Source organism: Cryptosporangium aurantiacum (assembly GCF_900143005.1).
Lineage (GTDB): Bacteria > Actinomycetota > Actinomycetes > Mycobacteriales > Cryptosporangiaceae > Cryptosporangium > Cryptosporangium aurantiacum.
Genome location: NZ_FRCS01000017.1, coordinates 55,170 through 149,738, shown reverse-complemented (window position 1 = coordinate 149,738; position 94,569 = coordinate 55,170). Strand labels below are relative to the sequence as shown.

The 94,569-nt window shown below is 71.9% G+C and carries 93 protein-coding genes and 3 pseudogenes (2 of these 96 running past the window's edge); 39 read left to right on the top strand and 57 right to left on the bottom strand.

Annotated elements, in window-relative coordinates; genetic code table 11:
• Positions 1–167, top strand: a pseudogene (locus tag BUB75_RS48660) (acyl-CoA desaturase); the annotation flags it as partial.
• A 10-nt stretch (positions 168–177) separates the two neighbouring features.
• Here the strand turns inward: BUB75_RS48660 and BUB75_RS36590 are convergent.
• The 14 genes from BUB75_RS36590 to BUB75_RS46740 form a co-directional block, all read right to left on the bottom strand.
• Complete coding sequence (locus tag BUB75_RS36590) at positions 178–1,215, bottom strand: sodium:calcium antiporter (RefSeq protein ID WP_073264017.1); 1,038 nt, start codon at positions 1,213–1,215, stop codon at positions 178–180.
• Between the two features lie 5 nt (positions 1,216–1,220).
• On the bottom strand, positions 1,221–2,297 hold the full coding sequence (pqqE, locus tag BUB75_RS36585) for a pyrroloquinoline quinone biosynthesis protein PqqE (protein ID WP_073264015.1): 1,077 nt from the start codon (positions 2,295–2,297) through the stop codon (positions 1,221–1,223).
• Positions 2,290–2,550, bottom strand: a complete 261-nt coding sequence (pqqD, locus tag BUB75_RS36580; RefSeq protein ID WP_084742151.1) for a pyrroloquinoline quinone biosynthesis peptide chaperone PqqD — start codon at positions 2,548–2,550, stop codon at positions 2,290–2,292. The genes pqqE and pqqD overlap by 8 nt, the downstream gene beginning before the upstream one ends.
• A complete protein-coding gene (gene pqqC, locus BUB75_RS36575) occupies positions 2,547–3,233 on the bottom strand; it encodes a pyrroloquinoline-quinone synthase PqqC (RefSeq protein WP_073264011.1) in 687 nt (228 codons plus the stop codon). Before pqqC ends, pqqD begins: the two co-directional genes overlap by 4 nt.
• The gene (pqqB, locus tag BUB75_RS36570; protein ID WP_073264009.1) at positions 3,230–4,084 is read right to left on the bottom strand and encodes a pyrroloquinoline quinone biosynthesis protein PqqB; all 855 of its coding nucleotides are present in this window, start codon (positions 4,082–4,084) and stop codon (positions 3,230–3,232) included. The genes pqqC and pqqB overlap by 4 nt, the downstream gene beginning before the upstream one ends.
• A gap of 1 nt (position 4,085) precedes the next feature.
• Complete coding sequence (gene pqqA / locus BUB75_RS36565) at positions 4,086–4,181, bottom strand: pyrroloquinoline quinone precursor peptide PqqA (protein ID WP_073264007.1); 96 nt, start codon at positions 4,179–4,181, stop codon at positions 4,086–4,088.
• A 13-nt stretch (positions 4,182–4,194) separates the two neighbouring features.
• On the bottom strand, positions 4,195–5,895 hold the full coding sequence (locus BUB75_RS36560) for a PQQ-dependent dehydrogenase, methanol/ethanol family (protein WP_073264005.1): 1,701 nt from the start codon (positions 5,893–5,895) through the stop codon (positions 4,195–4,197).
• A 15-nt stretch (positions 5,896–5,910) separates the two neighbouring features.
• A complete protein-coding gene (locus BUB75_RS36555; RefSeq protein WP_073264003.1) occupies positions 5,911–6,372 on the bottom strand; it encodes an MSMEG_3727 family PQQ-associated protein in 462 nt (153 codons plus the stop codon).
• 215 nt (positions 6,373–6,587) lie between these two features.
• Entirely contained in the window at positions 6,588–8,738 is a 2,151-nt protein-coding gene (katG, locus tag BUB75_RS36550) for a catalase/peroxidase HPI (RefSeq protein WP_073264001.1), read from the bottom strand.
• 15 nt (positions 8,739–8,753) lie between these two features.
• Positions 8,754–10,160 carry a DNA-binding protein gene (locus tag BUB75_RS36545; protein WP_073263999.1) on the bottom strand — a complete coding sequence of 469 codons (1,407 nt, stop codon included), beginning with the start codon at positions 10,158–10,160 and terminating at the stop codon, positions 8,754–8,756.
• 88 nt (positions 10,161–10,248) lie between these two features.
• Positions 10,249–10,617 carry a response regulator transcription factor gene (locus tag BUB75_RS36540; protein WP_073263997.1) on the bottom strand — a complete coding sequence of 123 codons (369 nt, stop codon included), beginning with the start codon at positions 10,615–10,617 and terminating at the stop codon, positions 10,249–10,251.
• On the bottom strand, positions 10,595–13,222 hold the full coding sequence (locus BUB75_RS36535; RefSeq protein WP_073263996.1) for a GAF domain-containing protein: 2,628 nt from the start codon (positions 13,220–13,222) through the stop codon (positions 10,595–10,597). The genes BUB75_RS36540 and BUB75_RS36535 overlap by 23 nt, the downstream gene beginning before the upstream one ends.
• A gap of 115 nt (positions 13,223–13,337) precedes the next feature.
• Positions 13,338–14,027, bottom strand: coding sequence for a DUF1345 domain-containing protein (locus tag BUB75_RS36530; protein ID WP_084742148.1), 690 nt, complete (start codon positions 14,025–14,027; stop codon positions 13,338–13,340).
• A 10-nt stretch (positions 14,028–14,037) separates the two neighbouring features.
• On the bottom strand, positions 14,038–14,196 hold the full coding sequence (locus tag BUB75_RS46740; RefSeq protein WP_178380076.1) for a hypothetical protein: 159 nt from the start codon (positions 14,194–14,196) through the stop codon (positions 14,038–14,040).
• A gap of 2 nt (positions 14,197–14,198) precedes the next feature.
• Here BUB75_RS46740 and BUB75_RS36525 point away from each other — a divergent pair, with 2 nt between their 5' ends.
• Positions 14,199–15,341: a cellulase family glycosylhydrolase gene (locus BUB75_RS36525; RefSeq protein WP_073263995.1), complete on the top strand. Its 1,143-nt coding sequence runs from the start codon at positions 14,199–14,201 to the stop codon at positions 15,339–15,341.
• Positions 15,342–15,347: 6 nt separating this feature from the next.
• Here BUB75_RS36525 and BUB75_RS36520 read toward each other — a convergent pair whose 3' ends face one another.
• Genes BUB75_RS36520 through BUB75_RS36505 form a run of 4 tightly spaced genes read right to left on the bottom strand, consistent with a single transcriptional unit; the run spans position 15,348 to position 20,551 of the window.
• Positions 15,348–15,818: a 2Fe-2S iron-sulfur cluster-binding protein gene (locus BUB75_RS36520; protein WP_143175645.1), complete on the bottom strand. Its 471-nt coding sequence runs from the start codon at positions 15,816–15,818 to the stop codon at positions 15,348–15,350.
• 4 nt (positions 15,819–15,822) lie between these two features.
• Positions 15,823–18,081, bottom strand: coding sequence for a molybdopterin cofactor-binding domain-containing protein (locus BUB75_RS36515; RefSeq protein ID WP_073263993.1), 2,259 nt, complete (start codon positions 18,079–18,081; stop codon positions 15,823–15,825).
• 14 nt (positions 18,082–18,095) lie between these two features.
• Positions 18,096–19,310, bottom strand: a complete 1,215-nt coding sequence (locus BUB75_RS36510) for an oxygenase MpaB family protein (protein WP_073263992.1) — start codon at positions 19,308–19,310, stop codon at positions 18,096–18,098.
• A 17-nt stretch (positions 19,311–19,327) separates the two neighbouring features.
• A complete protein-coding gene (locus BUB75_RS36505; protein ID WP_073263991.1) occupies positions 19,328–20,551 on the bottom strand; it encodes an oxygenase MpaB family protein in 1,224 nt (407 codons plus the stop codon).
• A gap of 161 nt (positions 20,552–20,712) precedes the next feature.
• Here BUB75_RS36505 and BUB75_RS36500 point away from each other — a divergent pair, with 161 nt between their 5' ends.
• Together BUB75_RS36500 and BUB75_RS36495 are read left to right on the top strand one after the other, a co-directional pair.
• Entirely contained in the window at positions 20,713–21,399 is a 687-nt protein-coding gene (locus BUB75_RS36500; RefSeq protein ID WP_084742147.1) for a TetR/AcrR family transcriptional regulator, read from the top strand.
• 101 nt (positions 21,400–21,500) lie between these two features.
• The gene (locus tag BUB75_RS36495; RefSeq protein ID WP_143175640.1) at positions 21,501–22,715 is read left to right on the top strand and encodes an FAD-dependent oxidoreductase; all 1,215 of its coding nucleotides are present in this window, start codon (positions 21,501–21,503) and stop codon (positions 22,713–22,715) included.
• A gap of 43 nt (positions 22,716–22,758) precedes the next feature.
• Here the strand turns inward: BUB75_RS36495 and BUB75_RS36490 are convergent, their stop codons facing one another.
• Genes BUB75_RS36490 through BUB75_RS36460 form a run of 7 tightly spaced genes read right to left on the bottom strand, consistent with a single transcriptional unit; the run spans position 22,759 to position 29,909 of the window.
• Positions 22,759–23,673 carry a PDR/VanB family oxidoreductase gene (locus BUB75_RS36490; protein ID WP_218617980.1) on the bottom strand — a complete coding sequence of 305 codons (915 nt, stop codon included), beginning with the start codon at positions 23,671–23,673 and terminating at the stop codon, positions 22,759–22,761.
• The gene (locus BUB75_RS36485; protein WP_073263985.1) at positions 23,658–24,620 is read right to left on the bottom strand and encodes a fumarylacetoacetate hydrolase family protein; all 963 of its coding nucleotides are present in this window, start codon (positions 24,618–24,620) and stop codon (positions 23,658–23,660) included. Before BUB75_RS36485 ends, BUB75_RS36490 begins: the two co-directional genes overlap by 16 nt.
• Complete coding sequence (gene eno / locus BUB75_RS36480; protein WP_073263983.1) at positions 24,617–25,900, bottom strand: phosphopyruvate hydratase; 1,284 nt, start codon at positions 25,898–25,900, stop codon at positions 24,617–24,619. Before eno ends, BUB75_RS36485 begins: the two co-directional genes overlap by 4 nt.
• A complete protein-coding gene (locus tag BUB75_RS36475) occupies positions 25,897–26,838 on the bottom strand; it encodes a phosphotransferase family protein (RefSeq protein ID WP_073263981.1) in 942 nt (313 codons plus the stop codon). The genes eno and BUB75_RS36475 overlap by 4 nt, the downstream gene beginning before the upstream one ends.
• A complete protein-coding gene (locus BUB75_RS36470) occupies positions 26,835–27,803 on the bottom strand; it encodes a C-terminal binding protein (RefSeq protein WP_073263979.1) in 969 nt (322 codons plus the stop codon). Before BUB75_RS36470 ends, BUB75_RS36475 begins: the two co-directional genes overlap by 4 nt.
• A 12-nt stretch (positions 27,804–27,815) precedes the next feature.
• Positions 27,816–28,946, bottom strand: a complete 1,131-nt coding sequence (locus BUB75_RS36465; protein ID WP_073263977.1) for an FAD-dependent monooxygenase — start codon at positions 28,944–28,946, stop codon at positions 27,816–27,818.
• Between the two features lie 33 nt (positions 28,947–28,979).
• Positions 28,980–29,909: a VOC family protein gene (locus BUB75_RS36460; RefSeq protein WP_073263975.1), complete on the bottom strand. Its 930-nt coding sequence runs from the start codon at positions 29,907–29,909 to the stop codon at positions 28,980–28,982.
• Between the two features lie 165 nt (positions 29,910–30,074).
• On the opposite strand from BUB75_RS36460, the gene BUB75_RS45790 reads away from it, so the two are divergent.
• The 5 genes from BUB75_RS45790 to BUB75_RS36435 all read left to right on the top strand — a co-directional run bounded on the left by BUB75_RS45790 (position 30,075) and on the right by BUB75_RS36435 (position 34,826).
• The gene (locus BUB75_RS45790; protein WP_073263973.1) at positions 30,075–31,004 is read left to right on the top strand and encodes a LysR family transcriptional regulator; all 930 of its coding nucleotides are present in this window, start codon (positions 30,075–30,077) and stop codon (positions 31,002–31,004) included.
• 154 nt (positions 31,005–31,158) lie between these two features.
• Positions 31,159–32,154 (top strand): amidohydrolase family protein, encoded by a 996-nt coding sequence (locus BUB75_RS36450; RefSeq protein ID WP_073263971.1) that lies wholly within the window; start codon positions 31,159–31,161, stop codon positions 32,152–32,154.
• A complete protein-coding gene (locus BUB75_RS36445) occupies positions 32,154–33,116 on the top strand; it encodes a cyclase family protein (protein WP_425430914.1) in 963 nt (320 codons plus the stop codon). The genes BUB75_RS36450 and BUB75_RS36445 overlap by 1 nt, the downstream gene beginning before the upstream one ends.
• 1 nt (position 33,117) lies before the next feature.
• Positions 33,118–34,035, top strand: a complete 918-nt coding sequence (locus BUB75_RS36440; RefSeq protein WP_073263967.1) for a fumarylacetoacetate hydrolase family protein — start codon at positions 33,118–33,120, stop codon at positions 34,033–34,035.
• The gene (locus BUB75_RS36435) at positions 34,032–34,826 is read left to right on the top strand and encodes an SDR family oxidoreductase (protein WP_073263965.1); all 795 of its coding nucleotides are present in this window, start codon (positions 34,032–34,034) and stop codon (positions 34,824–34,826) included. The genes BUB75_RS36440 and BUB75_RS36435 overlap by 4 nt, the downstream gene beginning before the upstream one ends.
• A 36-nt stretch (positions 34,827–34,862) precedes the next feature.
• Here BUB75_RS36435 and BUB75_RS36430 read toward each other — a convergent pair whose 3' ends face one another.
• The 5 genes and pseudogenes from BUB75_RS36430 to BUB75_RS36415 form a co-directional block, all read right to left on the bottom strand.
• Positions 34,863–35,555 (bottom strand): alpha/beta fold hydrolase, encoded by a 693-nt coding sequence (locus BUB75_RS36430; protein WP_073263963.1) that lies wholly within the window; start codon positions 35,553–35,555, stop codon positions 34,863–34,865.
• The gene (locus BUB75_RS36425; protein ID WP_073263961.1) at positions 35,546–36,304 is read right to left on the bottom strand and encodes an enoyl-CoA hydratase/isomerase family protein; all 759 of its coding nucleotides are present in this window, start codon (positions 36,302–36,304) and stop codon (positions 35,546–35,548) included. Before BUB75_RS36425 ends, BUB75_RS36430 begins: the two co-directional genes overlap by 10 nt.
• Complete coding sequence (locus BUB75_RS36420; protein WP_073263959.1) at positions 36,301–36,771, bottom strand: nuclear transport factor 2 family protein; 471 nt, start codon at positions 36,769–36,771, stop codon at positions 36,301–36,303. Before BUB75_RS36420 ends, BUB75_RS36425 begins: the two co-directional genes overlap by 4 nt.
• Before the next feature lie 10 nt (positions 36,772–36,781).
• A pseudogene (locus tag BUB75_RS48940) lies at positions 36,782–37,063 on the bottom strand (3-hydroxyacyl-CoA dehydrogenase family protein); the annotation flags it as partial.
• A gap of 30 nt (positions 37,064–37,093) precedes the next feature.
• Positions 37,094–37,861: pseudogene (locus BUB75_RS36415) on the bottom strand (3-hydroxyacyl-CoA dehydrogenase NAD-binding domain-containing protein); the annotation flags it as partial.
• A 108-nt stretch (positions 37,862–37,969) separates the two neighbouring features.
• On the opposite strand from BUB75_RS36415, the gene BUB75_RS36410 reads away from it, so the two are divergent.
• Genes BUB75_RS36410 through BUB75_RS36400 form a run of 3 tightly spaced genes read left to right on the top strand, consistent with a single transcriptional unit; the run spans position 37,970 to position 39,979 of the window.
• Positions 37,970–38,746 carry a CoA transferase subunit A gene (locus BUB75_RS36410; RefSeq protein WP_073263955.1) on the top strand — a complete coding sequence of 259 codons (777 nt, stop codon included), beginning with the start codon at positions 37,970–37,972 and terminating at the stop codon, positions 38,744–38,746.
• The gene (locus tag BUB75_RS36405) at positions 38,743–39,369 is read left to right on the top strand and encodes a 3-oxoacid CoA-transferase subunit B (protein WP_073263954.1); all 627 of its coding nucleotides are present in this window, start codon (positions 38,743–38,745) and stop codon (positions 39,367–39,369) included. The genes BUB75_RS36410 and BUB75_RS36405 overlap by 4 nt, the downstream gene beginning before the upstream one ends.
• 31 nt (positions 39,370–39,400) lie before the next feature.
• Positions 39,401–39,979, top strand: a complete 579-nt coding sequence (locus tag BUB75_RS36400) for a TetR/AcrR family transcriptional regulator (protein WP_073263952.1) — start codon at positions 39,401–39,403, stop codon at positions 39,977–39,979.
• A gap of 20 nt (positions 39,980–39,999) precedes the next feature.
• Here the strand turns inward: BUB75_RS36400 and BUB75_RS36395 are convergent, their stop codons facing one another.
• Complete coding sequence (locus BUB75_RS36395) at positions 40,000–40,695, bottom strand: acetoacetate decarboxylase family protein (RefSeq protein ID WP_073263950.1); 696 nt, start codon at positions 40,693–40,695, stop codon at positions 40,000–40,002.
• Positions 40,696–40,777: 82 nt separating this feature from the next.
• On the opposite strand from BUB75_RS36395, the gene BUB75_RS36390 reads away from it, so the two are divergent.
• Both BUB75_RS36390 and BUB75_RS36385 read left to right on the top strand, forming a co-directional pair.
• Positions 40,778–41,704, top strand: a complete 927-nt coding sequence (locus tag BUB75_RS36390) for a carbohydrate kinase family protein (RefSeq protein ID WP_073263947.1) — start codon at positions 40,778–40,780, stop codon at positions 41,702–41,704.
• A 77-nt stretch (positions 41,705–41,781) separates the two neighbouring features.
• On the top strand, positions 41,782–42,630 hold the full coding sequence (locus BUB75_RS36385) for a mycofactocin-coupled SDR family oxidoreductase (RefSeq protein WP_073263945.1): 849 nt from the start codon (positions 41,782–41,784) through the stop codon (positions 42,628–42,630).
• Positions 42,631–42,691: 61 nt separating this feature from the next.
• Here the strand turns inward: BUB75_RS36385 and BUB75_RS36380 are convergent, their stop codons facing one another.
• Positions 42,692–43,186 carry an Lrp/AsnC family transcriptional regulator gene (locus tag BUB75_RS36380; RefSeq protein ID WP_073263943.1) on the bottom strand — a complete coding sequence of 165 codons (495 nt, stop codon included), beginning with the start codon at positions 43,184–43,186 and terminating at the stop codon, positions 42,692–42,694.
• Positions 43,187–43,314: 128 nt separating this feature from the next.
• On the opposite strand from BUB75_RS36380, the gene hppD reads away from it, so the two are divergent.
• Entirely contained in the window at positions 43,315–44,460 is a 1,146-nt protein-coding gene (hppD, locus tag BUB75_RS36375) for a 4-hydroxyphenylpyruvate dioxygenase (RefSeq protein WP_073263941.1), read from the top strand.
• Here hppD and BUB75_RS36370 read toward each other — a convergent pair.
• From BUB75_RS36370 to BUB75_RS36345, 6 genes are read right to left on the bottom strand one after another with little or no spacing between them, the layout of a single operon-like run.
• Positions 44,457–45,290, bottom strand: coding sequence for an SDR family oxidoreductase (locus BUB75_RS36370; RefSeq protein WP_073263939.1), 834 nt, complete (start codon positions 45,288–45,290; stop codon positions 44,457–44,459). The two genes, hppD and BUB75_RS36370, sit on opposite strands and share 4 nt — an antisense overlap.
• Positions 45,287–46,423, bottom strand: coding sequence for an acyl-CoA dehydrogenase family protein (locus BUB75_RS36365; protein ID WP_073263938.1), 1,137 nt, complete (start codon positions 46,421–46,423; stop codon positions 45,287–45,289). The genes BUB75_RS36370 and BUB75_RS36365 overlap by 4 nt, the downstream gene beginning before the upstream one ends.
• The gene (locus BUB75_RS36360) at positions 46,413–48,401 is read right to left on the bottom strand and encodes an acetyl/propionyl/methylcrotonyl-CoA carboxylase subunit alpha (protein WP_073263937.1); all 1,989 of its coding nucleotides are present in this window, start codon (positions 48,399–48,401) and stop codon (positions 46,413–46,415) included. Before BUB75_RS36360 ends, BUB75_RS36365 begins: the two co-directional genes overlap by 11 nt.
• 5 nt (positions 48,402–48,406) lie before the next feature.
• Positions 48,407–49,978: a carboxyl transferase domain-containing protein gene (locus tag BUB75_RS36355; RefSeq protein WP_073263936.1), complete on the bottom strand. Its 1,572-nt coding sequence runs from the start codon at positions 49,976–49,978 to the stop codon at positions 48,407–48,409.
• The gene (locus BUB75_RS36350) at positions 49,975–50,754 is read right to left on the bottom strand and encodes an enoyl-CoA hydratase-related protein (protein WP_073263935.1); all 780 of its coding nucleotides are present in this window, start codon (positions 50,752–50,754) and stop codon (positions 49,975–49,977) included. The genes BUB75_RS36355 and BUB75_RS36350 overlap by 4 nt, the downstream gene beginning before the upstream one ends.
• Positions 50,751–51,698 carry a hydroxymethylglutaryl-CoA lyase gene (locus tag BUB75_RS36345; RefSeq protein ID WP_218617979.1) on the bottom strand — a complete coding sequence of 316 codons (948 nt, stop codon included), beginning with the start codon at positions 51,696–51,698 and terminating at the stop codon, positions 50,751–50,753. Before BUB75_RS36345 ends, BUB75_RS36350 begins: the two co-directional genes overlap by 4 nt.
• Positions 51,699–51,755: 57 nt before the next feature.
• Between BUB75_RS36345 and BUB75_RS36340 the strand changes: the two genes are divergently transcribed.
• Positions 51,756–52,442, top strand: a complete 687-nt coding sequence (locus BUB75_RS36340; protein WP_073263934.1) for a TetR/AcrR family transcriptional regulator — start codon at positions 51,756–51,758, stop codon at positions 52,440–52,442.
• Between the two features lie 18 nt (positions 52,443–52,460).
• Here BUB75_RS36340 and BUB75_RS36335 read toward each other — a convergent pair whose 3' ends face one another.
• The gene (locus BUB75_RS36335) at positions 52,461–52,850 is read right to left on the bottom strand and encodes a PGPGW domain-containing protein (RefSeq protein WP_084742141.1); all 390 of its coding nucleotides are present in this window, start codon (positions 52,848–52,850) and stop codon (positions 52,461–52,463) included.
• Between the two features lie 190 nt (positions 52,851–53,040).
• On the opposite strand from BUB75_RS36335, the gene BUB75_RS36330 reads away from it, so the two are divergent.
• Entirely contained in the window at positions 53,041–53,931 is an 891-nt protein-coding gene (locus BUB75_RS36330) for a bile acid:sodium symporter family protein (protein ID WP_073264048.1), read from the top strand.
• On the opposite strand, the gene BUB75_RS48295 is transcribed toward BUB75_RS36330, so the two are convergent.
• Both BUB75_RS48295 and BUB75_RS36320 read right to left on the bottom strand, forming a co-directional pair.
• Positions 53,919–55,175 (bottom strand): PucR family transcriptional regulator, encoded by a 1,257-nt coding sequence (locus BUB75_RS48295; RefSeq protein WP_073263932.1) that lies wholly within the window; start codon positions 55,173–55,175, stop codon positions 53,919–53,921. The genes BUB75_RS36330 and BUB75_RS48295 overlap by 13 nt on opposite strands.
• A gap of 72 nt (positions 55,176–55,247) precedes the next feature.
• Positions 55,248–55,733 carry an SRPBCC family protein gene (locus tag BUB75_RS36320; protein ID WP_073263931.1) on the bottom strand — a complete coding sequence of 162 codons (486 nt, stop codon included), beginning with the start codon at positions 55,731–55,733 and terminating at the stop codon, positions 55,248–55,250.
• Between the two features lie 134 nt (positions 55,734–55,867).
• Here BUB75_RS36320 and BUB75_RS36315 point away from each other — a divergent pair, with 134 nt between their 5' ends.
• The gene (locus BUB75_RS36315) at positions 55,868–56,536 is read left to right on the top strand and encodes a DNA alkylation repair protein (RefSeq protein ID WP_073263930.1); all 669 of its coding nucleotides are present in this window, start codon (positions 55,868–55,870) and stop codon (positions 56,534–56,536) included.
• Here BUB75_RS36315 and BUB75_RS36310 read toward each other — a convergent pair.
• On the bottom strand, positions 56,496–57,104 hold the full coding sequence (locus BUB75_RS36310; protein WP_218617978.1) for a lysoplasmalogenase: 609 nt from the start codon (positions 57,102–57,104) through the stop codon (positions 56,496–56,498). The genes BUB75_RS36315 and BUB75_RS36310 overlap by 41 nt on opposite strands.
• 112 nt (positions 57,105–57,216) lie before the next feature.
• A complete protein-coding gene (locus BUB75_RS36305) occupies positions 57,217–57,786 on the bottom strand; it encodes a hypothetical protein (protein ID WP_073263929.1) in 570 nt (189 codons plus the stop codon).
• Between the two features lie 158 nt (positions 57,787–57,944).
• On the opposite strand from BUB75_RS36305, the gene BUB75_RS36300 reads away from it, so the two are divergent.
• Positions 57,945–58,952 (top strand): hypothetical protein, encoded by a 1,008-nt coding sequence (locus BUB75_RS36300; RefSeq protein WP_073263928.1) that lies wholly within the window; start codon positions 57,945–57,947, stop codon positions 58,950–58,952.
• Positions 58,953–59,113: 161 nt separating this feature from the next.
• Here BUB75_RS36300 and BUB75_RS36295 read toward each other — a convergent pair whose 3' ends face one another.
• A complete protein-coding gene (locus tag BUB75_RS36295; protein WP_073263927.1) occupies positions 59,114–59,608 on the bottom strand; it encodes an Lrp/AsnC family transcriptional regulator in 495 nt (164 codons plus the stop codon).
• A gap of 29 nt (positions 59,609–59,637) precedes the next feature.
• Between BUB75_RS36295 and BUB75_RS36290 the strand changes: the two genes are divergently transcribed.
• Positions 59,638–60,570: an EamA family transporter gene (locus tag BUB75_RS36290; protein WP_073263926.1), complete on the top strand. Its 933-nt coding sequence runs from the start codon at positions 59,638–59,640 to the stop codon at positions 60,568–60,570.
• Here the strand turns inward: BUB75_RS36290 and BUB75_RS36285 are convergent.
• A complete protein-coding gene (locus BUB75_RS36285; RefSeq protein ID WP_073263924.1) occupies positions 60,536–61,342 on the bottom strand; it encodes a class I SAM-dependent methyltransferase in 807 nt (268 codons plus the stop codon). The genes BUB75_RS36290 and BUB75_RS36285 overlap by 35 nt on opposite strands.
• Positions 61,343–61,419: 77 nt before the next feature.
• Here BUB75_RS36285 and BUB75_RS36280 point away from each other — a divergent pair, with 77 nt between their 5' ends.
• On the top strand, positions 61,420–62,118 hold the full coding sequence (locus BUB75_RS36280) for an alpha/beta fold hydrolase (protein ID WP_073263922.1): 699 nt from the start codon (positions 61,420–61,422) through the stop codon (positions 62,116–62,118).
• A 28-nt stretch (positions 62,119–62,146) separates the two neighbouring features.
• Here BUB75_RS36280 and BUB75_RS36275 read toward each other — a convergent pair whose 3' ends face one another.
• The gene (locus tag BUB75_RS36275; protein ID WP_073263920.1) at positions 62,147–62,500 is read right to left on the bottom strand and encodes a VOC family protein; all 354 of its coding nucleotides are present in this window, start codon (positions 62,498–62,500) and stop codon (positions 62,147–62,149) included.
• 41 nt (positions 62,501–62,541) lie between these two features.
• Positions 62,542–63,336: an ElyC/SanA/YdcF family protein gene (locus tag BUB75_RS36270; protein ID WP_073263918.1), complete on the bottom strand. Its 795-nt coding sequence runs from the start codon at positions 63,334–63,336 to the stop codon at positions 62,542–62,544.
• A 150-nt stretch (positions 63,337–63,486) separates the two neighbouring features.
• On the opposite strand from BUB75_RS36270, the gene BUB75_RS36265 reads away from it, so the two are divergent.
• Together BUB75_RS36265 and katG (BUB75_RS36260) are read left to right on the top strand one after the other, a co-directional pair.
• Positions 63,487–63,939, top strand: coding sequence for a Fur family transcriptional regulator (locus tag BUB75_RS36265; RefSeq protein ID WP_073263916.1), 453 nt, complete (start codon positions 63,487–63,489; stop codon positions 63,937–63,939).
• The gene (katG, locus tag BUB75_RS36260; protein WP_073263914.1) at positions 63,936–66,203 is read left to right on the top strand and encodes a catalase/peroxidase HPI; all 2,268 of its coding nucleotides are present in this window, start codon (positions 63,936–63,938) and stop codon (positions 66,201–66,203) included. The genes BUB75_RS36265 and katG (BUB75_RS36260) overlap by 4 nt, the downstream gene beginning before the upstream one ends.
• A 57-nt stretch (positions 66,204–66,260) precedes the next feature.
• On the opposite strand, the gene BUB75_RS36255 is transcribed toward katG (BUB75_RS36260), so the two are convergent.
• Positions 66,261–66,677 (bottom strand): FAS1-like dehydratase domain-containing protein, encoded by a 417-nt coding sequence (locus tag BUB75_RS36255; protein WP_143175644.1) that lies wholly within the window; start codon positions 66,675–66,677, stop codon positions 66,261–66,263.
• 73 nt (positions 66,678–66,750) lie between these two features.
• Between BUB75_RS36255 and BUB75_RS36250 the strand changes: the two genes are divergently transcribed.
• The 5 genes from BUB75_RS36250 to BUB75_RS36230 are packed head-to-tail and all read left to right on the top strand — an operon-like array spanning position 66,751 to position 70,479.
• Positions 66,751–66,933 (top strand): hypothetical protein, encoded by a 183-nt coding sequence (locus tag BUB75_RS36250; RefSeq protein WP_073263911.1) that lies wholly within the window; start codon positions 66,751–66,753, stop codon positions 66,931–66,933.
• Positions 66,934–66,948: 15 nt separating this feature from the next.
• On the top strand, positions 66,949–67,941 hold the full coding sequence (locus BUB75_RS36245) for an ABC transporter substrate-binding protein (RefSeq protein ID WP_073263909.1): 993 nt from the start codon (positions 66,949–66,951) through the stop codon (positions 67,939–67,941).
• The gene (locus tag BUB75_RS36240) at positions 67,938–68,711 is read left to right on the top strand and encodes a class I SAM-dependent methyltransferase (protein WP_073263907.1); all 774 of its coding nucleotides are present in this window, start codon (positions 67,938–67,940) and stop codon (positions 68,709–68,711) included. The genes BUB75_RS36245 and BUB75_RS36240 overlap by 4 nt, the downstream gene beginning before the upstream one ends.
• Positions 68,708–69,718, top strand: coding sequence for a FecCD family ABC transporter permease (locus BUB75_RS36235; protein ID WP_073263905.1), 1,011 nt, complete (start codon positions 68,708–68,710; stop codon positions 69,716–69,718). Before BUB75_RS36240 ends, BUB75_RS36235 begins: the two co-directional genes overlap by 4 nt.
• Entirely contained in the window at positions 69,715–70,479 is a 765-nt protein-coding gene (locus BUB75_RS36230; RefSeq protein WP_073263902.1) for an ABC transporter ATP-binding protein, read from the top strand. Before BUB75_RS36235 ends, BUB75_RS36230 begins: the two co-directional genes overlap by 4 nt.
• A 4-nt stretch (positions 70,480–70,483) precedes the next feature.
• On the opposite strand, the gene BUB75_RS36225 is transcribed toward BUB75_RS36230, so the two are convergent.
• Positions 70,484–71,362: an arginase family protein gene (locus BUB75_RS36225; RefSeq protein ID WP_073263900.1), complete on the bottom strand. Its 879-nt coding sequence runs from the start codon at positions 71,360–71,362 to the stop codon at positions 70,484–70,486.
• Positions 71,363–71,433: 71 nt separating this feature from the next.
• Here BUB75_RS36225 and BUB75_RS36220 point away from each other — a divergent pair, with 71 nt between their 5' ends.
• A complete protein-coding gene (locus BUB75_RS36220) occupies positions 71,434–72,204 on the top strand; it encodes an SGNH/GDSL hydrolase family protein (RefSeq protein WP_073263898.1) in 771 nt (256 codons plus the stop codon).
• A 90-nt stretch (positions 72,205–72,294) separates the two neighbouring features.
• On the opposite strand, the gene BUB75_RS36215 is transcribed toward BUB75_RS36220, so the two are convergent.
• Entirely contained in the window at positions 72,295–72,858 is a 564-nt protein-coding gene (locus tag BUB75_RS36215; RefSeq protein WP_073263896.1) for a dihydrofolate reductase family protein, read from the bottom strand.
• 97 nt (positions 72,859–72,955) lie between these two features.
• Between BUB75_RS36215 and BUB75_RS36210 the strand changes: the two genes are divergently transcribed.
• The 9 genes from BUB75_RS36210 (at position 72,956) to BUB75_RS36170 (ending at position 82,761) form a co-directional block, all read left to right on the top strand.
• The gene (locus BUB75_RS36210) at positions 72,956–73,927 is read left to right on the top strand and encodes an RNA polymerase subunit sigma-70 (protein ID WP_073264044.1); all 972 of its coding nucleotides are present in this window, start codon (positions 72,956–72,958) and stop codon (positions 73,925–73,927) included.
• Positions 73,928–73,938: 11 nt separating this feature from the next.
• A complete protein-coding gene (locus tag BUB75_RS36205) occupies positions 73,939–74,811 on the top strand; it encodes an alpha/beta fold hydrolase (RefSeq protein WP_073263894.1) in 873 nt (290 codons plus the stop codon).
• A 48-nt stretch (positions 74,812–74,859) separates the two neighbouring features.
• Positions 74,860–75,729, top strand: coding sequence for an AAA family ATPase (locus BUB75_RS36200; RefSeq protein WP_073263892.1), 870 nt, complete (start codon positions 74,860–74,862; stop codon positions 75,727–75,729).
• A complete protein-coding gene (locus tag BUB75_RS36195; protein WP_073263890.1) occupies positions 75,726–76,835 on the top strand; it encodes a vWA domain-containing protein in 1,110 nt (369 codons plus the stop codon). The genes BUB75_RS36200 and BUB75_RS36195 overlap by 4 nt, the downstream gene beginning before the upstream one ends.
• Before the next feature lie 119 nt (positions 76,836–76,954).
• Complete coding sequence (locus tag BUB75_RS36190) at positions 76,955–78,148, top strand: sigma-54-dependent transcriptional regulator family protein (RefSeq protein WP_218617976.1); 1,194 nt, start codon at positions 76,955–76,957, stop codon at positions 78,146–78,148.
• An 85-nt stretch (positions 78,149–78,233) separates the two neighbouring features.
• Entirely contained in the window at positions 78,234–78,701 is a 468-nt protein-coding gene (locus BUB75_RS36185; protein WP_073263886.1) for a (2Fe-2S)-binding protein, read from the top strand.
• Between the two features lie 79 nt (positions 78,702–78,780).
• Entirely contained in the window at positions 78,781–81,249 is a 2,469-nt protein-coding gene (locus BUB75_RS36180; RefSeq protein ID WP_073263884.1) for a xanthine dehydrogenase family protein molybdopterin-binding subunit, read from the top strand.
• Positions 81,246–82,100, top strand: a complete 855-nt coding sequence (locus BUB75_RS36175) for an FAD binding domain-containing protein (RefSeq protein ID WP_073263882.1) — start codon at positions 81,246–81,248, stop codon at positions 82,098–82,100. Before BUB75_RS36180 ends, BUB75_RS36175 begins: the two co-directional genes overlap by 4 nt.
• Positions 82,101–82,104: 4 nt before the next feature.
• The gene (locus BUB75_RS36170; RefSeq protein WP_073263880.1) at positions 82,105–82,761 is read left to right on the top strand and encodes an SRPBCC family protein; all 657 of its coding nucleotides are present in this window, start codon (positions 82,105–82,107) and stop codon (positions 82,759–82,761) included.
• A gap of 58 nt (positions 82,762–82,819) precedes the next feature.
• On the opposite strand, the gene BUB75_RS36165 is transcribed toward BUB75_RS36170, so the two are convergent.
• Positions 82,820–83,872 (bottom strand): hypothetical protein, encoded by a 1,053-nt coding sequence (locus tag BUB75_RS36165; protein ID WP_073263878.1) that lies wholly within the window; start codon positions 83,870–83,872, stop codon positions 82,820–82,822.
• Positions 83,869–84,435 carry an RNA polymerase sigma factor gene (locus tag BUB75_RS36160; RefSeq protein ID WP_073263876.1) on the bottom strand — a complete coding sequence of 189 codons (567 nt, stop codon included), beginning with the start codon at positions 84,433–84,435 and terminating at the stop codon, positions 83,869–83,871. The genes BUB75_RS36165 and BUB75_RS36160 overlap by 4 nt, the downstream gene beginning before the upstream one ends.
• Before the next feature lie 68 nt (positions 84,436–84,503).
• Here BUB75_RS36160 and BUB75_RS36155 point away from each other — a divergent pair, with 68 nt between their 5' ends.
• A complete protein-coding gene (locus tag BUB75_RS36155; RefSeq protein ID WP_073263874.1) occupies positions 84,504–89,129 on the top strand; it encodes a toll/interleukin-1 receptor domain-containing protein in 4,626 nt (1,541 codons plus the stop codon).
• Between the two features lie 123 nt (positions 89,130–89,252).
• Here BUB75_RS36155 and BUB75_RS36150 read toward each other — a convergent pair whose 3' ends face one another.
• Positions 89,253–90,038: an FHA domain-containing protein gene (locus BUB75_RS36150; protein ID WP_073263872.1), complete on the bottom strand. Its 786-nt coding sequence runs from the start codon at positions 90,036–90,038 to the stop codon at positions 89,253–89,255.
• A gap of 33 nt (positions 90,039–90,071) precedes the next feature.
• Positions 90,072–91,358 (bottom strand): VWA domain-containing protein, encoded by a 1,287-nt coding sequence (locus BUB75_RS36145; RefSeq protein WP_143175638.1) that lies wholly within the window; start codon positions 91,356–91,358, stop codon positions 90,072–90,074.
• 2 nt (positions 91,359–91,360) lie between these two features.
• Complete coding sequence (locus BUB75_RS36140) at positions 91,361–92,287, bottom strand: protein phosphatase 2C domain-containing protein (RefSeq protein WP_073264042.1); 927 nt, start codon at positions 92,285–92,287, stop codon at positions 91,361–91,363.
• A gap of 2 nt (positions 92,288–92,289) precedes the next feature.
• On the bottom strand, positions 92,290–94,569 hold the 3' portion of the coding sequence (locus BUB75_RS36135) for a serine/threonine-protein kinase (RefSeq protein WP_084742137.1). The gene runs 3 nt beyond the window's last position; the window shows 2,280 of its 2,283 coding nt (coding positions 4–2,283); the start codon falls outside the window, past its right edge; it ends in the stop codon at positions 92,290–92,292.
• Position 94,569 carries a 1-nt sliver of a hypothetical protein gene (locus BUB75_RS36130; protein ID WP_073263866.1) on the bottom strand. The gene runs 1,172 nt beyond the window's last position, so only 1 of the gene's 1,173 nt is visible here; the start codon falls outside the window, past its right edge; its stop codon straddles the right edge of the window (only 1 of its three bases is visible, at position 94,569). Before BUB75_RS36130 ends, BUB75_RS36135 begins: the two co-directional genes overlap by 4 nt.

Sequence of the window (94,569 nt, the reverse complement as noted above, 5' to 3'; positions counted from 1 at the left end):
ACAACTCCCACCACGCCGACCCGACCGGCGCGCGGCACGGCGTACTGCGCGGACAGCTCGACCCGTCGGCCCGGCTGATCTGGGGCTTCGAGAAAGTCGGCTGGGTGTGGGACGTCCGGTGGCCCGACCCGGCGCGGCTGGCGTCCAAACGCGCCGCTGACCACTGACCGGCGCGGATCAGTCCGACTCGATCGGGGCCTCGCCGAAGACCGAGAAGCTGACGACCCAGTAGGCGACGTACAGCGCCAGCAGCACGAACCCGTGCCTGCGGCGCAGCCGGCCGGTGGAGATGAAGTACGCCGCGAGCGCCGTCATGACGACCAGGACCGGCAGGTGCCAGGACAGCACGTCGTCGTCGACCGCGATGCTGCCGCCGGTGAGCAGGATGAAACCGAGCTTCGCGGTGACGCCGAACACCACGCTGCCGATGACGTTGCCGATCCCGATCTCCGGTGCGCCCCGGCGGTTGGGTTCGACGGTCAGGAAGATGTCCTCCAGCGACAGCACGAGCGTGGCGATCGTCGCGCCGAACAGCGTGCCCTGGATCGCGTAGTCCTCCAGGATGCCCTCGATCCCGGCGCTGGTGATCGCGGCCGCGGCGACGAGGCCGACGAGCGCGAGCACCGCGAGGCCGACGCCTGCCCAGCTCGGGAGCGGCTTGGACTTGCTGAACGGGACGGTCACGGCGAACGGAGGTTCGTCGGCGGCACCGGCGCCTGCGGAGCCGCCGCCGGCCCCGATCCGCTCCAGGATCTCGGCGTTCCGGAAGATCGGCGTGCTGCTGCGCAGCTCGTTGGCCGCGACGTAGGCGATGAACGCGACGAACAGCAACAGCAAGACGACGCCGTCCGCCGCGGTGAGCGGCGCGGCGAGCACGAACGGGACCATCATCAGCGGCGACGCGGCGAAGAGCGCGAGGTAGCTGCGGGGGATGTTCACCCGCGTCGGGCTGATGATCGCGGCGAGCGCGAGCACGATGCCGGTCATCGAGATCGCGGTGCCGAACACGGTGCCCAGCGCGACCCCGCCGAGGTCCTCCATGTTCAGCGCGATCCCGAGCGCGACGTCGTCGAACTCGATCCCGGTGAACAGGATCGCCAGCAGGAACACCGAGATGTGCAGGCCGCCCGCGGTGCCGACGAGGTAGACGATCAGCTTCTCGGCGCAGTAGACCAGCAGGGCGGCGCCGAGGATGAAGATCAGGATCGACGTCATGCCGCTCACCGGTGCGGCCGGGGGACGAGTGACGGCTCGCCTGCCCGGTCGGCCGCCGCCACGACCGACGCCACCAGCGCGTGGTCCGGCGACAGGTGGCAGACCGGGTCGGTGCGCGCGGCGTCGCCGGTGAGCTGGAAGGCCTGGCAGCGGCACCCGCCGAAGTCCAGCTCGCGCCGCTCGCAGCTCCGGCACGGGTCCGGCATCCAGTCCGTCCCGCGGAACGCGGTCATCACCGGGGATTCCGCCCAGATCCACGCCAGCGGGTCGGTGCGCACGCTGGCCCGCGGCAACGGCAGGGACTGGGCGGCCGGACAGGGCAGGACGTCGCCGTTGGGCGTCACGGTCAGCTGCCGGGAGGCCCAGCCGCCCATGCAGGGCTTCGGGTACCGGCTGTAGTAGTCGGGGACCACGTAGAGGACGTTCAGGCGGTCGCCGGCCGCACGCACGGCCTCCTCGGCAGCCTCCAGCTGGGCGCGGCTGGGCAGCAGCGCGTCGCGGTTGCGCCAGGCCCAGCCGTAGTACTGGGTGTTGGCCAGCTCCACCCGGTCGGCGCCCACGGTCTCGGCCAGGTCGAGCACCTCGGCGACCCGGTCGATGTTCCGCCGGTGCAGGACGACGTTCACGGTGAGCGGCCAGCCCAGCTCCTTGACTAGGCGCATCGCGTCGATTTTGCGCTGGAAGGACGGGATGCCGGCGATCGCGTCGGACAGCGCAGGGCCGTCGGCCTGGATGCTGACCTGCACGTGGTCCAGGCCTGCGGCCCGCAGCTGCTCGGCCTTCGGCCTCGTCAGCCCCAGGGCACTGGTGACGAGGTTCGTGTAGAGGCCGACGTCGTGCGCCACGCCCACGATCTCGACGACGTCACGCCGCAGCAGCGGTTCGCCGCCGGACAGGTGGCACTGGAGGACGCCCAGGTCGGCGGCCTCGATCAGCACCCGCCGCCACTCGCCGGTCGTGAGCTCGTCGGCGTAGTCGGCCAGGTTCAGCGGGTTGGAGCAGTACGCGCACGCCAGCGGGCAGCGGTAGGTGAGCTCGGCGAGCAGACCGAACGGTGCGTTGTGTTGCCGGTGGTCAGCCATCGGTGAGCACCACCAGCCGCCGGTCGACGAGTCGCGCCAGGTATCGCTCGACCTCGCCGTCGGGCACGGTCCGGAACCGCGCGGCCAGCGCCGCTTCGATCTGCGGCACCGTGTGCTGCCCGTCGCAGCGTTCGAGGATCGCCGCGCCGGTGTCGTTCAGCACCACCACGGTCTCCGGCAGCAGCAGGATCGGCCGCTGCCGGGTCCGGTCGAACCCCAGTCGGACGTGGCGCGCCAGCTGCGGCCGGCTCATTCCGGGTAGGCCTTCTCGATGGCGTCCATCTGGGCCCAGAGGACGTCGCACTTGAACGCCAGCGCGTCGACGGCGCGCTGCTGAGCGTCCGCCGAAAGGCAGTAGGCCGTCACGACCTCGAGGGCGTGCTCGCAATCGCGCGGTGCCTGCTCGAGCCGGGCGCGGAAGTACGCGAGCCCGGAGGGCTCGATCCACCCGTACCACCGCTCGAACGCGGCCAGCCGCTCCGCCATCAGGTCGGGAGCGAACAGCTCGGTGAGCGACGACGCGACCGCCTCCACCCACGGGCGTGTCCGGGCGAAGTTCACGTAGGCGTCGACCGCGAACCGGACGCCGGGCACCAGGTGACGGTGGTCGAGGATCTCGTCGCGGGTCAACCCGGCGGCCTCACCGAGGCGCAGCCATGCCTCGACGCCGCCCTCACCCGGCACGGTGCCGTCGTGGTCGGTGATGCGGCGGATCCAGCGGCGACGGACCGCGAGGTCGGGACAGTTCGCGAGGATCGCCGCGTCCTTGCGGGGGATGTTCTCCTGGTAGTAGAAGCGGTTGGCGATCCAGCCCCGGAGTTGCCCGCGGCTACACCGGCCCGCGTTCATCCGGACGTGGAACGGATGCTGGTCGTGGTAGCGCCGCGAGTGGGCCCGTAACGTCGCGACAAAGTCTCTCTCCAGCGTCGCGGTCATAGCTCGACCTCCAGACCGTCCATGGCCACCTCCCGGCCGCTCGCCTCGACCGCGCGCCGCTCGGGGGTGTCGTCCAGCAGGATCGGGTTCGTGTTGTTCACGTGGACGAAGATCGTCCGTCGTACGTCCAGCGCCGGGAGTTGGGCGAGGCTGTCGGTGACCGGCAGGTGCCCCATCTGACGGGACGTCGTGCCTGCCACCTCGTCGTCGCTCCAGCACGTCCCGTCGAGCAGCAGGCAGTCGCAGTCGTCGATCTCCGCACGCGGCAGCGTCTGCGCGCCCGGCAGGTACACGAGCGTTCCGCCGGTGCGCTCGTCGGTCAGCCGGTAACCGACGACGCGGCCGAACCCCGCGCCCGCCCCGAACCGATCGCGCTTCGTGGTGGGCACGTCGAACGCCCGGCAGGACAAGCCGTCCGTCAACGTCACATCGGCGCCGGGGACCACCGCCCGCCACTCGACCGCGCAGTAACGCTCCAGCAGACGCAGCAGCCCGGAGCCGTCGCACAGCGTCTCGTGCACGGCCGGGGTGGCGTACAGCCGCAGCGCACGGGCCTCGCGCACCAGCAGCAGTCCGAGCGTGTGGTCCAGCTCGGCGTCGGTGAGCAGCACCGCCTCCAGCGGCGTCACCCGGTCCCCGGACGGGTGCAGACCGGGGAACGCCTCGACCTGCGCCCGGACGTCCGGCGAGGCGTTGAACAGGTACCACCGTCGGCGGTCGACGCTCACCGCGATCGACGACTGGGTACGCGACGGTGCGGATCCGGAGCGGACGGCGGTACAGACCGGGCAGCCACAATTCCACTGTGGCGACCCGCCTCCCGCCGCCGACCCCAGGATCCGCACCCACACGTCAGGGCTCCAGCGTTCCCATGTACATCGTCACCTCGGGTGCGACGGAGACCTCCTCGAACTCGGGCGTCTCCCACTCGATGAGCTGGGCTTCCATGGATCCACCTCCTCTACGACTCGGGCAGGGCGAAGACGATCAACGCGCTTCCGTGGCCCGCGCCGAGCATGCCGGGGAGGAACCCCTCGGCCCACCCGCCCCAGCCGACCGGTACGGCGATGTACTGGCGGCCGTCGACCACGTACGTCGTCGGGCTGCTGTGGTGACCGCTCCCGCACTGGAACTGCCACAGCAGCTCACCGGTCCGGGCGTCGAACGCGTTGAACTCACCCGACGGTTCGCCGGCGAAGACCAGGTCACCGCCGGTGGCCAGCACCGACGCGCACATCGGGAGCTCGTTGCGCCAGCGCCACTTCTCCTCGCCGTTGGCGTCGAACGCGCTGACGTAACCCAGGGCCTCGTCGATGTCGACCTGAACGCCCGCGCCCCAGTACGGGATGCTCTCCTTGAACTCCCGGCGGCGGCGGGTGGCGGTGGCCCCGACGTCCTGGACCGGGACGTAGAAGAGCTCGGTCTTCGGGCTGTAGGCCGCGTGGGTCCACTCCTTGGCGCCGGCCGGCCCCGGGTAGAAGTGCACCGGGACGCCTTCCTCGTCGGGGTAGACCTTCGGCGTGACCTGGCCGTCGCGGGTGATCGCGCCCCAGGTGATCCGGTCGACGAACGGCGTGATCGAGACCCGCTCCCCGCTCGTGCGGTCGAGGACGAAGAAGTACCCGTTCTTGTCGAAGTGCCCGAGCAGCTTGCGCCCGTCCTTCTCGAACAGGATGCACTCGCCGATGCTGTCGTAGTCCCACACGTCGTGCGGGGTGCACTGGTAGTGCCAGCGGATCCGGCCCTCGTCGACGTCGACCGCGATGATGCAGTCGGTGAACAGGTTGTCGCCCTCGCGGACGCCGCCGTCGAAGTCGGGCGCGGGGTTGCCGGTGCCGACGTACAGCAGGTTCGTCTCCGGGTCGAACGTGCCGGTGACCCAGCAGTTCGCGCCGCCGCGCGCCCAGGCCTCCCCGTCCGACGGCCAGGTCTCCGAGCCCGGTTCGCCCGGCTTCGGGACCGTGTAGCAGCGCCACTGGTGCTCGCCGCTGTCGAGGTCGAACGCGTCCAGGTGGCCGCGCACCCCGAACTCCCCGCCGGAGCTGCCGACGATCACCATGTTCTTGATGACGATCGGGGCGACCGTGGCGCTCTCGCCGGCCCGCACGTCACCGTAGGTCCGGTCCCAGACGCGCTTGCCGGTCGTGGCGTCGAGCGCGAGCACGTGGGCGTTCGCGGTGACGAAGAAGACCTTGTTCTTGGCCACGGCGACGCCGCGGTTCACGTTGCCGCAGCACAGCGACACGTCGAACGGGATCGCGTGCTTGTAACGCCAGATCTCGGTGCCGGTCTTCGCGTCCAGGGCCCAGACCCACCCGTCCCAGCCGGAGAGGAACATGATCCCGTCGACGACGATCGGGGCGGCCTCGAACGAGTACGTCGACGCGCCCGCGATGATGCCGCTCGCCCCGGCCTGGAAGACCCACGCGGGGCCGATGCGCCGGACGTTCTCGGTGTTGATCTGGTCCAGCGGGCTGTACCGCTGCCCGTTGTACGCCCCGTAATAGGTGAGCCAGTTCTCCGGCTCCGAACGCGCGTCGAGAATGCGTTCGTAATTGACGTCCCGCACCACCGGCGGCGCAATTTCTCCACCCGCGACCTTGCCACTCAGCCGCGCCTGATCGACGGCCTCGCCCGCATCTACATATTCGACGCTGGTCATGACTCGATCCTTTCGCTAGGGGCGAGGTTGGTCGGGACGGTCGAGACGGGCTTCCGGTGGGACGTCGCCCAGTACGACGATCGCCCCGGTCAGCCCGCGGCCCTCGTCGTTGCCGGTGGGCGAGCTGAACCAGTAGTAGCCGGGCCCGTCGAGGTTGAGGGTCGCCCGGCCGCGCGAGTGGTTGACCAGCCAGATGAACTTCCGGTCGCCGTTGCTCGGCAGCAGCGCACAGTGCGTGTTCAGGTCGTCGTTGATCAGCTCGAGTTCGAGGTCACCCCCGTGGGGCAGCACCAGGATCGACGGATCCCAGCAGATCTCGTCCGGCCGGATCCGGATCGTCGCCTGCATGCGGCCGTCGCCCCGGTCGGTGGCCTCCCCGATGTTGCCGGTGTTGAGCACCCGGCCGAGTGCCGCGCTGTTCTGCGCGCCCAGCCCGAGCTTGTCCAGTAGGAGCTCTCGCTCATGCGCGGTCGTCATCGACCTCATCTCCTCGGTCCGATTCTCCCCACACTGATTCCGTTCAGTGGCACACGAAATATTTCGGAGCTTTGACAAAGCGCCGATTCGTCTACAGTGGCGGTTTTTCGGGAGCGATCGCCTATTGCGCCGGACTTTACGCCGGGGGAATAACGGCGACAAGGACGATCGCGAATTCCGGCCGCCCTCGCCGTTCGTCCGCGATCGGCCTCCGTTCAGACCCGATGTGCAACCGCTACGCGGTCGAGGTTCATGACCTTGTCCCACGCGGCAACGAAGTCGCGGACGAACTTCTCGCCGGCGTCGTCGGCCGCGTAGACCTCGGCGATCGCGCGCAGCTCCGCGTCCGCGCCGAAGACCAGATCGACGCGGCCCGCCGTCCACCGCAGCTCACCGGTGGCGCGGTCGCGGCCCTCGAACGTCTCCAGGGTGACCTCGGTCCACTCCGTACCGGGGTCGAGCAGGTTGACGAAGAAGTCGTTGGTCAGCACGCCGGGCGTCGAGGTGAGGACGCCCAGCGGGGACCCGCCGGTGTTCGCGCCCAGCACACGCAGACCGCCGATGAGGACGGTCATCTCGGGTGCGCTGAGCGTCAGCAGGTTCGCCCGGTCGACGAGCAGGTGCTCGGACGACCGCTGAGCGCGCGGGCCGCGGTAGTTGCGGAAGCCGTCCGCCACCGGTTCGAGCGCGGCGAAGGACACCGGGTCGGTCCACTCCTGCGTCGTGTCCGTCCGGCCGGGGGTGAACGGGACCGGAACGTCGTGGCCGGCGTCGCGGGCCGCCCGTTCCACCGCGGCGCAGCCGCCGAGCACGATGAGGTCGGCCAGCGAGACGTCCTCCCGTAACCCCTCGAGGGTCGCCAGCACCCGCGCGAGCGTGCCGGGGTCGTTGACCGCCCAGGTCCGCTGCGGGTCGAGGCTCAGACGCGCCCCGTTCGCCCCGCCGCGCCGGTCGGTGCGGCGGTACGTCGACGCCGATGCCCACGCGGTGGTGACCAACTCGGCGACCGACAGCCCGGACGTGAGGATCCGCGCCGTGAGCGCGGCGACGTCCGGCCGGTGATCGTCCGCATCCGGGACCGGGTCCTGCCAGAGCAGCGGTTCGCGGGGCACGAGCGGGCCCAGGTAACGCTGCCGCGGGCCCAGATCGAGGTGCGTGAGCTTGAACCAGGCGCGGGCGAACGCGTCCGCCAACTCGTCCGGGTGCGCCAGGAAGTGCCGGGCGATCGGCTCGTAGGCCGCGTCGAAGCGGAGCGCGAGGTCCGTGGTCAGGAACGTCGGGGCGTGGGTCTTGGACGGGTCGTGGGCGTCCGGCACGGTACCGGCCCCGGCGCCGCCCCGGGGGACCCACTGCCACAGGCCCGCGGGGCTCAGCGCTACGTCCCACTCGTAGCGGAACAGCGTCTCGAGGTAGCTGTTGTCCCACGTGGTCGGCGTCGGGGTCCAGGTGCCGTCCAGCCCGCTGGTGATCGTGTCCGGGCCCTTGCCGGTGCCGTGGCTGTTCCGCCACCCCAGCCCTTGGTCCTTGAGGCGAGCGCCCGCGGGCTCGCGGCCGAGGTGACGCTCCGGGTCGGCGACGCCGTGGGTCTTGCCGAACGTGTGGCCGCCGGTGATCAGCGCGACGGTCTCCGCGTCGTCGAACCCCATGCGCCGGAACGTCGTCCGGATGTCCCGCGCCGACGTGACCGGATCCGGGACCGTGTTCGGGCCCTCCGGGTTGACGTAGATGAGTCCCATCTGGTCGGCGGCCAGCGGACTCTCCAGCTCCCGCACGCCGGTGTGGCGGGTGTCGGCGAGCCAGGTCCGCTCCGGTCCCCAGTAGACGTCGTCGGGTTCGAAGACCTCCACCCGGCCGCCGCCGTACCCGAACGTCGCGAACCCCATCGTCTCCAGGGCGCGGTTACCGGCGAACACCATCAGGTCGGCCCACGAGATCCGCGAGCCGTACTTCTTCTTCACCGGCCACAGCAGGCGGCGCGCCTTGTCGAGGTTGCGGTTGTCCGGCCAGCTGTCCACCGGCGCGAACCGCTGCAGGGCCGCGCTCGCACCGCCCCGGCCGTCGGCGACGCGGTAGGTCCCGGCGCAGTGCCACACCATCCGGACGACGAGCGGGCCGTAGTGGCCGAAGTCGGCGGGCCACCAGTCCTGCGACGTCGTGAGCACCGCGTCGACGTCGCGCGCCAGCGCGTCCAGGTCGATCGTCCGGAACGCCGCGGCGTAGTCGAAGTCCGCGCCCAGCGGGTCGGCCTTCGGCAGGACGCGCAGGTCGAGCCGGTCGGGCCACCAATGGTCGGTGGTGGGGTGTCCCCGCACGCCCGGAGCCGGGAGGCCGAGACCACCGCCTGCGTTCTCGCGGTTATCGGGCACGGCTCCCTCCGGCGCTCAGATGTCCAGCGCGCGACGCACGGCCGGCGCGTTCCGGCGGGAGACCGGGACCATGCTGTCCGTGCCGCCGGTGGTACCAGCCATGACCAGGAGGAGCTCGCCGCCCCGCTTGCGCTCGACCTCCCGGATGCGGCTCAGGTTGACCACGTACCGGCGATGCACGCGGAGGAATCCGACGTCGGCCAGCTCGTCGCCGAGGCTGTCGAGGCTCGCCGACGCGGCGCGGACCCGTCCCTGGTCCGTGGACAGCCATACGTCGTTCCCGTCCGACTCGGCGAACGAGACCTCCGGCGGCCGCAGCAGCATCGTCCGGTTCTCGCGCGTGGCGACCACCCGCCGCAGCGGCGATTTCGGGCGGGCCGGCCCGTCGGTGTGCGGGGGCAGCGGTGGCCCGTCGGAGGCGTCGAACGAGACCAGCGTCCCGATCAGATGACCGGACAGGAACACCGGACGGATGACGATCGGGGTCGGCTCGTCGGCGAGGTACGTGAAGATCTGCGTCGACCCGACCCAGTCGGGATTGCGGGACGCCTGCTTGCAGGCGTACTGCGCGGCGCCGATCAGTTCCGGCAGCCCGGGGTTCCAGCGCACGGTGGGGTCCAGCGCCGGGGTGGCGGCCGGGACGCCCATCAGCACGCTCGCGGTCTCGTCCGCGATCACCACCTTGCCCGCGGTGTCCATCGCGGCGAGCGCGGCGGACGAGCCGGCCCTGGCCTGCGTGTACGCCGCGACCAGCTCGGCGCCGCTGTTCCGCGCGCGCCGCCGCAGCAGGCACTGGGTCTTGGCGGCCGCGTTGGCGAGCCAGCTTCCGGCCAGCGGCGGGAGCTGACTGCGCCAGCAGGAGATGTTCAGGACCGCGATCGGCTCTCGGGTGACGACGTCGCGCACCGCGATGCCCGCACAGGCCCAGTCGTGGAAGGCCTGGCACCAGTGCTCCGCGCCGCGGACCAGCGCCGGGCCGTGCGCCTCCAGCGCCGAGCCCATGCCGTTGGTGCCCGCCGCGGATTCCGACCAGCAGAACCAGGGGGCGAGGTTGGCTTCCGCGGCGCGGGCGAGCGTGGCCGGGTCACCCCACTCCGCCAGGATCCGGCCGGTGGCGTCGGTGATCGTGACGACGCCCCCGACGACGCTGACGTCATGGGCGAGCGACGCGGCGCGGAACCCTAACTCGGCGAACACACCGTCGTACTCGGGCGTGTGATCGATCTCCGCGACCGCGATCGGAGCCTCGGTGAGGTGCGGGTCGACGCGGTACTGTTCGCGGCAGCGGTGCCAGGAGATCGCCACCTCGGGGCGGACACCCAGGACCTGGTCGTCGCCCTGCACGAAACGTTCCCAGGCCGCGTACACGGAGCCCGGTACCGCGGTTGTCACCAGAGGTTCGCGCCGATGTCCGTCCTTCATGGTGGAGAACCGCCTTTGGTCCATCCCCAACGCCCGACCGCTGAACTCACTGTAGGTACCCCGGTCGGCCTCCGCTACCGTGCGCGGGCTACGAGGCGGCGAGGAGGCTCTCCGCGCGGGCGAGCAGATCGCGGTTGTTGAACGGTTTTCCGAGGTAGTCGTTGGCGCCTGCGGCACGGGCGGCGGCGACCTCGGCCGGTTTGTAGCGAGCGGAGAGCAGCAGGATCGGCAGGTGGGCGAGCGCCGGGTCGTCCCGGACCCGCTGGCAGATCTCCAGGCCGTCGAGGTGGGGGAGCGACGGGTTCATGACGATCAGGTCCGGAGGCTGGGCCTGGATGCTGGCCAGCGTGTCCGGACCGGTGGTGGTGAGCCGGATCCGATGCCCGGCGCGCGCGAACAGCAATTCGACGCCGAACGCGATGTCGGGCTCGTTCTCACCGAGGACGATCGTGGCCACGCATGTCTCCGTCGGGTTCGCTGGTGGTCGCCGCAGTCTCCGGTTGCCGGAGCCGGACGGTGAGACTGGTCGTTTCCTGGTCGTGGGCGACGGTGAGGGTGCCGCCGTGGCGTTCGGCGATGACCCGGGACAGGAGGAGGCCCATCCCGGTCGCCGCGTCGGCGTTGCCGACACCGGTGGCGTTGGCCTGGGAGAACCGGTCGAACGCCTCGCCGTCGAGGCAGCCGGGATGGGTGATGCGCAGCTGCGCGGCGCCGTCGACGCGGTCGACGGCCACCTCGATCGTGCCGCCGGGCGGGGTGGCGGCGACCGCGGTGCTGAGCAGCTTCTCGGAGAGCTGGCGGAGCCGGTCCGGGTCGCCGGTGACGTGTACTCCGGGGCATAGCTGCCGGTCGAGCGTGACCGCGGTGCACGACGGTTCCGCCGCCTCGCACGCGCGGCCGATCATCGCGCTCAGGTCCACCGACCGGGTGTCGAGCGTGTGGTGCCCGGCCTCCAGCGCGGCGAGGTCGAGCAGGCCGTCGACGAGTTCGCGCAGCGTCCTGGCGTTGCGATCGATGCCGTCGAGGAGCCGCAGGTCGGTGTCCGGACGCGCGACCGGGTCCTCGAGCAGCAGCTGGGCGTAGGTCGCGATCGTGGTCAGCGGGGTGCGCATGTCGTGGCCGATCAGCGCGGTGAAATCCGCCCGGGCGCGGGCCAGCTCGGCGGTGAGTTCCTCGGCGCGGCGCCGGGCCAGGAACTGGCCGATCTGGGTGGCGACGTCGGTAAGCAGGCCGGTGACCAGGAACTCGTCGTCGTCGGTGGCGGTACCGGCGAAGCAGGTCAGGACGCCGAGAACCGTCTCGCCGTCGCGAACGGGCACCGACAGCGCGGCGTGCAGCCCGCGCTGGGCGTAGACGCGGGCGCGGGCACGCGCGTCGGGCTCGGTCAGCCACGCCGAGTGGGCCAGGTCCGGTTCCCACACCGCCTGCCCGGTGGCCCACACGTGGGCCGGGATGAGGTGCGCGGTGCGCGGAATGCGGTCGGGGAGCATGCCCTCCAGGTCGTAACCCGGCGCGCTCCAGTGGGCGAGGCGGACGAGCGTGTCGGTGGCCTGATCCACCAGGCGGAGGCTGATGTAGGGCCAGCCCAGCGCCTTCCCGATCGTCTGCGCGATCGAGGGCGCGAGCTCGGTCAGCGCGTCCGGCCGGAGAAGGACCGAGGCGACGGTCAGCTGACAGTCGCGGAACCGCTCGGCGCGGAGGCGCTGGGTGATGTCCTGGACCGTGATCACCGCGCCCATCAGCCGGTCGTCGCGGCCGCGCACCGGCTGTGCGCTGGCCCGCATGTATCGGTCGGGCCGGTCGGGCTGTCGTACCAGTATCACCGTGTCCCGGACGGTGTGGCCGTTCAGCGCGCGCGCCGCGGCGAGCTCGCCCGGGCTCAACGGTGAGCCGTCCGGGGAGTGCAGCCGCGGCAGCGTCGCGGCCTGCGCTTCGTCCGGCGAAACGTCGTCGGGAAGGCCGTGCAGCTCACGCAGTGCGCGGTTGAAGACCACCGCCCGGCCCTCCGCGTCGACCGCCACCACACCCTCACCGAGGCTGTCGAGCAACGCCTCGGCGAAGCTGCGCTGGCTGTCGGCTTCGGCGTCGGCCTCCGCCGCGGCGGCTCTGGCGGCTTCCGCCTCGTCGGAGGCGGCCCGGACCGCCTCGGCCGCGTCGGCGGCGGCTCGGGCGGCGAGAACCTGCGCGGTGAGGTCGGTGAGGAAGACGCAGACGACCGCGCCGCCGGTCCCGTGCAGCATCGTGATCCTGGCCCTGGCGTGCACCTGGCGGTGGTTCCGGGTGCGGAACGTCAGCGGGCCCGTGAGCGGCCCCCCGATCTGGCCGGTCAGCAGCCCGGCCACCAGCTCGCGGAGCGGCCGCCCTTCGTACTCGGCGGCCAGCAGGGAGTCGACCGGCCGGCCGCAGGCCTCCGCGGCGGTGAACCCGAACAGTTCGGTCGCGGCGGTGTTCCAGCCGGTCACGGTCGCGTCCACGTCCAGGGTCAGGAACGCTTCGGTGATCGCGTCGAGTACCTCGACCGTGTCCAGGTCGGTCAGGACGACGGTGCCGGGCCCCGGTGGCCTCCCCGGTACGCCGCCGACCAGCATCGCGATCTCCACCAGCGTCGACAGCTCGGCGTCGCACCAGTCCCGCGGCCGGGTATCCATCACCGAGACCGACCCGACCGGCCGGTCCTGGGCGTCGCGAAGCGGAACCCCGAGAAAGGCCCGGACGCCGTACTCACTGGTCAGCGGATGATTCCGGATGCGCGGGTCGTCGTCGGCGGCCATGTCCCGGCCGCGCACCGGCGCGTCGGCGCAGACGATGTACTTGCACACCGAGTACGCGAGCGAGGCCTGCCCTCCGGCGATCAGCGCCGCCGGTGCACCGAAGGCTCCGGCGAAGTGCTCGGTCTCGTCGCCGACCAGCGTGATCAACCCGATCGGCGCGTCCAGTAGCCGTGCCGCCAGCCGCGCGATGCCCTCCAGGGGCATCGGCAGCGCCGGGAGCACCCGCCGGGCCTGGTCCACCGCCGCCAGCCGCACCGGATCGGCCAGCACCCCCGCGTCTTCCACGATCATGGCCGCATCCATCCTCACGGCGATCCTTCTGGACCGCCTAGATGGTTATAGACCATTTAAGTGCTGATTAGTCGTTTAATGCTGGTCAGGTGATTCGGGTCGCGGAGTCCGTATTTCAGTGGAGCAGGCCCGCGATCAGATTGACCGAGCCGCCGATGATGACGACCCCGAACAGGTACGACAGCAGGGCGTGGGTGAGCGCGGTCCGGCGGATCCGGGGATCACGCAGGGTGGTGTCGGAGACCTGGTAACACATGCCGATCGTGAACGCCACGTACGCGAAGTCCCGGAAGTCCGGTCCGGTCGTGCTGTCGGAGTCGCCGAACGTGACGCCGCCGCTGTCGCCGTTGTCGGCGAAGTTCAGATCCGCGTAGCGGAGCGTGTAGACGGTGTTGACGACCAGCCAGGAGAACGCGACCGTCACCACCGCCGCGACGATGAGCAGCGTCCGGGTGGTGCCCCGCTGGTCTCCGGCGGCGCCGAGCGCGAACCCGACGCCCAGCAGGCTCGCGATGCTGGCCGCGACCAGCAGGACCGCGGCCGCGCCGCGCCCCTCGTCCTCCCGCCGGGCCAGCACCGCGGCGCGCGCGTTGTCGGCGCGGGCGATGATCGGCCAGATCGTCGCGAGGTAGGCCAGCGCGGCGGCGTCCCAGCCGGCGATCACGGCCAGCTCCCAGCGGATCGGGCGCGCCAGAGCCACCGCGACGACGGCACCCAGGGCAGCGACGAGTGCGGTCCGCCGCATCGCCGGGGCGTGCCAGCCCAGCAAGCGGTGGTAGAGCGTCTCCGGCGGCATCGTTGTCATCGCGGTGAACCTAGGCCACGTCGTCGGGTCGATCGACGAGTGCCGTCGTGGTGCCCGCCGGGTGGACGCCGGGCGTAGGCAACCGACCCGCTACCCGGCGGCTCACCACCGCGCACCCGGCGGTGCCGATCAACTCCCCGTCACCAACCATCGAGTCCTGGGAGTCCACGGGTGGATCGCCGTGCCTTACTGAAGTCCGCAGCGCTCGCCGTACCGGTCGTCGCCGGTGGCGTGCTGCTGAGCGATACCGCCGCCGTCGCGGCTGTCCGCCAGAACCCGGCCCCGCCGGTCGTCGGCGCGCAGTTCCACGGCACGTGGGAGATGTACTGGAACAGCCTCACGCCGAACTCGATGTTCCACAAGCACCTGGACACGCTCGCCGCGCAGGGCGTCCAGATGATCCGCACCGACGTGGGCTGGTCCTCCGGTCAGCCGACGAACGTCGCCCCGACCGCGAGCCAGTGGTACCACCAGCGCCTGTCGATGGTGATCGACGCCGTCCGGGCGCGCGGCATGCAGATCTTCCTCACCGTGCACCAGTCACCCGCGTGGTCGCGGCCGAACACCGGCAGCGACGTCAAGCAGTACCCGACCGATCCGAACGCGATCAAGCCGTGGCTGACGTTCCTGGCCCGGACGTACGGCGCGAAGATCGCCGCGATCGAGGTCTGGAACGAGCCGAACCTGGCCGAGTTCTGCGGCATCGGGGACGCCTACCAGCGTGCGGTGAAGTACGTGCCGATCCTGAAGGCGGCGTACTCGGCGATCAAGGCCGGGCGCCCGACGCTGCCGGTGATCTTCGCCGGACCGAGCCAGACCGATGACGGTTTCATCCGGGATTGCTACGCCAACGGTGCCAAGGGTTACTTCGACATCATGGGCGTCCACCCGTACCAGGGGAACCAGACCAAGGCGCCGGAGTCCACGGACATCACCGGCAAGGCGCGGATGACGAACATGCCCGCGATCATCAACCTGATGGCGTCCAAGGGCGACAGCGCCAAGCCGATCTGGTGGACCGAGTTCGGATTCAGCGTCCACTCCAATACCGGCATCCCGTCCAACCAGGTGTGGCTGTTCGGCGTCCCCGACGACGCGACCGCCGCGTCGTACCTGTCCCGGTCGTTCTACCTGGCGTGGAACCAGTGGCCACAGGTCAAGCTCGCGGTGGCCTACTGCGGGTACAAGACGCCGTCGGACAGCTACGGGCACCAGTACGGCTACCGAATGATGGAGGCCGACGGCACCGCGAAGCCGCAGCTCCGAGCCCTGGGTGACCTCCGGAGGAAGTTCGGGGCGCTGCAGAAACTCTGAAGTCCCTCACATCCGCTTCGCGCCGTCGCGGACCGCCTGCCGGATGCGGACGTACGTGCCGCACCGGCAGATGTTCCGGATCCCGTCGAGGTCGGCGTCGGTGATCTCCCGGCCTTCGGCCTTCACGCGGCGGACGAGCGCGACCGCGGCCATGATCTGACCCGGCTGGCAGTACCCGCACTGGGCGACGTCGTGGTCGAGCCACGCCTGCTGCATCGGGTGCAACTCCGCGCCGGACGCGAGGCCCTCGATCGTCGTCACCTCGTCGGCCGGTTCGATGTCACCGACCGGGATCGCACACGGGTTGACGGCTTTGCCGTTCAGGTGGCTGGTGCAGGCCTTGCAGACGTTGATCCCGCACCCGTACTTGGCGCCGGTGAGGCCCAGGACGTCACGGAGCACCCAGAGGAGGCGGACGTCGTCGGGAACGTCGACGCTGACCTGCTTCCCGTTGACGCGGAACGTTCGCACTCGAATCTCCCTACTCGGCCAGGTCCCGGCCATCGGTCGGGGATGGGGGGATCGGCGGCACCGTCGGCTTGACCGGGAACGACAGCGTGCCGTGGTTGATCGGGAAGCTCGTCGGCATCGTCCCGGTCGCGCGACCGTACGCGCACGCGACCGCCGCGAACGCGGTCGCGACCCCGAGTTCACCGGCGCCGCCGGGCTGGTCGGAGGTCGGCGGCAGCACGATGATCCGGAGGTCCGTGGGGGTGTTCCACTGCCGGGTGTAGAAGTAGTTGTCCCAGCTCGCCTCCAGGAAGTACCCGTCGCGCAGGTGCAGGCTGGAAGTCAGGGCCAGCGCGATCCCGTCGGAGACGCAGCCCATCATCTGCGCTTCCAGGCCGCGCGGGTTGACCGCCAGCCCGACGTCCACCGCGAACACGACCTTGGTGACGCGAGGGCCGGTCACGCCCTCGCGGACCGGGCGGTTGACGGTCGCCGGCCGGTTGTCGATCTCCACCAGCGCGGCGCTGACCGACTTGTACTCGGTGTGCAGCGCGATGCCCTGCGCCATGCCGGCCGGCATCGACTTGCCCCAGTCGCCGACCTCGGCGACCTTCTCCAACGCGGCCCGCGCCCGGTCGTCCTGCAGGAAGTCCCGGCGGAACTGGTAGGGATCCTTGCCCATCTTCGCGGCCAGCGCGTCGACGATCAGCTCGCGCGCGCAGGTGACGTCCGGCGAGTAGACGTTGCGCATGCTGCCGGTGTTGAAGCCCTTGTCGGTCTCGGCCAGCAGCCGGCTGGTGGAGCCGAACCAGTACGGCGAGGATTGGCTGAGCTGGAAGAACGTCTGGGCGAACGCGCCGTCGCCGACCGGGATCCGCGCGGCGAACGCGGTGATGATCTCGCCGAGCCCGTGCCCGAGGTCGGTGGAGACGCTCGTGTGACGCTGGGTGTAGCTCAGCACCGTGTTCCCGGCGTAGGACGCCCGGACCCGGGACCGGGCCATCGGGTGAGCGCGACCCTGGCGGGCGTCGTCGGCGCGGTGCCACATCAGCCGGACCGGCTTGCCGAGCGCCTTGGACACCTCGGCGGCTTCCAGCGCCGCGTCGAAGAACAGCTTGCGGCCGAACGAGCCCCCGCCCTCCACGACGTGCACGGAGACCTTGCCGACCGGCAGGCCGAGCTTGGCCGCGATCGTCTGCTGGGCGACGATCGGTGACTTCAGCGCGGCCCAGATCTCGGCGCGGTCCCCCCGGACGTCGGCGACCGCGCAGTTGGGCTCCAGCGCGCTGTTGCCCCGGAAGTAGAACGTGAACGTCGCTTCCACGGTGGGCGTCAGCGGCTTCGGACCCATCGGTAGTTCGGCGCGCTCCAGCTCGCGCAGGACGTCGTCATCGGATTTGCCTTCGGCCGTGCCGGGCCGCCACGAGACGCGCAGCGCGCGGACGCCGTCGATGCACTGGCCGAACGTCTCCGCGCGGACCGCGACCCCGGTGGAGATCGCGACGACGTCCGTGACGCCGGGCATCCGGCGGACCTCGTCGAGGTTGGCGACCGAGCCGACCTTGCCGTTGATCGTCGGCGGGCGGCAGACCATCGTCGGTTTGGCATCCGGCTTGTCGAGGTCCATCGCGAAGACCTTGCGACCGGTCACCGCGGCCAGCGCGTCGACGCGGTTGCGGGGCGTGCCGATCACCGTGAACTGCGCACGCGGCGCGAGCTCCACGTCGACCGGGGTCGTGCGGGCGCTCGCCGCCGCCGTGGCCAGCGTGCCGATCGGGACGCTCCGGCCGGAGCGATCGGTGATCACTCCGGCCTTCAGCGTGAGGTCGGCGGCGGCCGTGCCGAGCCGCGCCGCCGCGGCGTCGAGGAGACGCGCCCTGGCCACGGCCGCCGCCACCCGGATCGGGGTGTAGGTCGAGAACGTCGTGTTCGAGGCGCCGGTGAGCTGGTTGAACACCAGCTCCGGCCGGGCGTCGGCCAGCGTCACCCGCACCCGGTCCAGCGGCACGGACAGTTCCTCGGCGATCAGCATCGCGGTCGAGGTCGTGATGCCCTGCCCCACCTCGGCGCGGGGTAGGGCGAACGACACGGTTCCGTCGGCGTTGACGACGACCGTGATCAGGTTCGACGTCGGCGTCGCGGCCAGCGTCATCAGGTCGTTGAGGTCGACGATCTCGGTGATGTCGAGCGACGGCAGCTCGGCTGCCGTCGCCACCCGGAGATCGGCGGCCGTCACCAGCACCGGAGCCGCCAGCACGTAACCGAGGAAGCGTCGCCGCCCGATCTCCATGCGGGAACCCTGCCTCAGCTGGGACGGTTGATGGTGGGAATGTCGATTTTGGTCTCTCTGCCTTTCGTGAGATAGAAGAGGATGTATTGGCGTGCCGCCTCGTCGAGGGCCCAGGCGACCTCCGGGACCAGCGGCTTGGAGACGAGGCCCTCGCGGAACTTCACCAGCGTGGGCCAGGCGGCCGTGATCGCGGGGGTCCAGATCGGATCGCGCGGGATCCGGTCCCAGTCGGCCACCTGGTCGCCGACGAGGTACCGGGCGAGCGCGTTGACCAGCGGCCGGCTGACGCTGCCTGGGCTGGTCTGCTCGGCGAGCTGACCGAGCAGGATGTCGGTGAGCTCGACCCCCTCCCGGGTGGGCCCCATGTTCGGCGGCAGGACCTGGTCGGACTGAGCCTCGGCGGCGGCCCAGTCGGCCGGGATGTACTCGTCCCGGATGCCGAGCAGGTGGGCGGTCACCTGCCACACGTGCAGATACGCCTCGGACTCCGCGGCGGTGAGCGGCACCTTCCACTCGCGGAGCTTGCGCATCGCGTAGGTGGGCAGCGTGTGCCAGGTGACCAGCATGTCGGTCTGGCTGATCGGGACGTCGCCCTTCCAGTGCGGCGACTGCGGCAGCAGGTGCCGGACCGCCGCGTGCACCAGCCGCGTCTTTACCGCGTTGACGATGCAATTGCCGTCCGGCCGGTACGCGTTGAGCGAGCCGACGGCGAAGCCGAGGATGCTGGTCTTGGCGACGCGGTCCTCCATGTCCGCTCCGCCCTTGGAGTAGTAGACCGACAGCGCCTCCTTCGGGATCGCGGTGCTGAGCATGCCGCCGCCGACGCCGTTGAGCAGGTTGAGGTAGAACCCGCGGGCCTTGTTGAACTCGGCCGCGGCCTCGAGCTTGGCGCGGTCGGCCCAGGACGGTAATTTGCGGGCGTTCTCCATGAAGTCGCGCAGGTCCGCCGGGAGCCCGGAAGGGAGCGGCTGGTCGTTCCGGACCCAGTTCCAGAGCAACTTGTTGACGTTGGGCACGTCGCCGCGGTCGAGCAGCGCGGCGGAGATCGGGTCCGCCTCGGCGTCCCAGACCCAGCGCGGGTCGGCCGCGCCGCCGACCTTCGCGACCGAGCTGCTCGGAGCCCAGGTCCACTCCATCGCCGGGCGGCCGTGCGCGGGTTCTCCCAGCGCGCCGAGCGCTGCCAGCGCTCCACCCGCCGCCAGTACCGTGCGCCTGCTGTATTCAGCCATTTGCGGTGCTCTCCTGATCAGGACGGGCGGTTCGTGAGCGGGATCTCGATGCTGATCGGCTTGGCTTCGGACAGGAACAGCAGCGCCGCCTTGCGGAGGAACTCGTCGAACGTCCAGTAGGCCTCCGGCGCCAGCGGCAGCGGGAGCAGGCCCTCGCGGACCGCGACGAACGGACCCCAGGCGGTCCGCAGCAGCGGGTCCCAGATCGGTTCGCGGGGGATCTTCAGCCACTCGGCGATCCGGTCACCGAGCATGAAGCGCGTGAACGAGCCGAGGATCGGCTTGCTCAGGATGCCCGCGTCGATCGCGGAACCCAGGTTGAGCAGGATGTCGGCGAGCTTGATGCCCTCGGGGGTGGGCGCCAGCACCGGATCCAGGACCTGCGCGGCCTGCGAGTTGGCCTCGGCCCAGGACGCCGGAATGTACTCGTCGCGGACGCCGAGCATGTGGGCGGCGACCTGCCAGGAGTGCAGGAACGCGGTGGATTCCGCCGCGGGGATCGGCACCTTCCACGCGGTCAGCTTCCTCATGACGGTGGTCGGCAGGCTGTGCCAGGTGACCATGATGTCCCGCTGGCTGATCGGGATCTCTTCCTCAGCCTGCTGGTTCCACTGCGGGGACTGCGGTAGCAGATGGCGCACGGCGGCGTGCACGAGGCGGGTCTTGACGCAGGTGACGACCATCTCGCCGTCGGGTTGGTAGGCGTTGCGCGCGCCGATGTCGTACCCGAGCTTGGCGGTCTTGGAGATGCGGTCCTTCATGTCCGCGCCGCCCTGCGAGTAGTAGACGGCGAGCGCTTCCTTCGGGATGACCGTGCTCATCATGCCGCTGGCCAGCCCGTAAAGGACGCCGAGATAGAGGCCGCGCTTCTCGTTGAAGTCGACGGCCGTCGCGAGTTTGCCCTGGTCGGCCCAGGTCGGCAGTTTGCGTGCCTGCTCCATGAAGTCACGCAGGTCGGCCGGGAGTCCGGCGGGCAGCGGCTGCGCGTTCTTCGTCCACGTGCGGAGCAGTTCGTTGACCCGGGGGACGTCACCCCGGTCGATCAGGGAGGCGACCATCGGGTCGGCCTCCGGGTCCCATACGTACCGCGGGTCGACGGCCGCCCCGGTGCCGGCCACCGAGCCACGGGGCGACCACGTCCACGCGGCTCGGGCCTGACCGGGCGCCGCGACTGCCAGCGCACCGATCGCACCGAGTGCTCCGCCGACCTTCAGCGCGTTTCGCCTACTGATTTTGTCCATGGCTCCGCTCCTCCTCCTCGAGGTCGCGAGCACTGCCTTGATACGCTGATACAGCAACTGCATCCGCGTATCAGGCATGACAGCACAATAGAATTTGCGCCACAAGGGTTATTGCCGCAAAGGTGGCGAACGCGGAGATCGGAACCAATTCAGGAGGTGTCGTGGAGCCCGCGTCGATCGGTGAAGAGTCGTTGTTGCAGCGCGCGTACCTCGAAGCCGTCGAGCGGGTCGACGATTCGGACGAAAGCCGTGCGGTGATCCTGGACGCCGCCTACCAGGAGTTCTGCCGCATGGGTATCCGGCGCACGTCGATGGAGGACGTGGCGCGACGGGCTGGCGTCTCTCGAATTACCGTCTACCGGCGATTCGCGACCAAGGATGCGCTGGTCGAACATTTGGTGCGCCGGGAGTTCCGGCGCTATTTCGACGAGTTCCTCGTCGAAATAGAACAGGCGCACACGGTCGCAGACCGGGTGGTCGTGGGCTTTGTCGGATCGCTGCGGGCCATTCGACACAATCCGTTGATCGGTGGCCTGATGGCGGCCGAAGCGGACCTGGTCGTGCCGTCGATGATCAGCGACGGCGGGCAGACGCTCGCCACCGTCCGGCAGTTCCTCGCCGGGCAGCTGCACCGGGAGCAGCGGGCCGGCCACGTGCCGAGCGATCTGGACGTCGATCTCGCGGCCGAGATCATGGTGCGCATCTCCGCCTCGTTCCTCGCGATCCCCAGCGAGCTCGTCGACCTCGACGACGAGGAGCAACTGACGACGATCGCCCGGCAGTTCCTCGTGCCGCTGCTGGAGCCGCACGGCGCGGCGGGGCATCTCCCGCGTGGATCGGAGGGATAGCGAGGACGCATTTCCGCTGAGCGGCGTGGCTTCCTAGCGTCTTCCCCAAGTCATCCGGATCACAGCGCGGTGACAGCCGCTCGGCATCGAGGAGAACAATGATGTCTGCTCCGTCGACCCCTCCCAGACGTGGACGCGTCGCCGTGCTCGGTGGTGGACCGGCCGGCATGGCCACGGCGCTCTCGGTCCATCAGGCCGGGCACGAGGTGGTGATCTTCGAGCGCTACCGGGAGGCCCGTCCGGCCGGCAACGTGCTGAACCTCTGGCCGCCGCCGCTGAAGGCACTCGGGTTGATCGGGGTGGACACCACGGATCTCGGCGCGCCGTGCGTGTCGCAGTTCCGCAACGACAAGGGACGGGTTCGCGCCACGATCAAGAGCGATCCGGAGATCGAGAAGCGGTACGGCCGCGGTGGGGGCTTCATCGGCCTGCTCCGGCCGGAACTGTACGAGCGGATGCTGGCCGCACTGCCGCCGGGCGTGCTCCGTACGAACCAAACCGTCGAGCGGATCGAGCAGGACGAGCGGGCGGTCACGCTGCACTTCGCCGACGGCACCAGCTACGAGGCGGACGTGCTGATCGGCGCGGACGGCATCGACTCGCTCGTCCGTCGCACGCTGTGGGGCGACTCGCCCAAGCGGGAACACCGCCTGCACGCGATCGCGGGGTACACGTTCTCCGAGGACATCGGCGGCGAGACGGGCTACTGCGTGATCGGGCACGGCCGCGAGGTACAGGGCAGCTGGACGTCGATCCGGTACAAGGGCCGGGACGGGTATCAGTGGTGGGTGCTGGAGGCCTGCGACCCCGACGCTCCGCCGCCGCCGGACCTGCTGGCCAGGGCCAAGCAGCTCGGCCGGACGTTCCCGCATCCGTTGCCGCAGCTGATCGAGCGGACCGAGGCGCAGCACGTGCAGCGGTGGGTGCTGCGGGACCGCGGGTTCCTGCCGCAGTGGTCGAAGGGCCGGATCACGCTCGCGGGGGATGCGGCGCACGCGACGTCTCCGTACGCCGCGTACGGGGCGGGGATGGCGATCGAGGACGGCTACTTCATCGGCCGGCGGCTGCGGGGTGTCGATCTGACCGACGCGGACGCCGTCGCCCGTGCGCTGCAGGCCTACGAGGAGCCGCGGAAGCCGCACACGGCGTTCCAGGTGAAGATGGCCTACCGGAACGGGCAGATGTTCCATCACGCCCCGCGGCTGCTGCGGCCGGTCCGGGACTTCCTCTTCGACCGCACGCCGTTCCTGCAGAAGGTCGTCGGGGACACCAACCCGGCCGAGATCAACAAGCAGCTAGCTCTGATCACCGACTGATGTTCCGCGAAACGGCGGGCCCCGGATTGTGGGGCCCGCCGTTTCACACGTCCAGGACGAGCCGGGCGCTGTCGGCCGCGGACACGCAGGTGACGACGGAGCGACCGGTCGCCCGTTCGGCGTCGGTGAGGATTGAGTCCCGGTGCCGGACGGTGCCCTCCAGCAGCGGGACGATGCACGCGCCGCAGATGCCGACTCCACACGCGACGGGCACTGGGACGCCCGCATCGAGAAGCGCATCGAGCAGAGACGTGCCGGCGGGTACGGGGATCGTGTCACCACGCCGGGCGAGGACCAGCTCGCAGGCCGGCGTCCCGCCCGGCACCGGCTCGGGGCGGTCGAACTGCTGGCGGTGCAGATCGAGCTTCTGTCCCGCGAGGTCGGCCACCGCGTCGACGAAACGGGCGCTGCCGCAGGCGTACACCGCGGTGCCGTCGGGAGCGGCGAGCACGGCGTCGGCGACGAGCGCGAAATCGTCGGCGGTCGTGCCGAGCGTCTGCACCTCGTCCGCCAGCAACGAGCGACCACCGTCGAGGTGGAGCAATTGCCACGGGTAGATGCGCGCCGCCGCGACCCAGCGGGCCATCGGCAGCAGCGGGGCGATGCCCGCTCCGGAGGCGACGAAGAGGTAGCGGGCGGCGGCGCCGAGAACGAACCGATCGCGCGGCCCGCGGGCGTGCACGACGTCCCCGACCTGCAGCTGGTCGTGCACGTACGCCGAGGCCCGGCCGGCTCGCCGCACCAGCAGCCGCCAGGTCGCGGTGTCGCGCGGGTCCCCGCAGAGCGAGTACGGGCGGACGAGCCCGCCGGGCAGCACCAGATCGACGTGCGCGCCCGGTGCCCACCGCGGCAGGGCGGCTCCGTCGGCCGCCGCCAGACGCACCTCGACCGTCACGGCGTCCACCGGCCGCCGGGACTCGACGACCAGCGGACGGCTGGTTCCTACTCCGGCACGCACGTGTTGCGCTGGGCACCCAGGCCGGCGATCGCGGTCACCATCACGTCGCCGGGCCGCAGCCACCGGTCGTAGTGGCCGCCGTTGCCCGCGGGGCTGCCGGTGAGGATCAGGTCGCCGGGGTAGAGCGTGGTCGCGGCCGATGCCTCGGCGATCAGCGTCGGGACGTCGAACAGCATGTTGCGGGGGAGGTCCTGCTGGAGACGTTCGCCGTTGAGGTCGAACGTGATCTCCAGGTCGCGGTGGTCGCCGACCTGGTCGGCCGGGACGAGGAACGGCCCGGTCGGCAGGAACGTCGGGCGGTTCTTCGCCCGCACCCAGTCGCCGCCGAGAGCCTTGTGCTCGGCCGGGAACTGCAGGTCGCGGGCGCTGATGTCGTTGCAGACCGTGTAACCGGCGACGTAGTCGAGCGCGCGTTCGCGGGGGACCCGGCGGGCGACGGCGCCGATCACCACGGCCAGCTCGGCCTCCCAGTCGACCTGCGCGGACTCCGAAGGCAGGAGGACGTCGTCATCGGGGCCGCAGATCGCGGCCGGCATGCCGCTGAAGAAGAACGGGCTGCCGGTGCGTGCCCGCTCGTCCATCATCTCCTCGGCGAAGCGACGCAGCTCGTCGTCGGAGCGGGGGTCGTCCGCGGCGCGGCTCGACACGATGATCTGGGCGACGTGGGACCGGTAGTTCGCGCCTGCCTGGAGAATCTGCCGCGGCTCCACCGGTGCCAGAGTGCGGAGGCCGGCCAGGGGGATGCCGTCGGCCCCGGACGCGGCGAGGTCCGCCAGCCGAGGGTGGGTCCACGCCCAGTCGTCCAGCAGCGCGCGAATCGTGGCCGGGCCCTTCGTCAGGCCGTCGTCCTGCAGCCGGATCGCACGGTCACCGACGACCAGCGCGGCGAACTCGCTCACTCCGTCGTCGAACCGGCCAAGGGCCCAGCCGTTCACGGACCTGGTCATCGTGCACCTCCGAGAGCAGTACGGCCCGCGTACTCGGCGCGGGAACCCAGCTCGACCTCCAGGCGCAGCAGGCGGTTCCACTTCGCGGTGCGCTCGGAGCGGGTGGTGGAGCCGACCTTGATCTGGCCGGTGCGCCACCCGACGGCGAGGTCGGCGAGCCAGTCGTCCTCGGTCTCGCCGGAGCGGGCGGAGAGGACGGTGGTGTAGCCGGCGGCGTGCGCGCGGCGGACGACCGCGCGGGCGGTGTCGAGGGTGCCGATCTGGTTCGGCTTGACCAGGACGGCGTTCGCGACGTGCTCCCGGATGCCGCGGTCGAGCCGGTCGGGGTTGGTGACGAAGAGGTCGTCGCCGAGGAGCTGCCGCCCGGCCAGCCGCTCGGTGGCGGTGCGCCACCCGTCCCAGTCGTCCTCGGCGAGTGCGTCCTCCAGCGAGACGATCGGGTAGGACGCGCACCAGTCGGCCAGCTCGTCGATCAGACCGTCGGCGGTTAGTTCGCGGTTCTCGGCGGCGAGCACGTAGCGGCCGTCGGCGCGGGCGAATTGCGTCGCGGCGACGTCGATCGCGATCCCGATGTCGTCGCCGGGCCGGAGTCCGGCTCGTTCGATGCCGGCGACGAGGACGTCGAGCGCCGCGCGGTTCGTGGGGAGCAGCGGTCCGAGGCCGCCCTCGTCGGCGACCAGCGCCACGGGGAAGCCCCGGTGCTCGAGTTCCGACGCCGCACCGGCCCGGACGCGCGACGACCATTCGATCGCCTCGGCGAACGTCTCCGCACCGACCGGCACCGCGAGGAAGTCCTGGACGTCGATCGAGCGGCCGGAGTGCGCGCCGCCGGAGATGATGTTGACCATCGGAAGGGGCAGCAGGGGAGCGGCGCCCTCGTCGGCGACCGCGCGGTGGAGCGGGAGACCGCGGGCGGCCGCTCCGGCCACCGCCGCCGCGACCGAGACCGCGAGGACGGCGTTCGCGCCGAGCCGGCCCAGGTCGGCGGTGCCGTCCAGGGTGCGGAGGCTCACGTCCAGGTCGGCGACGTCCTGGCCGCGAACCGCGTCCGCGATCTCGCCGGTCACGTTCGCCACGGCTTTCCGCACGCCGTTGCCGCCGTAGCGTTCCTCGCCGTCGCGCAGCTCCCGCGCCTCGTGGCGTCCGGTGGAGGCGCCGGACGGGACGGTGGCGCGGCCGGTTGCTCCACCGTCGAGGCGCACTTCGCAGCCGACGGTGGGCTTGCCGCGGGAGTCCAGCGCCTCCCAGGCGAACAGGCCGGTGATCGTGGTGTCGCTCATGCGAGTAGCTCCCAGGCGTCGAGCACGTGCGGGGGTGGGTCGGTCAGCAGCCGGCGGGCCAGAGCGCGGGTGCGATGGCGCTCCGCGTCGGTGAGGTAGTCGGCCGGGCTCTTGCCGTCGACGCGGGCGAGCAGCAGGCAGCCCGTCTGCCGGATCAGCTGGGCCGAGTCGTGGTCGGCGGCCCAGGCTTCGAGGAACGCGCCGCCCGCCGCGGCATAGTCCGCGGAGGGCCGGTGCACGGTCTTGAGCAGCAGATGGCCGATCGTCCACGCGGGGTCGAACGTCGGATCGCCGTAGTGGGCGACCTCCCAATCGATGACCCAGACACCGTCTCCGTCCGGGTCGATCAGAACGTTCTTCGGGGTGTAGTCGCCGTGCGCGAGGCAGGACGCCGAGTCCTCCATCACCGCGATCGTGTGGTTCACGACGTCGGCCAGATCCGGGTGGCGCTGAGCCACCGTCCGGTGGAACGGGTCGACGCGCAGCTGGCCGAACGCGGTCCGGTCGCCGAACTCGCGGGCCACGGCGGCGTCGCCTGCCGTGCCGCGTTGCCACCCCCCGAGGGCACGCCCCAGCCGGGCGGCCACCTCGACGTCGACGGCACCGGCCAGCAGGTCCTCTTTCCAGGTCCGCCAGCTCTCCGGTGCGCGTTCGATCACCAGGTAGCCGTCGGCCAGGTCGTAGACCTGCGGCACCGCCCCGGGCAGCAGCCGACCGGCGAGACGCAGCGCACGGCCCTCGGTGTCCAGGCGGGCGGGGTCGGCCAGCCACTCCTCGGCGACCCGCAGCCGGCCGAGGGCCCGCTTCACGACCGCGTCGAGACCCGGCGCGGTGACCGCGACGACGTCGTTGGAGACGCCTCCGGTCAATGACTTCACGCGGACGTCGGACGAGGACGTCAGCCCGCGCCGCACCAGGTGATCAACGAGTGCGGTCATCGCGGCAGCCGCAGCACCGGGCTGTCCAGCACCGCCGGGTTGACGACGGTCGCCGGAACCCGCCCTTCGAGCACGTCGACGACGTTCGTCGCGGCCTTGCGGGCGAGCTCGGCCAGCGAGCCGTCCGAGGAGAACGCGGTGTGCGGGGTGAGGACGACGTCGTCGCGGGTGCGGAACGGATGGTCGGCCGGTAGCGGCTCCGGGTCCGTGACGTCGAGCGCCGCACCGGCGATCTCCCCGCGCTCCAACGCGTCGAGAAGAGCCGCGTTGTCCACCAGGGGCCCGCGGGCGGTGTTCACCACCCACGCCGTCGGCTTCATCGCCGCGAGCTCGGCGGCGCCGATCAGGTGCCGGGTGCTCTCGGTGAGCGGCACGTGCAGCGACACCACGTCGGCCTCGGCGAGCAGCTCCTCCAGCGACGCCGCCCGGCGCACGCCGGGGACCGGTCGCCGGTCGAACGCGACGACGTCCAGACCCAGGGCCTGCGCACGCACGGCCAGCGCGCTGCCGATCGTCCCGACGCCGACCAGGCCCAGCACCTTGCCGCGGAGCCGGGTGCCGGCTCCGGGCACGTCCCGCCCCCACCGCCCGGCGGCGACGTCCCGGGTGAGGGGTAGCAGGCGCCGCGCCAGCGCGAGGATGCCCAGCAGCGCCGAGTCGGCCACCTCGTCGACGCAGTAGACAGGCACGTTGCTGACGACCATGCCGAGCCGGGTGGCGTGGTCGACGTCGATGTTGTCGACCCCGACGCCGTACCGCGCCACCGTCCGGCAGCGGGTCGCGGCGTCCAGCACCTCGGCGGGCACCTTGGCGAAACACGTCAGGATCGCGTCCGCGTCCCGAGCCAACTCGACCAAGGACTCGCCCGGTGAGGCCAGCACCATCTCCGCCCCGGCGGCGGCGAGCACCGACCGCTCAACGTCGGTGGTGGGCCAGGCGACGTCGGTCACCAGCACTCGGGTCATGGGTGAACTCCTTCAGGCCGGTTGGCTGACGACGGCGGCGACCCGGCGGGTCACCGCGGGGACGTCGCCCTGGACGTGGTCGAGGTTCCACTGCGCGATCTGCACCGAGGCGTCCACCACGGTCTTCACGCGGTCGTGGCGGCGCGCCATGAACGCGTCCCAGAGCGTCTCGTCGACCCGGTCGGACGTCGTGAGCAGCTCCGCGAGGACGGAGGCGTCCTCCAGACCCATCGCCGCGCCCTGCGCGATGGTCGGCGGGCAGACGTGGGTGGCGTCGCCGATGAGCCCGATCCGGCCGCGGTGCCACGGCGCGTCGAGCAGGTGGGCCTCGAACCACGTGTAGTGCAGCTTCGCGGGGTCGGTGAACGCGTCCCGGACCTCGTCCCACGGGCCGTGGTAGCCCCGGGTCAGGTCCCGGAACGTCGCCAACCGTTCGTCCGGGCTCTGCCGGCTGCGGTCCTGGGCGTCCTCCAGGAGCGACCAGTACGCGGTGTCCTCTGAGGTCGGGCAGACGCTCACCATGTGCGAGGGACCGCCGAAGATGACGTTGAACGCGGTGATCTCCGCCGGACGCGGACCGAACATGCGCCAGGCACCCAGCCCCACGGACCGGGTCTCCAGCTGAATCCCCAACGCCTGGCGAGTGGCCGACCGCACCCCGTCGGCGCCCACGACCAGGTCGTAGCGTCCGGACGTGCCGTCGGAGAACCGGACGTCCACGCCGTGGTCGTCCTGCTGGAAGGTCTCGACGGTGGTCGAGAACCGAACCTTGGCGCCGGCCCGATCAACGCGGGCCATCAGGATCCGCGCGAGGTCCGGCCGGTACATACCCATGGTCGACGGCAGGTCGGGACCGCCGAACGGGAGGTCGTCGACCTCGGCGACCACCGTGGCAGCCGGGTCCGGAGCGCGGATGACCAGCTTCGAGAACGGGTAGCCGAGCGCGAGGCAGTCGTCGAGCACACCGAGCTGCCGGAGCACGCGCAGCGCGTTGCCCTGCAGCGTGATGCCGGACCCCAGGGCGGTCACAGCGGGCATGACCTCGACGAGGTCGACGGCCACGCCGGCGTCCGCGAGCAGGATGGCGGCGGCGGCTCCGGCAGCCCCGCCGCCCACGACCAGGACGTTGTTCACCGCGGGCATGACAGGACTCCTTTGTCCGGTTGAAGGCGGTGATCAGGCCTGATACGGGTGGACGGCCTCGTTGGGCTGGAAGCGGAACTTGTGGCCCCACATCTCCTGCCGCTTGCCGTTGCGGAAGTTGAGGTTGTTGGGCGAACGCTTGTCCATCTCGTCGATCGCCAGGCCACCCCAGCCGTACTCGATCATGAAGCCGCCGGGGGTGTGGACGTAGTACGAGATGACCTGGTCGCCGATGTGTCGGCCGAACGCCATCTGCAGGTCGGGGTTGGCGTCGCCGCCGAGCACGTCGAAGTAGGAGTAGCCGACGTCGTCGAGGTCGACCGACTCGAGGTAGACGTGGTGCAGGCCGATCGAGTTCGGGACCTCGAGGAACGCGACGCTGTGGTGGCGCGGGTTGACGCGGAGGAACCACATCTCACCGAGCGGCTCGTTCATCGTCAGCACCTCGCTGGGGATGAAGCCCATCGCGTCGATGTAGAAGTCGACCGCCTTGCGCGCGTCCGGGACCGCGAAGACGACGTGCCCGAGGCCCTGCTCCTTGGTCACGAAGCCGGCGTGCGGACGCGGCGGGTGCCAGTAGTGGTAGTTGGCCTCCTGGTAGCAGAACAGCTCCAGGGGCAGGCCGAACGGGTCCTCGAACTGCACGAGCCGCTGGACGCCACGCGCCGCGGTGGTGGCCTCGTCGGCGTAGCGAGGCTTGGCGCCGTTGTCCTCTAGGCGCTTGATCGCCGCGTCCAGGTCCCGGTGGTTGAGCACCTCCCAGCCGGCGTACGCGGTGCGGTACTCCTCACCGGGGTGGAACGACAGCCGGTAGTCGGCGTCGTCGATCTTCAGGCGGACGGCGCCGTCCTCCCCGTCCGGGCCGAGCATGCAGCCCAGCACCTCGGGTCCCCAGGTACGGAACTCCTCGTAGCGGGGGGTCTGGACGCCGACGTAACCGAGTTTCGCGATCAGGCTGCCCATGGTGTCTCTCCGATGTCGGGCGGTTTTCCTGTTGTCGACGACGCTAGGAATCCACGCTGCCGGGCGGAAATGCATGGTTGCTATCGCTCCAATTCGCCACCGGCATGGCTGGGCCTCGGGCTCGGGTGGGTAACGTCAGAGGCCGACCGGATCGTGAGGAGAGCAATGAAGCTCGGACAGGTCGACCTCAATCTGTTGGTCGTGCTCGACGCATTGCTGCGGGAGAAGAACGTCACGCGTGCCGCCGAGCGCCTGCACATGTCCCAGCCGGCCACCAGCACCGCGCTAGCCCGGCTGCGCAAGGTCCTTGGCGACGAGTTGCTCACCAAACACGGCCGCTACCTGGAACTGACTCCGCGCGCCGAGTCGCTCATCGAGCCCGTGCGTGAGGTCCTGGCGACGATCGAGCAGACGATCGTCCGGCCGCCGGTCTTCGATCCGGCGAGCGACACCCGGAGGTTCACGGTCATCGCGAGCGACTACGTCGGGGCGATGCTCCTCCGGCCGCTGCTGGGCCGGCTGTCGGGCCTGGCGGCCGGTCTCCGGTTGGACGCGGCGCCGGTCGGTGCGCGCTACCTGACCGCGTTGCAGCGCGACGAGCTGGACATTGCGATCCTGCCCGACCGGATCGTCGGCGACGATGTGCTCCCGGCCTGCTCCCGGCTGCCGGTGCTCGACGATCGCTTCGTCGGCGCGGTATGGACCGGACACCCCAGGGCGGGAGACCGGCTGGACGCGGAGCTCCTGGCCTCCTCGCCGTACCTCATGTATGCCGTCGAGGGCGCGCGCGCGATCTTCGAGGACGAACTGGACGCCGCCGGGTGCGTGCGGCACGTCGTCGCGACCGCCAGCACGTTCATGACGATGCCGTTCATGCTGGCCGGAACGGAGCTCGTCGCGATGGTGCCCGAGCGGTTGGCCCGGCGGGTCGCCGCCGCCGCCGACATCCGCATTCTCGAGCCGGCGATCCCGCTTCAGCCGCTGCGGCAGTCGGCGTACTGGCACACCCGGCGCGACCGGGACCCCGGCCACGTGTGGCTGCGCGAGGAGCTGTTGGCGGTCGCCACCGCGGAGAACGCCGGCCTGCCGGATTGACGCTGAACGCCGTCCGCAGCGGTCGGTCGAGAGTATTCATTGATGCGCTGAATGCCAGGGCATACGGAATCGCGAGTTCCGCTGTCGTCGCCGTCGTTCGATGCTGTTCCCACGCCGTGGCAGTGCCGTTGCGGCATCGAAGGGAAGAGATGACGTGACGCAAGCGATCGATGTCCACGCTCACCTGGCGGTCCCGGCCGTGGACGCGCTGATCGACGGCCATCCGGGCCTGGCGCGGCAGCGTCAGATCGACGCGGCGACGCTCGGCCCCGCGTCGCTCGCGGTGAACGTCGAGCAGATCGCCGCGCTGGGACCGAGGCTGGTCGACCTCGACACCCGTCTGGCCGCGATGGACGCCGCCCGGGTGGACGTCCAGGCGGTGAGCGCGGTGCCGTTGCCGCACGCGTGGGCTCCTCCGGACCTGGCCGACCGGATCGTCGCGGCGACCAACGAGGGCGTGGCCGCGTACTGCGCGAAGGAACCGGCCCGGCTGATCCCGATCGGCACGGTGTCGTTGCAGCACCCGAGCCTCGTCGTCGCGCAGTTGCGGGCGGCTGCCGACCTGGGCCTGCGCGGGGTGCAGATCTCGACGGCCGCGGGGCCGGACCGCGAGCTGGACGACCCGTCGCTGGCGGACTTCTGGGCCGCCGCCGAGGAGCTGGGGCTCGCGGTGCTGATCCACCCGTGGGGCTGCACGCTCGGCGAGCGGCTCAACGCGTATTACCTGTTCAACAGCGTGGGAAACCCGACGGAGACCGCGTTGGCGCTCTCCCGTCTGTTGTTCTCGGGCGTGCTGGAGCGGCACCCGGGCTTGCGGATCTGGTCGGCGCACGGCGGTGGTTACCTGCCCTCGTACGTCGTCCGTGCCGACCACGCGTGGGCCGCCCGTCCCGACGCCCGCACCACGGCTGAGCCGCCGAGTGCGCTGCTGCGCCGGACGTTCGTCGATTCGCTGGTCTACACGCCCGAACAGCTGCGGCATCTCGTCGCGGTGATGGGGTCCTCGCAGGTGACGCTCGGATCGGACTACCCGTTCGACATGGGCGTCGACGACCCGGTGGACCGCCTGGAGGCGGCCGGGTTCGACGCCGCGACGACCGACGCGATTCGCGGCGGCAACGCCGCCCGGCTGCTGGGACTGGCACTGTGATCGACGAGTTCGGCTCCGACCCGGAGGCGGCAATCGCCGCGGCGGCGAAGCGGTACAGCAACTGGAACCGGTGGGGCGCCGACGACGGCGTCGGCACCGTGAACTTTCTCGACGCGGAGAAGCGCGCCGCCGCAGCGGCGCTGATCCGCCGGGGCGTGAGCTTCAGCCTCTCGCTGCCGTTCGACGAGAACGGCCCGCAGTTCGGGTGGAAGCGGCGGGTCAACCCCGTGCACACGATGATGTCGACCGGTATGGACACCGCCGAGCAGATGGGGCTGCCGCACGGGCTGTCGGTCGCCGACGACGCGGTGTTCATGCCGCTGCAGTGCAGCACGCAGTGGGACGGCCTGGGGCACGTCTTTGACCACGGGGTGGCCTGGAACGGCCGGGCCGGCCGCGAGGTCGTGACCAGCGAGGGTGACGTCGCGACCGGGATCGAACGGCTCGCCGCGCCGGTGGTCGGCCGCGGCGTACTGCTCGACGTCGGGCGCGCGCTGGGCGAGGACGGCGAGCTGCCGGACGGGTACCCGATCACCAGCGCGGACCTGGAGTCGACGCGCGAGCGTCAGGGGGTGAGCATCGGCCGGGGCGACCTCGTCCTCGTGCGGACCGGCCAGCTGACCCGGGTCCGGCGCGGGGAGGGCTGGGGCACGTACGCCGGCGGCCCGGCGCCGGGATTGTCGTTCGAGACCCTCGGCTGGCTACACGGCACCGAGATCGCGGCGGTCGCCACCGACACGTGGGGCGTCGAGGTGCGGCCCAACGAGTGGCCGGACGCGATGCAGCCGCTGCACCAGGTCGCGCTGCCGCACATCGGGCTGCTGCTGGGGGAGATGTGGGACCTCGACGCGCTGGCCGCGGACTGCGCGGCGGACGGCGTCCACGAGTTCTTCCTGGCGGCGCAGCCGCTGCCGTTCACCCGGGCGGTCGGGTCGCCGGTCAACCCCGTGGCGGTGAAGTGACATGCGGCTGACGACGCTGCTGACCGCGGACGGAGCCCGGGTCGGCGTCCTGGACGGGGACGTGATCCGGCTGGCACCGCCCGGGCCGACGCTGCTCGACGTCCTCATCGAGGGCTTCCGGACGCTGCGCACGCACGATGCGGTGCCGCTGGAGGACGCCGTGTTCGGGCCGCTGCTCGCGCCGCCGTCCGTGCGAGACTTCCTCACGTACGAGCAGCACCTGGCGGCGCTGGCCGGCGCGGTACCCGACGAGTGGTACGACCAGCCGCTGTTCTACTTCTCGAACCCGGCGGCGATCGTGGCGCCGTACGGCGACGTGCGGATGCCGCCGCTGGTGACGCAGTACGACTACGAGCTGGAGGTCGCCGCGGTGGTCGGGACCGCCGGCTCGGACCTGACGCCGGAGCAGGGCGCGGCGCACATCGTGGGCTACACGATCATGAACGACTGGTCCGCGCGCGACCTGCAGGTCGCGGAGTTCAAGCAGCCGATGGGGCCGTCGAAGTCCAAGGACTCGGCGATCACGCTCGGCCCGTGGCTGGTGACCGCCGACGAGCTCGCCGATTTTGTCGAGGACGGACGCCTGGCGCTGCGCACCGAGGTCCGCCTCAACGGGGTGCGGACCGGCGGGGACACCACCGCGAACATGTCGTGGTCGTTCGGTGATCTCGTGGCGTACGCGTCCCGGGGGACGGTGGTGCGTCCCGGGGACGTGCTCGGCTCGGGCACCTGCGGAACCGGGTGCCTCGCCGAGATCAAGCGAACGCAGCCGGAGACGGCCCCGGACTGGCTGAAGCCCGGCGACGTCGTGCGCATCGAGGTCGAGCAGCTGGGTGTCATCGAGAACCGGCTGGTTCCCGGCCCCGCTCCGGTGGACATTCCGAAGGCACGGCGTCGAATCAAGGAGAGCGTGCAGTGAAGATCGAGAACGCGGTCGTGGTCGTCACCGGCGCCGGCAGCGGCATCGGCGCGGCACTGGCGCGGCGGTTCGCCGCCGACGGCGCGGCGCTCGTCGTCGTCAGCGACCGGGACGGCGCTGCGGCGCAGCGGGTGGCGGGCGAGATCGGCGGGGTCGCCGACACGACCGACGTCACCGACGAGGCGGCCGTCGCCGCGCTGGTCGACCGGGTGCTGGCCGAGCACGGCCGGATCGACCTGTTCTGCTCGAACGCCGGCGTGTTCACCGGTGGCGGTGTCGAGCTCGAGACCGACGTCTGGCAGCAGGTGTTCGCGGTGAACGTCCTGGCGCACGTGTACGCGGCGCGGGCGGTGGTGCCGTCGATGCTGGAGCGGGGCAGTGGCTACCTGCTGAACGTCGCGTCGGCGGCCGGGCTCCTGACGACGCCCGGGGACGCGCCGTACACGGTCACCAAGCACGGTGCGGTCGGGCTCGCGGAGTGGCTCGCGGTGACCTACGGCGACCGTGGGATCGGCGTGAGCGTGGTGTGCCCGCTCGGGGTGTCGACGCCGTTGCTGCTGGATCCGCTGGAGGAGGGCAGCGCGGCGGCGTCGCTGGTGGCCGCGTCCGGCGAGGTGATCTCCCCGGACGACGTCGCGCAGTCAGTCGTCGAGGGCCTCGCCGAGGAGCGCTTCCTCATCCTGCCGCACCCGGAGGTGGGCACGTACTGGGCGCAGAAGGCCGCCGACCCGGATCGGTGGCTGTCCGGCGTCCGCCGCCTGGTGAAGAAGACCGCTCCGCAGGAGCGCTGAGTCCGGTGGCGGGCGGCGCAGGTGCGCCGCCCGCGCTCAGCCGTGCCGTGTGTCCGCCGCGCCGGCGGCGAGCTCGGCGAGGAGCGTGGCCAGCCTCTCGGGGCGGGTGAGCGCGGGGCTGTGCCCGCTCGGCCACTCCAGCGTGCGGGTGGCGCGGCGGGCCATGGCCCGCTGCAGCTCCGGGTGGACGACGCGGTCCTCGCCGCACACGAGGTAGGTCGACGGTGTGGAGCGCCAGGCGATCGGCGTCGGCACGCCCCGGAACAGCGCCCGGCCGACCGGCCGCAGGCGGCTCGCGGCCACGGCGGTGATCTCCGCCGGCGCGTCGCTGTAGAGCAGCTGGGGTCCGAGCACCGGGTCAACGTCGACCTCGGTCTCCCCGACCCGCATCGCCTCCGCGAGACGGGTCTGCGGAAACGACTCGCCGGGCAGCAGCCTGCTGACCGACTCGCCCTGATCGAGCTGGAACGCCGCCACGTACAGCAGGTGCCGCACGGCCGGGTGCACCCCGGCCGCGGTGATGACCGCGCCACCGTAGGAGTGCCCGACCAGGACGGCCGGACCCTCAACACGGTCGAGCACGGCGCGGACGGCGGCCACGTCGGCGTCCAGATCGGTCAACGGCAGCTCGACGGCGACGCTCTGCACGCCGCGGTCGGCCAGCGCCGCGCGGACGGCCTCCCACGTCCACACGCCGTGCCACAACCCGTGGACGAGGACTACCCCCACCGGGGAGCCCGCTTCTCCGCGAACGCGGTGCGGCCCTCGACGTGATCGGGGTGCGCGGCGGCGTCGCCCTGGTGGCGGGCCTCCAGCGCCAGCGCGGCCTCGAACGAGATCTCGCTGACGGCCCGGAACTGTCGCTTGGTCAGCGCCAGCGCGTGCGCGGGCCCGGCAGCGAACAGCTGAGCCAGCCCCTGCGCGCGGGCAGCCAGCTGGTCGTCGGGAACCACCTCGTTGAGCAACCCGAGCCGGTGCGCCTCGGCGGCGGGAATCGGCCGGCCGCTCGCGGCGAACCAGAACGCGCGGGCATAACCGAGCTCGCGGACCAGGTACCACGACACGGCGGTGTCGGGCACCAGCCCGACCTTGCTGAACGCGCACGCGAACGACGCGGTCTCGGCGGCCAGACGCTGGTCGCACGCCAGCGCCAGGCCTAGACCGGCGCCGACCGCGAGTCCGTTGACCGCGGCGATCACCGGCTGCGGCATCGTCGCGATCGTCTGCGCGAGCGGGTTGTACGAACCGGCAACGGTCTCGTCGGCGTGCTCGAGTTCCTCGACCGCGGCCAGGTCCTGCCCGACGCAGAACGCGCGGCCCGCGCCGGTCAGCACGACCGCCCGTACAGACGCGTCGGTGGACAGCGCGCGGAGCGCGTCGATCAGCTCCCAGCGAGTGGCGCGGTCGAGCGCGTTGAGCTTGTCCGGCCGGTTGAGCGTGACGGTGGCGACCGCACCATCCCGGACGACGGTGATCATCGCGTTCCTCCCGCGTGGATCGTGCTGAACTCGCGGCCGGGTACCGAGTATCCGCGGTCGGCATAGGGAAAGCCGTCGAGCTCGGTGGTCTCCGGACGCATCTGGTAGTACGAGCGGATCTCGAGGATGAGGCCGTCAGCGCCGGTGAACCACTCGGCACCGCGGGTCGCGACCCGCTCGGACGCCCCCTCGGGCAACCACCACATCGTCCACTCGATGACGGCCTGCTCCGGGGTGGCGCAGATCGTCTCGACCACCCAGCGGGCCTGGATCCGCCGCGTGACCTTGCGCCAGTACCGGGCCAGGTGCTCGGCCCCGTCGACGGCCGCCGAACCGACGTTCGGCGCCAGGAACCAGTGGACGACGTCCGGGTGCAGGGTCTGAAGCATGAGGTCGACGTCGCCCGTGCTGCATCCGTCGTAGTAGCGGGTGATCAGCGAGGTCCAGGCTGCGGTGGGGTCGGTCATCGGCGTCCTCTCAGCCGTAGGTGTAGAAGCCGCGGCCGCTCTTGCGTCCGAGCCGACCGGCGGCGACGAGTGCGCGTAACAGCAGCGCGGGTTCCAGCCGGGGGGCGGGGTCGACGGCCGCCATCGACTCGAGTGCCGCGACCGTCACGTCGAGTCCGATCAGGTCGATCAGCGCGAGCGGCCCCATCGGGTGATTCGCACCCGTGCGCATCCGCTCGTCGATCTCCGACGCGTCCAGACCACCGGCGTGCGCGCGGACTGCGTCGTTCAGGTACGGGATCAACAGCCGGTTGACGACGAACCCGCGCTCGTCCGCGCACGGGACCGGCGTTTTGCCCAGCGAGCGCACCCAGGCGCTCGCGGTGGCGCGCAAGTTCTCCGGGGCGACGACCTCGACGAGCTTCATCACCGGCGCGGGGTTGAAGAAGTGCAGCGCGAGCATCGGGCGGTCGGGCCCGACGGAGGGCCGCAGGTCGGCTACCCGGTACGACGAGGTGTTCGTGGCGATCGGGGTGCCGGGTGGTAGCGCGGTGTCCAGGCGGGCCAGGACGGCGGCCTTCACGGCGGCGTCCTCGGCGACCGCCTCGATCGCGACGTCGACGCCGCTCAGGTCGGTGGGGTCCGCGGTGACCGTGATCCGGCCGAGGACGGCGTCGCGGGTTGCCGCGTCGAGGCGCCCGCGGGTGACCGCCCGAGCCGAGCTGCTCGACACACGGTCGCGTAGCCCGTCGCCGGAGGCGCTGCTGCGCGCGAGAACAACCACGGGCCGCCCGCTCCGCGCAACGGCCTCGGCGATCCCCGCCGCCATGTGCCCCGTGCCCACCACCCCTACGGCCCCACCCCACGCCGCCGCGCCCGCGCCCGCGCTGGCTGCGCCTCCGCCCGCGGCGTCCGGCGTGCCCGTGGCGCTGGGTGGGTCGGCCGGGGGCCATGAGTCGGGCAGGCCGTGGGCGGCTCGTTGGTCGGCCGTGAGGGCGGCCAGGGCTTCGAACGGGCCCTGGGGGTGGCCCGCGCCGAGACGCATGGCGGTGTCGATGTCGGCCGGGGTCGCCACGCCGCGCTCGGCGAGCGTCACCGCGTCGCGCAGCATCCCCGACAGCAGCAGGAGCGCGTTAGCATTCATGGAATTCCTCTCTACCGGCCAGCCGGTAGGCAAACTATGCTCCGCAGCGACGCACTGTCAACGGAGGGAGCCCCGTTGGGCATCGACAAACTCGTCCCCGACGCCGCCGCGGCGGTCGCGGACATCCGCTCAGGAGCCAGCATCGGCGTCGGCGGGTTCGGCGCGTGTGGGCTGCCGATCGTCCTGATCAACGCGCTGCTCAACAGCGGCACCGACGACCTGGAGATCGTCTCCAACAACTGCGGCACCGACGACTACGGCCTCGGCGCCCTGCTCGTCGCCGGACGGCTCCGCCGCGTGACCGCGTCCTACATCGGCGACAACCCAGCGCTGACGACGAAGTGGCTGGCCGGTGAGATCGAGCTGGAACTCGTCCCACAGGGCACGCTCGCCGAGCGCTTGCGCGCCGGAGGCTCGGGCATCGCCGCGTTCTACACCCGCGCCGGAGTAGCGACGCCGATCGCCGACGGTGGCCTGCCCTGGCGGTACGCCCCGGACGGCACGGTCGCGGTCGCGAGCCCGCCCCGCCGGGTCGAGCTGTTCGACGGCGTCCCGCACGTGCTCGAACACGCCACCCGCACGGACGTCGCGCTGGTTCGTGCGGCTCGCGGCGACCGTACCGGGAACCTCGTCTTCCACGCCACCGCCCGGAACTTCAACCCGCTGGTGGCGATGGCCGGGCGCCTGACGATCGCGGAGGTCGAGGAGGTGGTGGAGGAGCTGCCGCCCGACGAGGTGCATCTCCCCGGTGTCTTCGTCCAGCGCGTCGTCGTGGTGCCCGAAGGAACGCCGAAACGCATCGACCGGCTGACCGTGCAGGGTCAGCCCGAAGAGTGGGGGATCTACCGATGAGCCGCACCCGCCAGGAGATCGCTGCCCGGGTCGCGCAGGAGCTGCCCGACGGCGGTTACGTGAACCTCGGCATCGGGCTGCCCACGCTCGTCCCGGCGTACCTGCCGTCCGGCGTCACGGTCGTGTTCCACAGTGAGAACGGCGTCCTCGGCGTGGGTGGCTTCCCGGAGCCCGGCGCCGAAGACGCCGACCTCATCGACGCCGGAAAACAGACTGTGACGGTCAATCCCGGCGCGAGCTTCTTCGACTCGTCGCTGTCGTTCGCGATGATTCGCGGCGGTCACCTCGACGTGGCCGTGCTCGGGGCGATGCAAGTCTCGGCCACCGGCGACCTCGCCAGCTGGACCGTGCCCGGCCAGGCGCTCAAGGGCATGGGCGGTGCGATGGACCTGGTCCACGGCGCGCGCCGGGTGATCGTCGCGATGGAACACCGCACCCGCGGTGGCGAGCCCAAGATCGTCCAAAACTGCAGTTTGCCGTTGACGGGGGCGGGTGTCGTCCACCGGATCGTGACCGACCTGGCGGTGCTCGACGTCGAGCCCGGCGGGCTCGTCCTCCGGGAACTCGCACCGGGCGTGAGCACGGCGGACGTCGAGGCGGCCACCGGCGCGCCGCTGCGTTAGCGTGACCCGGGCACTCGGAAGGGGAACATCGATGGCGCAGCGCACGGACCGGGCTACCCGCCGGGCCCAGATCATCGACGTCGCCGCCGGGCTGTTCACCGAACGCGGCTATCACGAGACGTCGCTGGAGACGCTGGCTGCCGCGGTCGGCATCCGGAAGGCGTCGCTGTACTACCACTACCCGAGCAAGGACGCGATCCTGCTCGAGATCCACGAGGAGATGATCGAGCACCTGCTCGGCCGCGCCCGGGAGCGGACCGGCAGCCCGACCGAGCGGCTGCGGGGCGTGATGCGGGACCTGGTCGAGCTGATGGAGCTGTTCCCCGGCCGGCTGCAGATCTTCTTCGAGCACTACCGGGAGCTACCGGCCGCGGAACGGGCGGCGAGCACGGCGAAGCGCGACGAGTACCACGCGATCCTGGTCGGGATCCTGCGCGACGGCGTGGAGGCCGGCGAATTCGCGATCGACGACGTGGAGCTGACCGCGCTCTCGATCCTCGGCTCGTGCAACTGGACGTACCAGTGGTTCCGGCCGGGCGGGCGGCTCTCGGCCACCGAGGTCGCCGATGGCTTCCTCCGGGTGCTGCTCGGCGGGATCGGTCAGAGCTGATCCGCGCGAGCCGCCCCGCTTCAGCTCGTGAGTGGTCGGGCGTTTTCGAACGTCGCCTTCATCCGCTCGATCCAGGAGCTGAGTACGACCGGGGCGTCCGGAAGGCCGAGGGACGCCAGCTCGCGCCCGACCGGGTGCTGGCCGAGCGTGACCTGGACGCCCTCGCCGCCGATGACGACCTGGGAGCCCTCGCCGCCCTGCGTGAAGACCGTGCTGTGCGGCACCCCGTCGAGGAGCGAGTAGGTGGTCATCGGCGAGGGCGGGGTCGGGTCGGTGCCGCCGCGGGGAACTCGGACGGCTAGCGCCAGCTGACCGTCCATCCGGAGCGTCCACGTGCTCGACGTGTCGGTGTTCTCCACGTCGATCTGCTCGATGGTCTTCGGGAAGCCCCAGATCTTCAGGCCGGCCTCGCAGGTGAACGGCTGGTCGACCGGCAGGCGGGTGATGAACGTGCCGTCCTCGCCACCCGATCGCGGCCGGACGAAGAACGTCAGGCCGACCTCGTGGTAGGCGCCCAGATCGTTGTCCCGGTAGTCCACGAGGACGAGCGCGAGGTGGGCCCTGCCCGGCGTGGTCTCGACGATCTCGAACGCGTCGGTCGGCAGCAGGGCGGCTGCGGCCGTGGCGTCCACCTCGAACAGGACGGTGCCCGCGGACGCATCCCTGACCTGGACTGGCATCGTCACCGACTGGCCGGCGATCTGATGGGTCGTCATCACGACTCCTTCGGCAGACTAGAACACGTTCTACCTCAGGTTCGACGCTCGACGCAGCCGTTTGTGTGCTCTGCTGTTGCGCATGAACCGCATCACCGTCGCCGCGGTCGGCGTCCACGTGCTCGATATCCATGTCGTCGGCGTTCAATCGATCCCCGACGGGTCGGACGGCCAGCTGGTGGACACGATCAGGTTCTCCCCGGCGGGCACCGCGGGCGGTACCGCGCTGGTGCTCAGCCGCCTCGGAGCGGCCGTGCGGTCCTACGGCGCCGTCGGCACCGACCCGCTGGGCGACACGTTGCTGGCCGCCCTGGCGCGTGAAGGCGTCGACGTGAGCGGGCTGGCCCGTACCGAGGCCGCGCAGACGTCCGCCTCGGTCCTCCCGGTTCGCCCGAACGGCGACCGCCCGGCCTGGCACTGCATCGGTGCGAACGCCGCGTTCTCGCTCGACGGTGTGTCACTGGACGGCGTCGCTCATCTGCACCTGGGCGGGCCGGAGTTCTTCGGTGGGGACGCGGCCGGTGAGCTGCTCGCCCGGGCGCGGGCAGCGGGGGCGTCCACCTCGGTCGACGTCCTGGCGCCCGGCGACCCCGGCATGCTCGAGTGGATCGCGGCCGCGTTGCCGCACACCGACTACCTGCTGCCGAACGACGAGCAGGTCCTCGGTTTCACCGGTGCCACGGACCTGGCGGCGGGTGCCCGCGCGCTCGTGGAAGCCGGTGCGGGCTGCGTCGCGGTCACCCAGGGTGGGAAGGGTGCGCTGGTGGTGACCGCCGACGAGATCATCGAGGTACCCGCGTTCGCGATCGACGTCGTCGACACGACCGGGTGTGGGGACGCGTTCTCGGCGGGCTTTCTCCTCGGGCGCGCCGAGGGACGGTCGTTGGAGGCGTCCGCCCGGCTGGGGTGCGCGGCGGCGGCCCAGGTAGCACAGGGCCTGGGCACCGACGCCGGCGCCTACGACCTCGCCGCGGTCGACGCGTTCGCCTCCGCCACGCCCGCCCGCTGAGCGGATTGCATACGGGAGGGCTGGAGCCCTTGCAAATGCAATCTGCTTCGGCACCACAGAATCGCGGAAGGGTCTCGATGACGAGCAGCAGTGCCGGCCGGGTGGCCGGGAAGGTCGCGTTCATCACGGGTGCGGCGCGCGGACAGGGGCGTGCGCACGCGTTACGGCTGGCCGAGGAGGGCGCGGACATCATCGCGGTGGACCTCTGCGAGGACGTCGACACGGCCGGCTACCCGGGCGCCACCGAGGCCGACCTCGCCGAGACGGCGGCGGCCGTGGAGAAGCTGGACCGCCGGATCGTCACGGCGAAGGCCGACGTCCGGGAGCTGGGCGGGCTGCAGTCGGCGCTGGACCGCGGGGTCGCCGAACTGGGCCGTCTGGACATCGTCGTCGCGAACGCCGGGATCGCCGGGTCCGGCATGCCCACCGAGATGCTCGGCGACCACGCGTGGAACACGATGCTCGACATCAACCTCACCGGCGTCTGGCACACCGCGAAGGCGGCGGTTCCGCACCTGACCGGCCCGGACGGTGGTTCGATCATCCTGACGAGTTCGATGCTCGGGCTGCGCGGCGGCGGGTACATGGCCCACTACGCCTCGGCCAAACACGCGCTGGTCGGGCTGATGACGTCGCTGGCGAACGAGCTCGCGCCGCGCTGGATCCGGGTCAACTCGATCCACCCCGGCAACGTCCGGACGCCGATGGTCGACAATCCGCACTTCTTCCGCACGGTGCGCCCGGACCTGGCCGAACCGACGCTCGCGGACGCCGCCGAGGTGGTCGGACGCTTCCACCTGCTGCCGGTGCCGTTCCTCGATGCTCGCGACATCAGCAACGCCGTGCTGTTCCTCGCGTCCGAGGAAGCGCGGTACATCACCGGCGTCGCGCTGCCGGTCGACGCCGGAGCGGTAGCAAAGTTCTGAACAACCGGGCCCAGCCTGACTACTGGTAGCTGCGTTTCGGGACCGATATAGACGGTGAGTCTCACGGGTGGCCGGGCATTGCGGAGCGGCCGGCGCCGGCGGAGGCCTCGGTCGCGAGCAGCGGAAGCGTGCGCCACGGCACCAGCTGCGACAGCACGACGACGCTCGTCGACCGTGCGACGGCCTTCGAACTGTTGAGGTCCACCAGCGTCTGCTGGAGCGCTTCGTGGGAGCTCGCCGCGATCCGGCACAGCACGTCGCCGGTGCCGGTGGTCGCGTACGCCTCGAGGACGCCCGGGATCGCGACGAGGTCGGCCCGGACGGCGTCGATCGCGCCCTGGGCGATCTCCAGCGTGACGAACGCCTGCACGGCGAAGCCGGCGGCGGCGACGTCGATGTCCGGGCCGTAGCCGGTCACGACGCCGGTGTCCTCGAGGCGCCGGAGCCGCGCGGCGACCGTGGCCCTGGCGACGCCGGTCGTGCGCGAGAGCTCCAGGACGCCGATGCGTGGGTTCTGCCGCAGCGCGCGGAGGAGCGCGAGGTCCAAGGCGTCCATCTGGTCATCCTGTCCAGTAATGAGCCATCAAAGCTGTCCCGGCTGACCTGGATGAGCAGTCTGAGCTGCACATGTTGCGCAGGTAGCCACCGGACCAGAAGTATCAGATCGAGCACCGAGGAGGCGTGATGACACTGGAACAGCAACTCGTCGGCCTGGTCGAGTACGACGCGTCCGCCGACCCGTTCCCGGTCTCCGGCTGGGACGCGCTCGTGTGGGTCGTGGGCAACGCCCTCCAGACCACCCACTTCCTGCAGACCGCGTTCGGCATGGAGCTCGTGGCCTACTCCGGCCCGGAGACCGGCAACCGCGATCACCACGCGTACGTGCTGCGTTCCGGCGCCGCGCGGTTCGTCGTCAAGGGCGCCTACGACCCGTGGAGCCCGCTGGCGGACCACCACCGGACGCACGGCGACGGCATCCTCGACATCGCGCTCACGGTGCCGGACGTCGACCGCTGCATCACCCACGCCCGCGCCCAGGGCGCCACCGTGCTCGAGGAGCCGCACGACGTCAGCGACGAGCACGGCACCGTGCGGATCGCGACGCTGGCCACCTACGGCGATACCCGGCACACGCTCGTCGACCGCTCCCGGTACTCCGGGCCGTACCTGCCGGGGTACGTCGCCCGCGGGTCCGCGGTGGTCCCACCGGCCAAGCGCCTGTTCCAGGCCGTCGATCACGTCGTCGGCAACGTCGAGCTGGGCGCCATGGACGAGTGGGTCGGCTTCTACAACCGCGTCATGGGCTTCACCAACATGGCGGAGTTCATCGGCGACGACATCGCGACCGACTACTCCGCGCTGATGAGCAAGGTGGTCGCCAACGGCAATCACCGGGTGAAGTTCCCGCTGAACGAGCCGGCGCCCGGAAAGAAGAAGTCCCAGATCGACGAGTACCTCGAGTTCTACCGCGGGCCGGGCGCCCAGCACGTCGCGCTGGCCACGAACGACATCCTGACCACGGTCGACGCGATGCGCGCCGCGGGCGTCGAGTTCCTCGCCACCCCCGACTCGTACTACGAGGACCCGCAGCTCCGGGCCCGCATCGGTCAGGTCCGGGCACCGGTCGAGGAACTGCAACGGCGCGGCATCCTCGTCGACCGCGACGAGGACGGCTACCTGCTGCAGATCTTCACGAAGCCGACCGGGGACCGGCCCACGGTGTTCTTCGAGCTGATCGAGCGGCACGGCTCGCTCGGCTTCGGCAAGGGCAACTTCAAGGCGCTGTTCGAGGCCATCGAGCGCGAGCAGGAGCGCCGCGGCAACTTCTAGGTGAGCCGCTCGTCGACGAACAGGTCGAGCCCGGGCTCCTCGCCGCCGCCGTACCCGGAGAAGTCCGTGACGCCCGCTTCGCGCAGCGCTTCGACGTCGATGAACGTCTCTCCGGTGCGGTCGGCAGGCAGCCCGAGGATCACCATCGCGGCATCGGCCATGATCTCCGGGACTCGGGCGCGCTGCACGGTCTCGTCCCCGCCGAGCAGGTTCTGCACGGCCGCGGTCTTGATGACGGTCTCGGGCCAGAGGCAGTTGGCGGCGATGCCCGCCTCCCGGAACTCGGCGGCCCAGCCGAGGGTCAGGATCGTCATCCCGAACTTGGACAGCGCGTAGGCCGAGAACTGACCCAGCCATTGCGGCGCCAGGTTGACCGGCGGCGAGAGCGTGAGGATCCGCGGCCGGTCCGACTTCTTCAGGGCCGGGAGCGCGTTCTTCACCAGCAGGAACGACCCGCGCGCGTTGATCTGCTGCATCAGGTCGAAGCGCTTGACCGGCAGATCCTCGGTGCCGCTGAGGTTGATCGCGGACGCGTTGTTGACCACGATGTCGATCCCGCCGAACCGTTCGGCTGCCTGCGCGGCCGCGCGGGCGACGTCGTCCTCGTTGCGGACGTCGCCGACGACCGCGAGCGCCTGACCACCGGCGGCCTCGATCTCGGCGACCGCGGTGTGCACGGTGCCGGGCAGCCGTGGATCGGGCTGGTCGGTCTTCGCGAGGATCGTGACGTTCGCGCCCTGCCGGGCGGCGGCCACCGCGATCGCGAGCCCGATGCCGCGGCTACCGCCGGACATCAGGATCGTGCGGCCGGAAAGCGAGTCAGTGTTCATGCCAGCCCCAGGTGACGTGCGATGAGCATGCGCTGGACCTCCGAGGTTCCTTCACCGATCTCCAGAATCTTCGCATCCCGGTAGAACCGGCCGACCGCGTATTCGTTCATGAAGCCGTAACCGCCGAAGATCTGGGTGGCGTCGCGGGCGTTGTCCATCGCCGCGTTCGAGGAGACGAGCTTGGCGATCGACGCTTCCTTCTTGAACGGCTTCCCGGCGAGCATCTTCGCGGCGGCGGCGTAGTAGGCCAGCCGGGCGGTGTGCGTCCGGACCTCCATGTCCGCGATCTTGAACTGGATCGCCTGGTAGTGGCCGATCGGGTGGCCGAACGCCTGCCGGTCGCGGGCGTACCGCAGCGACTCGTCCACACAGCCCTGGGCCAGGCCGACCGACAGCGCGGCGATCGCGATCCGGCCCTCGTCGAGGATCGAGAGGAACTGCGCGTAGCCGCGGCCGCGATCCCCGACGAGGTTCGCGGCGGGCACCCGCACGTCGTCGAAGAAGAGCTCGTGGGTGTCAGAGCTCGACCAGCCGACCTTGGAGTACTTCGGGCCGACCGTGAAGCCCGGGGTGCCGGACGGCACCAGGATCGCGGAGATCTCCTTTTCGCCGGTCACCGCGGTGACCGTGACGAAGCTGGTGATGTCGGTGCCGGAGTTCGTGATGAAGGCCTTGGACCCGTTGATCACCCACTCGTCACCGTCGAGGCGTGCGGTGGTGCGCGTGGCGCCGGCGTCCGACCCGCCGCCGGGCTCGGTCAGACCGAACGCCCCCAGGCGCTCACCGGCCGCCAGCGACGGCAGCCATGTCGCCTTCTGCTCGTCGCTGCCGAACCGGTAGATCGGCATCGCACCGAGCGAGACGCCGGCCTCGAGCGTGATCGCGACCGACGAGTCGACGCGGGCGAGTTCCTCCAGGGCCAGGCAGAGCGCGAAGTAGTCGCCGCCCATCCCGCCGTGCTCCTCGGGGAACGGAAGCCCGAACAGCCCCATCGCGGCCATCTTCCGCACCAGGTGGTAGGGGAACTCGCCGCGGTCGTACAGGTCGCCGATGACCGGCGCGACCTCCTTCTGGGCGAAGTCCTCGACGGCCACGCGTAGGGCGGCGTGCTCCTCGGAGAGCTCAAGATCCATGGTCGGCTCCGGTTTCGATGGACATCAGGACGGCGTCCTTGGCGACGTTCGCGCCGACTCGGGCGCGGAGCCCGCTCACCGTGCCGTCCACCGGCGCGCTGAGCACGTGCTCCATTTTCATCGCTTCGACGACGGCGAGCGTCTGCCCGGTGGTGACGTGCTCTCCCTCGCTGACCGCGAGAACGGTGACGGCGCCCGGCATCGGCGACAGCACGGGCCCGCCGGATCCGGTGGCCGCGTCGCCGACGGCGTCCAGCGCTTCGTGCGGGTGGATCGCCCAGGACCGGCCGTCGCGTCCGATCCAGACGACACCGGACGGGTCGCGGGCGATCGCGTACGTGCGGGTCACACCGCCCTGGGTGTGCACGCCGCCGTGGCGGGTGCTGATCCGGATCGGTTCCCCGCCGTCGATCGAGATCTCGGCGTCGGACGCCCGGCCGCGGTACCGGACCTCGACGGTGTCGTGCCCGACCGCGAGCCGGCGGGTCGTCCACGCCGGACCGCCGAGCCGCCACCCACCCGGGATGTCGAACGGGTCGACGAGCGACCCGGACGGCTCGAGTTCCAGGAGCGCGATCCCGGTGGCGACGCCGACGACGTCGGCCGGCAGGTCCTGCGTCGTCAGCGATTCGAGACGACGGCCGACGAGGCCGGTATCGAGATCTCCCGCGCGGACGTCCGGGTCGGCGAGCAACGCCCGCAGGAAACCGATGTTCGTACCGAGCCCGAGCAGCACGGTGTCGGCCAGCGCGGCGTCCAGGCGCCGCAGTGCCTCGGCCCGGTCGGTGCCGTAGGCGATGACCTTCGCCAGCATCGGGTCGTAGTCCGAGCCGACGTAACCGCCCTCGGCGATCCCCGAGTCGACCCGCACGCCGGAGGGTTCCCGCAGCGCCAGGATCCGGCCCCCGGTCGGCAGGAAACCGGCGGCCGGGTCCTCGGCGTAGATCCGGGCCTCCACGGCATGGCCGTTCGGCGTCAGCTCGGCGGGCCACGGCGCGCGTTCCCCGGCCGCCACCCGCAGCTGCGCCTCGACCAGGTCGACGCCGTACACCTCCTCGGTGACCGGGTGCTCGACCTGCAGCCGGGTGTTCATCTCCATGAAGAACCAGTCGTCGGGCCGGTCCCCGGCGACGATGAACTCGACCGTGCCCGCGCCCACGTAGCCGCAGGCCCGCGCGGCCTCGCAGGCCGCGGCGCCCATCGCCTCCCGCTGCGCTTCACGCAGCAGCGGCGAGGGCGCTTCCTCGATGATCTTCTGGTGGCGGCGCTGCAGCGAACATTCGCGTTCACCCAGGTGGACGACGTTCCCGTGGGCGTCGGCGAGCACCTGGATCTCGATGTGGCGGGGGGTGGTGATCAACCGCTCGACGAGCAGCGTGTCGTCCCCGAACGAGCTGCGGGCCTCGCGGCGGGCGCTCGCGATCGCGGCGCGGACGTCGTCGGCGGCGTGGACCTCGCGCATGCCCTTGCCGCCGCCGCCCGCCGAGGGCTTCAGCAGCACCGGGAAGCCGGTCTCGGCCACGGCGGCGACCAGCTCGTCGTCGGACAACCCGGCCGCGTCCGAGCCGGGGACGACCGGCACCCCGGCCTTGGCGACGGTCTGTTTCGCACGGATCTTGTCGCCCATCGCGTCGATCGCGGACGACGGCGGGCCGATGAACACGACGCCCGCCGTCTCGCAGGCGGCGGCGAAGTCGGTGTTCTCGGACAGGAAGCCGTAGCCGGGGTGGATCGCCTCGGCGCCGGTGGCCCGTGCGGCGTCGAGGATCGCGTCGATCGACAGGTACGACTCGGCGGCGGGCGGTGGTCCGATCCGGACCGCGACGTCGGCGGCGGTGACGTGCGGGGCGTCCGCGTCGGCGTCGGAATACACCGCGACCGACCGGATGCCGAGCCGGCGCAGCGTGCGGATGACGCGGACCGCGATCTCTCCGCGGTTGGCGACCAGAACGGTAGAGAACAGCGTGTCGGAGGTCATGGCCCTCACATCCGGAAGACGCCGAAGGCGGGGTCGGCGAGCGGCGCGTTGGCGGCGATCGACAGGGACAGGCCGAGGACCGTGCGGGTGTCGGCCGGATCGATGACGCCGTCGTCCCAGAGCCGGGCGGTGGCGTAGTAGGGATGGCCCTGGGTCTCGTACTGGGCGCGGATCACGTCGGGATCCGTGTTGCCCACCGTGCTGAGAACGGTGGCGGCCTGTTCGCCGCCCATCACCGAGATCCGCGCGTTGGGCCACAGGAACAGGGCGCGGGGGGAGTACGCCCGGCCGCACATCGCGTAGTTGCCCGCGCCGAACGATCCGCCGAGAACGACGGTCAGCTTCGGCACCCGGGTCGTCGCGACCGCGGTCACCATCTTCGCGCCGTGTTTCGCGATGCCGCCCGCCTCGTACTCGCGGCCCACCATGAACCCGGTGATGTTCTGCAGGAACACCAGCGGGATCCCGCGCTGGTCGCACAGCTCGATGAAGTGCGCGCCCTTGAGCGCGGACTCGCTGAACAGCACGCCGTTGTTCGCGACGATGCCGACCGGGTGGCCGTGGATGTGGGCGAACCCGGTGACCAGCGTGGCGCCGTAGTCCGGCTTGAACTCGGCGAACCGGGAGCCGTCGACGATCCGCGCGATGACCTCCCGGACGTCGTACGGGATGCGCGGATCCGTCGGCACGGCCCCGTACAGCTCCGCCGGGTCGACCACCGGTTCCTCGGTCGGAACGCGCTCCCACGGCGTCGGTGCCCGTGGCCCGAACGTCTCGACGATCGAGCGGACGAGCCGCAGCGCGTCCGCGTCGTCGTCGGCCAGGTGATCGACGACGCCCGACGTCTTCGCGTGCAGGTCGCCGCCGCCCAGGTCCTCGGCGCTGACGACCTCGCCGGTCGCGGCCTTCACCAGCGGCGGGCCACCGAGGAAGATCGTGCCCTGGTTGCGGACGATCACCGCCTCGTCGGACATCGCCGGGACGTACGCTCCGCCCGCCGTGCAGGAGCCCATCACGGCCGCGATCTGGGGAATGCCCTTGCTGGACAGCTGCGCCTGGTTGAAGAAGATCCGGCCGAAGTGGTCGCGGTCGGGGAACACCTCGTCCTGTTTCGGCAGGAACGCTCCGCCGGAGTCGACCAGGTAGATGCACGGCAGCCGGTTGTGCAGCGCCACCTCCTGCGCCCGCAGGTGCTTCTTCACGGTCACCGGGTAGTAGGTGCCCCCCTTGACCGTGGCGTCGTTGGCCACCAGGACGCACTCCCGGCCGGCCACCCGCCCGACGCCGGTGATGATCCCGGCGCCGGGGGCCTGATCGTCGTAGAGGCCGTTCGCGGCCAGCGGCGACAGCTCCAGGAACGGCGAGGACGGGTCGACGAGCATGTCCACGCGGTCGCGGGGGAGCAGCTTGCCGCGCTCGACGTGCCGGATCCGCGACTTCTCCGGCCCGCCGAGCCGTGCGGTGGCGAGCCTCGCGTTCAGGTCGGCGACGAGCGCACGGTGCGCTTCGGCGTTGCGGGCGAACTGCGCGCTGCCCGGATCGACCCGGGTGGGCAGCGGCCGGGTGGCCGTCGTCATGAGGTGGCTCCGTCCGCGGCGATCCAGGCCGGTGGGCGTTTCTCGCGGAACGCGCGGATGCCCTCCTGGCCCTCCTCACCGGCGAAGAACGCCGCGGACATCGCGTTCATCGCGGCGAAGTCGTCGGCGAGCGAACTGGGGCGGGACCGGCGGAGCAGCGATTTGGTGCCGGCGAGCGCACCCGGAGCGGCCAGCCGCAGCATCGCGACGTAGCGGGCCACCTCGGCGTCGAGGGCCTCGGCCGGAACGCTCTTGTTCAGCAGCCCGATGTCGGCGGCGCGGGCGGCGTCGAACGTCTCGCCGGTGAGGAACAGTTCGCCAGCCGCGCGTGGCAGTAGCCGGGGGAGCACGGTCACCGAGATCACCGCGGGCACCAGCCCGAGCCGGACCTCGCTGAACCCGAACGTGCAGGTGTCGGTCGCGATCGCGATGTCGCAGGCGGCGATGAGGCCGACACCACCCGCGCGGGCCGGTCCGGCGAGCCGCGCGAGGACCGGCTTCGGCGAGCTCCAGATCGTCTCCAGGATGCGGGGTACCTCGTTGATGCCCTGCTGATTGGCGTCGGCGCCCTGGGACTCCTTCAGGTCCATGCCCGAGCAGAACACGCTGCCGGTGTGGGTGAGGACGAGGACACGCGCGGCGTCATCGTCGAGCGCGGCGTCGAGGTGGTCGATCAGCTCGCGGCGGAGCTGCGCGGACAGCGCGTTCCGGTTGGCCGGCGAGTCGAGCGTGATCGTCGCGACGCCGTCGGCGGTGTCGCGGTGGACGAGCGTCATTCGGTGGCCTCCCCGGCGAGGGCGGTGACGGTGCGCGACGGGCTGGGACGGCCGAGCTTCCCGGCCATCCAGACGCTGGTCTCGACCAGCTTGTTGAGGTCGACGCCGGTCTCGATGCCGAGACCGCGCAGCTGCCACAGCAGGTCCTCGGTCGCGAGGTTGCCGGTCGCGCTGCGGGCGTACGGGCAGCCGCCGAGGCCGCCCGCGGACGCGTCGACGATCGTGACGCCGCGGCGCAACGCCGCGAGCGTGTTGGCCAGCGCCTGCCCGTACGTGTCGTGGAAGTGCACCGCGAGGCTCTCGATCGGGATGTCCGCGCCGGTCAGCGCGTCGAGCACGGCGACCACGCGACCCGGCGTGCCGACGCCGATCGTGTCGCCCAGGCTGAGTTCGGTGACGCCCAGCGCGGTGAGGCGCCGGGCGACGTCGACGACCTGGGCGATCGGCACCTCGCCCTCCCACGGGTCGCCGAACGCCATCGAGACGTACGCGCGGACGCCGAGCCCCTCGTCGCGGGCCCGCGCGACGACCGGGGCGAACATCGCCAGCGACTCGTCCACCGAGCGGTTGAGGTTGCGGCGGGCGAACGACTCGGTGGCGCTGGCGAACACCGCGATGTCGCGGACGCCGAGCGCCAGCGCCCGCTCCAGCCCGCGCTGGTTGGGCACGAGCACCGGGTAGCGGACACCGTCGGTGGGCTTGAAAGTCTCCAGCAGCTGCTCGGCGTCGGCGAGCTGGGGCACCCACTTCGGGTGCACGAAGCTCGTCGTCTCGACCAGCGTGTGGCCGGCGTCGGCGAGACGCTCGACGAACTCGGCCTTCACCGCGACCGGCAGCACGGCCGCTTCGTTCTGCAGGCCGTCACGCGGCCCGACCTCGCAGATCGTGATGCGGGACGGCAGGCCGTCCAGACGGGTGACGCCGTACTCCGGGTCGGTCAGCACGCTGTTCACCGTAACTGACCGCTCGTACGGTCAGCAAGATACCGGTAGGGTGGACGTGTGGCCGATCGAACTCCCCGCGCGAGCTCGCGCGACGCGATCCTGCGTGTCTTCGCCGAGCAGGTGGCGGCCCGCGGTTACGCCGATACCAGCCTCGGCGACGTCGCGGCGGAACTCGGCCTGAGCAAAGGCACGATCGTCCACCACTTCCGGAGCAAGGAAGCGCTGCTCGGCGAGGTACACGTGGCCTACTTCGGCCGTCGTTTCGCCGAGGCGGAGTTCATCCTCGCCGAGCTGGACGACCCGGTCAGCCGCCTCGTCGCGATGATCTACGCGCTGCTGGCCGCGCACCGTGACGACCGCGCGGCCAGCCTCGCCTGCCTGCGCGAGCTGGTCAGGTACTTCGAGGGCGAACTGAACGACTACGTGCGCACGCAGCGGACCGCGTACACGCAGATCGTCGTGGACATCGTGCGCGACGGTGTGCAGCGAGGACTGCTGCACACCGAGGACCCGCAGATGTCCGCGCTGCAGATCTTCGGCATGTGCAACTACGCCTGGACCTGGTACCGCCCGGACGGTCCGCAGTCGGTCGAGCAGATCGCCGCGCGGTTCGCCCGGGACATCCTCGGCGGCCTGACCCACTCCGCCGGTGACCACGCCGACCTGGCCGAGCGGATCGCGCACGCGGTGGAGACCGTGCGACGGGCGCCCGGGCGGGCGCCCGTCAGGGAGAACGTCGCGTAACCGCGGTCAGTCGTGGGGTCAGTCGTGGGTTCCGGCCCGTTGCCGGGTGCGGGTCCGGCGGTAACTCCAGACGACCAGCCCGAGGACGATGAACCCGGACAGGATCAGGCTGGTGCCCGCGCTCCAGCCCGCGAACGGCAGCCAGTCGACGAGACCCCAGGCCACGCCGGCGCCGATCAGCCACAGGCCGCCCGCGATCGAGGCGGCGATCCGCAGCGGCGACGACACGCTGTCGTCCGCGGCCCGCAGTGCCCGGCGGCGAACCGGGACCACGTAGCGGTCCACGGCGGGGAACTCGGTGGCCAGCACGAGCAGCCCGGCGAGCACGATCAGGAGCCCGGGACCGGGGAGAACCAGGAGCAGAACGCCGACAGCGACCAGCACGACGCCGACCACGGCGACGATCACTCGTTTCACGGCCTCCCCTTCCTACCGTTTCATTCTCTCGCGAGCGCGATGTCCGCCCGCGAACGGGTCGGGCCGTTGTGGGTGCTCACAACCGTGCCCCCGAAACTTTGGATCCGCCACACCGCCACGACGCCGGGCTCGGCTGCATCATGAGTGCTCTTCCGGCCGCAGCGTGGAGGTCGACGGGTACATGGACACTTCTCCCCTGATCACGGTCGGCCTGCCGATCGCGCTGGCGATCATCATGTTCGGCCTCGGTCTCTCGCTCACCCCCGCCGACTTCCGCCGGGTGGCGAAGACGCCCCGTGCGGTGACCGTGGCGCTGGTGCTCCAGGTCGTGGTCCTGCCGCTGGTCGCGTTCGGCCTGGTCAAGGCGTTCGACATCGACCCGCTGCTCGCGGTCGGCGTCATGCTGCTGGCCGCCTCGCCCGGCGGGACGACCGCGAACCTGTTCAGCCACCTGTTCCGCGGCGACGTCGCGCTCAACGTCTCGCTCACCGCGATCAACTCGGTCCTCGCCGCCGTGACCCTGCCGCTGATCACGAACTTCGCGATCGACCACTTCGGTGCCGACGGCGAACTCGGGCTCCAGATCGACAAGGTCGTTCAGGTGATCGCGATCGTGCTGGTCCCGGTCGGGATCGGGATGCTGGTTCGCCGCCGCTCCGAGGCGTTCGCCGCCCGCGCCGACCGCCCGGTCCGGGTGTTCTCGATCGCGGTGCTGGCCCTGGTGGCGCTCGGCGCGCTGTTCGGCGAGCGGGAGAACCTGGCCGGCTACGCCCGCGAGGTCGGGCTGATCACCGGGCTGTTCTGCCTGGCGAGCCTGACGATCGGGTACGCCGGCGCCCGGCTGCTGCGCCTCGACGAGCGGCAGGCGATCGCCTGCTCGATGGAGGTCGGCATCCACAACACCACGGTGGCGCTGACGATCGCGTTGAGCGTCCTGGACAGCACCGAGGTCGCGATCCCCGCCGCCGTCTACTCGGTGCTCATGTACATCCTGGCCACCGCGTTCGGGTTCCTGATCACCCGGCGGCGGGCGGCGGCGACGGCCGACGCGGAGCAGCCTCAGGCGCGGTGACCGGGCGGGCGGCCGAGGGCGGCCAGCGCCGCGTGCAGGAGCAGGAGGTCGTGGCTGCGACCGGTGTCCAGGCCGGTCAGCGCGGTGACCCGGCGCAGCCGGTAGTCCACGGTGTTCGGATGCACCTGGAGCCGGGCCGCCGTCTCCCGGCGATCGAGCGCGCACCGCAGGAACGCCTGCAGCGTGTCCAGGAGGTCCGGGCGCTCGGCGACCGGGCGCAGCAGCGCGGCCAGCTGCGCGTGCGCGGCGCCGGGACGGCTGAGCTGGTATTCGAGCAGGACGTCGGACAGCCGGTGGACACCCGGGCCGCGACCGGCCGTGGACGCCACCTGCCGCACCTCCGCGGCCAGCCGGGCGGCGTCCGGAACGCCGTCCGACTCGGCCTCGGCGGCGCCGACGGTCAGCGTCACGCCGCACTGGCGGGACAGCCGGTCGACGAGGTCGGCCAGGTCGCGCCAGTGCGCCGCGGTCAGCGCGTCGGCGGGCACCGGCATCGGCAGCAGCACGAGCCCACCGTCGGCGGCCAGCGTCACCAGAGCCGTTCCCCGGGTCTGGTGGCGCAGCTCCGCGCGTAACCGGCGGACCTTCCGGCGGGCCGCGATCAGCGGGTCGACGCCCGGCGCGGTCTCGTCCGGATGACGGCCGACGGCGACGCTGAGCACCAGGTAACCGGGGGGCAGGGCGACACCGGCGCGGGCTGCGGCCTCGCCGGCGGGCTTCCCGTCCAAAAGGGCGTTGAGCAGTGTTTGTTCGGCGTCCCGGTCCGCACTCCAGGAAGCCTGGGCCACCCGCAGGTAGCCGTCCAGCACCGCGGCGGTCACCGGCTGCAGGAGCGTCAGTAGCTGACCGGGGAGCTGGGCGACCGCGGTCGGATCCTCGTGGTGGTCCACCTCCCGCAGGAACGCGTCGACCAGGTACCGGGCGCCGACGAAGTACGCGCCGAGCACCGCGTCGAGCGGGACGCCCTCCTCCGCGCGGCGGATGGCCGATTCCCGCAGCGCGGCCAGGTCCCCGCTGTCCGGCGGGCCGCCGTCGCGCACGAACGCGGCGAACCCGCGCAGCGCGCGCTGCACGACCTGGACGATGTCCCGCCGCAACTGCTCGGGCGGCAGCGTGGAGTAGACCGGGAGCCGCTCGACCAGCTCGGCGACGATCGCCGGGGCGAGGTCGTGGATCGATCGGGTCAGCCATTCGTGGAGCCGCGGCGTTCCGCGTCGGACGGGCACGACGTTGTCCGCGGTCACGATCCGCCTCCTGAGCCGGCCGTGCGGCGGCACTGCCGCACTGGCCAGGACAATCTACCGGCGGGTAACGCGTTACTCCCGTTCTTCGACGAGTCGCTGCAAGTTGTCGAGTGAGGTCTCCAGCATGCTGAGCGGCACGACCGGCCAGCTCAGGATCGTCAGGATCTTCGGGTGGACGCCGCTCCAGTCGCAGTAGGACGTGACCTCGGTGGTGTCGGTACCGACCGGAGTGAGCGTGTAGCCGTAGGTGTGGCCGAGCGGGCGCCCGTCTACCTCGCCCGGCTGCCAGGCGATCGCGGCTTCCGGCGTGAACGCGACGACGGTGTTCTGCACGGTGTACTTGCCCATCGGCAGGTCGCCGAGCGGCTCCCGGTCCATGTTCATGATGAACATGTCGCCGACCGCGGTGAGCCGGCGTGAGCCATCGGCGGCCATCAACATTCCGGATCCGTCGATCGCGACGTGGCCGTCGGGATCACTGATCACGGCGAAGATTCGGGCCGCGGGAGCGGCGATCCGGCGGGTGGTGGAGATGCGCTGTTCCAGGGGTTCGGTCATGGCAGCCGCTCCTTTGCGGTCAAATCCGACCTCGGTTCGGGTCATCGTGGCGTGACCGGCGGGTCTTGCTGGAGGCAACGTGACGGAGGTAACTTTCTAATCTCAGGATTGACTTATATAAGTGGGAGCTGGTCATGACGGTTGCCGAGGTAATGGCCGAGCTGGCCGCGCTGGAGGACCCCAAGACCCGCGCGGTGAACGAGAAACACGGTGACGACCACGGCGTGAACCTCGGCACGCTGCGCGCGGTCGCCAAGCGGCTCAAGACGCAGCAGGACCTCGCGGTGGCGCTGTGGGGGACCGGCGACGGCGCGGCCCGTCTGCTGGCGCTGCTGATCTGCCGCCCGAAAGCGTTCGCGCGGGCCGAGCTGGACGCCATGCTGCGCGAGGCGCGCACGCCGAAGGTGCAGGACTGGCTCGTGAACTACGTGGTGAAGAAGACCCCGCACGCCGAGGAACTGCGCGTGACCTGGTTCGCGGACCCGGACCCGGTGGTGGCCAGCGCCGGCTGGGCGCTGACCACCGAACGGGTGGCGAAGAACCCCGCGGGCCTCGACCTGATCGGTCTGCTCGACCTCATCGAGGCGACGATGAAGGACGCGCCGGATCGGCTGCAGTGGGCGATGAACCACTGCCTGGCGCAGATCGGGATCGAGCACCCCGAACACCGCGCCAGGGCGATCGAGATCGGGGAGCGGCTGGAGGTGCTGAAGGACTATCCGACGCCTCCGAACTGCACGTCGCCGTTCGCGCCGATCTGGATCACCGAGATCGTGCGCCGGAGAGTCGCGCCCAGCCGGTGACGATGAGGGCCAGCGCGGTGATGTAGGTCGCCATGATCAGCACCGGCTGCCCCGGCACGCCCACGTCGGCGGCGTCCAACCCGATGAGGAAGTCGGAGACGAGGAAGAACGCGCCGCCGGCCGCCACCCGCGGCGACACCCCGACCGCCGCGGCGGCCATCGCGCTCAGGACCAGGCTGTAGACCAGCACCGGGACGCGCAGGTCACCGAGCTGCTCCCACAGCAGCGCGTTGGCGAGTGCCCAGAGCAGGCCGTACAGGGCGAACGCCCACCACCGCGCCCGGGCGCGACGCAGGAACGCGACCGTCAGGCAGATCTGGGTGCCGAGGAAGCAGGCCATGCCGAGCAGGAACGCCACGTCGTCGTCGACCAGGAGCGCGACGTCACCCGCGGTGGCGAAGCCGAGCGCCACGACGACGAGGTCGATCTTGGCGCGGCGGATCAGGTAGACGGCGAGCAGGGGAGCGAGGAGCGGCTTGGCCACCCATTGCAGGGCGGTCCAGTCGGCGGCGACGGCGACGAGCTCGACGGCTGCCGCTACGAGGAAAAACATGAGGGCGAGGTGCACCGGCGGACAGTACCGGGTAACCGAACGCCGGGAGGTTCACAGAGCGAACCGGGGGCAACCGGAGGTCACCGAGGACGGGCGCTCCGTCGTCATCTCCGGCGTCCGTGGCCTGCTAGCCCTGGACGTGCGTTGGTGATCCGCCTGCGGGCGTCGAGACGTAGGCGAACGGGCCCCTGACGTTGCCGTTGAACCGCTCGGCGGCTTCCAGCGCGATCTGGAGCCGTCGGCGTGGGCTCATCCGGGTGCGCGCGGTGGCGTACAACGCCCCCAGCGCCACCTCGTCCCCGGAGCCGACCGCGTTGTAGCCCTGGGCTGACTCCCCGATCTGGTAGTCGGAGTCCACGTAGAACAACCGGCCTGCGACGCCGACGAGGAACACGCCGCCCGTTTCGCGCTCGTTCTCCTTACTGGCCCAACCTCCGGCCTTGAGACAGTCACGCACGCCGTCGACGAACGTGGTGGCCATGAAGCGATCCAGGTCGCCGGTGGGTGGCTCCGGGGGTGTCCATGCCCAGCGGATGAGCTGGCCCATGCGGAAACTGGTGGTGAAGCCGAACGCGTAGGCGCCGGTCGTGAAGACCTTCGCGTCGGCGCGCGGGTGGACGACGTAACCGGAGACGCCGGCGGAGTCACCACCGATGTGGACAACGCCGTGATGCGTGATGCCGACGATGGCGGTCATCCGATCTCCTTCGATCGTGTGATCAGGTGCAGACGCACGACGCTCTCCACCCCACCATCAGACGCAACCCGGTGCGTTTTCTCGCGGTATATCTTCGTCGCCGATATATTGCTCGCCATGACGCTCCTTCGGAACGTGTGGCCGGCGGGTGATCTCGCGTGAGCGGACGGCTCGAACGACGATATCGGCGACTGCTCCGGGCCTATCCGGCGCACTACCGCGCCGCGCGTGGCGACGAGCTGGTCGACACCTATCTGGACACCGTCGGGCCGGACCGGAGGTGGCCCGATCTGCGGGACGCCGCCGACGTCCTGGCCGGCGGCGCCCGGGCGCGCCTGCGGGCCCGGGAGGCGTCCGGGCTGCCGGGCGGGGTGTCGATCGCCGCGGTCCTCGCGCTGGCTGCCGGGTCGATCCTGTCCACCGTCTGGCTGCTGGGAATCGAGCTGGCCTCGCCGCCGGCCCACCACCGCGCCGGGCACGCGTTCGGGCCGTTTCGCACGTTGGCGGGGGTCGCCTGGACGGCGTGGCTGGGGGCGGCGGCCCTGTTCGCGCTCCGGCCCGGACGGTGGTGCCGGTGGCTGGTCGGCGTGGCGGTCGTGCTGATCGCCGCTGCGCGACCGGTCGGCATGGCGGTCACCGGCGCCTGGGAGCCGTACCAGATGTGGGGCAACCCCTCCGTGCCGTCGCTGGTCGCGCTCGTGCCGCACCTGGCGCTCGGGTTCCTCGCGCTGGCCGTGCCGACCCGGCCGGGGCGGGTGGTGCGGTGGATGCCGCTCCTCGCGGCGCTCGTGCCGCTCGGTGTGTCCGGGGGATGGGGCAGCGGCTGGACCTACGCGACGCTCGCGCCGTCGGTCTTCGCGCGGGTGGCGACGCTGCTGCTGGTCGCGGCGGTAGCGGTCGCGATCCACCTGCTGGTCCGGCGGGACGCGCGGGCCGCGTGGGTTCTCCCGGCGGTGCTGCCACCGCTGGTGCTGCTCGCCGTGGACCCGATCATCGGGTTCGGCGTCCGGCTCTCCCACGGCGACCCGCTGGCCGTCCCGATCTGGTTCGAGCGGTCGACGGTCAGCGTCGTGCTGACCGTCCTGACGCTGGGGCTGCTGTCGCTGGCGATCACTGTCTCCGGCCACCGGGGAAGGCATCACGCGGCAGCGACCGACCGCGGCTGACTCTTCCGCGCGGACCGTTCGGCCAACCGCGTTCCGGCTGGCGGCCGCTGAACCTTCCCTGGCCGCGGCCGCACGCGACTGCGACCGGGTCGAGGTGATGGCGCAGCTGCTCGCTGCCGACGCTCCGTGCGACGAGGACGCCGTGCTCGGCGGCGCTGCGATCATGGGCATGGGGCGGCGGGGGTGCGGGGTGGAATCGGTGTGGACACCACGAGCGAGCTGTGCGTCTGACCGTGGAGCAGGAACTGGTCGAGGACGGCTTCGAGGTCCTCGAGGTGTGGCACGTGCACCTTGAGGAGGAAGCAGTCCTCGCCGGAGATCCGGTGACACTCGCTGACCTGGGGCGTGCGGGCGGCCAGCTCGGCGATCTTGGGAAGCTGCCCGGGGCCGGGCCGGATCCGCACCCAGGCCGCGACCGGCAGACCGATCGCGGCCGGGTCGATGTCGAGGCGGTAGCCCCGGATCACACCGGCCTGCTCGAGGCGGGCCAGGCGCTCCCGGACGGCGGGCGCCGACATTCCGACCCGGCGAGCCAGTTCGGCGGCGCTGGCCCGCGGGTCGCTGCTGAGAGCGTCCAGCAGCCGCCGGTTGACGTCGTCCAGCAGTGACTTTCCGTCCGGTGGCCCGGACGGCGGCCGTGCCTTCCGAAGAGCCATGAATCGCGCTCCTTTGCCTTCGATCGCGTATGGCACTGCGGTTCCGCCTTCTCGACGATAGAGGCGTGGAAACGCGCCGGGTGCCGCCGCACGTGTACTTCGTGGTGAGCGCGGTGTTCCACTACCTCGGACCGGCGTTCGCGGTGCTGCTGTTCGCGCGTATCGACGCCCTGGGCGTGGCGTGGTTGCGGATCGCGTCCGCCGCGGTCGTGTTCGCCGCCTGGCGTCGGCCGTGGCGGGTCTGGCGGTGCCTCGACCGGCCGACGCGATGGCTGCTGACCGCCTGGGCCGCCGTGCTGGCGGCGATGAACAGCGTCTTCTACCTGGCGATCGACCGGCTTCCGCTCGGCACGGTCGCCGCCATCGAGTTCCTGCCCGTCATCCTGCTGGCCGCGGTGGCCGCGCGCACCGGCCGGAACATCGTCGCGCTGGTCGCCGCCGTCGGAGGGGTGTACCTGCTCACCGACGTCCGCCTGGTCGCCGAGCCGCTCGGCATCGCGTACGCCGCCGCCAACGCCGTGCTGTTCGCGCTCTACATCGTCCTCGGGCACCGCGTCGCCCGCAGCCGGCAGGTCGCCGGCATCGACGGCCTCGCGCTCTCCATGCTGATCGCCGCGGTGATCGCCCTGCCGCTGGGCATCCGGCAGGCCGCACCGGCTTTCGGCGATCCGATCGTGCTGGCCGCGGCCGTCGGCGTGGGGATCTGCTCGTCGGTGATCCCGTACGTGAGTGACCAACTCGCGATGGCCCGCCTGCCCCGCGCTACGTATGCGCTCATGGTGTCGCTGCTGCCGGCGACGGCCACGCTCGTCGGCGTCCTCGTGCTCACCCAGATCCCGACCGCCACCGAGATCGTCGGGGTGCTCCTGGTGGTCGCGGGGGTGGCGCTCCACCGGGAACGGTCACCCGAACCGGACGGCGGGGTTCCTACGTACAGCGCAGGATCGCGGCGCGGCTCGTGACCATAAACGCTCCGTGGTCGCTCACCTGCGTCCGGATCAGCGCGCGGGCCTCGGCGACCACGGCGTCCCAGGCGGGTCCGGCCCGCATCCCGACCGACCTCGGCGACCAGCTGGCCAGGTAGTCGCCGACGACGTCGGGGTCGTGGACCGCGAACGATCGCCCCGCGTCGATCACGGCCACCGCGTCGAAGACCGTGCCGAAGAGGTCCCGGGCCCGCAGCGTGTCGAATCGGCGGACCTCCCGGTCCGGGTCCCTCCGGACGCCGGCGACCCGGTCGGCGGCGGTCGCGAGGACCTGTTTCAGCTCGGACGTGTGGCCGGCGCCGTTGGTGGCGATCATCGCGCGGCCGCCGGGCTTCACCACCCGGCGGAGCTCGGCGGCGGCCCGGTCCAGATCGGGCACGTGGTAGAGGACGTGCAGGCTCATCGCGACGTCGACGGACGCCGACCGCACCGGCAGCGCCTGCACGTCGGCGATCGCGACGGGCGCGTGGGTGGCCGCTGTTCGTGCCATCCCGGCGGAGAGGTCCACGCCGATCAGCGTTCCGGCGTGCCCTCGGGCGCGAAGCGCGGCAAGAAGGGCGCCGTTGCCGCATCCGATGTCGAGGATCGTCTCGGTGTCCTGTACCGCGGCGGTCCGGAGGACCGTGTCGACCAGGGGCGGTCCGGGCTCCAGCCGCCACAGGGCCTGGCGGGCAGCGAGGCGGCGGTGGTCGGAGTACTGCTCGCGCACGAGATCGGCGTCCGAAATGGATTCGCTGTCGTCGAACATCGGATTCACCACCTAACGAGGCCGGGCCCGAACCGGCGCGGGTCCGCGCGTCGGAGTCCGGCGGAAGGAATCTCGGTGTGAGTGCGTTCGCGTTGATCCACGGTGCCGGCGATACCGGCTGGTACTGGCATCTGGTCGAGGAAGAGCTTCGCCGTCGCGGGCACGACGTCGTCGCGCCGGATCTGCCGGGCGACGACGACGCGCTGACCCTCGACGACTACGCCGACGCCGTTGTCGACGCGGCGGACCCCATTCTGGACACGAATCGCGATCTCGTGGTCGTCGGACAGTCCTTCGGCGCGTTCACCGCTCCGCTGGTCGCCGCGCGTCGCCCGGTCCGGGCGCTGGTGCTGGTGGCCGGCATGGTCGCCGCCCCCGGAGAGCCACCCGACCAGTGGTGGAGCGCCACCGGGTACACCGAGGCGGTCCGTGCCCAGGCCGCCGTGGACGGCGGGCTCACCGGCAACAGCGACCCGTACGTCTCGTTCTACCAGGACGTTCCCCGCGAGCTCGCCGCGCTGGCGCTCAGCCGCGAGCGGGCGCACCCGTCGCCGACGGCGTCCGGCCGGCCGTGGCCGCTCGACGCCTGGCCGGACGTGCCGACCCGGTTCGTGCTGTGCACCGAGGATCGGTTCTTCCCGGCTGCCTATCTGCGCCGCGTCGTCACCGAACGCCTCGGTGACGTGCCGATCGACGAGATCGCGGCGAGCCACTGCGTCGCGCTCAGCCGCCCCGCGGAACTCGCCGACCTGCTCGCGGCCCCGGTCGAGGCCTGACGGGCGCCGGGCATGCGTGCGACCGCGTTCAGTCCTTGTGGCCGACGATGTTGATGACGTTTCCGTCCGGTGCGCGGACGAAGAACCGGCGGACGCCCCACGCCTCGGTGGTGAGGGGGTGGACGATTTCGTACCCCTGCCGCTGGGCTTCGGCGTACGCGCCTTCGAGGTCGTCGGTGTGCACGGAGATGACCGAGTCCTCGGGGGCGGTCGCGTCGCCGGTCACCAGTTGGACGTGCGCATCGCTGTCGGGAGACGCGTAGCGGGCCACCCATCCCAGGTTGAACTCCTCGGTCTTCAGCCCGAGAAAGTCGGCGTAGAAGCTCTTCGCTTCGTCGATGTCAGCCACGGGGAGGTTGGTCGTGATGCGGAGCGAGCGCATGCGTTTCTCCTGGGCGTAGGCCGCTGTGATTGCTCGCCACGCTAACGGTCGCCGACGCCGGCTGCCTTGGACGAATCGGAGAAGCGCGGATCCGCGACACGCGTGGTACCGATGCGGTCCCGCTCCAGCTCGGAGTGGGCCCGCCGGACCGCCTCCGGGACGTCCACGTGCGCGATGAAGCCGCGACCGGCCGGGCCGTACCCGGCCGGGTCGTCGGTGAGCCGGGGGATCTCGCCCATCAGCAGGGAGAAGTACCGCTCCGGCGGCCACATCCCGAGCGGTGGCGACAGGTAGCCGAGGTCGGCGTCGACCATCGTCCGGTGCGCGGCGAAGTTCACCACGCGGGTGTCCGGGGCGTGCAGCCGGAAACATGCGTCCATCCGCAGCTGCATGGACGCGTCTTGGATCAGCACGACCCGCCGGTGCGGCACCCGTGCGGCGGCGAGGACCGCGAGCGCGTTCCGGACGTTGTTGCCGCAGTTCGTCGACTCGGTCTCCAGGAGGTCGGCGCGGACGCCGTGGCGCTCGCGCAGGTACCGGTCGAACAGCGCGGCCTCGGTGTGCTCACCGACGTCGTCCCAGTGCAGGTGGGTGCGGGCCGCCTCGTACAGCGCGTCGGTGGAGTGCCCCCGGCCGCCGACGATCAGGTAACACGCCGCGACGTCCCGCGTGATCGCCTCGGCGAAGCGGTCACCGCCGGCGAGGATGGTGCCGCCGAAGAGGATCGCGACGTCGGCGCGCCCGCCGGCTGCCTCCTCGACCGCGTCGCGGGTGAGAACATCGACGTCGCGCCGGGCGCAGAAGTCGACCAGCGTGTTGAGGTTCGCAGCGCTCACCCGCCGATCGTATGTGTGGTGGGGGAGCGACCCGACCGAGGATTCGGTGGCTAAAGCGAGCCCCAGCGGGTAGGCCGTTCGAGAAATCCACGCCGGTTCGGTCCGCCGTAAAACTTGAACTGTTCCAAACAATTGCCCTATGTTCATTCCATGACGTCCGACTTCGAGGCGCAGCTTCGGGCGGTCTCGTTGCGCGTGACCCGCCCGCGGTTGGCAGTGCTCGCCGCACTGCGCGACCACCCGCACGTCGACACCGACACGGTGATCGACCTGGTCCGGGCCGAACTCAGCGTCTCTCACCAGGCGATCTACGACGTGCTGCGGGCGCTCACGGACGCCGGTCTGGTACGGCGCATCCAGCCCGCCGGTGCGACCGCCCGGTACGAGTGCCGGGTGGGGGACAACCACCACCACGTCGTCTGCCGCACCTGCGGTGCGATCGCCGACGTCGACTGCGCCGTCGGGTATTCCCCTTGTCTTACCGCCTCGGACGACCACGGTTTCGTGGTCGACGAGGCGGAGGTCGTCTACTGGGGCACCTGTCCCGACTGCGCGACCGAACGTACGTCCCAGTCAGCTCCCAGTTCGGAAGGAAGCAGATGAGCGACACCCAGGACACCCCTGCCAGCGCGCAGGGTGTGGACCAGAAGGCGGCGGCCGGCTGCCCGGTCGCGCACGACTCGGTGACCTCGCACGGCAGCGAGAGCGAGAACCCGGCGATCGACTCGCCGACTCCGAAGACCGGTGGTCGTCCGCACACCAACCGGGACTGGTGGCCCAACCAGCTCGACCTTTCGGTGCTGCACGCCCACTCGTCCAAGGGCAACCCGCTGGGTGAAGACTTCAGCTACGCCAAGGAGTTCGAGAAGCTCGACGTCGAGGCGCTCAAGCGGGACATCACCGAGGTCCTCACGACCTCGCAGGACTGGTGGCCGGCCGACTTCGGCCACTACGGCGGCCTGATGATCCGGATGAGCTGGCACGCCGCGGGCACCTACCGCATCGGTGACGGTCGCGGTGGAGCCGGCGACGGTGGCCAGCGGTTCGCGCCGCTCAACAGCTGGCCGGACAACGCGAACCTGGACAAGGCCCGCCGCCTGCTCTGGCCGGTCAAGCAGAAGTACGGTCAGAAGATCTCCTGGGCCGACCTGCTCGTGCTCGCCGGCAACGTCGCCCTGGAGTCGATGGGCTTCAAGACGTTCGGCTTCGGCTTCGGCCGCGTCGACGTCTGGGAGCCCGAGGAGATCTTCTGGGGCCCGGAGGACACCTGGCTCGGCGACGAGCGTTACGTCTCCGACAATGCGATGGCCGAGGACGTCGGCGCGACCGAGATGGGCCTCATCTACGTCAACCCCGAGGGCCCCCGCGGCAGCGCGGACCCGCTCGCGGCGGCGCACTTCATCCGCGAGACGTTCAGCCGGATGGCGATGAACGACGAGGAGACCGTCGCGCTGATCGCCGGTGGTCACACGTTCGGCAAGACCCACGGCGCCGGCATCGCCGACGACCACGTGGGCCCGGAGCCGGAGGCCGCCCCGATCGAGGCGCAGGGCCTCGGCTGGCTGAGCACCCACGGCACCGGCAAGGGCGGGGACACGATCACCAGCGGCCTCGAGCTCACCTGGACCGACAAGCCGACCGAGTGGAGCAACCGCTTCTTCGAGATCCTGTTCGGCTACGAGTGGGAGCTGACCACCAGCCCCGGTGGCGCCAAGCAGTACGTCGCGAAGGACGCCGAGGCGATCATCCCGGACCCCTTCGACCCGAACAAGAAGCACAAGCCGACGATGCTTACGACGGACCTGTCGCTGCGCTTCGACCCGATCTACGAGCCGATCTCCCGCCGGTTCCTGGAGAACCCGGACGAGTTCGCGCTGGCGTTCGCGAAGGCCTGGTACAAGCTGCTGCACCGTGACATGGGTCCGGTCAGCCGCTTCCTCGGCCCGTGGGTCGCCGAGCCGCAGCTCTGGCAGGACCCGGTGCCGGCCGTCGACCACGAGCTCGTGGGTGACGCCGACGTCGCGGCGCTGAAGACGAAGGTCCTGGAGTCCGGGCTCACCGCCTCGCAGCTGGTGCAGACCGCGTGGGCCTCGGCCGCGAGTTACCGCAGCACCGACAAGCGCGGCGGCGCGAACGGCGCCCGGCTCCGTCTCGAGCCGCAGCGCAGCTGGGAGGTGAACGCGGGCACCTCGGAGGTCATCGAGAAGCTCGAGGGCATCCAGCGCGAGTTCAACGCGGCCGGTGGGGCGAAGATCTCGCTCGCCGACCTGATCGTGCTGGCCGGTTCGGCCGCCGTCGAGAAGGCGGCGCGCGACGCCGGCGTCGAGGTGACCGTGCCGTTCCGCCCGGGCCGCACCGACGCCTCCCAGGAGCAGACCGACGTCAACTCGTTCGCCGTCCTCGAGCCTCGCGCCGACGGGTTCCGCAACTACCTGCGGCCGGGCGAGAAGACCCAGCCGGAGACGCTGCTCGTCGAACGCGCCTACATGCTGAACCTGACCGCGCCGGAGATGACGGTCCTGGTCGGCGGCCTGCGCGCGCTCGGGAACAACTTCGGTGGCTCCCGGCACGGCGTGCTGACCGACCGGCCGGGTGTGCTCAGCAACGACTTCTTCGCCAACCTGCTCGCCCCGGGTACCCGGTGGAAGGCGTCGGAGGCGGAGGAGAACGTCTACGAGATCCGTGACGTGGCGACCGACCAGGTGAAGTGGACCGCCACCGCGGTCGACCTCATCTTCGGCTCGAACTCGCAGCTGCGGGCGCTCGCGGAGGTGTACGCCAGCGAGGACGCGCGCGACAGGTTCGTGAAGGACTTCGCCGCGGCGTGGACCAAGGTCATGGAGCTCGACCGCTTCGACCTGGCCTGATCAGCAGTTCCCCGGCGAGCCCGGCCGATCCGTACGATCGGCCGGGCTCGCCCGTGTCTAGTCGCGGCCGCGCACCAGCCGCACCGGCGTGTAGACCAGGACCTCCTCGTCCCGCTGATTGAGCACGCTGACCTCGGCCCGCACGACGCCGCGCCCCGGCTTGCTCGACGGCCGCACCTCCAGCGTCCGCACCACCGCGTACAGCGTGTCGCCGACGAACGTCGGCCGCTTGACGGTGAGCTCCATGCCGAGGAACGCCAGCCCGGTGCCGTTGATCGCGCCGGACTGCATGACCAGGCCCTCCGCCACGCTGTACACCAGCGCACCGGGCACCAACCGTCCGGCGTAACCGGCCTCCGCGGCGTGCTCGGCGTCGAGGAACAGCGGCTCGACGAAGCCCGCCCAGCCGACGAACTGCACGAGGTCGGCCTCGGTCAGCGTGCGGCGACCGGTCCGGAACGTGAGGCCGTCCATCTCCTCCCACGTCAGCCCGGGGTGGAGGATCGGGTGCTCGGTCACGGGCGGCTCCGGTGGATCTGCGCGGACGGTGACGCCAACCTACGCTCCGGCCGCGCAGCGACTGCACGACATGGCCGAGACCCACGCCCGGCTGATCCGCGGCAAGACCCTGCCGCAGGCGCCCGAGATCGCCGCGGAGTTCGCGCAGTTCGTCGTCGCGGGTCTCGCGAAGCCCAAACGCACCCCGGCGTCGGCGAGGAGTTCGGCGTGAGCTAGCTTCTCGAACATGAAAATCAGATTCATCACGGCGGCGATGGTCGTGCTGGCGGCCACGGCCGCCTGCGGCGGCACCACCGCGGTCGAGTCGGCCGCGAGCACCGCCGGCGGCACGACGTCCGTCGTCAACTGCGGTCAGCGGTTGAGCGTCGCCGCACCCCCGCAGCGGGCCATCACGCTGGAGCAGAACGCGACCGAGATCCTGCTGTCGCTCGGCCTCGCCGACCGCATGGTCGGCACCTCGTACCAGACCGATCCGGTCCAGCCGGCGCTCGCCGACGACTACCGGTCGGTGCCGGTGCTCGCGAAGCTCTACCCGTCGCGGGAGTCCGTGCTCCAGGCCCGGCCCGACTTCCTGTACTCGACGTTCACCTCGGCCTACGCCGGTGACGCCGCGGGTCCGCGCGCCGAGCACGCGAAGGTCGGCATCCCGGCGTACCTCTCGCCGTTCGCCTGCGAGAAGCCCGCCGACGGACACGCGAGCATGTCGTTCGAGGGGCTGTTCGCCGAGATCCGCGAGGTCGCCACGCTGTTCGGCGTCGCGGACCGCGGCACGTCGCTGGTCGCCGCCCAGCAGAAGCGCCTCGACGCGGCCGTGCAGAGCGCCGCCGTGCCCCAGGGCACCACCGCACTCTGGTACTACTCGGGCACCAGCACGCCGTACGTCGCCGGGCAGAACGGCGTCCCGGCCGCGATCAGCACGCTGCTCGGACTCGAGAACGTCTACGCCGACGCCACCCAGACCTGGCCCGCCGGCAGCTGGGAGACGATCGCCACCCGCGACCCGGACGTCATCGTGCTCGCCGACCTGACCCGCGGCGGCGACGGCGACAGCGCCGAGTCCAAGATCCGCTACCTGCGGCAGAACCCCGCGACCGCGAAGCTGACCGCGGTCCGCGAAGGCCGGTTCGTCACGGTCTCCGGCTCGTCGATGGATCCGTCGATCCGCAGCGTCGAGGCCGTCGAACAGGTCGGTTCCGGCCTGCGGACGGTGCTCCGATGAACAGGGACGCCGCTCGCGCGCTGTTACGAGCCTGGGACACCCAGCAGGACGCCTACGTGGCGCATCGCGAACAGCGCTTCACGGTGATGCTGGAGACCATCCGCCTCCATCTCGGCACCGGGGTCCGGGTCCTCGACCTGGCCTGCGGCCCTGGTGCGCTCTCCGATCGGGTGCTCACCGGCCTGCCCGGCTCCACGGTCGTCGCGCTCGACTACGACCCGATCCTGCTCGAGATCGCCCGCGGTGCGCTTCCCGCCGATCGGGCGCGCGTCCTCGACGTCGACCTGGTGGCACCGGGCTGGGAGTCCTCGGTCGGGGAGGCCTTGGTCGGGGAGGCCCCGCTCGGGGAAGCGTCGTTCGACGCGGTGGTCAGCTCGACCGCGCTGCACTGGCTGTCGCCGGCGCAACTGCTCGGCGTCTACGCAGCGGCGGCCCGCGTGCTCCGGCCGGGCGGTCTGCTGCTCAACGCCGACCACCTCCGCTACACCACCCCGACGCTGCGGGCGGTTGCCGAGCAGCACGACGCGGAGACCCAGCGGGCCGCGTTCGCCGCCGGTGCGCTCGACTACGACGCCTGGTACGCGGAGGCTCGGAAAGAACCGGCGCTGGACGCCCTCGCCGAGGACCGCGCGAAGCGGTTCGCCGACCGTCCGCCGCAGCTCGACGCCCCGCTCGACCTGCACCTGGCGGCGCTGCGCACCGCGGGTTTCGCCGAGGTCGGCACGGTCTGGCAGTACCTGGACGACTACGTCGTCGCTGCCCGCCGATGACGCTGCGCGGCCCGGCCTGGCTCGGGGCCGCCGTGGTCGCCCTGGTGGCGAGCGTGGCGGGGGCGGTCGCGCTCGGCGTGGCCGACCTGTCGCCGCGTGAGGTGCTCCGCGCGCTGTCGGCCAGGGCCGGCCTGCCGGTGACACCGCTGCCGCTGCTGACCGACAGCATCGTCTGGGACCTGCGGCTGCCCCGGGTGCTGCTGGCGGCGCTCGTCGGGGCGGGCCTCGCGGTGTGCGGCGCCGTCCTGCAGGCGCTGACGCGGAACCCGCTCGCCGACCCGTACCTGCTGGGTATCTCCGGCGGCGCGTCCACCGGAGCGGTCGCGGTGCTCGTGCTCGGCTGGGGCGCCGGTGCGGCCGCGCTGTCGGTGGGTGCGTTCGCCGGGGCGGTCGTCGCGTTCGGCGTCACGCTGCTGCTGGCCGGTGCGCGCTGGACGCAGCCGAACCGGATCGTGCTCGCCGGGGTCGCGGCCGGGCAGCTGTTCTCGGCGGTGACCAGCCTGATCGTGGTGTCGGACGCCAGCGTCCAGAACACGCGCGGCGTCACGTTCTGGCTGCTGGGGTCGCTCGCGGCGGCGTCCTGGCCGACGGTCGGGCTGTGCGCGGTCGTCGGCGCCGCCGGGGTGCTCGTGTGCTGGGCGGCGGCCCCGGCGCTGGACGCGTTCGCGTACGGCGCCGACGTCGCGCAGTCGCTCGGCTTCGCGCCGGGCCGTGTCCGGGCGCTGCTGTTCACCACGACCGCGCTGCTCGCCGCGGTGCTGGTGGCGAGCAGCGGCGCGATCGGGTTCGTGGGGCTGATGGTTCCGCACGCCGCCCGGGCGCTGGTCGGCGCGCGCCACCGGCTGCTGCTCCCGGCGTGCGCGCTGACCGGTGCGATCTTCCTGATCTGGGCCGACACCGCGGCCCGCACGGTGTTCGCGCCGCAGGAGGTTCCGGTGGGGGTGGTGACCGCGCTGGTCGGCGTGCCCGCGTTCGCGGTGCTGCTGCGGCGGAGGGTGGCGTCGTGAGGGTCAGCGGTACGGACCTGACCGTCGTGGTGCGCGGACGCTCGCTGCTGAGCGACGTCGTCCTGGAAGCGCCGAGCGGGAGCACGGTCGGGCTGCTCGGACCCAACGGGTCGGGTAAGTCGACGCTGCTGCGGACGCTCGCCGGGTTCCGGCGTCCGGAGCGGGGACGGGTGTGCCTGGACGGGGTGGATCGGGAGTCGCTGCCCCGCCGGGCGGTGGCGCGATCGGTTGCGGTGGTCACCCAGCAGACGCCCGCGGAGCTGGATCTGACGGTGCGGGACGTGCTGCTGCTGGCCCGGATCCCGCACCGCCCTCGGCTGGCGCCGGTCACCCGGGACGACGTCGCGGGCACCGAACGCGCGCTGGCGGACGCCGGGCTGCCCGGGTACGGCGGCCGGGCCTGGTCGTCGCTGTCCGGCGGCGAGCGCCAACGGGTCGACCTGGCCCGTGCGTTGTTGCAGGATCCGGACGTTCTGCTGCTGGACGAACCGACGAACCACCTGGACATCCGGCACCAGCTCGAGCTGCTGGAGAACCTGGCGACCGCCCCGGTCACGGTCGTCGTCGCGCTGCACGGTCTCGACCTCGCGGCCCAGTACTGCGACCGGATCGTGCTGCTGTCCGACGGTCGTGTGGTGGCCGCGGGCACGCCCGCCGACGTGCTGACGCCGGAGCGGATCGCCGCCGTGTTCGGCGTGACGGCCACCGTGACGATCGACCCGGACGGCCGCCCGGACGTCCGCATCCGGCGGGGAGGTTAGCGGTTCACGCCGCGCGCTGCTCCAGCAGACGCGCGGCGCCCGCGACGTACTGGGCGATGCGCCCGGCGGCCGCACCGCCGTCGAGGTCCGGGTTGTAGATGCAGACGCTCAGCCCGCCGCAGCCGCCGATGCGCAGCAGGGACGCGGTCAGCGTTTCGAGCTGGTCCCAGGTGAGGCCGCCGGGCTGCGGATAGTCCACGGCGGACAGCGCGCCGGTGCTCAGCACGTCGAGGTCCACGTGCAGCCACCAGTGCTCGGTACGGGCGATCAGCCCGGCCGCCATCCGTTCCCCGATCTCACCACCGCCCGGGGCGGCGAGGCGCTCCCCGGCCAGCACCGGCACCCGGTCGGCGATGGTCCGCTGCCCGGCGTCGGCCAGCTCGGTAGCGTCCCGAGGACCGAGTTGCACCAGATCGGACGCGCGCAGGCAGGGCAGGACCGGGGCCAGCGCCGCCGGCGCGGGAACCCATCCGAGCGCGAGCGCGATCTCGCTGTCTGCCGCCTCGCCGCTGGGGGAGCGGTGCGGGTCCCAGGCGTCCTCGTGCCCGTCGACGAAGACCAGCCCCGCGCCGTAACCGCGGTGCTCGGCGGCAACGAGCCCGCCGAGCAGCACCGGGCAGTCACCGCCGAGCACGACCGGGACGCGGTCGGCGGCCCAGGCGTCCAGCACCCGCTCGGACACCGAGGTCACCATCGCGGCCAGCGCGTCCTCCGCAGCCAGGCCGCTCGGGCCGCGGGCCGGGTCGGTGATCGGCACCGCGGCCTCGACCACGCGCGCGCCGGGCAGCGCGGTCGCCAACCCGGCGTCGAGCAGGGCGGACGGTGCCCGCGCGACGCCGACCGAGGAGCCGGAGGAGTTGAACGGAACGGTGATCAGGTCCACCGCTCCATACTGCTCCGACTGCGGTTATACCGCCGTGTGAGCACGGCGGTCGCGCGTGATCGGATGACGGCATGGCTTACCGACACGTGGTTGCTCTCGGAAGTTCGTTCGCGGCCGGGCCGGGGATCCCGCCGGTCGTCGACGCGACGGCCGGCCGCTCCGGGAGCAACTACGCCCACCTGCTCGCGGACGCGCTCGGCGCCCAGCTGACCGACCTGACGGTGTCCGGTGCGACGACCGCGACGATCCTGGACCAGTCGCAGCGCGTCGCCCGGAAGACGTACCCGCCGCAGCTCTCCGGTGTCCCGGCGGACGCGGACCTGGTGACGGTCACCGCGGGCGGCAACGACCTGGGCTACCTCGCGACGGTGCTGCGGCTGGCCTGGGCGAACCGGTTCCAGCGCTCGTGGCTGACCCGGCCGCTGGGTAACGCTCTGGCTCGCGGGCCGGTGCCGGTCAGGGATCCGGACGTCGCGGTGGACGGGCTGCGGCAGGTGGTGGAGGCCGTGCGGACCCGGGCGCCCGGCGCGCGGGTGGTGCTCGTCGACTACCTCACGATCCTGGACGAGAAGGCCCCGCCCGCGCCGTTCACCGAGGCGCAGCACAAGGCGCTGCGGGCACTGGGACGCCGCGTCTCCGGCGCGTTCGCGGTGGCTGCCCAGGCCACCGGCGCCGACCTGGTCAAGGCGTCCGAGCTCAGTGTCGGGCACGGCGTCGGATCGCCGGAGCCGTGGGTGAACGGGTTCGTGGCGAGTCCGCGCCGGGCGGCGGCCGCGTTCCACCCGAACGCCGCCGGTATGCGAGCGATCGCCGACGAGCTGGTCCGGCGCCTCGCGACGTGAGTTGACGCTCCCGGCTGCGCCCAAGCGGATTGCATTTGGAAGACGTATGGCCCTTCCAAATGCAATCTGCTCACCGGCGCGTGGGCGCGGTCAGGGGATCACGCGACGCACGATCGTCAGCACGGCGGCGTCGGCGGGCTCCGCGGCCGTGAACCGGAAGCCGGTGGGCGTGCCCGTGGCGAACAGCCGGTCTCCCGCGCCGACCACGGTCGGGAACGTGACGAGCCGGTACTCGTCGACGAGGTCGGCGGCGGCCAGCGCGTGCACCAGGCTCAGGCTGCCGATCACGAGGACGTCGCACCGGGTGCGCTCGGCCTCGACCCAGGCCACCGGGTCACCGTCGATCGCCGCCGAGTTCGACCAGGCGCTCGGGTCGATGCCGGTGCGGGTGGCGACGCGCTTCGGCGCCGCGTTCATCACACGGGCGTAGTCGGTGTCGCGGCCCGGCCAGAGGCGCGCGAAGTGTTCCCACGTCCGGCGGCCGTACAGCTGGACGCCCCGCTCCATCCGCGCCCCCAGGCGGAACTTGTCGTCGCTGACCGGTCCCGGCCCGTAGCGGAACGCCCAGCCGCCGTGGTCGGTACCCCAGCGTCCGTCGGGGTCGGAGACCACGCCGTCCAGCGTGGTGAACTCGATGACGATGACGTCGCCCATCGGGGGCTCCCTCCTGCTGCGGCGGCCACGGTCCGGCCGCCCTCCCCACCACATACCGGCGCCGGGAGTGAAACTCATCGCGGCGTACGCTCCCGGCGTGGCGCAGCAGCAGTTCGAGGCCTACCGCGGCGACTTGCTGGCGCACTGCTACCGGATGCTCGGCTCCGTCGAGGAGGCCGAGGACCTGGTGCAGGAGACGCTGCTGCGAGCCTGGCGGGCCGCCGACCGGTACGACCCGCGGCGCGCCTCGGTGCGGACCTGGCTGCACCGCATCGCGACCAACGCGTGCCTCACCGCACTCGAGGGCCGGAGCAGGCGGCCGCTGCCCAGCGGCCTGGGACCGCCCGGCGACGATCCGCGGGCGCCGCTGGTGCCGAACCTCGACGTCCCGTGGTTGCAGCCGTTCCCGGACGCCCGGCTGAGCCGCCGGGGAGGGGGCGACCGGGGAGGGGACGACCCGGCGGACGCCGTCCAGCAGCGCGCCGGGCTGCGGCTGGCGTTGGTCGCGGCGCTGCAGTTGCTCCCGGCGCGGCAGCGGGCGGCGCTGGTGCTGCGCGAGGTGCTCCAGTTGCCGGCCGCCGAGGTCGCTGAAGCCCTGGACAGCAGCGTCGCGTCGGTGAACAGCAGCCTGCAGCGGGCCAGGGCCACGCTCCGGTCGGCCGGGCCGGTGCTCGAGGACCTGCGCGAACCCGCCGATCCCGGTGAACGCGCGGTCGTCGAGCGGTACCTGATCGCGTTCGAAGCAGCCGACGTCCCCGGGCTGACCCGCCTGCTGGCCGACGACGTGGTGCTGGAGATGCCGCCGGTGCCGCTCTGGCTCACCGGCCGGGCGCACTACCGCGAGTTCATCGAGGGCGTCTTCGAGCGGCGCGGAACGGGCTGGCACGCGGTGCCGGTGCGCGCGAACGGGAGCCCGGCGCTGGCGGCGTACGTCCCGGTGGACGGCGTGCTCCGGGCCCACTCGATCCAGGTGTTCGACGTGGCGGACGGGCTGATCCGCCGCTGCGTCACGTTCGCCGACCCGTCGGTGTTCGGCCATTTCGGACTGAAGGACGTCGTTCCCGGCTAGCGTTCATTGCCATGCCGCCGAGGGAATACTCCGTCGAGTTGCCGACCCACTCCGCCGGGGTCCTCGAGTGGGGGCCGCCGGACGGGGAACTGCTGATCGCGCTGCACGGCTTCCCCGACACCGCGTGGACGTGGCGCACGGTCGCGCCGCTGCTGGCCGACGCGGGTTACCGGGTCGCGGCGCCGTTCCTCCGCGGATACGCACCGTCCGGCATCCCGGCCGACCGGGACTACTCCGTGCGCGCGCTCGCCGCCGACGCGATCGCGCTGCACGAGCGGCTCGGCGGCACCGCGACGACGGCGCTGGTCGGGCACGACTGGGGCGCGATCGCGGCGAGCGCGGTGGCGGGGGACAAGGGTTCGCCGTACTCCCGGGTGGCGCTGCTCGCGGTGCCGCCGCTGGTGTACCTGAGCCCGACGCCGGAGACGCGAGGCCCGTGGCGAGGCGCGCTGCTGCGGCAGCCGTTCCACTCCTGGTACATCGGCTACAACCAGGTGCCGGGACTGGCCGAGCGGAACTTCGACTGGCTGGTGCGCAGGCTGTGGAAGCGGTGGTCGCCGGGGTACGACGCGATCGACGACCTGGACCGGCTGGCACGGGCGGTGCCGGACCGGGCGCACGCCACGGCGGTCATCTCGTACTACCGTGCGTTGCGCTCCCGCGGCGGCACCCGAGTGGCGTCCGCACCACCCCGGGTGCCGCTGCTCTACCTGCACGGAGACCGGGACGGCGCGCTCGACCCGAGGTTCTTCGCGGTGGTCGAGCCCCGGATCGCACCACCGTCACGGGCCGCGCTGCTGCCCGGCGTCGGACATTTCCTGCACCTCGAACAGCCGGACACGGTCACCCGGCACCTCCTGGACTTCCTCCGGGCCGCCGACTGAGGCCGGGCCCCAACCAGGGGCCAACGCTTCTGTGCGTAGCCTCGTCGAATGGAGTTTCGTTCCGCCGCCGACATCGCCGCTCGCCTCGGCGGGACCGGCTACCTCTGTGACGACGCGCTGGCCACCGTGACGTTCCTCGCGCTCGGGATGCGGCGACCGCTGCTGCTCGAGGGCGAGCCGGGCACCGGCAAGACCGCGCTGGCCGAGGCGATCGCCCAAAGCCTGTCGCTGCCGCTGATCCGGCTGCAGTGTTACGAGGGCATCGACGCCACCCAGGCGCTCTACGACTGGGACTTCCCGCGGCAGATCCTGCACCTGCGCGCGCTGGAGGCCTCCGGCGGCGTCGACGCCGAGCAGGCCGAGAAGTCCCTCTACGACGAGCGGTTCCTGCTGGCCAGGCCGGTGCTGGCCGCCCTGCGGGAGGCGCCGGCGGTGCTGCTGGTCGACGAGATCGACCGCGCCGACGACGAGTTCGAGGCGTTCCTGCTGGAGGTCCTCTCGACCTACCAGGTGAGCATCCCGGAGTTCGGCACGGTCGCGGCGGCCGTCCCGCCGATCGTGATCCTGACGTCGAACCGCACGCGCGAACTGCACGACGCGCTCAAGCGGCGCTGCCTCTACCACTGGATCGACCACCCGGGGCTGGAGCGGGAGATCGAGATCGTCCGCTCGCGCGCCCCGGAGGTCTCGGCCGCGCTGAATCGTCAGGTCGTCACCGCGGTGCAGGCGCTGCGCGGCGTCGACCTGCAGAAACCGCCGGGCGTGGCGGAGACGCTCGACTGGGCCCGCGCGCTGCACCTGCTCGGCGTCACCGAGCTCGACCTGGAGTCCTCGGCGCGCACGGTCGGCGCCCTGGTCAAGTACCGGGAGGACGCGGAGAAGGTGCGGCACGCGCTCGACCGGCTCCTCACGCAGTGAGTGACAACCCGGCGGAAGCCATTCTCCTCGGCTTCACGGTCGCGCTCCGCGCCGCCGGGGTGCCGGTCACGCACGACCGGGCGCAGAGTTACCTCGTCGCGGCGGCGATGGCAGGGCTGGACGACGCGGCGGCGACGTACCACGCGGGCCGGGCCACGCTGTGCGGCTCCCCGGCCGACCTGGAGCGCTACGACCAGGTGTACCAGGCGTACTTCGACCACCGGTCGGGCCTGCCGCGGCGCCGCCCGGCCCCGCCGACCGCGGTCACCACGTCGTCGTCGATCCTGCCGGCGTCGGAGTCCGACGGCGGGGACGGCGCGGAGGACGACGAGGTCGTCCGGGCGATGGCCAGCACCGCCGAGGTGCTCCGGCACCGGGACGTGGCGACGCTGACCGCGAACGAGAAGGCGCGGCTGGCCACCATGTTCGCGACGCTGGATGTGCGGCCGCCGCTGCGCCGGTCCGGGCGTCTGCGGCCCTGGCACCGGGGAACCCTGGACGCGTCCCGGACGCTGCGGGCCAGCCTGCGCCGGATGGGGGAGCCCGCCGCGCTCGAGTGGCGCCGCCACGCCCTGCGGCCGCGCCCGGTCGTGCTGCTGATCGACGTCTCCGGGTCGATGAGCGCGTACGCCGACGCCCTGCTGCGGCTGGCGCACCGGATCGGCCGGCAGACGACCGGCATGGAGACGTTCGCGCTCGGCACCCGGCTCACCCGTCTGACCAGGGCGCTGGGCACCCGAGACGTGGAGCGGGCGCTGATCGCCGCCGGGCAGACCGTCCCGGACTGGTCCGGCGGCACCCGGCTCGGCGAGACGCTCACGGTGTTCCTGGACCGGTGGGGCCGTCGCGGCCTGGCTCGCGGCGCGGTCGTCGTGGTGTTCTCCGACGGCTGGGAGCGGGGCGACGCGGCGCTGCTGGGCGAGCAGATGGCGCGGCTGCACCGGATCGCGCACCGCGTCGTCTGGGTCAACCCGCACCGTGGCAAGGACGGCTACGAACCGATCCAGGTCGGCATCCAGGCGGTGCTGCCGTCCGTGGACGACTTCGTCGCCGGCCACTCGCTGGCGGCATTCGCGGAGCTTCTGGACGTCCTGGCGCGGGCCTGACCCCGATCGAGCTGTGACGACGTCACCGCCGTGGTATGACCGTGACGGCGAACGCGATCACAGGGACATCGGGGTCTCGGATGGCAGACGGCGACTTACAGGAACGTAGGGTGCAAGCGGTGCGCGCCTGGACACTGTTCACCGAGCACGGGGACGTCGCGGCCCAGGTCCGTCCGGAGATCCTGAACAGCTGGGGCCGCTCCCGCGAAGCGCACGTCTCCACCGAGGTCGAGGCCGCACCGATGGCCGACGAGTCGGAGACCGACGCGGTCTGGAACGACACCCCGCTGCAGGCCGCGGTCGAGGCGGTCGAATCCGAGCTGCGCCGGACCGCCGAGGACGGCGACCTGGTGATCGCGGTGACCGACGCCAACACCCGGATCCTCTGGACCTACGGCGGCCGGGTGATGCGCAACCGGGCCGAGCAGGTCGGCTTCCTGCCCGGCGGGCGCTGGGACGACGAGTCGGTCGGCACCAACGCCCTCGACCTGGCCAACCGTTTGGACACACCGTCCACGGTGTTCAGCGCCGAGCACTACGCGCGTATCGTCGCCAATTGGGTTTGCTGGGCCGCGCCGGTGCACGACCCGGCCTCGGGTCGGAAGCTCGGCGTCATCGACCTCTCCACCACCTGGGACCGCACTCATCCGATCGGCCTGGCCACCGCCCGGGTGATGGCCCGGCTGATCGAGACCGCGATCCCGTACTCGACCGAGCACCCGTCCGCGCAGCCGGACCAGACCGCCGACCCCGGCCTGGTGATGACGTTGCTCGGCACCGCGGAGACCCGGCTCGACGGGTACCGGCTGCTGCTCAACCGGCGCCAGACGGAGGTGCTCGCGCTGCTGGCGCTGCACCCGGAGGGCCTGTCGCTCGAGCAGTTGCACGCGATGGTCTACGGCGATCAGGCGATCACGTTCTCCACGCTCAAGGCCGAGGTCAGCCACCTGCGGCACGCGCTCGGCGGCCAGCTGTCGTCCCGGCCGTACCGGCTGCTGATGCCGGTCGCCACCGACGTCCAGCACGTGCTCGCGCTGATCCGCGGCGGCCACGTCGCGGCGGCGGTCGAGGCCTACGGGGGAGACCTGCTGCCGGGCACGAACTCGCCCGCGTTGAGCGAGCTGGCCGACTACGTCGCGGTCGCGCTGCGCGAGGCCCTGCTCGCCGACCCGCAGCCGGACGCCGTCCTGCGCTACAGCGAGGAACTCTCGCCGTACGACCGGGAGGTCGTCGAGGCCTGCCTGCGGCGGATCGCCCCTCCGCACCCGGCGATTCCGCTGCTCAAGGCCCGGCTGGCGGTCGCGGGCCGCTGAGCCGCGCGTGTCCAACCTTCCGCCAACCGCGCGCTGCCTAGGGTGAGCTGACTCACATCCGGCTGAAGGACGATGGAGCTCCCCCATGACTCGAATCAGCCTCAAAGTTGACGGCGCGACCGTCTCCGACGACGTCGAACCGCGCATGCTGCTGGTGCAGTACCTGCGCGAGCGGCTCGGCAAGACCGGCACCGTGATCGGCTGCGACACCAGCAACTGCGGTGCCTGCACGGTGCACCTCAACGGCCGCAGCGTGAAGTCCTGCAACGTGCTGGCGGTGCAGGCCGACGGCGCCGAGATCACCACGATCGAAGGACTCGCGACGAACGGCAGCCTCCACCCGGTCCAGGAGGCGTTCCGCGAGTGCCACGCCCTGCAGTGCGGCTTCTGCACGCCGGGAATGATCATGCAGTCGGTGGACCTGCTGAAGGAAAACCCGACGCCGACCGAGGAGGAGATCCGGCTCGGTCTGGAAGGGAACCTCTGCCGCTGTACGGGTTACCACAACATCGTGCGTGCCGTGCAGCTCGCGGCTGAGGGTGGTCAGCGATGACTGTGTATCCCGTCGACCTCCTCCGCTCCGCTCCTCGCTCGCTAGCGCTCGCTGCGATGCTCACTGTGGAGGCCGCCTCATGACCGCCGTCGACGAGCGTCCCGAGGGCCCGGCCGCTGAGATCGGCCGCGACCGGCGTCGCAAGGAGGACCAGCGGCTGATCACCGGCCGTACCCGATGGACCGACAACCTCACGCTGCCCGGCATGCTGCACCTGGCGATGGTGCGCAGCCCGTTCGCCCACGCGCGGATCGTCAGCATCGACACCTCGGCCGCCGCGGAGGCGCCGAACGTCGTCACGGTGATCACCGGCCGAGACGTCGCCGAGGAACAAGGCGGTCTGCCCAACGCGTGGCCGATCACGCCCGACCAGGTGGCACCGGTGCACCCGCCGATCGCGGTGGAGCGGGCGACGTTCGCGGGTGAGGTCGTGGCCGTCGTCGCGGCGCGCACCGCCGCGGAGGCCCGCGACGCCGCCGAACTGGTGGACGTCGAGTACGAGGAACTGCCCGCCGCGCTCGACCTGAAGGCTGCGGTGGAGGACGGCGCTGTGCTCGCCCACCCCGAGCTGGGCACGAACAAGTCCGCGCTGTGGGTCTTCGACTCCGGTCAAGCCGGAACCGGCGGCGACGTCGAGGCAGCGATCGCGAAGGCTCGCACCGACGGCATCGTGATCGAACGCGAGTACCGCCAGCAGCGGCTGATCCCGGCGTTCATGGAGCCGCGGTCGGTCGTCGTCGACCCGACCGGTGAGCAGGTCACGATGTGGTCGGCCACCCAGATCCCGCACATCCTGCGGTTCCTGCTGGCCGCGGTCACCGGCATCTCCGAGTCGAAGGTCCGCGTGATCGCGCCGGACGTCGGCGGTGGATTCGGCGGCAAGCTCCAGTCGACGCCGGAGGAGTTCATCACGTTCATGCTGGCCCGGCGGCTCGGCAAACCGGTGAAGTACACCGAGACCCGCTCGGAGTCGCTGGTCTCCGCCCACCACGGCCGGGACCAGTGGCAGAAGCTGACGCTCGCCGCCGAACGGGACGGCAGCGTCACCGGGCTCAAGGTCGAGCTGCTCGCCGACCTCGGGGCGTACGTGGCGCTGGTCGGCGGTGGTGTCCCGGTACTCGGCGCGTTCATGTTCAACGCGATCTACAAGTTCCCCGCCTACCACTTCGCCTGCCAGACCGTGCTGACCAACAAGACCTGGACCGACGCCTACCGCGGCGCCGGCCGCCCGGAGGCCACGTTCGCGATCGAACGGATCATGGACGAGCTCGCGACCGAGGTGGGCGTGGACCCGCTGGCGATCCGGGAGAAGAACTGGATCACCCACGGGGAGTTCCCGTTCACCACGGTGTCCGGGCTGACCTACGACTCGGGCAACTACGAGGCCGCGACGGCCAAGGCCAAGCAGATGTTCGGCTACGACGAACTGCGGGCCGAGCAGCGCAAGCGGCGGGAGTCGAGCGACCCGGTCCAGCTGGGCATCGGCATCTCGACGTTCACCGAGATGTGCGGGCTGGCGCCGTCACGGGTGCTCGGGACCCTCGACTACGGCGCGGGCGGGTGGGAGCACGCATCGGTCCGGATGCTCGCCACCGGGAAGGTCGAGGTGGTGACCGGCGCGTCGCCGCACGGCCAGGGCCACGAGACCGCGTTCAGCCAGATCGTCGCCGACCGGCTCGGCGTCCCGTTCGAGGACGTCGAGGTGCTGCACGGCGACACGCAGATCTCCCATCGGGGCCTGGACACCTACGGATCGCGGTCGCTCGTCGTCGGCGGCGAAGCCGTGGTCCGCGCGGCGGACAAGGTGATCGAGAAGGCGAAGGTCGTCGCCGCGCACCTGCTGGAAGCCTCGGTCGACGACCTGGAGTTCAGCGGTGGCCGGTTCGGGGTTCGCGGCACCGACCAGGGCGTGACGATCGGCGAGGTCGCGCTCGCCACGTTCGCCGCGCACAACCTGCCGGACGGGGTGGAGCCCTCGCTCGACTCCGACGCGACGTACGACCCGGTCAACTTCAGCTTCCCGCACGGCACCCACCTGTGCGCGATGGAGGTGGACACCGAGACCGGCGAGCTGTCCATGCGCAAGTACGTGGCCTGCGACGACGTCGGCAACGTGATCAACCCGCTGATCGTCGGCGGGCAGGTACACGGTGGACTCGTCCAGGGCATCGCCCAGGCGCTCTGGGAGGAAGCCGTCTACGACGAGTTCGGCACGCTGGTGACCGGCTCGCTGGTGGACTACTTGCTGCCGACCGCGGCCGACACGATCAGCTTCGACGTCGACCACACGACGACGCCGGCCACCAGCAACACGCTGGGCACGAAGGGCGTCGGCGAGGCCGGGACGATCGCCTCGACCCCGGCGGTCGTCAACGCGGTGGTGGACGCCGTCCGCCACTTCGGGGTGCACGACATCCAGATGCCCTGCACGCCCGAGCGGGTGTGGAAGGCGATCCACGGAGGTGCCGCACCGACTCAGGCCGCAGCGATGCCGCACTTCGATGAGTCAGAACCCGGTGTGGACAGCACGGAAGGAACGGGCCAGTGATCCCCGCACAGTTCGACTACCTGGCACCGACCACGCTGGAGGAGGCCCTGGCCGCGTTGTCCGAGCACGGGGACGACGCCAAGCTGCTGGCCGGCGGCCAGAGCCTGCTGCCGGTGCTGCGGATGCGGCTCAACGCCCCCGAGGTGGTGATCGACCTCGGTCGCATCGCGTCCCTGCGCGGCATTCGCGACGACGGCGACGCGATCGTGATCGGCGCGATGACCGAGCACTCGGTGGTCGGCTCGGATCCGCTGGTGGCTACGCACGCCGCGCTCATCTCGAAGGCCGTCGAGCACCTCGCCGACGCCCAGATCCGGCACCGGGGAACGTTCGGCGGGGCGCTGGCCCACGCCGACCCGGCGGGTGACCTCGGCGCGCCGGTCCTGGCGCTCGGCGGTCAGTTCGTCATCACCGGCCCCGGCGGCACCCGGACGGTCCCGGCCGACGAGTTCTTCGTCGGGCTGTTCGAGACCGCGATCGGAGACGACGAGATCCTCACCGAGGTACGGATTCCCAAGCACACCGGCTGGGGAGCGCACCACGCCAAGTTCGTCCGGATCGCGCACCAGTGGCCGATCGTGGCGGTCGCCGCGACCGTCCGCACCGAGAACGGGTCGATCGCCGAGGCGAAGATCGGGCTCGCGAACATGGGCTCGGCGCCGCTGCGGGCCCGGGCTACGGAGGCCGCGCTCGCCGGCGCGGCGGTGACGCCCGACGCGGTCGGTGCGGCGGCCGAGCACGCCGCCGAGGGGACCGACCCGCCGTCCGACCTGAACGGCGACGCCGAGTACCGTCAGCACCTTGCGCGGGTTCTGACCCGGCGGGCCGTGCTCGCCGCTGCGGGAGGGTGATCGGATGGATTTGACCCATCGTTTCCACGTCCCTTCGGATGTCGACGCCACCTGGGCGCACTTCCAGGATGTGTCCGGGCTCGCCGGGTGCTTTCCCGGTGCGTCGGTGACCTCGGTGGACGGTGACGAGTTCACCGGCTCCTGCAAGGTGAAGCTCGGGCCGATCGCGCTGGTCTACAACGGCAGCGGCACGTTCTCAGAGCGCGACGAGAGCGCGCACCGGCTCGTCGTCGAGGCCAAGGGACGGGACAAGCGCGGCAACGGAACGGCGGCGGCCACCGCGACGCTGACGATGTCCGAGGCGTCCGCCGGTGGGACCGACGTCGAGGTCGTCACCGACCTGACGGTCACCGGGAAGCCGGCGCAGTTCGGGCGCGGGCTGATCCAGGATGTGTCCGACAAGCTGCTCGGTCAGTTCGTCGGGTGCCTGGAGCAGCAGCTGAGCCCGTCGGAGGAGGCGCCCGCGGAGCCGGAGCCGACGCCGTCACCCACGGTTACAGCGCCTCCGGCTACCCCGGTGGCGCCACCGGCGCAGCCGGAGGCGCTCGACCTCGGCGCGACCGTGCTTCCGGTGGTGCTGCGGAACTACTGGAAGCCGGCGCTGGGCGGACTGGTCGTCGTGCTGGTGCTCCTCCGCCTGCTCCGGCGTCGATCTCGCTGAGTTTCGTCGCGCCCGTCGTGCCCGGCTCTGCGGCCGGGCACGACGGGCCCGCGCCGGATCAGTTCGGCGCGCACCCCAGCGTGCCGTCGTACCCTTCCGGCACGGTACCGGCGGCCACCTCGTCGACGATCTCCCAGAAGATCTCCGGGTAGTCACCCTCCGCGGCCATGTCCTTCAGGAACTTCCAGTCATGGCTGCCCCGCAGCGCGTCGGCGGCCCGCTTCACCGCGGCCGCGTCGCCGGCCTTCGTCGCGCGCTGCCACTCGGCGATCCACGCGCAGCCGACCTTGCTCGCGACCGCTGCGCCGAACTGGTAGGGGTCGTTGGTGCCGAGCTCCTTCAGCGTCTCGGCGTCGAACCCCGGCGGCAGCGGTACGCCGGTGAGTACCTGCTGAGCCCGCTCGTCGATCCGGTCCGGCGTCACGATCTCCGGCGGTAGCGCGGCCAGCCACGTCCGGACGTCAACGTGTTTCACGAGGGCGAGAACCCGATCCAAACTGGCCCGCGTCCAGTTCCCGTCGGCGAGCATCTCGACGAACGACGAGTCGCGCGGCGGCAGCATGACCCCGAAGTCGTCCGCGGTGTACTGGAACAGCTCACCGTGCCGTCCGTCTATCGTGACCCGGGCCGGCGTGCCCGTCTGCAGACGGCCCTCGTGGTAGTCGTCGTAGTAGGCGGCGGGGCGCCAGTTGATCTCCAGGCTGCGCCCGTCCTTCTCCCACCGGATCGAGCCGGCCGCCTCGGCGAAGCCGGTCACGTAGGTGGCCTTCCACCCGGGCTCGTCGATCAGCAGCCGGGGGTTGTCCTCGGCGGCCTTCAGCACCAGCGCCGAGTAGGTGACCGGAGTGGACTCGCTGATTACCGGGCGACTCTCCGGCTTCGAGGCGTCCGGAACGGTCAGCGCGAAGACACCGGCGAGAGTGGCCGCCGCGACGCCCCCGGCGACGATCGGCACGAGGAAACGGCGTCGCCGCTTGGCCGGGGTCTCGCTGACGGGTACCGACACGATCTCCTCCAGGAGGCTTTGTGCGGCCCCGTCGAGGTGCGCGCTGACCGGAGGTCGGTAGGGGTCGGCGTCGCGGATCATCCGGTCGAGGTCGTCGTCGGTCATCTGCCCTCCTCGTGGGGCCGTGCGGTCATGACGTCGAGTACATGTCCGGGCGGTCCGAGCTCGTGACCGACGAGCTCCCGCAGCCGTGACCGTGCACGCGACAGCCGGGTCCGCACCACCGCAGGGCTCAGCGCCAGCACCTCGGCGATCTCGCGCGGCTCGAGCCCTTCCCAGAACGTCAGCGTCAGGACCTCCCGATCGATCTCGCCGAGCCGGGCCAGCGCCGCCTGGATCACCAGGCGTTCGGGCACCTCACTGCCGGGATCAGCGACGACTGTGGACTTCAGGCGCTCCCGTAATCGCTCGCCGAGACGCTCCCGGCGCGCGCCGCCGCGGTGATGGTTCGCCAGGACCCGCCGCGCCACCCCGTACAGCCACAGCCGAGCCTCGCCGTCCGGCGGCATGTCACGACTGCGCCGCCAGGCGACGAGAAACGTCTCGGCGACGATGTCGGCCGCGTCCTCGGGCTGCTCGGAACGCCGGATCGCGTACGCCAGCAGCGACTCGAAGTTGGCCGTGTAGATCCGCCTGAAGCGGTCCTCGTGTTCGGTCCCGGAGGTCACGTCTACTCCATGTCCGGCAGTACTCCGATCGTGACCGACGGTCTCGCGCGGCATGGCACGCTGGTCCGGTGCCCACGTTCTTCGTGTCCTACACGACGACCGACGAGCGGTGGGCCGAGTGGATCGCCGGCGTGCTCCGGGACGCCGGGTACGGCGTCGTCCTGCAAAAATGGCACATGGTGCCGGGCACGCACTGGCTGGCCGAGATGGACCGCGCGATGCGGGAATCCAGCCACACGATCGCGGTGGTCTCGGCGGCGTACCTGCGGTCGGCGTACGGCACCGCGGAGTGGCAGGAGGCGTACCGCACCGACCGTGAGGGCAGGCACCGGCGCCTGATCCCGGTCCGGATCGAGGACTGCGCCGTCGACGGGCTGCTCGCCCGGGTGACCCGGCTGGACCTGGTCGACCTGCCGCCGGACGTGGCCGCCGAACGACTCCTCGACGGCATCCGCGCGGTGCTCACGGGCTCGGCCGAGCCCACGGGGCCGATCACCTACCCCGGCCGGGCGTCCTCGGCGTACGTCGAGCAGGTCTGGCAGATCGCCCCGCCGACCCTGGACGGTCGCGACGCGGAACTCGCCGAGCTGGCCGCGTTCTGCACCGCGCCGGACGGCCCGTCCTACGCCTGGTGGCGGGCGAGCGCGTGGACCGGCAAGACCGCGCTGCTGTCCTGGTTCGTTCTGCACCCGCCGGCGAAGACCCGGGTCGTCTCGTTCTTCGTCACTGCCCGCTTCGCGGCCAACAGCGACCGGTCCGCGTTCACCGAGGTTCTGCTCGAACAACTGGGGGACGTCACGGGGCAGGCGCTTCCGTCGTTCCTGCCCGCCGCAACCCGGGAGGCGCGGCTGTTACGCGAGCTCGGAGCCGCTGCCGAGGTGTCGGCGCGGCGCGGGGAGCGGCTCGTCCTGGTCGTCGACGGGCTCGACGAGGACGCGCGGACCGACGGGCGCAGCATCGCCGCGTTGCTGCCCGTCCGTCCACCGGAGAACCTCCGAATCGTCGTCGCGGGGCGTCCGGACCCGCCGCTGCCCGACGACGTCCCCGGCGGTCATCCGCTGACCGACGCCGCAACCGTCGTCCGGGATCTTCCCGGCTCACCGCACGCGGCGGCGGCCATCCGTCCGCTTCCCGCCTCGGCGGCCGTCGTCCGGGATCTTCCCGGGTCACCGCACGCGGCGGTCGTCCGCGCGGACATGCAGCGGGAGCTCGACCGGCTCTGGAACGGCAGCACACTGGAGCAGGATCTGCTCGCGCTGGTCGTCGCGGCCGGTGGCGGCCTGTCGACCGCCGACCTCGCGGCGCTGGCCGACGGGGACGCGTCGGAGTACGCGGTGGAGCGCGCGGTCGGGAGCCGGACGTTCGCCACGCGCCGCGGACACTGGACCGGCGCGACCGTCCACGTGCTCGGGCACGAAGAGCTGCACCGGGAAGCCGTACGACGTCTCGGCCCCGGTCGGCTGGGCGAGTTGCGCGGCCGGTTGCACGCCTGGGCGGACCAGTATCGTGCTCGTGGCTGGCCGCCGGACACTCCCGAGTACCTGCTCCGCGGCTACTTCCGGCTGCTCCAGGACGCCGGTGACCTGCCACGTCTGGTCGCCTGCGCCACCGATCGGGCCCGCCACGACCGCATGCTCGACGTCGTCGGGGGCGACACCGCGGCCTTGGCCGAGATCGCCGACGCCCAGCACGCCGTGCGGGGCGCCGCGGTTGCGCCGGGCGCCGGAGTTGACGCGGTGCGGGGCGCCGGGGTCGACCTCGCGGTGATGGCGCGGCTCGCCGTGCATCGCACCCGGATCACCGAGCGGAACGCCAACATTCCGGCGCTGCTCCCGGCGGTCTGGGCGCGGCTCGGACACGGCACCCGCGCCGAGGAGCTGGCGCGAGCACTGGCGACCCGCCCGGATCGCCGCGTTCGCGCACTGGCCGAACTCGCGGTCGCGTTGTCCGGCGGGAGTGCGTCCGGCTCGGACAGGTCCGGTGACGGTGCGTCCCGCGAGGGAGCCTCCGACGCGGGGCGGGCCGAGCGGGCTGACGAGTTGGTGCGGCTCGCTGAGCAGATCGGGCGGGCGGTGATCACCTCGGTCGCGGATCGCCGCCACGTGCTGCGGGAACTCTGCCGCGTCCTGCTGCGGGGCGGCGACCTGACCGCAGCCGAGCGAGTGGCACGCGGCGCCGACGACCCGGCCGAGGTGGCCGGAGCGCTGGTCAGGCTGGGGCAGGACGCGCTCGAGCTCAGGCGCCCGGACCAGGCCGAAGCGCTGTTCCGCGGCCTGGACGATCCGGTGTATCGCCTGTTCGGGCTCGGCCACCTGGCCCAGCACCTCGCGGACGCCGAGCCCGGACGCGCCCGCGCGTTGATCGGCGAGGTCCGGAAGGGAGCGTCGCGGATCCAGGACGACCAGGACCGCTCCCGCGTCGCCGGAACCGCGGCGATCGCGCTGGCGCGGCTCGGAGCGCTCGACGACGCTTCGCGGGTCGCCGCGCGGGAGATCCCGCACCAGGAGTTCCAGGCCCGGGCGTGGCTGGCCGTGGCGCAGCACGCCGTTCGCGCGGGGGAGACCGGGCGTGCGCTCCGGCTGGTCCGCCGGGTCGACAAACGGACCGTGTACCTGCTGCTGGACTACCTGGACGACCTCTGGGAGCCGATGGCCGACATCCTGGCCCGCGCGGGCCGGCCGGACGAGGCAGCGCGGATCGCCGAGCGGTACAGCGACGAGCCCACGCCGGCCGCGTGGCTGAGCACACGCGTGCGCCTGGGCGCTCTGGCGGCCCGGGGCGGAGATCCCGACCGCGTCGTCGCGATCGCGCGTCAGATCACCGAGCCCGCGGACCAGGACGCGGTCCGGGTGGTGCTCAGCGCGGCGCTGGCCGAGGCGGGGGACCTCGTCGCGGCCGAGCGGATCGCACACCGCGTCGCCCACCCCGCCGAGCGCGGCCGAGCCCTGCTCGCCCTCGCCGCCGCGCTCACCTCCGCCCACAATCGAGACGCAGCCGCCCGCCCTCAAGACGCAGCCGACCGGGACGGATCCGAGCGGGGCCGCGCTGGCCGGGACGGGGCTGGCCGGGACGGGGCTGGCCGGGACGGGGCTGGCCGGGACGGGGCCGGCCGGGCCGCGGCTGGCGGGGCCGGGCTTGGCGTTCCCGGTCGGGACGGCGCCGCCCGGGATGAGCCCGCGCGGAGCCGCTCGGGCCGGGGTGCGGCTGGCTGGGGCGGGGCCGGCTGGGGCGGGGCTGGCCGGGAGGCGGCTGGCTGGGGCGGGGCTGATCTGGGCCGGGCGGAGCGGATCGTGCGCGCGATCCCGCTGCCCGACGCGCGAGCGGACGGGCTGGTGGCGCTGAGCGTCGCCGCGCTGGACGCCGGTGACCACGCGGCGGCGATCGCCTGGGCGCGGGAGGCCGAGCAGGTGGCCCGGGCCGCGGTCGACCAGGTCGAGTCCGATCGGGCCCACGCGGAGCTGAGCCGGAGCGCCGCCAGAGCAGGTCTCCTGGACGACGCCGAGCGCGCGGCGCGACGCATCCAGGACCTGCCCGCCCGCGTGCACGCGCTGAGCGATGTCGCCCGCGCCGCGGCCGTGGCCGGAGACGACGCCCGCGTCCGGCGTCTCGCGACCGACCTTCGGGTGGCGGCGGCGCGCATCGAGGACCCGGACCAGCGGCTGTCCGCGCGGATCGCCGCCTGCCTCGTGACGGCCCGCGCCGGTGACGTGGACGGCGCGCGGCGCGTGGCCACCGAGATCGACGACCGGCTGCACGGATCGTTTCGCGCACGCGCCGCGCTGGCCGCGGAGTTGGCCGGCGCCGGAAACGTCGCGGCGGCCCTCAACCTCGCACGCAGCGCACGCTTCGTGCGGGATCGCGCGAAAGCACTAGCAAGCGTCGCCATCGCCCTCGTCACCACCGCTGCGCCGGGCGCCGGCCGCGGCGCTTCCGCGCCCGCAACCTCGGGCGCCGCGCCCGGAGAAACCGCGGCTGCGGCCTCGGGTGCTGACGGCTGCGGCGGCGGTGTTGCTGGGGAGACCGTGGCGGCCGTGCTCCAGGAGGCGGAGGCCGCGCTTGCCGGACACGCGACGGGCGCGTTCTTGTCCGGTTCGGATGCGGTGGCCGCTGCGCTCCTGGAGACCGGCGACGCCGTCGGGGCTCGCCGTGTCGTGGGCGACGATCCACCGGCCGACGGGTCGTACCTGAGCCGTGAGCGCGTGCGGGTTCTGCTCGCGACGACGTCCGATCTCGACCACGCGGAGAAGGTCATCCGGGCGATGGCCGATCCGCACGCCGGGATCGGTGGGTTCCTCCAACTGATCCGGGCTACTGCGGAGACCGGACAGTACGACCGGGCACGTGCGCTCGCCGACGAGTTGCCCGGCCGGTACCGGACGGTGGGGCTCCTCCAGCTCAGCGTCACTGCCGCCGGATCGGGCGCATACGCGCTGGCGGACCGGGTCGCGCGGGAGATCGACAACGACGACGATCGTGGACGCGCTCTGGCGAGCCTGGCCGAGGCCTACCACCACGCGGGCTACCCGGACCGGGCGGTGGCGCTGCTGGCGGAGGTGATGAGCACCGGTCACTGGGCCGGTCCGGCGCTCGGCGTCCTGCCGGACGTCGCTCCGGCCGCGATCGCGACGCTCTCGACGCTGGTGTGCGACGGCCCGCCCTTCGCGGCCGATCGCCGGCGCGGGGTGCAGACGTGAGGGCGGGAACGATGCGAGTGAGGGCTCGCTAGAGCGAGCTTTCCGCCGCATCGTTCGGGCGTGCGGCGTCGACCCGGGGTAGGCGCTGCGCGCTCCGTGTCGGACCGGTAACCGTCTTAGGCGTCAGGAGGGTCCGCCGGCGCGGATCGTGAGGCGGGTCCAGGCGCCGACGTTGACGGTGGCGCCGTCGGAGAGCGGCACCGGCTGCTCCGCGTCGATCGGATCGGGACTGCCGTTGACGTACGTGCGGTTGGTCGACCGCAGGTCGATGACCGACCACTGTCCGTCCGGCTGCGGCAGCAGGAGCGCGTGGGTGTGCGAGACGGCCGGGTCTTCCGGGGGCCCGACCAGGTCGATGTCCGGATAGACGCCGCGCGACCTGCTGCGGCGGCCGATCAGCAGCTGCTGGCCGGTGAGCGGGAACCGGCGCTCGGGGCAGAACAGCGGGAAGGTGACCTCGTCGACGTCTGGCCCGTCCATGGCCCGGACGCGTTCGTAGTACTCGCGGTCGGCGGTGACCACCACCCACCAGCCGCCGGGAGCAGCCTCCGGGAGCGACTCGCCCAGTGCGGCCGGGGGCGACGGTGCGGCCGGGGGCGACGGCGGGGCCGGGGGCGACGGCGGGGCCGGGGGCGACGGCGGGGCCGGGGACGACGGCGGGGCCGCGGCCAGCGAATCGTGGCCGCACTCCTCGCAGAACCGCCCGGTCAGCGGCGCGTGGCAGACCGGACACGCAGCGGCCTCGGCCGCCCCCGCCGACGACCCCGCCACCCCGGGCGGCCCGAGCCCGGACGACCCCGACCCGGACGCTCCGGGAACCGGCCCCGACGGCATCCCGGACAGGCGCGTGCCGCACTCGTCGCAGTAGTCCGTCGAGGCGGACTCGTGGCCTCGCGGGCAGACGACCATGACGGCGACCTCCTGAAGAACGTGCTAGGGGTATCAGTCCGAGGATTCCCGCCGGACCTGGCGCGTCTTCCGGGACCCCACCGCGGCCATCTCGACGTCGATACTGGCCGCCACGCTTCGCAGCCGCACGGTCCCGGTGCGCTCGTCGATGACATCGACGACCTTCGCCAGCATTTTGGCGGTATCTTCCCGCCCGGCCTCGGACGCCAGCCGCACGGCGGTGCCGAGCCGGGCGGTGGCCTGCTCGACGTCCCCGGCGGCGCGCGCGGAGAGCCCGGCCTGGATCGCCTCGGCCAGCTCGGTCTCGTTGCTGTAGTGCGCGACCTGCCGGTTGAGCCGGGTCGAGGACGCCATGTCGTCGGTCCAGACCGCGCGGACCAGGCTCTGCGCGAGCACGTCCTCACCGTGCACCACGCTGACCCTGGCGGCGAGCATCTCCTCGCCGACCGGGTTGGGCTCGACGTCGACCCGCAGGTGGTACTCCCTGGTCTCGGCGCCCCAGGTACCGATCGGGTACTCGCCGATCCGCGCCGACACGTCGGTCCGCCGGTCGGTGAGATCGGTGATCTCCGGGTGGACCTGCTTGACGAACTGGACGCGGGCGCCGGTGGGCGTCCACACCCGCAGCGCCACACCGGCCAGGTTCTTGCTCATGGCCGCCGACGTCATCGCGACGAAGTCGGCGGTGAGGTCCCGCGGGTCCGGGATGCCGGACGCCGTTCCGTGCAGTTGCTCGGCGATCTTGATCAGGTCACGGGCGACCCAGCCGGTGCCGACACCCCGGCTGTCGCAGACGAACTGGCCGACGCACGGCGCCAGCGCGTCGTTGAACGTCTTCTCGGCCTCGCCGTTGGCCCCGTCGGTCAGCAGGATCGCGTGGTTGATCGCGGCGCCCCGGCGGGCGAACAGCGTCCGCGCCAGCGTCAACCAGACGCCGATCGCGGTCCCGCCACCGGCCCGGACCGAACGCAGCGCGTTCTGCGCGGCCCGGCGCGTCCGCGGGGACGACACCGCGAGCTCGTTTCCGGACGGGTAGTCGAGCCGGGCGCCGGTGTCACCGGAGACGATCCCGAACGCGACGCCGTCCGGCAGCGCCTCGATCGCGGCGGCGGCGGCCTCCTTCGCGGCCACGAGTTTGCTGCCGGACATCGACCCGGAGGCGTCGATGAGGATGATCTCCGCGGTGTCGGTTCGGGACGTCGGGGCAGCACCACCACCGGCCACGCCGGACCCGGTCACCGTGAGCACCGCGTCCACGGTCCGCCCTTCCGCCGGCAGGAACTCGTTCTGGTGAGTCTCGATCGTGATGGTCGCAGGCATGCTCATAACGAGGCTCCTCGCGGGTGAGTGACTGGGGACGAGAGAACCGCGACGGCGATGTTGTCGGCGCCCCCGGCGTCGAGCGCCAGCCGGGTCAGACGGCGCGCCGCCTCGCGCGGAGGAACACCGGTGAACCCGGCGAGCGCCGCCGCCGACGGCAGGTAGCGGGACAGGCCGTCCGAGCACAGCACCAGGCAGCCGTCGGCGGGTGGCTCCACCACCGCGACCTGGACCTCGATGCTGCCGGCGTCGGCGCCGACCCAGCGGACCAGCGGGGCACCGACCGCGGCCGGGAGAGCGTCGTCGACGGTCAGACAGCGCGGCTCACCCGCGGCGGGAACCCAGTACGCCCGGCTGTCACCGACCCAGCCGATCGTGATCCCGCTGTCGGTGACGGTCCCGGACACGTAGGTGCAGCTGGGCGCGTTACGCGGATCCACCTCGGCCAGCCGGGCCACCGCCGCGAACGCACGCCGGAACGCCTCCGCGGCGGCGGCGCGCGCCTCGGACCCGAGCGCCAGCGCGCTCAGCAGCTCGCGGAGGCCGGTGTCGGCCGCGGCGGTCGCGGCCGCGTCCGCGCGCGGGGTGGTGGACACCCCGTCGCAGACGACCGCCGCGACCCCGTCCGCGACGGCGCCGATCGCGACCGCGTCCTCGTTGTGGTGCTTGCGGTGGCCACGGTCGGTCACGGCGGCCAGGCCGGGGAGCTCCAGCTCGGCGCGGTCCAGCCCCGCGCCTCGCCGCCGTCCGCACTCGGCGCAGTAGGCCCCGGCGCGCACCCCCACCGCCCCACAGTGACCGCACCGGCCGCCGGGCGCCGCCGAGGAGAGCCACTGCGACGACGGCGCCCGCAGGTCACCACCGCACTCCTCGCAGTACAGGTCGGCGTCCGCGCCGGTCACCGCGCAGTTCGGGCAGGTGAGCACCATCGTCACACCAGCGTCCGCGGGCGGATCCCGTTGGCCAGGTCCACCAGCGTGATCCGTTGCGCGGAGTCCGGCGCCACCCGGGCCAGCGTCCGGTAGACCCGCTCCAGGCCGAACCGCAGGCCGCGTTCGGTCAGCGGGGAGCCGAGGACACGGGCGCCGCCGCCGTCGGCCGGTGCCCCGTTCCGCACCCAGCTCAGCGCGGCGGTCAGCAGGTCGACCGAGAGCGCGGCCTTCGGCTCGACGTCGAGCGGAAGGCGTTCGATCCGCGCGGACACGTCGGCGAACACCGCCGCCGAGGGGGGTGCCGCCAGCCGGGCGCGGGCCGCGGCGACCCCGGCCGCCACGTGGTGGCTGGAGCTGACCGGAACCGCCTCCAGCACCTCGATCGCGGCGTCCTGCTCACCGCGGGAGAGCAGGATCCGGGCCAGGCCGAACGCCGCGCTGACGTACCCGTGGTCGGTCGTCCACACCCGGCGGTAGCGCGGGTAAGCCGCGTCCGGGTCGCCGGCCCACTCGTTCGCGGTCGCGAGCGCCAGCTGCGTGATCGGCTCGCCGGGCAGCGCCCAGAACACGACGTCGAACGCGGCCGCGGCAGCGCGGGGATCCCCGTCGGCCAGCGCGGCCAGGCCCCGGAACCAGTCGATCCGCCAGTCCGGCGGCGCCACCGCCGCGAGGCCGTCGAGCGTCTGCCTCGCGCCCGCGGTGTCACCCACCGCGATCCGGGCGCGGGCCAGCGCGATCGGCACCTCGATGCTGTCGCCCGGCGCGCCGGCCGCGGCCGCCGCGAGGGCGTCGGGGTCGAGACCGCGGGTGGCCAGCAGGAACGAGGCACCGGGGTCGGTGGGGTCGATCTGCGGCACCGGCAGCGCGGCGGCGATCGCGGGCCCGTCGAAGGCACCGCCGAGGTCGGTCGCGAACGCCGTGCCCTCACCGCTGAACTGCGCGGACGGCGCGGGGCGGGGCTTCCCGTCGCCGGTGGCCAGAACCTGGCGCAGGACGCCGAGCAGCTGCTCGGACATGTCCGCGGCGGTCTCGAAGCGCCGATCCGGGTCGTGGTCGGTGGCCCGCAGCAGGAGCCGGTGGTACGGCTCCTGCTCGGCGAGCAAGGGCTGGTCGTCGGGGGAGGGGAGCCGGTCGACGTAGGTGGACGAGAAACCGCGGAAGTCCAGGCTGAGGACGGCCAGCGTGCGGGCGACCGTGTAGAGGTCGGAGCTGACCGACGGCCCGGACCGGGCCACCTCCGGGGCCTGGTAGCCGACCGTCCCCCAGACGGCGCTCGTCGTGTCGTCGATCCGGCGAACTGCGCCCAGGTCCACCAGCGTGAGCCGGTCGTCGGCGTGAATCGCGTTGTCGGGCTTGAAGTCGCAGTACAGCAACCCGCGTTCGTGCAGGTAGCCGAACGCGGGCAGGATCTCCAGGCCGTAGGCCAGCACCTGCTCCAGCGGTAGCGGCCGGGCCACCCCGTCCGGCCCGGACCGGTCGGTGCGGATGTCGCGGAGCGACCGGCCGCCGACGTAGGCCATCACGATGTACCCGACGTCGTCCCCGGTGCGCGGGTCCGGGTGCAGGGCGAAGTCGTGGATCTTGACGATCCCCGGGTGGTCGACGCTCACCAGGAACCGCCGCTCGGAGACCGCCGCCGCCATCGCGTCCGGGTCACCGGCGTCGATCAGGCCCTTGAGCACGACCCAGCGGTCGCTCACGTCGTCGCCGACGTTCTTGTCCCTGGCCAGGTAGATCCAGCCGAGGCCGCCGTAGGCGAGGGCGCCGAGCACCTCGTACCGGCCCGCGACCAGCGTGCCGGGCGCCAGCTTCGGGACGAACGAGAACGGCGTCCGGCACGACGGGCAGAACCCCTCGTCGCGTCCCGGCTTGCCGTCGCGGTCGCGGCCCACCGGGCGCTCGCAGCCGGGGTTGCCGCAGAACCGCCGGTCCTGGGCCACCTTCGGGTCGGCCAGGACGGCCGTGGCGGGATCCGGCAGCGGGATCCGCGGCAGGTCGAGAAGGCCGCCGCCGATGCGGCCCCGCCCGGTGGTGCGGCCGCGGCGGCTCGGGCGCGACGATCCGGTGGTCGAGGAAGTCCCCGACGCCGAGGACGGCCCGGTCGCCGAGGACGGCCCGGTCGCCGAGGACGGCCCGGTCGACGACGAGCCGGTGGACGAGGGGCCCGCGGACGAGGGGCCGGTGGACGGACGAGCCGCGGGCGCCTTGCGTCCACACTCGTCGCAGTACCCGTCGGGGGCGTAGGTTCCGGCGCAGCCGGGCCGTACGCAGGTTCCACT

What these genes read in the sequence shown, in the direction of transcription:
- BUB75_RS36590 (WP_073264017.1), bottom strand. Translation starts at nt 1,215, where the DNA reads ATGACGTCGATCCTGATCTTCATCCTCGGCGCCGCCCTGCTGGTCTAC.
- pqqE (WP_073264015.1), bottom strand. Translation starts at nt 2,297, where the DNA reads ATGGCTGACCACCGGCAACACAACGCACCGTTCGGTCTGCTCGCCGAG.
- pqqD (WP_084742151.1), bottom strand. Translation starts at nt 2,550, where the DNA reads ATGAGCCGGCCGCAGCTGGCGCGCCACGTCCGACTGGGGTTCGACCGG.
- pqqC (WP_073264011.1), bottom strand. Translation starts at nt 3,233, where the DNA reads ATGACCGCGACGCTGGAGAGAGACTTTGTCGCGACGTTACGGGCCCAC.
- pqqA (WP_073264007.1), bottom strand. Translation starts at nt 4,181, where the DNA reads ATGGAAGCCCAGCTCATCGAGTGGGAGACGCCCGAGTTCGAGGAGGTC.
- BUB75_RS36560 (WP_073264005.1), bottom strand. Translation starts at nt 5,895, where the DNA reads ATGACCAGCGTCGAATATGTAGATGCGGGCGAGGCCGTCGATCAGGCG.
- BUB75_RS36555 (WP_073264003.1), bottom strand. Translation starts at nt 6,372, where the DNA reads ATGACGACCGCGCATGAGCGAGAGCTCCTACTGGACAAGCTCGGGCTG.
- BUB75_RS36545 (WP_073263999.1), bottom strand. Translation starts at nt 10,160, where the DNA reads ATGAAGGACGGACATCGGCGCGAACCTCTGGTGACAACCGCGGTACCG.
- BUB75_RS36535 (WP_073263996.1), bottom strand. Translation starts at nt 13,222, where the DNA reads ATGATCGTGGAAGACGCGGGGGTGCTGGCCGATCCGGTGCGGCTGGCG.
- BUB75_RS36530 (WP_084742148.1), bottom strand. Translation starts at nt 14,027, where the DNA reads ATGACAACGATGCCGCCGGAGACGCTCTACCACCGCTTGCTGGGCTGG.
- BUB75_RS36515 (WP_073263993.1), bottom strand. Translation starts at nt 18,081, where the DNA reads ATGGAGATCGGGCGGCGACGCTTCCTCGGTTACGTGCTGGCGGCTCCG.
- BUB75_RS36510 (WP_073263992.1), bottom strand. Translation starts at nt 19,310, where the DNA reads ATGGCTGAATACAGCAGGCGCACGGTACTGGCGGCGGGTGGAGCGCTG.
- BUB75_RS36505 (WP_073263991.1), bottom strand. Translation starts at nt 20,551, where the DNA reads ATGGACAAAATCAGTAGGCGAAACGCGCTGAAGGTCGGCGGAGCACTC.
- BUB75_RS36495 (WP_143175640.1), top strand. Translation starts at nt 21,501, where the DNA reads ATGTCTGCTCCGTCGACCCCTCCCAGACGTGGACGCGTCGCCGTGCTC.
- BUB75_RS36485 (WP_073263985.1), bottom strand. Translation starts at nt 24,620, where the DNA reads ATGACCAGGTCCGTGAACGGCTGGGCCCTTGGCCGGTTCGACGACGGA.
- eno (WP_073263983.1), bottom strand. Translation starts at nt 25,900, where the DNA reads ATGAGCGACACCACGATCACCGGCCTGTTCGCCTGGGAGGCGCTGGAC.
- BUB75_RS36475 (WP_073263981.1), bottom strand. Translation starts at nt 26,838, where the DNA reads ATGACCGCACTCGTTGATCACCTGGTGCGGCGCGGGCTGACGTCCTCG.
- BUB75_RS36470 (WP_073263979.1), bottom strand. Translation starts at nt 27,803, where the DNA reads ATGACCCGAGTGCTGGTGACCGACGTCGCCTGGCCCACCACCGACGTT.
- BUB75_RS36465 (WP_073263977.1), bottom strand. Translation starts at nt 28,946, where the DNA reads ATGCCCGCGGTGAACAACGTCCTGGTCGTGGGCGGCGGGGCTGCCGGA.
- BUB75_RS36460 (WP_073263975.1), bottom strand. Translation starts at nt 29,909, where the DNA reads ATGGGCAGCCTGATCGCGAAACTCGGTTACGTCGGCGTCCAGACCCCC.
- BUB75_RS45790 (WP_073263973.1), top strand. Translation starts at nt 30,075, where the DNA reads ATGAAGCTCGGACAGGTCGACCTCAATCTGTTGGTCGTGCTCGACGCA.
- BUB75_RS36440 (WP_073263967.1), top strand. Translation starts at nt 33,118, where the DNA reads ATGCGGCTGACGACGCTGCTGACCGCGGACGGAGCCCGGGTCGGCGTC.
- BUB75_RS36425 (WP_073263961.1), bottom strand. Translation starts at nt 36,304, where the DNA reads ATGATCACCGTCGTCCGGGATGGTGCGGTCGCCACCGTCACGCTCAAC.
- BUB75_RS36420 (WP_073263959.1), bottom strand. Translation starts at nt 36,771, where the DNA reads ATGACCGACCCCACCGCAGCCTGGACCTCGCTGATCACCCGCTACTAC.
- BUB75_RS36405 (WP_073263954.1), top strand. Translation starts at nt 38,743, where the DNA reads ATGAGCCGCACCCGCCAGGAGATCGCTGCCCGGGTCGCGCAGGAGCTG.
- BUB75_RS36400 (WP_073263952.1), top strand. Translation starts at nt 39,401, where the DNA reads ATGGCGCAGCGCACGGACCGGGCTACCCGCCGGGCCCAGATCATCGAC.
- BUB75_RS36395 (WP_073263950.1), bottom strand. Translation starts at nt 40,695, where the DNA reads ATGACGACCCATCAGATCGCCGGCCAGTCGGTGACGATGCCAGTCCAG.
- BUB75_RS36390 (WP_073263947.1), top strand. Translation starts at nt 40,778, where the DNA reads ATGAACCGCATCACCGTCGCCGCGGTCGGCGTCCACGTGCTCGATATC.
- BUB75_RS36385 (WP_073263945.1), top strand. Translation starts at nt 41,782, where the DNA reads ATGACGAGCAGCAGTGCCGGCCGGGTGGCCGGGAAGGTCGCGTTCATC.
- BUB75_RS36380 (WP_073263943.1), bottom strand. Translation starts at nt 43,186, where the DNA reads ATGGACGCCTTGGACCTCGCGCTCCTCCGCGCGCTGCGGCAGAACCCA.
- hppD (WP_073263941.1), top strand. Translation starts at nt 43,315, where the DNA reads ATGACACTGGAACAGCAACTCGTCGGCCTGGTCGAGTACGACGCGTCC.
- BUB75_RS36370 (WP_073263939.1), bottom strand. Translation starts at nt 45,290, where the DNA reads ATGAACACTGACTCGCTTTCCGGCCGCACGATCCTGATGTCCGGCGGT.
- BUB75_RS36365 (WP_073263938.1), bottom strand. Translation starts at nt 46,423, where the DNA reads ATGGATCTTGAGCTCTCCGAGGAGCACGCCGCCCTACGCGTGGCCGTC.
- BUB75_RS36360 (WP_073263937.1), bottom strand. Translation starts at nt 48,401, where the DNA reads ATGACCTCCGACACGCTGTTCTCTACCGTTCTGGTCGCCAACCGCGGA.
- BUB75_RS36355 (WP_073263936.1), bottom strand. Translation starts at nt 49,978, where the DNA reads ATGACGACGGCCACCCGGCCGCTGCCCACCCGGGTCGATCCGGGCAGC.
- BUB75_RS36350 (WP_073263935.1), bottom strand. Translation starts at nt 50,754, where the DNA reads ATGACGCTCGTCCACCGCGACACCGCCGACGGCGTCGCGACGATCACG.
- BUB75_RS36330 (WP_073264048.1), top strand. Translation starts at nt 53,041, where the DNA reads ATGGACACTTCTCCCCTGATCACGGTCGGCCTGCCGATCGCGCTGGCG.
- BUB75_RS36320 (WP_073263931.1), bottom strand. Translation starts at nt 55,733, where the DNA reads ATGACCGAACCCCTGGAACAGCGCATCTCCACCACCCGCCGGATCGCC.
- BUB75_RS36315 (WP_073263930.1), top strand. Translation starts at nt 55,868, where the DNA reads ATGACGGTTGCCGAGGTAATGGCCGAGCTGGCCGCGCTGGAGGACCCC.
- BUB75_RS36305 (WP_073263929.1), bottom strand. Translation starts at nt 57,786, where the DNA reads ATGACCGCCATCGTCGGCATCACGCATCACGGCGTTGTCCACATCGGT.
- BUB75_RS36295 (WP_073263927.1), bottom strand. Translation starts at nt 59,608, where the DNA reads ATGGCTCTTCGGAAGGCACGGCCGCCGTCCGGGCCACCGGACGGAAAG.
- BUB75_RS36290 (WP_073263926.1), top strand. Translation starts at nt 59,638, where the DNA reads ATGGCACTGCGGTTCCGCCTTCTCGACGATAGAGGCGTGGAAACGCGC.
- BUB75_RS36285 (WP_073263924.1), bottom strand. Translation starts at nt 61,342, where the DNA reads ATGTTCGACGACAGCGAATCCATTTCGGACGCCGATCTCGTGCGCGAG.
- BUB75_RS36275 (WP_073263920.1), bottom strand. Translation starts at nt 62,500, where the DNA reads ATGCGCTCGCTCCGCATCACGACCAACCTCCCCGTGGCTGACATCGAC.
- BUB75_RS36265 (WP_073263916.1), top strand. Translation starts at nt 63,487, where the DNA reads ATGACGTCCGACTTCGAGGCGCAGCTTCGGGCGGTCTCGTTGCGCGTG.
- katG (WP_073263914.1), top strand. Translation starts at nt 63,936, where the DNA reads ATGAGCGACACCCAGGACACCCCTGCCAGCGCGCAGGGTGTGGACCAG.
- BUB75_RS36255 (WP_143175644.1), bottom strand. Translation starts at nt 66,677, where the DNA reads ATGGACGGCCTCACGTTCCGGACCGGTCGCCGCACGCTGACCGAGGCC.
- BUB75_RS36245 (WP_073263909.1), top strand. Translation starts at nt 66,949, where the DNA reads ATGAAAATCAGATTCATCACGGCGGCGATGGTCGTGCTGGCGGCCACG.
- BUB75_RS36240 (WP_073263907.1), top strand. Translation starts at nt 67,938, where the DNA reads ATGAACAGGGACGCCGCTCGCGCGCTGTTACGAGCCTGGGACACCCAG.
- BUB75_RS36235 (WP_073263905.1), top strand. Translation starts at nt 68,708, where the DNA reads ATGACGCTGCGCGGCCCGGCCTGGCTCGGGGCCGCCGTGGTCGCCCTG.
- BUB75_RS36220 (WP_073263898.1), top strand. Translation starts at nt 71,434, where the DNA reads ATGGCTTACCGACACGTGGTTGCTCTCGGAAGTTCGTTCGCGGCCGGG.
- BUB75_RS36215 (WP_073263896.1), bottom strand. Translation starts at nt 72,858, where the DNA reads ATGGGCGACGTCATCGTCATCGAGTTCACCACGCTGGACGGCGTGGTC.
- BUB75_RS36205 (WP_073263894.1), top strand. Translation starts at nt 73,939, where the DNA reads ATGCCGCCGAGGGAATACTCCGTCGAGTTGCCGACCCACTCCGCCGGG.
- BUB75_RS36200 (WP_073263892.1), top strand. Translation starts at nt 74,860, where the DNA reads ATGGAGTTTCGTTCCGCCGCCGACATCGCCGCTCGCCTCGGCGGGACC.
- BUB75_RS36185 (WP_073263886.1), top strand. Translation starts at nt 78,234, where the DNA reads ATGACTCGAATCAGCCTCAAAGTTGACGGCGCGACCGTCTCCGACGAC.
- BUB75_RS36180 (WP_073263884.1), top strand. Translation starts at nt 78,781, where the DNA reads ATGACCGCCGTCGACGAGCGTCCCGAGGGCCCGGCCGCTGAGATCGGC.
- BUB75_RS36170 (WP_073263880.1), top strand. Translation starts at nt 82,105, where the DNA reads ATGGATTTGACCCATCGTTTCCACGTCCCTTCGGATGTCGACGCCACC.
- BUB75_RS36165 (WP_073263878.1), bottom strand. Translation starts at nt 83,872, where the DNA reads ATGACCGACGACGACCTCGACCGGATGATCCGCGACGCCGACCCCTAC.
- BUB75_RS36150 (WP_073263872.1), bottom strand. Translation starts at nt 90,038, where the DNA reads ATGGTCGTCTGCCCGCGAGGCCACGAGTCCGCCTCGACGGACTACTGC.
- BUB75_RS36145 (WP_143175638.1), bottom strand. Translation starts at nt 91,358, where the DNA reads ATGCCTGCGACCATCACGATCGAGACTCACCAGAACGAGTTCCTGCCG.
- BUB75_RS36140 (WP_073264042.1), bottom strand. Translation starts at nt 92,287, where the DNA reads ATGGTGCTCACCTGCCCGAACTGCGCGGTGACCGGCGCGGACGCCGAC.